The following is a 115,343-nucleotide window of genomic DNA, read 5'->3' as shown; positions in this document are numbered from 1 at the left end:
TCGTGGTGGCAAAGAATTTCACTGCCACCGTCGATGATTCGGCGGTTGGGTGCCGTACGGTTGCACAGGCCATCGACGCGCACCGGGCAGCGATTGAGGAAGGTGCACAGCTCGGCGACATTGGCTTTGGGCCCGATGGGCGGCAGTTCGCCGCAAGTCGTCCCGCAGGTTTCCAGCCAGCCCTGGCGCAGCTCCGGCACCGAGTGAATCAACAGATCGGTGTAGGGATGGAACGGCGCCTGCGCAAACGACTGGCGGCTGCCGGCCTGAACTTTATGGCCGCTGTACATCACCACCACGTCATCACACAGCGCGCGCACGGTGGAGATGTCATGACTGATGAACAGGTAGGACACACCGAGCTGCTCACGCAAATCGCGGAGCAATTCAAGAATCGCGGCACCGACCACGGTGTCCAGCGCCGAGGTCACTTCATCGCAGAGGATCAGATCGGGTTTGGCCGCCAGTGCCCGCGCCAGGTTCACCCGCTGTTTCTGCCCGCCGGACAATTCACTCGGACGACGCTCGGCCAGGGCTCGCGGCAGGCGCACCAGATCCAGCAATTCGCCGATACGCTCGCGCAACGCCGCGCCTTTGAGGTTGAAATACATTTTCAGCGGCCGACTCAGAATCGTGCTGATGCTGTGCATCGGATTGAGCGCCGTGTCGGCGTTCTGGAACACCATCTGGATCCGCCGGAATTGCTCGTCGCTGCGTTCGGCCAGACAACCGCCCAGCGGTTGCCCGTCAAAGGTCAGCCCGCCCAATGCCGGCGTCAGCAAGCCGGCCACCACGCGGGCCAGCGTTGACTTGCCCGAACCCGACTCGCCGATCACGCCAATCGCCTGGCCCCGGCGCACGGTCAGATCAATGTCTTCCAGTACACGAATGGCCGGCATGCCCTGGGTGTTCTTGTTGCCGTAACCGGCAGTCAGGCCGCGAATGGTCAGCAGCGGGGTTTCTTCGGCAATACCGCCAGGTGGGCGGATCGTCGTGTCCGGCCGCGCGGCTGCCAGCAAACTGCGGGTGTATTCATGACTCGGGCCTTTGAGCAGCGCCGCCGTAGCGCTTTGTTCGTATATCTGACCGCCATTGAGCACGACGATCTGATCGGCCATTTGCGCCACCACGGCCAAGTCATGGGACACATACACTGCTGTCGCGCCACGGTCACGCACCACGCGTTTGAACGCTCGCAACACGTCGATCTGGGTTGTCACATCGAGCGCCGTGGTCGGTTCGTCGAGGATGACCAGCAACGGATCACTGATCAGCGCCATTGCCGCCATCACCCGCTGCAGTTGCCCGCCGGACACCTGGTGCGGGTAACGCTGGCCGATGTGATCCGGGTCTGGCAGGGCCAGATCGCGGAACAGTTCAATGGCCTTGGCCTCAAGGGCGGCGCGGGTGCCGAGACCGTGAATCAAGGCGCCCTCCACCACCTGGTCGATCAGCTTCTTCGCCGGGTTGAAAGCCGCCGCAGCGCTCTGCGCGATATACGACACCCGATTACCGCGCAGGCCCTGCAATTGCTGCTCGCTGAGCGCGAGCATGTTGTGCTCGCCGACCTGCACCACGCCGCCGGACAACCGACAGCCCCGTCGGGCATACCCCAACAGAGCGAGGGCAATGGTGGTCTTGCCCGAGCCCGATTCGCCGATCAACGCCAGCACTTCACCTTGTTCCAGGGCAAAGCTCACGCCTTTGACGATCTCCGTTTCTCCATGCTCGCCGCAAGCAACCACGCGCAGGTCTTCAACTCGAATCAATTGGGACATTTCAATGGCCTCCGGTGCGGCGACTGCGTCGCGACGACACTCTGTCGATGAACAGATTCACGCCGATGGTCAGGGTGCCGATGGCCAGCGCCGGGATGACGATGGCCGGAGCGCCCTGATTGAGGCCGCCGATGTTTTCCCGCACCAGCGAACCGAGGTCGGCATCCGGCGGTTGCACGCCCAGCCCGAGAAAGCTCATGCCGCTGAGCAGCAGCACGATGAAACCAAACCGCAAGCCCAGGTCAGTCAGCACCGGATTGAGCATGTTCGGCAGGATCTCCACGCACGCGATGTACAAGCGCCGCTCGCCACGGGTTCGGGCGACCTGCACGTACTCCAGCGCTTCGATGTTCACCGCCATGCTGCGGGCGATACGGAACGCACCCGGGGCGAAGCTCAACACTGCCGTGCTGATCAGCAGGGTCACTGAAGAGCCGAATGCCGAAACCATGATCAACGCGAGCATCTTGCTCGGGATCGAGATAAAGGCGTCCATCAAGCGGCTGATCACCTCGTCCAGCCACTTCGGCGACACCACCGACAGCAGCGCGCAACCGGTGCCCAGCGCACTGGCCAGCACCGCCGCAATCAACGCCAGGCCAACGGTGAAGCGTGCGCCGACGAGCACCCGGCTGAGCATGTCGCGGCCCAGATAATCAGTGCCGAACGGGTACACCGCGCTGATGTTGTCGAACACGTTGCCCGAGACCACCTCGCCGACCGGATGCGGCGCCAGCCACGGGCCGAATAACGCAACCAGCAGCCAGATAACGCAGATGGTGGCGCCGATGAGTCCCAGCCACGCGGGCCCGTGAGACACCTTGCCGGCTGACAGGTCGGGGGCTGCGGGCGTCGATTTCACAATGAGATTGTTCATTGGTTTCTCAGCCTCGGATTGGACAGAATCGCGCACAGGTCGGCAATCAGCACCAGACCCAGATAAGCCGTACAGAACAACATGGTGCAGGCCTGCACCAGTGCCATGTCACGGTTGGTCACGGCATCGACCATCAGGCTGGCGATGCCGGGATAGTTGAAGATGGTTTCGACAATCACCACCCCGCCGAGCAGATACGACAGGCTCAGCGCAATCGCATTGGCGATCGGCCCGATGGCATTGGGCAAAGCGTGGCGCAGTACGATGCGCATCGGACTGACGCCTTTGAGCCGGGCCATTTCCACGTAGGGACTGTCGAGCTGATCGATCACTGCCGCGCGGGTCATCCGCGCCATTTGCGCAACGATCACGCAGCAAAGCGTCATCACCGGCAAGGCGTAAGTGCGCATGAATTGCCACGGTGAAGTGATGTCGCTGGCATAGGACAGCGCCGACAACCAGCCCAGGTTTACCGCAAAGATCAGCACCGCGAGGGTCGCCACCAGAAACTCTGGCACCGCGACCATGGCCAGGGTGGTGAAACTCAAGACACTGTCGATCCGGCCGCCACGACCCATCGCCGAGCCGATGCCGAGAACCAACGCCACCGGCACCGACACCAGCGCGGTGGCGGCTGCCAGCATCAGGGTGTTGGGCACACGCCCGGCCATCAGCTCGACGACCGGCATCGCGTTGGATACCGACACGCCCATATCGCCACTGAGCAGGCTCATCAACCAGTGCAGGTAACGCACCACACCGGGTTGATCGAGCCCCAGTTTCAAGCGCAGCGCCGCCACCTGTTCCGGGGTGGCAAACTGGCCAAGGGATTGTTGTGCCGCGTCTCCAGGCAGTACCGCCGTGATCGCGAACACGACCATCGATACGATCGACAAAGTCACGATCGCGGCGCCCAGCCGTCGACCGATCAACCACAGTGTGTTGCTATTCATCGCCTACCCTCCTGCACCTGGCTTGCCGTTCATTTCGACGGCTCTGTTCAAGCGTCCAGCCAGACCTGCTCGGCGAACATGTACCCCATGAAGCCGCCGAGCGGGTTGCTGCCGTAGCCCTTGATCCGTTGATCGACGCCGTCGATGTTGCTGATGAACACCGGAATGCCGATGCCACAGTGGTCGTGCACCAGGGTTTGCATGTCCGCGTACATCTTGCCGCGCTTGGCATCGTCGGTTTCGCCGCGGGCGAGCATCAGCAACTGATCGAACTGTTCGTTCTTCCAGCCGGACTCGTTCCACGGCGCCTTCGACTGGAAGAACTGCGAGAACATCACGTCGGCGTTCGGACGTGGGTTGATGTTGCCGAAGCTGATCGGGTGCTTCATCCAGTGGTTGGACCAGTAGCCGTCGCTCGGCAGGCGCTTGACGTCGAGTTTGAGCCCGGCCTGTTTGGCCGACTGCTGCAACAGCACTGCGATATCGACGGAACCCGTTGCGGCAGGCGACGCAAACAGCTCCATGCTGATGTTTTCCATGCCCGCTTTTTTCAGCAGGAATTTGGCTTTTTCCGGGTCGTAGACCGTTTGTGGCAGGTCGCTGTTGTAGTAGCGCGAGCCGGGCGCGATCGGATGATCGTTGCCGACCACGGCAAAGCCGCGAAACACCGCCGACTTGATCTGTTCGCGATCGAGCAGGTACTTCATCGCCTGGGTGAAATCGGCGTTCTGACCCGGCAGCTGATCCTGACGGATGATCAAATCAGTGTAGTTGCCCGATGGCGCATCAACGACCCGGTGTCTGGCGCTGGCCTTGATCCGGTCGGTGGAGCGCGGGTTGACCTCGTTGATCATGTGCACGTCGCCGGACAGCAGCGCATTGACCCGCGACGGCTCGTCGCCAATGGCGATGAATTCGATTTCGTCGAGGTACGGCAGGCCTGGCTTCCAGTAGCCGGTGTTGCGTGCGGCAACCGAACGTACGCCCGGTTTGAACTCCTTGACCTTGAACGGTCCGGTGCCAATGCCCTGGTTGAAGTCAGTGGTGCCTTCGGGAACGATCAGCAGATGCGAGACGGCCAGAATCGACGGCAATTCGGCGTTCGGTGCAGTCAGGCGGATCTGTACTTCGTTGGCCCCTGTGGCCTTGATTTCGGCGAACTGCTCCATCAGCGGCATGACTTTGGAGCCGGTCAGCGGATCCTTGTGTCGTGACAGCGAGAACACCACGTCGGCCGCGCTGAGGGTTTTGCCGTTGTGGAACGTCACGTCCTTGCGCAGGGTGATCGTCCACAGGGTCGCGTCGGTGTTATCGATGCGCTCGGCCAGTTCCAGTTGCGGCACCAGGTGCGCGTCGAAACGGGTCAGGCCGTTGTAGAACATGTAGTGCCGCACATAGTCGGTGGACAGCGCACCTTTGGCCGGGTCGAGGGTGTCGGCGGTGGAGCTGGACATGCCGGCGACACGTATGCGCCCACCCTGCTTGCCTTTGCCCGGCGTCGCCGTGTCATCGGCCAACAGTTTGCCCGCGGCACCGAACAGGCTGCCGGCGCCGGCAGCCGCTACACCGGCCACACCGAGCATTTGCAACGCGTGACGGCGTGACATGCCGCGATTGAGGCCTTCGAACACCCGCAGGCTTTCTTCGCCCGAGATCAGAGGTGAGTCGTTCTTGTGATCAGTCATTTCAGTGCTACCTGTCGAAATTAAGAAGGCTCAAGTGTTCCGGTTGGCCGGAACGTCCTGGAAACGCAAACGACGGTAAAGCCACAGCATCAGCTCAATGCAAATAGTCCTGAAAGCGGTAATAGGCGCCCACGAAAGGCAGGAACCAAGGCTTGCCGAAATGCCCGGGGATCGCCGGCCAGTCGAGTTCACGCCAGGGGTTGGCCTCGGCATTGCCGGCCATCACATCGGCCATCACCTGCCCCATGTGCACCGACATCTGCACGCCGTGGCCGCTGTAGCCCATCGAATGGAACACGCCACCGTGCTGGCCGGCTCGCGGCAAACGGTCTGAGGTCATGTCTACCAGGCCGCCCCAGCAGTAATCGATCCTGACGCCGGCCAGTTGCGGAAACATCTGGATCATCGCCGCCTGCAGCACCTTGCCGCTCTTGGCATCGTTGACACTGTCGGACATGGCAAACCGCGCGCGCCCGCCAAACAGCAGGCGGTTGTCCGGGGTCAGGCGGAAGTAGTTACCGATCATTCGACTGGTGACATAAGCGCGGCGCCCCGGCAGCAACTGGTCGATCAGCGCCCGCGGCAGAACCTCGGTGGCAATGACGAAGCTGCCCACCGGCACAATCCGCCGCCGATACCAGCCCAGACCACCGTGCTGACAGGCACCGGTCGCCAGCAGCACCTGCCCGGCGTGCAGCGATCCCTTGCTGGTGTTGACCTGATAACCACCAGCCCGGGCTTTCCAGTCGAGCACCGAGGTGCCCTCATGGATCAGCGCGCCGTGACGCACCGCCGCTTCTGCCAGACCGACGCCGAAACGCCCGACGTGCATCTGCACGCCATTGCGCTGCAGCAGGCCGCCATGGAACTGCGCAGAGTTGACTTCGGTGCGGGTCTGTTCGGCAGACAGCAATTCAACATCGGCATCGACTTCGTTGCGAATCAGCTCGCAGGTGCGAGCCAGCCCTTCGTAGTGCAGCGGTTTTGCCGCCAGTTTCAGCTTGCCGTTGCGCAACAGGTCACAGGCAATCTGTTCCTGCTCGACCAACGAGACAACGCTTTGCACGGCACTTTCGTAAGCCTGGTAATAGGCTTTGGCCCGGTCGGCACCGAGGCTGGCGCTGAGGCTGGCGTAGTCCTGCGCCACCCCCGTGTTGCACTGCCCGCCATTGCGTCCCGAAGCCTCGCCGATCACCCGCCCTGCTTCCAGCACCACCACACTGGCGCCCTTGAGCGCCAGGGCCCGGGCTGCCGCCAGCCCGGTGAAACCGCCACCGACGATGGCCACATCGACTTGCCCGGGCAAACCGCCGAGCTGTGCGCCGGTGAAGGCCGGTGCGCTGTCGAGCCAGTAGGATTCACTGCCCATGTTCAATCCCGCCTTTGCCAATGAGGATATGTCGTTACAGGCCGACCAGTGCGGCCAGACCGCCGATGTCCGGGATCTGGTGGTAGCTGTAGAAGGCATTGCCCGGTACTTCGTGGCCACGGGCGACGAAGGCCTTGTTCTTGATCTTCATGTCGTGGGCCGGCATCAGGTCGTAACGGAAGCTGGAGGACACATGCAAGATGTCTTCCGGGCCGCAGTTGAGGTTGTCGAGCATGTACTCGAACGCCGCCAGACGTGGTTTGTAGGCTTGTGCCTGTTCGGCCGTGAAGACTTTGTGAAAAGGTGCGCCGAGTTTTTCGACGTTGGACATGATCTGGCTGTTGCTGGCGTTGGAGAAAATCACCAGAGGAATCTTGTCGGCGATTTTCGACAGGCCGGCCGGTACGTCCGGGTGCGGGCCCCAGGTCGGAACGGCGTCGTAATACAGCTGGCCTTCTTCGCGGTAATCGATTCCCCAACGCTTGCAGGTACGCGCCAGAGCGGTCTTGAGAATCTCGTCATACGGCATCCAGTCGCCCATGACCTGGTCCAGGCGATAGGCCGAGAAATCCTTGACGAACTGATCCATCTGCTCAGCGGGAACGCGATCGGCGAAGAGTTCGCGGGTCATCGTGCCCATGTGGAAATTGGTCAGCGTTCCGTAGCAGTCGAAGGTAATGAATTTGGGGCGAAGAAAGCTCATTGAGTGCGTTCCTGAAGTTCGTTGAGGTCAATGGCGCTACAAGCATTTGCCTGGTTTGCGCAGTAGCGATGCAACGCTGCAGCACACCGTCATTACAACACCGTGAAATCAGCAGATGGCGTTAAAAGCGACCTCCGTTCGATACAAATCACCGTTTTGGTCATTCCACTCAGCAGACTTTGCGGTGCGCTCCAGCCTTGGGCAAAGCCCCTGTTTATGCGCACTTATGGACCTTTATTTGCCGTTTTTGATTTCCGACAGCGACTTTGCCCGCAGAAACTGCGCCCCATCGCAGCCTGGGCATCAGTTGCTGCGGCGCCTGTCAGCCCGGTTCTGAATCGAGGCGATTGAACCTACATCCTGCGCCTGAGCGACGAGACTCGGTACAAGCCTTTTATAGGGTAAAAAGGCCCAAGCATTTGCTGCCGACACAAGGCCCGGATTAAGTAGTAAGTGTGGTCTTCGGGACCGTGCTTCGCGGAATCTGCCGAATATTCCCTGCCCCCTTGTCAGGCTTTCATCCAGATGGGATACAGGCTTCACCTCGCCGCAAAACCCGGCGCCAGCGCACACTCTTGATCGGAGAATCGCCATGTCCACCCCGCTCCCTTCCTACGTCTATCGGCCGATGACTGCCGACGACCTGCCCAAGGCTCATGCACTGTCCGTGCAATTGAAGTGGCCCCATCGACTTGACGACTGGGCCATGCTGCAACGGGTCAGCAAGGGCTTTGTCGTACTCGATGGCGAGCGTTTGATCGGCACCGCGTTCGCCTGCCCGCAAGGTGATTTCACGACCATTGGCCTGGTCATTGTCAGTGACGATTACCAGGGCCAGGGCATCGGGCGAAAGCTCATGGAACACGCACTGCAGGCTTGCCAGTCAAGCACGGCGATATTGAATGCGACCGTGGCCGGCGCACCGCTGTATGCCAGCCAGGGTTTTGTCGAGTTTGGCCGGATTCAGCAGCATCAGGGCCAGGCGCAAGCCCCCGTGCCCGGGCCATTGGCAGACGGTGAAGAAAGCCGCCCGCTGCACGAGGCGGATCATCCGCGGGTGCTGGAACTGGCCAATGCCGGCAGCGGGCTGGATCGGCAAGCGGTGCTCAGCGATCTGTTCTCTGTCGTAGAGCATTCGGTGGGCATTGTGCGCGACGGTCAGTTACGCGCCTTCGCCCTGCTGCGCCCGTTCGGTCGCGGTCGTTGCATCGGCCCGCTGATCACCGAAAACCTTGAGCAAGCCCAACACCTGATCGCGACATTGTTGGCAGGAATACCGGACGCCTTTGTGCGCATCGATATTCCAGCGGATTGCGGCCTGGCCGATTGGCTGGAAGCCGCCGGCCTCAAGAAGGTCGATACCGTGGCACAAATGTCCCGCGGTGCCGCACCGCAAGCAAACCATGGCGTTCGGCAGTTTGCCCTGGTCACTCAAGCCATCGGCTGACTATCGGGCTGGCGCTTGCCGCCCCTCAATAAATCCTCTCAATACCTGGAGCGTCACCCGAATGTCCGAACCTTGCATCATGCTGTTGGCTCGTGCCGATGGCAGTCGCGTCGACACCGCTTTCAAACAGCAACCCTTGAACGCTGCAGACCCTTTCCCGACCGGACGTCAGATGGCCTGGTCCGGGAGCGATGGCATATCTGCAGGCATCGTCGAAGCAGGCGCTAGCCTTGATATCGACGACTTCCCGCACACCGAAGTGATCGTGGTTCACGCGGGCCATGTGACATTGAAAACCCGGGAGCGGACACTGGAACTGGCCGTCGGCGCCAGCGCGGTCATCGGCCGGGGCACGGACGTGCGGATCGAAGCACACACCGGCACCCGGTGGGCGTTTTGCGCCATGGCCAGCGCAGCCGCGACACCCGGCCTGACCTTGCTCGACCCGCAGGCGCATCTGTCACCCTCCGCCGCGCCGGAGCAGCAGATACTGATCGGTCCGACACCGCAATGCCGCTCACGTAATGCCTTCGAAGACGCCACAACCGATCTGCGTGTCGGCGTGTGGGACTCGACGCCCTACGAACGTCACGGTCGCCCGCACAAGCTCAATGAGCTGATGTATCTGATCGAAGGCAGCGTAACGTTGCAGACGCCTGAGGGCTCGAGCGTGACCGTCAATACCGGCGACAGCGTGTTTGTTGCGCGCGGAGCGCCGTGCGCCTGGAAAAGCACGCGCTATGTACGCAAAGTGTATGCGGTTAAATAGCGTCAGCCATGAAGCGCCTTGTCGAAGCGGAACGAAGCCCCATAGGCCGACTCAGGCAGGTGACTGGAGCGGTCTTCCCGCAACCGCGAACGGAAAGTGCCACTCTGCGGTTGAGTCCGGTACAGCCCACGCTTTTGCAGTTCGGGAATCACCAGTTCGACAAAGTCCTCAAGGCTGCCTGGGCTGATCAACGGGTTGAGCATGTAGCCGCTGGTGCCGGAAATTCGCGCGTGCTCTTCGATGCGATCGGCGACTTGCTGCGGTGTTCCGACGAGAATCAGGTCGCTGCCACGGGTAACGCTGGCGAAGCGCTTTTTCACATCACCCGCCGTCAGCGGCTTGCCACTGCCATCGGGGCGCATGACGTATGAGGTCAGGCCTTCGGTGTGCGTCGATAGCGCATCGCTGTCGGCGTAGCGGCTGATGTCGATGCCGGTGTCGCCGGCGTAACTGACCAGTTGTGCCTGCAAGTGATAGTTGCTTTGCAGCTCGTCGTATTTGCGCTGGGCTTCGATTTCGGTTTTGGCCGTGACGATGCGCAATACCGTCAGCGATTTAACGTCTTCACGTTGACGCCCACGCGCCTGAGCCTGGGCCCAGATGTCTTCCAGGCCCTGACGGATTTCCTGCGGGTTGGATTTGGCGATGAAGATCAGTTCCGCATGCTTGGCGGCGAACTCTCGACCGCGTCCCGACCAGCCCGCCTGAATCAGCAACGGGGTGCGCTGCGGGGACGGAGCGGTCAGGTGCGGCCCGGCCACGCGATAGTGCGCACCCTCGTGATTGATCGGTCGCACCCGCTCGCCTCTGGCATACAGCTGGCGGGACTTGTCGGCCACCACGGCGTCGTCGGCCCAACTGCCTTCCCAGAGTTTGTACACCACATCGAGAAACTCCTCGGCGCGTTCATAGCGATCGTCATGCTTGATCATTTGCTCCAGCCCGAAATTGCGGGCGGCGCTGGACAGGTAAGAGGTGACGATATTCCACCCCACTCGCCCATTGGTGAGGTGATCAAGCGTGCTGAAGCGCCGGGCGTGGGTAAACGGGTGCTCATAACTGGTGGTCACCGTGACACCAAACGCCAGGTTTTCCGTCACGGCCGCCAACGCCGGAATGATCATCAACGGATCGTTGGCCGGTGCCTCCACCGCCCATTTCATCGCCGCATCGGCATTGCCGCCGAACACATCGTAGAAACCCAGCACGTCACCAAAGAACAACATATCGAGGTGCGCCTGATCGGCAATCCGCGCCAGGTTTGACCAATAGCCCAGTGAGTTGATCGCCAGGCGTTCGTCAGCCGGGTGCGTCCACAGACTCGGCGCACCGCCGCAGCCGACGCTGGCTTGTTCATAGAGTGCAAACAGCAGAGGTTTAGGATCGGACATCTGGGTTCCTGCAAGAAATCATTCAACGGAATGGCTCAGCGCTGATGCTTGAAGCCTCTGCCGTAATGGCGTTCGAGGCGATGCTGGATCAGTTCGAGACCGATGGATAACAGCCAATAGATGGCGGCTGCGGTGGTCAGCATTTCAATGTAACGGTAGGACGAACGCCCGTACGACTGCGCCAGAAACATCACTTCCCAGACCCCCATGACCGAAATCAGGGAAGAATCCTTGAGCATCGAAATGAACTGGCTGGTGGTCGGCGGAATGATCGTGCGCATGGCTTGCGGCAGGATGATATGGATGAACGTCGCGGCCGGCCTCAGGCCCAATGCGGCGGCTGCTTCGCGCTGACCCGGGGCAACCGCGAGAATGCCGGCACGAAAAATCTCACTCAGATAAGCTCCGTAGTTGAGCGACAGCGCGATGATCCCGGCGCTGATTGCACCCGGCACCACGCCCAGCTGCGGCAGCCCCAGATAGATCAACAGGATCTGGATCAACAGTGGCGTGCCGCGAAAGAACGAGGCGTAGAAGCTGGCGATACCAAATGCCACGGCGCTGCTCGACAGCCTGGCCAGCGCGGTGACAAAGCCCAGCAATAACGAAAACCAGATCGAGCAGAAACACAGGAATATCGTCAGCGCAGCGCCCTGCAAGAACCCGTTCGGGCCCAGATGCAGGCCGACCAGGTTGGGCCACTTCTCCAGAATGATCGAAAACTTCAGATCGAAGCGCATGAAAAACCACACGCCCAGACCCGACAGCGCCGCCCACGTCAGATACAGGCGCGTGCGAAAGCCGAACAGCTGACGTGTCAGTGGCGGCTGCTTTTGCGGGGTAACAGCCGCTTTGGCCGGATGCGGGTTAATGGCTGTCATTGGCTGATATCAGAACCGATCCACTTGCGGGATATTTTGCTCAGCGTGCCGTCAGTCTTGAGTTGTGCGATGACTTCGGTGACTTTCGCATTCCATTGCGGATCGCCTTTTTCGACCGCCACGACGTTCGGTTCGGCATACAGTGGATCTCCGGCAATCTTGAAGCGCGGATCCTGAGCGATGCGTTCACGCGCGGTGATCAGGTTGGTGACCATGGCATCCAGGCGCACGCCGGTACCCAGTGCGAGATCCTGGAAGGCAACGGTTTCATTGTCGTAAGGCGCGATCTGGACATTGTCGAACGGATAGCTCAACGGTTTGTCCTCGGCGCCTTCAATGACCAGATCCTTGTTCAGATAGGCCTCATAAGTCGACGCACTGATCACACCGACTTTTTTGCCGGACAAGTCCTTGCCAGTGGCAATGTCCTTGTCCTTTGCATTGACCACGATCACCGCCGGCGACTGGTAATACTCCACGGGGAAGTCGAACACTTCGGCCCGCGCCTTGCTCGGTGTCATCGAGCACACGCAGATGTCGTATCGACCGTTCCAGCGCCCCGCGGCAATCACGTCCCAGGATGGAGTTTCAAGTTTCAGCTTGACCCCAAGGCGCTCGGCCACAGCTTTAGCGACATCCACATCGAAGCCGTCGAGCTGATTCTGGTCATTGAGAAAAGAGAACGGCGGGTAACTCTCCATCAGGACACCGGTGAGCTCACCTTTTTGCGTCACGCGATCAAGGGTGGGCCCGGCGAATGCTGCAGAGCAACTGACGGCGAGCGCCAGACCAAGTGTCAAATGTGTCGGGATCTTCAAGTGCGAATGCTCCAATCAGGAAAAACCTGATTAGATTAAAACGCACTATAAAATTAATATGAACTTCGTTTTGGGAATAAAAAGCTGCGCTTGGGCTATATGGAATCCTGGCCCTCTGCCTTAACCGACGCGCCTCCAACGCCAAGCCCTGTCAGGGTTGGAAAATGATTAACTTGTACGATGTCCTATCACGGGATATTACTAAGTCTCCTCAAAAAAAATAAAACCACGGAGATCGCTACATGGACTCATCCCTGTCCGCCAAGCCTGAAAGCCTCGAACAGGTATACGGCAATACCCGCCGCAGCTTCCTGAAAAAATCCCTCGCTGTTTCTGCCACGCTCGCCACCGGCTCTGCCTTGCTGCCCAGTCTCGCTGAAGCCGCCGAACCGTTGAGTCAACGCTACCCGGATCCACTGATTCACATCCTCGACGACAGTTTCCTCGACCTGCGTATTTTCAACGCCAGTGTGGAAAAACTTGCCACCGGCATGCGCTGGGCCGAAGGACCGGTCTGGATCGGTGATGGCCGCTACTTGCTGGTCAGCGACATCCCCAATAATCGCATTATGCGCTGGGATGAAATCACCGAGACCTTCACCGTCTACCGTGAGCACTCGAACTTCTCCAACGGGATGTGCCGGGATCGCCAAGGGCGGCTTATCGTCTGCGAAGGCTCTACCACCACCAGCGAAGGCCGCCGCATCACGCGCACCGAATACAACGGCACGACCACCGTGCTGGCCGACAGCTTCGAGGGCAAGCCCTTCAACTCGCCCAACGACATCGTCTGCAAAAGTGACGGATCGATCTGGTTTACCGATCCGCCATTCCAGACCGGCAACAACTACGAAGGCCACAAAATCACCCCGAGCCAACCCCACGCCGTTTACCGCATCGACGGTGAGAGCAGAAAGGTCACTCGGGTCATCGACGACCTGAACGGCCCCAATGGTCTGTGCTTTTCTCCCGACGAGAAAACCCTGTATGTCGTCGAAGGTCGCGCCAAACCCAATCGCTTGATCTGGGCCATTGCCGTGAAGGAAGACGGCACACTGGGCGAGCGTCGCAAGCACATCGAGGGGCTGGACTATGCGGCAATCGACGGTATCAAGTGCGACGAAGCGGGCAACCTGTGGTGCGGCTGGGGCGGCAATGGAGATCCCAGGGCCGACCTGGAAAAACTCGACGGCGTGCGGGTTTTCAACCCACAGGGCAAGGCCATCGGGCATATTTCGCTGCCAGAGCGCTGCCCGAACCTGTGCTTCGGGGGGCGCGAAGGGAACAGGCTGTTCATGGCAAGCAGTCACTCGATCTACTCGCTTTTTGTGAATACTCGCGGGACTACGTTTGCATTGTGAGCACGCCGTTGTGCTCTTGATCGTTTGCTGAGTCTCGAAACAACATCTTGCCGCGCAACCAGGGATGCGCGGCATTCAATCCTTGCAGTCCCCTGCCTCACCGATGCGGCCTGGGGCTTTCAATCGATAAGTGCCTGAGCCGTTGCTGCCAGCTGACTCCCCACACGGTCCTTCAAACTGTCGATAAAGCGTGTGATCTTGGCATCGACGAACTGTCGAGACGTGTAGACCGCATACACGTTTCGCTCATACGTATGGTAGTCAGGCAGAACCCGAACCAGTTGGCCAGAGCGAAAATCATCGATAGCGGTAAATCCAGCCAGCAAGCCGATACCGGCCCCTTGCCGAATGGCGACCGCCATCGCGTCCATGTCATTAACGCTGAAGCTCGGTCCGGTGGGAACGAAGGTCGCGTCACCTGCTTTGCTCTTGAGCTGCCACTCATCCCGCACATAGTCCACCGTTCCGAGCAGCAAGCATTGATGAGCGCTGAGTTCGTCAGGCGTGGTCGGGGTTCCGTGTCGTTCCAGATAGTCGGGCGACGCGGCCAGAACGCAATGACTGACGCCGATCTTCTGACTGACATACGCTGAATCCGGCAGCGTACGGGCAATCAGGATCGAGACATCCAACTGGTCCTCGAGCAGGTTGGGCATGCGTTGCGAGAGCATCAGATCCACGGTGACGTCCGGAAATTCATTGCGGTACGCCAGCACTGCGCCGGTCACCAGGTGCCGAGCAAGTCCAGGTACGCAGTGCACGCGCAAGGTTCCCCTGGGCTTCAAGGCTGCATTGCTCGCTTCTGCTTCTGCACTTTCCAGGTCAGCCAGGATCTTGATGCATCGCTCGTAGAACCGACGACCCGCGTCGGTCACCGAAAGACGTCGGGTAGATCGTTGCAACAGACGCGCATCGAGCACATTTTCAAGTGCCGAGACGGCGCGCGAGACATTGCCGACAGTGGAGTCCAGATGGTTCGCAACGGCCGTGAAACTGCCCATCTCGACCACTTTTACGTACACCGACATATTTGAAAGTTTATCCATCCTGATCGTCCTTCAGACCTGCAATCCGCTTGAGACAAGTGCGGATGCTACACCCTCCCCCGGCCCCCCGATATTACCTCTGGGGACAACAATGATTCCCTCGTGGCCAGCTAAATCAAGCGACTTACCTTCCATAGACTTGGCTTCACGGAGCGCTTGCCCGTCCCTGACAACCAACCAAAGGCCACACCATGAACAACTCCTACGATCAGCTTTATCTTTTCATCGGTGGTGAATGGATCGATGCGCAAGGTCGCTCTACGGCAGCCGTCGTCAACCCTGCGACCGGGCGTGAAATCGGACGTGTTCCCCTCGCCACTGCCGGCGACCTTGACCGCGCCCTGGAAGTGTCCCGAGTGGGCTTCGAACAATGGCGGCAAACGGTGCCGGACCAGCGCGCGAAAATCCTCAAACGCGCCGCCGATCTGATCCTGGAACGAGCCCCGCACATTGCAGCGCAGATGACCCTGGAAGAAGGCAAGCCACTGAGCGAAAGCATGGATGAAGTGGTGCGAGCCGCAGAGTATTTCGAATGGTTCGCCGAAAGCGCTCGGCGCATCGACGGCCGTGTTGTACCTGCCAACCGCCCCGGTGTACTGCAACTGGTCAAACGCCAGGCCATTGGCCCGGTCGCAGCTTTCACGCCGTGGAATTTTCCGGCTATCACGCCTGCACGCAAACTGTCGGCGGCCCTGGCGGCGGGTTGCAGCGTGATTCTCAAACCCGGAGAAGAAAGTCCCTCCACCGCGCTGGCCCTGGCACGGGCGCTGGACGACGCAGGCCTGCCCAAAGGCGTGCTGCAGGTGGTCTTCGGCGTACCGGATCAGGTGTCCAGCCAGCTCATTGCGTCTGCGATCATCCGCAAGGTGACGTTCACCGGCTCGGTGCCCATTGGACGGCTATTGTCGGCCCGCGCCGCCGAGGGCGTGAAACCCATCACCCTGGAACTGGGAGGCCACGGCCCGGTGTTGGTATTCGCCGACGCTGATGTTGAGAAAGCCGCAGTAGAGGGGGTCGCAAACCGCTTTCGCGGTACCGGCCAGGTGTGCATCTCGTCGACCCGGTTCATCGTTCAGCGTGGCGCCTATCAAGCGTTTGTCGATCACTTTGTCGCGGCCACCAAAGCCCTGAAAATCGGCGACGGCTTCGATCCACAGACTCAGGTCGGACCGCTCGCCAACCCAAGGCAGTTGGTCAAGATGGAGCAATTGATAGCCGATGCCGTCGAGAAAGGCGCACGGGTCTTGGTCGGTGGCGAGGCGCTTCCCGGAGACGGCTTTTTCTTCCAGCCCACCGTTTTGGCAGACGTGCCCATGAACGCCCGCATCATGCACGAAGAACCTTTCGGCCCCATCGCCGTGTTGATGCCTTTCGACGAGCTGGCCGACGGCCTGCAAGAAGCGAATCGATTGCCGTATGGCCTTTCGGCCTACGCGTTCACTTCCAATGCACGAACAGCCATCGACGTGGCCGACGGACTGGAAGCCGGAATGATCGGGATAAACCAGTACCGCATCGTCGCCACCGAGCTTCCGTTCGGCGGCATGAAAGAAAGTGGTCACGGCTCCGAAGGCGGCGTTGAAGGCATCGAGCACTACCTCACCCACAAATTCATCAGCCAGGTTTAAGGGAGCTCCCATGTCCACGATCAATTTCAGCAGTCCTCGCGAAGCGGCCCGGGCGTTCACACCCAAGCTGTCGGATTTCGTCGACGCAACGCTTTATCCGCAAATCTGGGCCGATCCTGGATTGTCACTTCGCGACCGCAGCCTGATTACCGTCGCTGCATTGATTGCCGGGGGGCACTCAGAAGAATTGCCCGCTCACTTGCGCCGGGCAATCACCAACGGCGTCAGCCTGGACGAAATTGCCGCAGCGATTACCCACCTGGCGTTTTATGTGGGCTTTCCCGGCGCCATCACTGCATCGGCCATCGCCAATGCCACGTTTTCCGACTCGGAGAAGAACCCGCTATGAAAGCGATCAACATCAGAGAATTCGGCGCCGCAGATGTCCTGGAGCTCGTCGATGCGCCCGACCCCGAAGTCCGCCCCACCGACCTTCTGGTGCGGGTTTACGCCGCTGGCGTGAACCGTGCCGACCTGACCCATCGCACCGGTGGTTATGGGCATCCGAATTTCGGTGACTCGCTGATCATCGGACTGGAGATCGCTGGCGAGGTGATCGAGACAGGCAGCGAAGTGACCGGCTACGCCGCAGGAGACCGAGTGATGGGCGTCGTTGGTGGTGGCGCCTATGCCGAACTGGCGCGCATCGACTACCGCATGGCCATGCCGATCCCCGCGCAGCTGGATTATGTACACGCAGCGGCTATCCCGGAGGTGTTCGTCACCGCCCATGAAGCGATGATGCACCTGGCTCGCCTCAAGTCCGGCGACTCGGTGTTGATTCATGCGGCGGCCGGCGGTGTCGGCTCCGCCGCCGTGCAACTGGCCTACGCCACCGGCGCCACCGTGTATGCCACCACAGAGGGCAGCAAGTTATCGCGTGTCGAACATCTGGGGGCTGACGTCGCGATTGACTACAAGACCCAGGACTTCGCCCAAGTCATTGCCGACAAGACCGAGGGTCGAGGGGTCGATGTGGTCATCGACTTCATCGGCCAACCCTACTTCGCACGCAACATTGCCTCGCTTGCTCACGGTGGCCGACTGGTGCAGGTCGGGATTCTGGGCGGTGGCGGCCAGGTAAGCGTGGAGCTCGAACACATCCTCTATCGGCATCTGCAAATCATCGGCACGGTAATGAAATCCCGCACCCAACCGGAAAAGCACGCCATGATCCAGCGCTTCCGTGAGCATTGGCTCGATCGCTTCGACGGCGCAGGGAGCCTGGAACCGGTGGTGGACAGCACATTTGCGCTCGCGCGGGCTGCCGATGCTCACCGGCGAATGGAGTCGTCAGGGAATGTCGGAAAAATCATCCTGACCATGCGTCCGGAGGATTCGCCGTAACACACCCGAAGCGTTCAAGGATGAACATTCATTCATCGAAAACAGGGTTCGATGCGTCTAGTCTGCGGGTTACGACATAGTGACTACAGGAGTAACCCACCATGTTCTCGCACGAAAGCATCCCGCTGATCATCCTTTTCACCATCCTGCTGCTCGGCGTACTCACCGCCGTCCTTCATCCCGTGCATGCGTTCTACAGTTGGCTCCAGAGGCGCAGGGAAAGATCCGCTGCCGAGGCTGCGAGCGAGGCGGATTCGCACTGATGTGCATGACTGGCCCGGAGTAATCCGGGCCTTTTTCCGCCTGCTGGCGACAGCACCGCAAACCACAGTGAACACTATTCGCGCCCTCTCCCCGCTACCCAGGCAAGCCTTCAGCTTGTGATGTCGGTTCTGCGCATTTGCGCGAAAAAATTGCCGCTTGATTGTCAGGTGGCTTTTTTCCGCCTATCTTGAACAAAACCTATACATAATTACCATCTTCGTACAATTATTTTGGGTACTGATCCGCCATGCCGCGCAAACCTAGCGCGGAAAAACGAAATTAGACGGCCGCAACCCTGTACGCGCGCTTCATGGCGTACAAGAAAGCATTTCCAGCGCGGTCCCTCGACCCCCTCTGCCATCAGGGAGTAAAGCAATGACTCGATTAGTGCTGTTACTGACACTGATACTCAGCATCGCAAGCTGCACCAGCGTGGATGTCACTCGCTATGCCGATCAACAACCGGCGCTCGATCTGCAGCGTTTTTTCAGCCAGCCCGTCAAAGCCTGGGGGATGTTTCAGAAGCGCGGCGGCGAAGTGACCAAGCGTTTCGAAGTCAACATTGTCAGCCGCCGCGAAGGCAACAACCTGATTCTCGACGAGCGCTTCCTGTACAGCGATGGCACCCGCCAACACCGTGTATGGACATTGACGCCCGAGGGCCAGGGACGCTGGAGCGGCCGCGCCGGTGATGTCGTAGGGGTTGCCCAAGGCCAGGTGGCGGGCAACACACTTCACTGGCGTTATCGGCTGAACGTACCGGTCGACGACTCGACCTATGAAATGAGCATGGACGACTGGATGTACTTGATGGACGAGGACACGTTGATCAACCGCACCAGCATGTCCAAGTTCGGGGTCGAAGTCGGTCAGGTGACTTTGTTCTTCCGTCGCCAGGGCGCCGAATCAAGCCAATGAACCGTAAAACGCAGAGCTCCATTGAATGAACGTTACCCGCCGCTTGTGTCTGGTACTGGGCGACCAGTTGTCCTTCGACCTGGCTTCCTTACAGGCACTCGATGCCGAGCGCGACACGGTGTTGCTGGTTGAAGTCATGGAAGAAGCCAGCCATGTGCCCCACCATCCACAAAAGATTGCCCTGATCTTCAGCGCCATGCGCCATTTCGCCCAGGCGTTGCGGGATCAGGGTACGCGGGTTGAATACGTGACCCTGGATGATCCCGATAACAGCGGTTCGGTGCCCGGTGAGCTGAAACGCTGGCAAGCGTTGTTACAGGCCGAGCAAGTGCACATCACCGAGTGTGGCGACTGGCGACTGGAGCACTCGATCAACGAATGCGGTTTGCCCATCCACTGGCACGCCGATACGCGTTTTCTGTGCAGTCGCGAAGAATTTGCCGCATGGGCCGAGGGCAAGAAACAGCTGCGCATGGAGTTTTTCTACCGTGAGATGCGTCGCAAGAGCCGCTTGCTGCTCAATGGTGACGGCTCGCCAGTGGGCGGCGCGTGGAACTTCGATGCCGAGAATCGCAAGGCCCTGCCCAAGGGCGTCAAAGCGCCCTACCCGGCACGCTTCAAAAACGACGCCATCACCCGCGATGTACTGGCACTGGTCAAGGCGCGCTTCAGCCAGCACTACGGCGCGCTCGATGACTTCAACTATCCCGTCACCCATGCCGATGCGCAGGCACTCTGGGCGTATTTTCTTGATTATGGCCTGGCGGGGTTTGGCGATTACCAGGACGCCATGGCCAGTGACGAGCCGTTCCTGTTTCATGCGCGCATCAGTGCAGCGCTCAACATCGGCCTGCTGGATCTGCGTCAGCTGTGCAGCGATGTGGAGTCGGCATACTGGGCCGGCAGCGTTGCGCTCAATGCCGCCGAAGGCTTCATTAGGCAGCTGATTGGCTGGCGTGAATATGTGCGCGGCGTGTACTGGCTGAAGATGCCGGATTACGCGCATGGCAACTCGTTCGGCAACACCCGGGCATTGCCCGAGTTCTACTGGACGGGTGACACCCAGATGAACTGCATGCGCCACGCCATCGGGCAAAGCTTGCAACACGCCTACGCGCATCACATTCAGCGACTGATGGTCACCGGCAACTTCGCCCTGCTCGCCGGTATCGCGCCGAGTCAGATCTGCGAGTGGTATCTGGCGATCTACATGGACGCCTTCGATTGGGTCGAGCTGCCCAACACGCTGGGCATGGTCATGCACGCCGATGGCGGTTATCTCGGTTCCAAACCCTATTGCGCCAGCGGCCAGTACATCAATCGCATGTCCGATTACTGCCGCGGTTGCGCGTACAAGGTCAGCGAAAGCACGGCGGACAATGCCTGCCCGTTCAATGCGCTGTATTGGCATTTCCTGATGCGCCACGGCGAGCTGCTGCGCGGCAATCAGCGCATGAGCATGATGTACAAGAACCTCGACCGCATGCCGCAGGCCAAGCAAGACGCACTGTGGCGACGCGGCCAGGCACTGTTGGCGCGCCTGGATAACGGCGAATCATTTTGAAATCAGTGCTCGCCCGAACGACCTTGCTCCATCAGTGAAACTTAACGACGAAGCAACCTGTCAACGGATCAGCAGCCACAACGCTTCCCGATATTGACGGCACCTGTCGGGCATGCCCGACCCTCTGAATCGGCCCCTGAAAAATTCAACCAAGAAGGCGAGATGGACACCCTCAAACACCTTAGTCGCGAAGCGCTCGAGTCCGAGGTCAAGCGATTACGCGCCGCCTTGCAGAGCACTGTAGCCGACGATGAGCGCGACATCACGGCGCGACTGCAAGCCAGTCAGGCCGCGCTCGCTCGTAGTGAGGCGCGGCAGCGCGCGGTTTTCGAGAGTGCAGTGGATTTCGCGATGGTCGTCACTGACCTCGGCGGATACATCACGGAATGGAACTGCGGCGCAACCAACGTGCTGGGCTGGTCCGCCGAAGAGGTTCGCGGCCAGAGCGCGGCCTGCTTTTTCACACCTGAGGACCGCGCCGCCGGCCGGGTCGAACAGGAAATGCAGCGCGCCCTTGTCGAAGGCCGTGCCTACGATGAGCGATGGCATTTGCGCAAGGACGGCGAGCGATTCTGGGCCTCTGGCGAGCTGATGCCGCTCTACGATGAAGACCAGACTCATTTGGGCTTCGTGAAAATTCTCCGCGACCGTACTCAGGAGCATCTGTACGGGCGCGCCATAATCGAAACCAAGGAACGCTATCGACTGGCCGTCATGGCCACCAGTGATGCGGTGTGGGACTGGGACCTGCAAACCAACCAGATCATCTGGAACCAGGCGTTGCAACAGGCGTACGGTTTCGCGCTGGAGAACGTTGATCCCAGCGGTGACTGGCGGTTCGCGCGGATCCATCCGCAGGATCAGGCGCGGGTGCAGGCATCGATCCACGCCGCCATCGAGGGCGACGGCACGACATGGAGTGCGGAGTATCGGTTCTGCTGTCAGGACGGTTCCTATGCCGAGGTGCTCGATCGCGGGCACTTGATCCGCAATCAATCCGGCCAGGCCGAACGCATGATCGGCGCGATGCTTGACCTGACGCGCTCGCGCAGTGCCGAAACGGCGTTGCGCCGGAGTGAAGAGCGTTTCAGTACCATTCTGGAAACCATCGAGTCGGCGTTTGCCATCGTCAAAGTCAAATTCGACGCCAACGACGAGCCTGTCGACTACTACTTCGTCGAGGCCAACCCGGCGTTCGAGCGCCAGTGCGGGGTCAACCTGCGCGGTAAATGGGTGACCGAATTCGCGCCCAATCTGGAACGCTTCTGGTTCGAAACCTACGGCCACGTGGCCAAGACCGGGGAGCCGGCGAATTTCGAGAACTACGCCAATACCTTCGAGCGCTGGTTCGACGTGCGCGCGGTGCGGGTCGGTGACCCGGCCGACCGGCAGATCGCGATCCTGTTCAACGACGTCACCGAGCGGCGCGCGGCAGAAGACCGCTTGCGAGCCAGTGAGGCGATCGCCCGGGAGAACGTCGAGCGCGTGCAACTGGCGCTCGCGGCCGGCGCCATTATCGGCACCTGGCACTGGGATCTGCTGACCGACCGTTTTGCCATCGACGAAGGCTTCGCCCAGGTGTTCAATCTCGACCCGGCACTGGGGCGTGAAGGCCTAAGCCTCGAACAAGTGATCACCAGCGTGCACCCCGACGACCGCGATAGCCTGACCACGGCAATCGACGAAGCCATTAGTCGTGGAGGCGCTTATTCCCATCAGTACCGTGTACGGCGCGAGGACGGCAGATACCAGTGGATCGAGGCGAACGGGCGTGTTGAATGTGCAGAGGACGCAACGCCGCTGCGCTTTCCCGGCGTGCTGATTGATGTCGAGGAGCGCCGCACCGTCGAGGCGGAGCGCGACCGGGCTATTGCCGCGTTGCGTTCGCTCAACGACACCCTTGAACAACGGGTGTCATCGCGCACCGCCGAGTTGATGCAGGCAGAGGAGAAACTGCGTCAATCGCAGAAGATGGAAGCGGTCGGCCAACTGACGGGAGGCCTCGCTCACGATTTCAACAACTTGCTGGCCGGCATTTCCGGCGCGCTGGAGTTGATGGGCGCACGGATCAATCAGGGCCGCTTGAGCGAAGTCGACAAATACATGGTGACTGCACAAGGCGCGGTCAAGCGTGCCGCCGCCCTCACCCACCGCCTGCTGGCCTTCTCCAGACGCCAGACCCTCGATCCGCGGCCCACCGACGTCAACACGCTGATGACCGGCATGACCGAACTGATCCAGCGCACGGTGGGCCCGAGCATTCTCCTGGAAACCATTGGCTCGTCGGTGCTCTGGCCGACACTGGTCGATGCCAGTCAACTGGAAAACGCCCTGCTCAACCTGTGTATCAACGCCCGCGATGCAATGCCCGACGGCGGACGCATCACCATCGAGACCGCCAATCGCATCATGGACGCCGAGACCGCCGGCGCGCTGGACATGCCCGAGGGCGAGTATGTGTGCCTGTGCGTCACCGATACCGGCACCGGCATGTCGGCCGATGTCATCGCCAAGGCCTTCGACCCGTTCTTTACCACCAAACCGCTAGGCCAGGGCACCGGGCTGGGGTTGTCGATGATCTACGGGTTCGCCAAGCAATCCGGCGGCCAGGTGCGCGTGCACTCGCAGGTCGACCGGGGCACCACGATGTGCATCTACCTGCCTCGTCACCGTGGCGATCCCGTGCAGAGCCACGATGACAAGCACATCGCACCGGCGCTGGTGCCCAAGGCCAGCGAGACCATTCTGGTGGTCGACGATGAACCCACCGTGCGCGCGCTGCTGACCGATGTGCTCGGCGATCTCGGCTACAACCTGCTTGAGGCGGGCGACAGCGTTGCCGGACTGAAGGTGTTGCAATCGAACGTGCGCATCGACCTGCTGATCACCGATGTCGGCCTGCCGGGTGGCATGAACGGCCGGCAGCTGGCGGATGCCGGCCGGGAGATCCGCCCGAACCTGACCACGCTCTTCATTACCGGATATGCGGAGAACGCAGTGATCGGCGCCGGTCAACTTGGCCCTGGCATGCAGGTGCTGACCAAGCCCTTCGCGGTCGACACACTGGTAGCGCGGGTCAGTGAATTGATGTGCTCAAGATCCGAATGAACGACCGCTGCGGCGGAGTAACCGAGGCAGACTGGCTGCGGCCAAGGAGTAAGAAATGGTGACTTTCCTGATTTTCCTGATTGCCTGCGGTGCGGCGGCCACCACCGGCATGGTTTTCCAGCCCGGCCAATGGTACGCGCAGCTCAACAAGCCGAAATTCACACCACCGAACTGGGTGTTTCCGGTGGCATGGACGACGATCTATCTGCTGCTCGCCTGGGTTGGCTATCGTTTGACGATGATTCCCGGCAGCGAAATGGTCCTGGCATTGTGGGCGGCGCAGATTGCGCTGAACACGCTGTGGACGCCGGTGTTTTTCGGTGCGCAGCGGATCGTTGCGGCGATGCTCATTCTCGTCCTGCTATGGCTTGTCGTCGCAGTGATGGTGGTTCTGGCGTTACGCCTGGATGTGATCACCGGGTTGATCCTGTTTCCTTATCTGGCCTGGCTGTGTGTCGCCGTGGCGCTGAATTTCTCGATCATGCGCAATAATCGGGCGGGTTACGGCTCATGATAAGACCCATCTATAACAAAACCGGTCATAACCCCTGTTCCACTCGAGCCGATGGTCGATTAGTTATCGCGCCGGACGACTTATTGAGTACAGGCTTTATAACAGCACCCAATATTGGGGACAGTTTCTGATCTAAACGAAAGCCGCGACCATAGTAGACAGAAAAAGTTTCTTCCTTTCAGACAAAAGGGAAAACCATTAAAAAACAACGATTTGAATCTTGGCAAAATCATTACTGGATGGATGGCGTGTTTTTTGACTGGTAACGTTTGACAGACCGCAAAGACTGTCCGATAACTACCAAGGTTATTTTTTTACAGGGCGCGAGCAATCACTTACTCGCGCCCTTTCGCTTCAGGGGCAACTACTTAGTTACCTAACTTTAAGGCTGCGACGAACAGACCGTGCGGTAGCTTTGCCTTGTAAAAAGTTAAGCCGACAACACGTACATCAATGAAACACTTTGTGATTCATGATTGAAACACTTCACCCTTCCAATAATAAAAATACACTTTCACTGCCTGCCATTACTTAGCCCTCATTAGAGCTTCTGCCTGCCATAAACTTTCGATCATCAAAGAGTTTACAAGCATGCCAGTCATCAGCTCGGACCAACCTAATTGGTACCTTTTACAATGCAAGCCACGTCAGGATGAGCGTGCCCACCTCAATCTGCTTCAACAGAACTACGTGGTCTTTCACCCTCAACTCGTCAGTGAGCGCGTCATTCGCGGGAAACGACAGCGAGTGCAGGAATCCCTCTTCCCCGGGTACTTGTTCATCCAACTCAGTCGCGACGACAACTGGGCACCCTTGCGCTCCACTCGAGGGGTCAGTCGTTTCGTCGAATTCAACCATGGTCCCGCAACAGTGGCCGAGCACGTCATCGAACACTTGCGTGCACGTTGCCTTGAATCAACGTTATCGGAGCCGGATGAAGCGCTGAAACCCGGAGAGAACCTGCAGATCGTCAGCGGTCCGCTCGCGCCATTGGAGGGCGTATTCCTGGGGTTACACGGAACCGACCGCGTGATGATCCTCCTGCAGTTTCTTAACCGTGAGCAGCCGGTCTGCCTGCCACTCAGCGTGATTGAACGTCAACAACCTGGTTTTCACCCCTACAACTAACGACTTGCCTTATATGCCCTAGCTCAGGAGCTATAACATGGCTTTGAAGTCACGATGCCCTGTCGCACTGATGATGGCCTGTCTTTATCCGGAAATGGCCTGGAGCATCAATCCGCAAGCCATTGATGTTTACGGATTCGACTTCACGCCATCTTTCCTGTTTTCAGAAAGTTATGACGACAACTTTCGCGAGTTGGAAAACAGCAAGCAGTCCTCCATGGTCACCAAGTTGGCACCCTCTTTCGAGCTCAAGGCCGAGGATCGCAACAGCGCCACCCGGCTGATCTGGCAACCCACTCGCTACATTTATCACGACGAGTCGGATGCCTCGAACACGGCCCAACGCGTACGAGCGGACAGCATCATGGAGTTCACCGACCGGCATCGTCTGAAGCTCGATGCCGAATACCGCAAATGGGAGCGCACGGAATCCACGGCGGTCGAAGGCATCAACGACAAACTCAATAACAAACGCGTAGGTGGTCTCTACACCTTCGGTGCGAAAAGCGCTGACAATCAGATCGATCTCGGGGCCAGTTACGCAGAACTTCGCTACGACAACGCCGATGGCATCAACGACGACAAGGAACGCAATACCACGGCCCTCACCAGCACCTGGTATCACCGCATCGGCAGTAATACCCGAGGGCTGGTGGAATATAACCACACCGATTTTGATTACCAGCAAGCCAACAGCCCGCGCAGCAGTAAATCCGATGCTGTCATGGCCGGTGCCGTATGGGATTTCACGGCACGCACGACGGGCAAGGTCCGTATCGGTTACGAAAAAAAGAACTTCGACAACAGCGAATCCAAAGACCTAGACAACCCGACCTGGCAAGTGGATTTGCAATGGAAACCGCGAACCTATTCGACGTTCACCTTCGTCGCGCGCCAGGCCCTCGCCGAGGGCGATGACGGCGCTGATGCCGTGAAGTCAACGTTCACCCAGGTGGGATGGCGCCACGGCTGGACCGAACGGATTACGACAGTGGCGCAAGCCGGTTACGGGCGTTATGTCTACGAAGGCCAAAGCCGTACCGACAATCTTCAGGACTACAACCTGGCAGTGGTGTACGCCATGCGCCGTTGGCTGGATATCGAACTGGGTTATCGATATCGCGACAACGATTCCGATGCCGACAATGAAAGCTTCACCCGCAACGTGTTCCAGATCAGCTTCAACGTCAGCCTTTAAGAGGGTCTCGACATGAACGCTCGCACACTTGTCCTTTTGTTCGCGTTGTTTCTCTTGCCTCACGTCCATGCGGCAGATCCTGCCACGCAATACAAACTCGCCGCCGGCGACGTGTTGCGAATCATCGTTTTCGGTGAACCGGAGTTGAGCATCAAAAAGATCCGACTCAGCGATGCAGGCACCTTCTCCTATCCGTTTCTGGGAGAGATTTCCGCGAAAGGACTGACCCCCGGCCAGGTCGAGAAAATCATCGTCGACGGGCTCAAGCAGGGTTATCTGATCGACCCGAAAGTCAGTCTCAGCCAGATCGAATACCGCTCGTTCTACATCAACGGCGAAGTGAAAAAGCCCGGCAGCTACCCGTTCGTGCCCGGACTGACACTGGAAAAAGCCATTGCACTGGGCGGCGGCCTGACCGAGCGCGCCTCGATGAAGCGAGTGACCATCTTGCGCGGTGATGGTGGCGCGACCGTGACCGATAACGTCACGCGCAGCACCACGATTGCCCCCGGCGATACCATTTCCATTGCACAAGGCTTTTTCTGATCATGGACAACAGCCCCAGCAACTACGTCGAACGTCCTCTTCAAGCGCATCTGCATCCGCAGCACGGCGACGACAAGGACACCCTGGATCTGCTCAATCTGTGGAGGATTATCTGGCGCGCCAAGTGGCGCATCGGCTGGCTGGTTCTGCTGAGTTGCGTATTGGCGGCCGTGGTGGTCTCCAATATCACGCCGCAATACATTGGCAGCACCACCCTGCTGTTCAACGACAAAACACCTCCGCTGATGTCGTTCCAGCAAGTCAAGGACTCAGGCGGCAACGCCACAGATTACTTGCAGACTCAGCAGGCGCTCCTGCAATCGCGGGACCTTGCCGAACGCGCGGTGAAAAAACTCGGCCTGACGACCCACCCGGTCACCGATCCACGCCAGCAGCCCCAACCCTGGTTTGCTCCGCGCCAATGGCTGGCCAACCTGGACCTTGATCAATGGATCCCGGGACTCGGTCGATATTTGCCGCAAAAGAAAGAGCAGCTCACGGAAGCGGACGTCTTCAATCAGGTCACGCAGAACCTCATGCTGCACACCAGCGTCAAGTTCGTTGGCAAAAGCCAGTTGCTCGAAATCGAAGTCGAACTGCCAGACCCTGTTCTGGCAGCGGCGGCGGCCAACGCGCTGGCTCAGGGCTTCACCGACAGCCAGCTCGATACCAGCGAGAAATCGTCGCAAACCACCACAGCCTGGATGAACACGCGTCTGATCAAGCTGCGCGACAACCTGCGTGCGGCCGAGAAAAAGCTTCAGGGTTACCGCGAAGAACAAGGTCTGGTGGATGTTGGCGGTGTTGCCACCATCAGCGCCAACGAACTGGAAATGACCGGTAATCGCATGGTCGACGCCCGGCGCAACCGTGCTGAAGCCGAGAGCGAGTACCGCCAGGCCAAGGCCCTGGGCAACGGCGATCTGAGCCGGCTCTCCAGCGTGCCTGCGGTCTTGAGCAATCCCCTGGTGCAGAAATTCCAGGCCGATCGCGCTGTGGCTCAGGCCAAGGTTGATGAACTGGCGGGCCGCTATGGTCCAAAGCACCCCAGCCTGATTTCCGCACAAACCGAGTTGCGCACCGCCACCACCAGCCTGCAATTGCAGGTGCAGCAAGTGGTGGCCGGTATCGAGCGGCAATACCAGCTCGCCACGGCGAGCGAAGCGTCGCTGCGTCAATCCTTCAACAGCAACAAGGCGCAAATCCAGGACATCGCGCGCAAAGAGTTCCAGTTGCGCGAGTTCCAGCGTGAAGTCGACAGCACGCGCGCACTGTATGAAACCTTCGTCACCCGCCTGAAAGAAACCACGGCCACCGCCGACATGGACTCGACGAAAGTGCGCATCGTCGACCCGGCCATTGTGCCTGTCGACGCCAGCAAGCCCCGCAAGACATTGATTGTCGGGATCATCGGGCTGATCGCTGCGGTCATCGGCGTCGGGCTGGCACTGCTCTTCGAGAGTCTGAGCAATACCTTCAAAACCGATGAGACGGTCGAGAGCGTGTTGAATGTTCCACTGCTCAGCGTCGTGCCGTTGGTGGTGAAAAAAAGTCGCCGGCAACTGGCGCGCCTTTTCGAAGACAACGACAACCCGCGTTTTTCCGAGACCATTCGCAACCTGCGTACCTGGCTGATGCTGCAAAGCAGCGAAAAGCCCTCACAAGTGGTGCTCATGACCTCCACAGTTGCCGGCGAGGGTAAAAGCACCATCGCCACCAATCTGGCCAGTTCACTGACGCCGCTGGAGCGCGTGCTGCTGATCGATGCCGACATGCGTCAGCCAACCCTGTCGCTGAACTTCGATTTCCCACCGGACAGCCCGGGACTGGCGAATGTCATTGCCGGCACGGCCAGGCTTGAAGACTGCATTGTTTCAGTGGGCAATCTGGACATGCTGCCGGCCGGGAAGGTCTTGCCGCCGTCACTGGATATGTTCGTTGCACCGCGCCTGCCATCCCCTGGCGATCCGCTCAACCCGGTCCAGCCACCGCCACAGGACTTGCTCAGCTCGCCCCGCATGGCGCGCATGCTCGAGGCGCTCAGATCACGCTATCGCCACATCATTATCGACTCTCCCCCTGCGGAGATGATCAGTGACGCGCTGTTGCTGGCCAGACATTCCGATGCGGTGATCTATGTCGTCAAGGCTGACAGCACCTCGATCAGCCAGGTTCAGCGAGGGATTGCCATGTTGCAACAAAGCCATGTGCCGGTCTTTGGCACGGTGCTCAACCAGGTCGACCTGCGCAAGGCGCGCAAGTACGGCTACCACCATTCCCGGGCGTTCTATAACTACGATTTCGCGCCCAGGTAACCATCGGGCGGATACGCCCGCCGCTACGCCCTCTTCTGCCAACGCACCACTCGCTTCACCTCCGCCGAGCTACGGAAAAGCCATCGGGAGGCACGCCGTGCCCGCTCGATTCGCGCTGATGCATGAATGCTGTCTTGAGGTTAAGCCTATGACTTCGCTCTATACCGCTCACATGACACACCGCCGAGGCCTGACGTTCTGGGGCCAGTGGCTGTGCGCGCTGTCGCTGGTCACCGCGCTGTTGATATTGCTCGTGCACTGGCGCGTCGGCAGTCTGACCAGCGAATACCGCATCCTGATCATTCTGACGGTGCTCGGCTCGATACCGATCTACAGCGTGATGCAGGTCTACCACAAACGCCATGGCTTGCTGGTCGGGCTTGGCAGGTTGCTGGCCGGGTGGTTGACCCTGCTGGCCGTACTGGCGGCGATTGCGTTCTTCACCCAGACCAGCGCCATTTATTCACGCCAGGTGATCATGGTCTGGGCGGTGCTGGGTTTCGTGGTGCAGGCCTTGAGCTTTCTGCCCCTGCATTACCTGGCCCGCCTGTACTCGCGCAAGGTCTGCAACGGACGTCGTTCGGTGATCATCGGTACCTGCCCGACGGCCCATGAACTGGCGAAAAAACTGTCCCGACCGAACCGCGCGCTGGTGCTGGGCTTCATTGCCGCCGAGGACAGCTGCGGCCCTGCACCCAGCATTCTGCCGTTGCTCGGCCACGTTTCCGCCATCCGCGAGATCATCACGGGCCAGGAAGTGCGCCGCGTCTATATCGTGCTGCCAATGGCCCATGCCGCCACCATCGAAGCGCTGTACATCGACCTGCTGGACATGAACGTCGACGTGGTGTGGATACCGGATTTCGGCAGCATGGTGTTGCTCAACCATTCGATCTCGGAAATCGAGCGAATGCCGGCCATCTACCTCAACGAGAGCCTGATCAGCTCGCACCCTGCCAGCCTGTTTTGCAAGGATCTGTTTGAACGCAGCCTCGCCGCCCTGGCGATTATTCTGCTCAGCCCGGTGCTGCTGGTGGTGGCCATCGCCGTCAAGCTGACCTCCGCCGGCCCGGTGCTGTTCAAGCAGAACCGTCACGGTTGCAACGGCGAAGTGATCAAGGTCTGGAAGTTTCGCTCGATGCACGTCCACGACGACCAGCAGGTTCGGCAGGCCACCCGCAACGATGATCGCCTGACGCCGATCGGCGGTTTTCTGCGCCGCAGTTCCATCGACGAATTGCCACAACTGTTCAACGTGCTGTCCGGCCGCATGGCCCTGGTCGGCCCGCGTCCGCATGCCGTCACCCACAACCTTTATTACACCGGCAAGGTGCGCGCCTACATGGCCCGGCATCGCCTCAAGCCGGGTATCACCGGGCTGGCCCAGATCACCGGCCATCGTGGCGAAACCGAGACCGTGGAAAAGATGCAGCTGCGCGTCGCCCAGGACCTCAACTACATCAACCAGTGGTCGCTGTGGCTCGACATCAAAATCCTCATCAAGACCCCCTTCACCCTGTTCTCGAAAAACATCTACTAAGCCCGCCCCAACTCTGCCGTCCCCTGCCCGACCGTTGATAACCGTCACCACGATCTGAGGTTCGACCATGAATGTGAGCGTATTCGGTATTGGTTACGTAGGCCTTGTCCAGGGTGCTGCATTGGCCGAGGTTGGGCACAACGTGCTCTGCGTCGACGTCGACGCCGGCAGGGTCGAGGCATTGAAAGAGGGCACGCTGCCGCTCTACGAACCGGGCCTGAAAAGCCTGGTGCGCGACAACTACCAAAGCGGCCGGTTGCGGTTCGGCACAGACCTGGTGGACGCCGTTCACCATGGCGATGTGCTGTTGATCGCCGTCGGCACACCGCCCGACGAAGACGGTTCGGCGGATCTCCAATACGTGCTGAGCGTGGCGCAGACCATCGCGCTGAACATGGATCGGCACCAGATCATCGTCGACAAATCCACCGTGCCCGTCGGTACGGGCGATCGGGTGCGAGCCTGTATCGAGCAAGTATTGGCCGACAACGGTCGCGGCGATCTGACGTTCGATGTGGTTTCAAACCCGGAATTTCTCAAGGAAGGCTGCGCGGTCGAGGACTGCATGCGCCCGGACCGGATCATCATCGGCACCGACAGCCCGCGTGCCGAAGAGGTCATGCGCGAACTGTATGAACCGTTCAATCGCAGCCGCGAAAAAATCATCGTCATGGATGTTCGCAGCGCCGAGCTGACCAAGTACGCCGCCAACTGCATGCTGGCGACCAAAATCAGCTTCATGAACGAAATGGCCTGCCTCGCCGAAAGGCTCGGCGCCGACATTGAAAAAGTGCGCCACGGCATCGGCGCCGACCCGCGCATCGGTTACCAGTTTATCTACCCAGGTCTGGGCTACGGCGGCTCGTGCTTTCCCAAAGACGTGAAAGCGCTGGTACAGGCGGCCGACGGTGTCGACATTGACGCCCGGGTGCTCAAGGCCGTGGAGGCGCGCAACCAGGAACAGAAAGCCAGCCTCTATCGCAAGGTATTCGATCACTTCGACGGCCACCTTCGCGGCAAGACGTTTGCCCTGTGGGGGCTGAGTTTCAAACCCAACACCGACGACATGCGCGAGGCCCCCAGCCGGGTACTGATGGAGGCTTTGTGGCAAGCGGGCGCCAGCGTGCAGGCGTTTGATCCCAAAGCCATGGAAGAGGCCCAGCGCCTATACGGCTCGCGCGACGACCTGACCCTGACAGGCACCAAGGAAGCGGCGCTGAAAAATGCCGACGCCCTGATCATCGTCACCGAGTGGCAATCCTTTCGGGCACCGGACTTCGACCAGCTCAGCCGGTTGCTCAAACAGCCGTTGATTTTCGACGGGCGCAATCTGTTCGATCCGCAGCGTTTGAGCAAACGCGGTTTCACCTACGTCTCCGTGGGTCGGCAGACCCCTTCAGTCCTCTGAAAGGAGCGGCGCCATGTTCAAACTGGAAATAGTCGGGCAGTACTCGGCGAAATTACTGGAGGCCAACCAGGCCTATTCCTTCATCAACTTTGCCTCGATCGGCAGTTTTTTCGAGCAAAATCCGAGCAGCGTTGCCTATTTTTGCGACGGCATGCTGATGTCAACCTTCATGTCTCGCATTACCGGCAGACCGATTGGTCGGGTCAGCTTCGACTTTACCTCGATAGCCGACGTCGTGCTGCGCAGCGCCGAGCAACAGGGCAAACGCGTCTATTTCGTCGGCGCTCGGCAAGCCGAGCTGGATCTGTTCATCAGCAAGATCAAGGCCCTTTATCCGCAACTGAGCATCGCCGGCTATCACAACGGCTATTTCGACGCTGCCCAGGCCGAAGACATTCGGTACGACATCTGTCGCAGCGCAGCGGACATTCTGATCGTCGGCCTGGGCGCCGGACGGCAAGAGCAGTTCGAGCAGGATGCCCTGCGCGCAGGCTTTCGCGGAGTCGCCTTCACCTGTGGCGGTTTCATCCGGCAAGAAGCCCTGGCGACGCGGCAGTACTACCCGGCGCTGATCAATCGTCTGCACCTGCGCGCGTTCTATCGCATGTACCGCGAGCCCCACACGATCAAACGCTACCTCATCGATTACCCGAGCAACTTCCTGCACCTGCTGAACATGATCGTTCGACACAAAGTCGCCATCAGCGTTGGGGAATGACCATGCACATCCTGTTTACTCTCAAGGATTTCAAGCCGGGCGGTGGCGTCGAGCGCGTTCAGCAGCGGCTGTCCGAGCAGTTTCTCAAGGACAGTCGGCGCGTGAGTTTTTTCGTCATGAACGCAGACATGCCCGACACCCGGGGCATTCAATGCTACAGCGGTGGCGGCAACGGCCTCCTCGGCCTGTTCAAGTCCATCGTTTTGCTGCGCCGGCTCATACGGCACGAAGGTGTCACCCATCTCATTTCCGCCAAGGAGCAGGCCAACCTCTGCACGTGGTTCGCCACCCTGGGCAGTGCCTGCAAAGTCATCTACAGCCGCCATGCGACCCTCGACTGCAGCGAACAGAAAACCGGCCCCTCAAGCCTGCGTCTGCTCTACGCCTTGTACCTGTGTGGCAGTGGCAAGGTGGTGACGGTTTCGTCGGCTTTGCGCCAGACCCTCGCCGATGCCGTGCCCTGGGGGCGGCAGCGCATCCGTTATTGCCCCAACGCGGTCGTCACCGATCAACTGTTTCAAGCCGCCCAGGCGCCCAGGCCGGCCGGATTGCCCCGCAACTACTGGCTGAGCCTGGGGCGTCTGGTCGAACCCAAAGGGTTTCATCTGCTGCTCGATGCCTACGCCTTGGCGCTGCGCAGCGCAGCGCTGCCGGATCTGGTGATCGTCGGCGATGGCCCGTTGCGCGAAGCCTTGGTCACCCAGGCCAGGCAATTGGGTATCGCGCAACGGGTGCATTTCAGCGGTTTTATGAGCAATCCCTATCCCGTGCTCAGGCACGCCCGGCTGTTCATTCTGAGTTCGCTGCAAGAAGGCATGCCGACCGTGCTGATCGAGGCCTTGGCGCTGGGCACGCCGGTGCTGGCCTGCGATTGCGAGACCGGGCCCAGAGAACTGCTGGACCACGGCCGACTCGGTCAACTGGTGATCGTCAACGACGTACAGGCACTGGCCGAGGGAATGCTGTGCAACCTGACCTCAGGTCATGCCGTCGCTCCCGGCGAAAAGGCGCTCACTGACACCCTGCGCCCATACACCAGCCAGCACGCGGCGCAGGCGTACTACCAGGTCTGGAATCAATGAAAAAATTACTGATCATCCTCCATGACCTCAGCGCCGGCGGTGCTGAAAAAATGATGGCGCGCCTGGCCAAGGCGCTGGTGGATGCGGGCAATGACGTGACGTTGCTGATGCTCACCGGTGGCGGCACTCACGCAGCCCATCTAGACCCGCGCGTGAAAAAGGTTGAATTGCACAGCCCGCGCAGCGTCCGTGCGGTGCCGGCACTCACGCGTTTTTTGCGTGCCAATCGCTTTGATGCCCAACTGGCGGCCCTCACCCACGTCAACGTGGTGGCGATCGTCGCGGCGGCACTGTCCGGTACGCTGGCCCGACTGCACGTCAGCGAGCGCAATGCCTTTTCCCATGACCGGCACGTGAACCCCGATTTCATGGTGCGCATGGCATATCGGGTGGCACCGCTGCTGTATCGGCTGATTCCCAATCCGGTGATCTGTGTTTCGCGCGGCGTCGCCCAGGATCTGGTCGATACCACCCTCGCCCGACGCCGGGACGTGACCATTGCCGACAACCCGGTGCTCGACAACGACTTTCGCGAGAAGACGCCGGGACTGCCCCGCCACCGCTGGCTGCTGGATAAGTCCGGCACAGTGATTGTCGCCGTGGGGCGCCTGGCGCCGCAAAAAGGTTTCGACACGCTGATCACAGCATTCGCCGCACTGCCGGATCGCGATGCCCGCCTGATCATTTTTGGCGAAGGCGCCCTCCGGGCCGAACTGCTTCAGCAGGCGAAACAGCTGGGGGTCGCGGAGCGCTTCGATCTGCCGGGCTATACCAACGATCCCCTGGTAGAAGTAGCCGCAGCCGATTGCTTCGTGTTGTCGTCGCGTTTCGAGGGCAGCCCCAACGCGCTGGTCGAGGCGTTATCCACCGGCACGCCGGTGGTGGCGACCCGCTGCCCCCATGGTCCGCAAGACATCCTCGTCGGCGGTCTGGTGGCGCCGCTGGTTGCTGTCGATGATCCGATCGCCCTGGCACAGGCCATCGTCGAGCAATTGTCCATACCGCGCGATCTGCAGCGTCAATCACGCCTCGATGCGGCCGCGCGATTCATGAGTGCCAGTGCAGTGCAGACCTACCTCAAAGCACTGGTTGGAGACCCGTCACCATGAGCCCCCTGACGATCCGCTATTCGACAATGCGCGACGCCTTCACCCTGTTCGGCATCCTGTTCTACATCCAGGTGATTACCTTTGTCCTCGGTCTGGGCAGTGCCGCGAGCTTCGGCGATATCAACAAAGACCTCGAAGGCAATGTCGCCAATCAGGTCTGCGGCCTCATCACGCTGCTGGTACCGTTGTTCTTTTTCATCCGCAACAAGGTATTCCTCAGCAAGACCTTTTATCGCAGCAACTTCTTCCTGCTGGTGTTCCTGCTCTGTGTCATCGCGTCAATCGGTTGGTCCCACGACCCGATGCTCAGCCTCAAGCGGTTCATCGCCCTGCTCGGGGTGGTGTTTTTTGCAGGCTTCATTGCCTATAACTACTCCCTTGAAAGAATCGCCTTCATGCTCGGCTGCGCCATCGGCATCGCGGCGCTGATCGGGTTGTTGCTCGCGGTGGTCATGCCTGAAGTGGCGTTTCTCTCCGGGGGCATTCGCGACGGCGCGTTCAAAGGTGTTTTCGCCGAAAAGAATGCCGGCGCCCGACTCAATGCGATCGCCATCATGCTGTTGCTGCCGATGATCCGGCAGCGCAATCGCTGGGCGCTCTTCTGTTCGTTCTTTTCGCTGGTCGCGATCCTGCTTGCCCAGTCAGCCACCGGCGTGGCGCTGATCATTTCCGGCACGATCAGCTACTGGTACTTCCTCACAATGATCCGTTTGGGGATCAATCGCTCGCAGCTGATGTTCCTCGGGTGCACCCTCCTTTACCTGCTGGTTTGCCTGTTTCTGTACAGCAACTTTGCGGTGCTGCTGGAAATGGCCGGGCGCGATCCGTCACTGACCGATCGGACCCTGATCTGGGAACTGCTCGCGCCTTTCATCGACAGCCAGTTACTCAAGGGCTACGGCTTCGGCGCCTTCTGGGCAAGTCCCGATGCCGATGCGTTCATCACCCGCTGGGGTTACATCGGCAACGCCCACAGTGGCTACATGGAGACCTTGCTCAACGGCGGCCTCATCCAGTTGACGGCGCTGGCATTGATGTTGGGTGAGGCACTGTTCAAGCAATACCGCGCCGTGACAGCGAATCAGACAGCCCGGTTTCGCGCCAGTGCGCTGGTCATCATCGGCCTGTTCGCCGTCACCAATTATGTGGCGTACGTGATTCCCAACTACCGCTCCGCCGAGTTTCTGGTGTTCTGCACGCTGGCCCTGACCTTCCGGCACCACCACGCGACCTCCCCCGAATCCTCACCGGCAGCGCTGCGTCAGCGTTCGTCGGGCAGCGCACTACCGCGCGATTCCGCCCGCGCGTAACCCAAGGAGAATCACCGTGCCAAACCAAGCTCCCCGTTCAGCAGATTCAGTGTGCGTCATCATTCCGATGTACAACGGCGCCGACAGCATCGAGCAGACACTGACGTCCCTGGCCCGGCAAACCCGACTGCCCGATCACGTCATCGTCATCGACGACGGATCCACCGATGACGGACCACAGCGGGTCAGAGACTTTGTCGCGCCGTTTCGCTTGACGCTGTTACAGCAAGCCAACGAAGGCCAGGCCAGTGCCCGTAACCATGGGATGCGGCACTCTAAAGAGACGTTCGTGGCGATGCTCGATGCCGATGACCAATGGCACCCGCGAAAGCTGGAGTTACAGCTGGCACTGTATGACGAGCTCACGCGACAGGGCCGGCCGGTGGGGCTGATCGACTGCTATGCGCAGGTCAATTACAGCGATGGCAGGCGCCAACTGGACGACCGGTTGAAGAACGGCAGGCACTTCTACGATTTCATCCATGCCAACGTCGTCAATGGCGTCTCCACCGCGCTGGTCAAACGTGACGTGATCATGCAACTGGGCGGCTTCGACGCCAGCCTGCGTTATTCCGAAGACCGCTTCATGTGGACCCGGATCGCCGAGCACTGGGAGATCCACACGGTGCCGGAGGTGCTGCTGGAGCGCACGGTCAATGGCGGCAACATGACCGCGAATCCGAAAAAGTACTACCAGAACAAAATCCGCTTCATCGAGGTGTACCTCGCCCGCTACGGCGCGCAGTTGACCCGGCAGCAGCGGATCGATTTCGTGCTGGGTAATCACACCGATTTTCTCGAGGCGTTTTCCCGACGTGGCGAGCATGACCAGGTCCTCGGCGTGTACCGGCGAATGCTGGATTGCTCATGGCAAACGCTGATCTTCGCCAACGGCAAACCAACCTTGCGCTACCTATATGCCCGCGCCAGAACCTTGCGCAAGGCTACGGCGTCAACCACCGCCCATTGATCCGGTACCCGCCATGGCCAACCACCGCCTGATGACATTGACCTGGATCTTCACCGAGAAATTCGGCCTGATCCTGCTGTCGATGATTACCTTCGTCGCCTACGCCAGGTTGCTGTCGCCAGCCGAGCTGGGTGTGGGCACGGTGATCATTGCCATCGTCGAACTGATCGGTCTGGTGTACTCGTCGGTGCTCGAAGACCCGCTGGTACGGCTTGAGCGGCTGGAAGACAAGCACATCAGCACAGCCTACTGGGCGGCGGTGCTCGTCAGCCTGGCGAGCATCGGCGTCATTTCGGGCGCGGTCATGCTCTACACCCCCGACCCGCTGCTGCAATGGATGACGGCGATAGCCTCGATAAAGATCCTGTTCACCATGATGGCGCGGGTCTATGTGGCGCAGATGCGCCGCAGCAGCAACTTCAGGATGCTGGCGTCGCGCACGCTGCTGGGCAAAGTGGCGGGCGGCGTCGGCGGGATTGCCGTTGCGCTTTGGGGGCTGGGTGCGTGGGCGGTCATTGCCCAGGCGCTGATCATGGAACTGGTGTCGATCATTGTGTTGATGCGCGCGGACCCGCGGCGCATCCCCTTTCACATCGACGGCCCGACCCTGCGCGAGTTGTTGAGGTCAGGCGCACCGGTTGCCGTCAACGCGCTGAGCTCGCAAACCCTGCAGCGCGGGGTCAATGTGGTTCTGGGCATCACCGCCGGCGCGAACGCGGTCGGCATGTTCAACATGGCGATGCGCATCATCGAACTGCCACGCACTGCAATCTACAACGGCCTGCTGAGCTACGCGCTGCCGGCGTTTTCCCGGCGCAGCGCAGAGTCCAAACGATTGATCGGGATCGTTGGCGATTCAACCGCCGTCAGCGGTTTTCTGTTAACGCCCCTGTTCGTCGGACTCGCACTCACGGCAAGCGACCTGATCCTGTTGATCTTCGGCGCCAAATGGGCAGAGGCCATCCCGCTGCTGCAAGTGCTGGCCTGCACCGCCGCCATCGGCAACAGCGCCATGTACGCCACCACCGCACTGGTGGCGGTCAACCGCAGCCACCTCACGATCAAGGCCGAAGTGCTGACCACCGCTCTGGCCCTGGCGCTGGTCTACGCCCTGGGCAACCTGTATGGCGGCATGGCCGCAGCCGTCGCTCTGCTGGCGCGCATGCTGGTCATCACGCCGTTGCAAATCCGCGGCCTGAACACGGCGATCGGCTACAGCTGGCGCGGCTTTTTCGAAGCCAGTTACCGCAGCATGATCGCTTCCCTGGTCATGGCTGCAACCGTGCTGCTGGTGCTACCGCAGCTGGGTCTCCAGGGTTACCTGCATTTGATCGGCAGCGTCGTGCTCGGCGCACTGAGTTATGCCGTGGGTTACAGCGCCCTGCACCCGCACTGGCCACAGGAATTCAAATCGGTTTTCACCTCCCGCTGAGTTCAGCCCTGAGACAGGAAGGCCTCACCATGCGCAAAACCACGTTGATTACTGGCGGAGCCGGCTACATCGGCTCGCATACGGCTCTGGCCCTCATTAACGCCGGCCACAAGGTGCTGGTGCTCGACAACCTGTGCAACAGCTGTCGAGAGTGCATCCGGCGCCTCGAGCAACTGACCCTGACCCGCGTCGACTTCATCAAGGGCGATATTCGCGATCCGGTCCTGCTCGACGATATCTTCAGCCGGTACGACATCGAGGCCGTGGTGCACTTTGCCAGTCTCAAATCCGTCGAAGAAAGCGTGCGCAAGCCGCTGGACTACTACGCCAACAATGTTGCCGGTACGCTCGACCTGTGCCAGGCAATGGCCCGCAACAACGTTTTCCAACTGGTGTTCAGCTCATCGGCCACGGTGTACGGAGAACCGGCAAATACGCCGATTGCCGAGGATTTCGGCACCGGCAAACCGGTCAACCCCTATGGCCGCACCAAGCTCATGATCGAAGAGTTGCTGACGGATCTGTGCAACTCCGATCCGCGCTGGAGCATTGGATTATTGCGTTACTTCAACCCGATCGGCGCCCACGAAAGCGGAATGATCGGCGAAGACCCGAGCGGCCGACCCAACAACCTGTTGCCTTGCCTGACCCAGGTTGCCATAGGCCGGATACCCGAACTCACGGTGTACGGCAGCGACTATCCCACCGTGGACGGGACCTGCGTGCGCGACTACATCCACGTGGTCGACCTGGCCATCGGTCATCTCAAGGCACTGCAAGTGCTACAGCACGACAATGGCATTCATTTCTGGAACCTCGGCACGGGCGTCGGCTACAGCGTGCTACAGATCATCCACAGTTTCGAGGACATCACCGGCATCAGCATTCCGTACCGCTTCGCCCCTCGACGTCTCGGCGACATCGCCAAGTGCTGGGCCGATCCGGCCAAGGCAGGACGCGAACTGGGCTGGAGCGCGCAGCGCGGCCTGGAACAAATGATCACCGATAGCTGGCGCTGGCAGTCGTGCAATCCGCAGGGGTATCAATCTTCATTCAAGATTCCGGCACCCGTTGCGGTGAAGTGATGCCGATGTTCAGAGAATGTCTGCTGGCCGTGCTGTTTTCGGTTGCGCTGCCAAGCAACGCAGCGCAGGCGCCTCCTGCGGTGCCGACCACCGGCCTGGTGTTGTGGCTGGACGCGGCCGACGTGACATCGATGAACCTGGATGCGCAGAACCGGCTCCAGCGCTGGAGCGACAAATCTGCCAAGGCCAATGACGCGACGGTCGCTGACGCCACCTCACCGCCACTGCGGATGGAGAGCGGCTTGAATGGGCACTCGGTGGTGCGCTTCGACGGCAACTCGGGATTACTCGGCCGGACCCTGCGCACGGCTAAAGGATCGGCGACCGTACTGATCGTGTCCCGTCGGCTGCCGGAACAGGCCGGGGTCGATCCCTGGCAACGGTTGTTCAGTTCAAGGCCGCAGGCCGCCAGCAACGATAACGTGCTGCCGAATTTCGCCGTGAGCCTTGCGCAAACCGGTGCTTATGAGCCGACGGTTTCTGTCCTTGAGCTGCAGGACGTCCCACTGGGACCGTATGGCGTGGGGCGCAATGCCGTCGGCAATGCCGAAAATTTTCGCGGCGACATCGCCGAAGTCCTGGTGTATGACCGCCCGCTTGCCTCGCTCGCGGAGCGCCAGCGCGTATTTCGGTACCTGGCAGACAAGTGGTCCGTGGCCATACCGGTTCAGGCCGATACCTGGACACGTGTCGGTCCCCTGGACGCTCTGCCGTCCCACATCCATGCCGATCTGCCGTTGTCCGATCAGGCCAATGCCGGCCGGTGGTTGCTCAACACCACACTGTCCGACGAGTTCGATGGCACCACCCTCGACCGCACGCGCTGGCACGTCAACAATGCTATCGGCAACGAATCGCTGGGACGCAAGCCGGCGTTGTTCACCGAGCGCAATGCCAGCGTCAGCAACGGCTATCTGAAGATTGTCTTTCGCAAGGAAACCGTGCCGCCGAAATACGTGCAGCTAGGTTTCAAGGATTACACCTCGGCGATGGTTCGTACCCTCGAACGTGGCTTCTACGGCTATTACGAAACACGGGCCAAACCCATGAACTCTGCGGCTTCCAGCGCGTTCTGGCTGGCGTGGACAGGCATGGCCGACAACGCCACCGAAATCGATATCTTCGAAATCGGCGGCAAGACCAAAGAGGCGGCCTCGGACCGCGCCTACAACATGAACGCCCACCTCTGGGCCACGCCACAGAGCACCGAACATATCGCCGACGGCAGCACCTGGACCAGCCCCTGGCGGCTGGCTGGCGACTTTCATGTCTACGGCTTCGACTGGCAACCCGACACCCTGCGCTGGTACGTCGATGGCGTTCTGGTCAGGGAGTCGAAGAACAACCACTTTTTCTACCCCATGCAGATCGTCTTTGACAGTGAGGCCATGTGGAAATGGTTCGGTGTGGTCGACGATGCTGACCTGCCCTCCACGTTCGAAGTCGATTACATCCGCATGTGGCTACGCAGTCCTTGAGCACCCTACGCCGCTTTGGCCTTGAGTCGGATGTCATACGACACAGTCCTCAGTTTTCGATCCGCGCTGACGAGTCTGGAGCGCCTGTACATGAACAACCGGCGACTGAACGAGCTGGATTTGCTGCGCTTCCTTGCGGCGTTCGCCGTGGTGATTTTTCACTATGCATTTCGCGGGTATGCGAGGGGGGACATGTCCGTGATGCCCTACCCCATGCTGGCTGACGTAGCCAAATACGGTTATCTGGGCGTCGAGCTGTTTTTCATGATCAGCGGATTCGTGATCCTGATGACCGCTTCGAGCAACGACCTCAAAGCGTTCTTCATTTCCCGCGTCATTCGCCTGTGCCCGGCGTTCTGGGTTTGCTGCACGATCACTTTTCTCGTCACGCTGGCCATTGGGCAGCCGAGATTTTCGGCTGACCTTTATCAATACGTGATCAACCTGACATTTCTGGGCGACGTGATCGGTGTGCCACCCATAGACGGGGTCTACTGGTCGCTGTTCGTCGAGATAAAGTTCTACTTCATGATCGCCATTCTGTTGGCTTTCAAGAAAATAGAGAAAATAGAAACCTTCCTCGTACTCTGGCTGCTGATCTCGGCCGCAGCGGAAGTCTTTGCTTTCGAAAAGCTGCGCTCGGTACTGATCACCGACTACGCGGCCTATTTCATCGCCGGCGCGACGTTCTACATCATTTGGGACAAGGGTTTTACCAAGTCCCGTATTTCCCTGTTGGCCGCTGCGCAGGCATTGGCCAGCTTCAACGCGATCAAGTGGGCCGAATCGATCGAACTGAAATATTCGACCGAATACGATTCGTTGATCATCTGCGGTGTCATTGCCCTGTTTTTCATGACGTTTCTTTTTATCTCGACGCATAAAACGTCAGCCATCGGGAGGATCGACTGGACAGCGTTGGGCGCCCTGACGTACCCGCTTTACCTGCTGCATCAAATGATCGGTTTCATGATCTTCAATGTCGCTTATCCGGCCATGAATCCACACGTCCTGCTCTGGGGCACCATCGCTTTGATGATAGGTGCGTCCCATGTCATCCATAAAGAAATAGAAACCCCGATGGCCAGACTGATGAAAAGATCCCTTTCGTCCTCCTTCAAGCGTCTCAGAGTTGGTTAGTCGGTAACGCAACAGGCTTGGCAATATCGGCAGATGAAAAAGGCGGGAGAGGCTTCGGTGAATACCGAAACCTCTCCCGCCTTTTTTTGTTTGTGGCGCAGAGCGCCCGTCACAAGGACGATGAACGCTTCAACGTCTCGCTCGGCAACTCCTTGAACAACGTTCGATAACTGCTTGAAAAACGACCCAAATGCCAGAATGACCAGTTCATCGCCACTTCCGCCACCGTGGTGTCTGCCGGCGATCGTTTGAGCAATTCCCGCCGCGCACTGTTGAGCCTGCGCAACCGCAGCCAGTGGCTCGGCGACATCCCCGTGTAAGCCTTGAAGGTCTGCTGCAACTGGCGCAGGGAAACCCCGGCGACCCGCGATAACTCAAGCAGATTGACGGTTTCTTCCGGCGAATCCGCTGCCCACTCGCCCACGCGTTTGAGGGTGATTCGCTCTTCGGCGCGCCGCTGCAAGCCACCGCCGTCCAGGCACACGCTCGCGTTGTCGAGGATGAACAGGCAGTCCTCCAGCAACTGTTGAGTCAGTGCTTCTTTGCTTGGCTGATCAAGGGTTTGCGACAACTTCGTGAGAGTGGAGCTTAACCAGCGGCTGAACAATCCATTCTGCGCGCCATTGAGCGGCGCCATGAACAGACCTTCCAGCCTGGCCACGTCCAGGCCATTGCGCTGGACGAAATCCGGGCCGAACACCACGGCGATTTCCTGGTAGTTCTCTGGGGTGATCCAGATGTTGCGGCTCTCTTCATTGAGCAGATAGAGCGCGTTGTCGCTGCGATCGAAACAGAACGCCAGCGCCCCTTCCGGCGCACTGAAATTCTGCTCGACCCGAGTGTTCATCTGTTCTTCGTAAACCTCCACACCCTGCAAATCCAGATAGCGGATCTGCCCGGCGAAATGCCCCGGCGACATCTGCTGGTAATGCTGAACCCAACCCGGCGTGGCGCGGATCTGTTCGGTGACATCGGCGGTGTTGAACGCTTGAACCTGAAGCGGATTGCACGTCGTCATGGGGAACCTTGCGCACTCTTTTGGTGCGCTTTGGTGCTGCTGAAAGTGGATAGATGGAACGGCAAGGCCCGCCCAAGATAGTCGTCAACGCGCCACAGGGGAAGCCTGCGAAAGATGAAATCGCGTTCCCCCGCGTCAACAAAACCAACGACGAGGTCTTTATGAATGCCCCTTTCGATCAGCTGTTCACGTGGCTGAAAGATCACAAGATTACCGAAGTGGAATGCGTGGTCAGCGACCTGACCGGCATCGCCCGCGGCAAGATCGCACCGACCAACAAGTTCCTGCATGAGCGAGGCATGCGCCTGCCGGAAAGTGTGCTGCTGCAAACGGTAACCGGGGATTTTGTCGACGACGACATCTACTACGACCTGCTCGACCCGGCCGACATCGACATGGTCTGCAAACCGGTGAGCGACGCGGTGTACGTGATCCCGTGGGCCATCGAGCCGACTGCCATCGTCATCCACGACACCTTCGACAAGTTCGGCAACCCGATCGAACTGTCGCCGCGCAACGTGCTGAAGAAAGTCCTGCAGCTGTACACCGACAAAGGCTGGAAGCCGATCGTGGCGCCGGAAATGGAGTTCTACCTGACCCAGCGCTGCGAAGACCCGGACTTACCGCTAAAGGCACCCCTGGGCCGCTCCGGTCGCGCCGAAAGCGGTCGGCAGTCGTTCTCCATCGACGCCGCCAACGAATTCGATCCATTGTTCGAAGACGTCTACGACTGGTGCGAACTGCAAGGCCTGGATCTGGACACGCTGATCCACGAAGACGGCCCGGCGCAGATGGAAATCAACTTCCGCCACGGCGACGCGCTCGATCTGGCCGACCAGATCACCGTGTTCAAGCGTACCCTGCGTGAAGCCGCCCTCAAGCACAACGTGACCGCGACTTTCATGGCCAAGCCGATCGGCGACGAGCCCGGCAGCGCCATGCACCTGCATCAGAGCGTGGTCGAGATCGCCAGCGGCCAGCCAATTTTCGCCAATGCCGACGGCAGCATGAGCGACCTGTTCCGCCATCACATCGGCGGCCTGCAGAAGTACATTCCGAAGGTGCTGCCGATGTTCGCGCCGAACGTGAACTCGTTCCGCCGCTTCCTGCCGGACACCTCGGCACCGGTCAACGTCGAATGGGGCGAAGAAAACCGCACCGTCGGCCTGCGGGTGCCAACCTCCGGGCCTGAGGCGATGCGGGTTGAGAACCGTCTGCCCGGCGCCGACGCCAACCCGTACCTGGCCATCGCCGCGAGCCTGCTATGCGGCTACATCGGTATGGTCGAAGGCGTCGAACCGAGCGCCGCCGTCGAAGGCCGGGCTTACGAGCGCCGCAACCTGCGCCTGCCGATCACCATCGAAGAAGCCCTGACCCAGATGGAAGAGTGCGACACCGTCGCGCAATACCTGGGCAGCAAGTTCGTACGCGGCTACGTCGCGGTGAAACGCGCCGAGCACGAAAACTTCAAGCGCGTGATCAGTTCCTGGGAGCGGGAGTTCCTGTTGCTGAGCGTTTAAGCCTGAGACCTGATCGCTCCCGGACACTGTCCGGGAGCGATCCCTACCGACTTTACGAGCATAAAAAATCCAACTCGAAGAGGTGTCGATATGCGTCTGTTGAAATCCATGATCCCCGCCGCGCTGGCCCTGGCGTGCAGTGCCGGTGCCCTCGCCCAACCCCAGGTCAGCGTCTACAACTGGACCGATTACATTGGCGAAACCACCCTCGCCGACTTCCAGTCCTCCAGCGGGATCAAGGTGATCTACGACGTCTTCGACTCCAACGAAACCCTCGAAGGCAAACTGCTCGCCGGTCGCACCGGTTACGACGTGGTGGTGCCGTCCAACCACTTCCTCGCCCGTCAGGTAAAGGCCGGTGCGTTCCTCAAACTGGACCGCTCGCAACTGCCGAACTGGAAAAACCTCGACCCGAAACTGCTGGCCCTGCTTGAGAAAAACGATCCGGGCAACGAGCACTCGGTGCCGTACCTGTGGGGCACCAACGGCATCGGCTACAACGTCGACAAGGTCAAGCAAGTGCTGGGCATCGATCACATCGATTCCTGGGCCGTGCTGTTCGAACCGGAAAACCTGAAGAAACTCACCCAGTGCGGTGTGTCGATGATGGACTCGGCCGATGAAGTGTTCCCGGCCATCCTCAACTACATGGGCATGGACCCGCGCAGCGAGAAACCCGAAGACTACAAGAAGGCCGAAGAGAAACTGCTTAGCATCCGGCCGTACATCACCTATTTCCATTCCTCGAAATACGTGTCCGACCTGGCCAACGGTGACATCTGCGTGGCCTTCGGTTACTCCGGCGACGTGTTCCAGGCCGCCAATCGCGCCAAGGAAGCCAAGAACGGCGTGAACATCGCCTATTCGATTCCCAAGGAAGGCGCGAACCTGTGGTTCGACCTGCTGGCGATTCCCGCCGATGCCGGCAACACCAAGGAAGCCCACGCCTTCATCAATTACCTGCTCGATCCGCAAGTGATCGCCAAGGTCAGCGCCTCGGTGGGTTACGCCAACCCGAACCCGGCGGCCAAGCAATATATGGATCCCGAGCTGGTCAACAATCCCGAGGTCTATCCGTCTCAGGAAGTCCTCGACAAGCTCTACATCTCCTCTACCCCGCCCCAGTCGATCATGCGTCTGATGACCCGGTCCTGGAGCAAAGTGAAGTCGAACAAATGAATCAGTACACCCAGGAACACGCCCAGTCCTATTACGCCGCGTCGGCCCGGGCCAGCACACCCTATCCGGAACTGGCGGGCGACCTGATCGCCGATGTCTGCGTGATCGGCGGCGGGTTCACCGGCGTCAACACGGCCATTGAACTGGCGCAGCGCGGGCTTTCGGTGATTCTGCTCGAAGCCCGGCGCATCGGCTGGGGCGCCAGCGGGCGCAATGGCGGGCAGCTGATTCGCGGGATCGGCCATGACGTCGAAGGTTTCTCACGGCATGTCGGCAGCGAAGGCGTGCGCTATCTGCACCGGGCCGGGATCGATTCGGTGGAGCTGGTGCGCCAGCGCATCACCGACAACGCCATCGAGTGCGACCTGCGCTGGGGCTTCTGCGAGCTAGCCAACACCCCGGCGCAGTTCGACGCCTTCAAGGCCGAGCAGGACAGCCTGGCGCAGCTGGGTTACCGCCATGAAACGCGGCTGGTCGCCCCTGAGCTGATTCGTCAGCAAGTTGTGAACGCGGGCGTCTACAAGGGCGGCCTGATCGACAAGGGCTCAGGGCATCTGCACCCGCTCGACCTGGTCCAGGGCGAAGCCCGACTGGCAGCCTCCCTCGGGGTGCGGATTTTCGAGCAGAGCCCGGTGCTGGAAATTCTCCACGGTTCGACCGTTCAAGTCCGCACCCAGAGCGGCACGGTGCGCGCCGGCAGTCTGGTGCTCGGCTGCAACGCGCACCTGGATGAACTCGAACAGCAACTCAGCGGCAAGGTGCTGCCCGCCGGCAGTTACATCATCGCCACCGAACCGCTGTCCGCGGAACGCGCCGCCGAACTGATTCCGCAGAATCTGGCGTTGTGCGACCAGAAAGTCGGCCTCGACTACTACCGGCTCTCGGCGGACCGGCGCTTGCTGTTCGGCGGCGCCTGCCACTATTCGGGACGGGATCCGGCGGACATCGCCGCGTACATGCGACCGAAGATGCTCAAGGTGTTCCCGCAACTGGCAGATGTGCGCATCGACTATCAGTGGGGCGGCAAGATCGGCATCACCGCCAACCGCTTCCCGCAGGTCGGCCGCCTGAAGCAGCACCCGAACGTGTTCTACGCCCAGGGCTATTCCGGCCACGGCCTGAACGTCACCCACTGGTGCGCCAGGCTGCTGGGCGAAGCGATTCATGCCGGCCACAGTCAGGGCATGGATGTGTTCAGCAACGTGCCGCACATGACATTCCCCGGCGGCCCGGCGCTGCGTTCGCCACTGCTGGCACTGGGCATGTTCTGGTATCGCCTGCGGGAGCTGCTGGGATGACGCTTCGCGGTTAAAGCATCCTGCACATTTGCTCTATCGCGAAGCACTTCTATATTGATGAAGTGCTTTTGCGTTCCTGACGCTCAGTGCCCAACACACCCTGGAGGTCATGGATGGAGTCGTCAGCCGCCGATCAACCGCGAGCGCCCGGCCAGGCGCCGGCCAAGACTCGGCGTTTCAGCATTTCGCTGGTGTGGATCGTGCCGATCGTCGCGGTGCTGGTGGGCCTCTCGCTGGTGGTGCACAACCTGATGCAGGAAGGCCCGACCATCACCGTCACCTTCAAGACCGGCAGCGGCCTGACCGCCAACAAGACCGAAGTCAAATACCGCAACGTGGTGATCGGCCAGGTCACGGATGTCGAACTGAGCGACGACCAGAAAAGCGTCAAGGCCACGATCAAACTGGCCAAGCAGGCCGAAACCTTCACCCGTGAAGACTCGCAGTTCTGGGTCGTGCGCCCGCGCATCGGTGCGGGCGGTGTCTCGGGCATCGATACGTTGCTTTCCGGTGACTACATCGGCGCCGACATCGGTCAGTCCAACTCGCGTTCGAAGCATTTCAAGGGCCTGGAGAACCCGCCGCCGATCACCTACGGCGAACCGGGCAAACGCTTCAACCTGCACGCTTCGGATCTCGGCTCGCTGGACATCGGCTCGCCGGTCTATTACCGCAAGATCCCGGTCGGCCAAGTCGTGGCCTATGCGCTGGACGCCGATGGCAAAGGAGTGAACATCGAGGTGTTCATCCATGCGCCGAACGACGCCTACGTCACGGAAAACACCCGGTTCTGGAACGCCAGCGGGATTGATGTCAACGTCGGTGCCAACGGTTTTGCGGTGAAAACCGAATCGTTGTCGACCTTGCTGGTGGGCGGCATCGCCTTCCGAGCGCCGGAGTACAGCCCCAACGATGTCGTGGCCGCCGAAGAAAGAACCTACGACCTGTTCGACGACCAGCAAACCGCCCTCGCCCCGCCCAACGGCAAAGCGCAATACCTGACCCTGCGTTTCGATCAGGCCCTGCGCGGGCTGAAGGTTGATGCACCGGTGGAATTCCTCGGTATCGAGATCGGCCGGGTGGTGAGCGTCAACCTGGACTTCGACGCAAAAAAACGCAGTTTCCCGCTCAACGTCGGCATCGTGATCTACCCGCAACGCCTCGGCCAGGCCCATATCAAGATGCTCAAGGCACTCGAGCACAATCCGGACGACGAAGCCGCTGCCGTGCGCCTGATCGGCACCTTTATCGACAACGGTCTGCGCGCCCAGGCCCGCAGCGGCAACCTGCTGACCGGCCAGCTGTACATCGCGCTGGATTTCTTCCCCAAGGCCGAAAAAGTCGCGTTCGACCCGACCGCCCGCCCGATCAGCGTTCCGACCGTCCCCGGCAGCCTCGAACAATTGCAGGAAAAACTTGAAGCGATGATCGACAAGCTCAACAAGCTGCCGGTGGAGCGGATTGCCGGCAACCTCGACAGCAACCTCGTGGAATTGCGCAAAGGCCTGACCCAGTTCAACGCCAAGACCCTGCCCGGCGTGCAGACTACCCTCGCCGACGTGAGCAAGACCCTGCAGTCGGCCAGTTCGACTCTGGCCGAAGATTCGCCGCAACGCGAACAATTGACTCAGACCCTCGACGAACTCGGGCGCATGTCGCGTTCGCTGCGTGAGCTGTCCGATTATCTGGGCCGTCATCCGGAATCGTTGATTCGCGGCCGTCCCGACAACGCCGCGCCGCTGGACCTCAAAGGGCCGCCGCGCAACTGAGCACAGGAGCTGTCCCATGGCTTTAAAGCTGAAGTTCACCGTGCTCGCGATCGGCCTGCTGCTGGGCGCCTGTAAAAGCGCTCCGATCAGCTTTCACACCCTGACACCGACGCAACCGATGACCGGCCGCGCCGGCTCGGAAATCACCATCGAAGGCATCAGCGTGCCGCCCCAGGTCGACCGGCCGCAAATCGTGATCCGCCAGGGCAACAGCGGCCTGGCGATCCTTGAGACCGAATGGTGGGGCGCGAGCCTCAGTGATGAATTGCGCAGCGCGCTGGTGGATCAACTGAGCAATGCCGGCGGTCCGCGCAAAACCTCGGTGCGCATTGATGTGCAACGCTTCGATTCGATACCCGGGCAATACGGGCTGATCGACGTCAAATGGCGCCTGCGCCAAGCCAACGCCGGGGACGATGCCCTGATCGCCTGCCGGTCGCTGCTGCAAACCCCGTCCGGGCCGACCATCGACGATCTGGTGGTGGCCCAGCAGAACAACGTTAAGCGCCTGGCCGCGTTGATCGGTCAGGCGGCGGGCACTGCGCGGGGCTGTCCACCGGCGTCCTGAGCGTCCGTCTTCAAAAGGACGGTAAAACGACAACCGTGGGGCTCACGGGTTGTCAGGTCGACCTGCCAGTGCTCGCGATTGCAAATCCGCTGCACCAGTGACAATCCCAGCCCAAGCCCCTCGCCTCGACGCTCGTCACCACGCACGAATGGCTGGAACATCGCTTGTCGGCGTTCTTCGGGAATGCCGATGCCACTGTCTTCAACCACAAATCCGCATTCCCCGACGGTCAGCCTGACAAAGCCCTGATCGGTGTAATGCCAGGCATTGCGCAGCAGGTTACCCATCACTGACTGCAGGAAGGTCTGGTTGTAGCGAGCCGTGCCGGCCGGATTGATGTCGCAGAAAAATTCCAGCCCTTTTTCGCGGATCAGCCGCCCCCAGATCTCCGCCTGAACGCGTGCAACTTCCCCAAGGGAAACGCAAATGTCGCCACCGGTATCTTCCTGGGCGCGGGCGAGCATCAGGAAGGTATCCACCAATTGACGCATTTCATGACTGGCCCGTGCGATGCGGTTGACCTGCGCGGCCGAGCGGGTATCGAGCGACGGATTGGCGAGCAGCAACTCGCAGGCGCCGCCGAGCACCATCAACGGAGTGCGAAGTTCATGACTCACGTCGCTGGTGAACAGTTTTTCCCGGCTCAGCGTTTCGCGCAGGCGACCCAGCGTCTGATCGAACGAGAGTGCCAGTTCTCCGACTTCGTCCGCCGCGTAGTCCGGATGCAGAGGCGGCGCCAGCACCAGTAACTGGTCGCGGTGACGCACCTGGCGCGCCAGACGGATGACCGGAGCCATTACCCGTCGTGCCAGCAATCGGCCCAGCACAATCGCCAGCAGAATGCTCAGGATGAACCCGACCGCCACCACAATGAACAACAGACGCTCACGCTGTTCGAGACTTTCCTGGTCACGCAACAGCACGTACTTGCGTCCGCCCACCATCTCGACCATGGCGAAAAAGCCATCGCCCTCGAACATGACCTCCTGAAACCCCGGCGAAAGAGCCGCCAGTGACGGGACGAGCGCCATGGCGCCCGGTCCGCCTTCGAAGAAAAACAGCTCGCTCTTTTCCGGTCGATGGCTCCAGCGACTGATGTCATCCATTGCCAGCAAACGATGCAGACCGCCCATCAAGGTCGTGGCCGTCAACTTGTGTTCCACCACATGCACGGTGGCTACGATTCCCAGCGCAAATACGCCGGCCACCAGCGCACTCATCGAGGCGAATACGATGACGATCCGTTTCGTCAGGCTTTGCTTGAAATCCATTCGGCTGGAGGACTCCACCTCGGTTATCAGACTCGGCGGTCAACATCAGGTGTGTACTCAATAGATGGACCGAACGGATTCAGCTTCACCTCAAACAGCAACAGTTGTTAAGCCAGCCCGGTAAAAAAAGCGTATTTGAGTCTGGTTATCAGAAACTTGATTAATTGCACACTTTCAACGCCCGCAAATTTTTCACATGTTCTTCACTGCGGCCCGACGTGAATAGCCCCAACATTCAGCCAGCATTCAAGTACGCAACCATAAAGTTGATTAAATCGCAGGCCAGTTGCGCCTGCGAAGTTAAGGGGCATGGCGTGGAGCGACAGATGCTATTAACAGCAGTCTATAAACAACGTCGACTAGTGCGACTTGGAAAACTGCTGACGGTCGTCGGTGCAGGGGTGGCGATTGCACTGGTCAGCGGCTTTGTCTGGGTAACCCGCTCCCCCATTGATCTGGGCCACGCGGGGAAGGCCTCAAGGGCTGACTGGACCAGGGCCTGGCAGGCGGGCGAAGTGGTGGCACTGGTGCGCCATGCTGAACGTTGCGACCGCTCCGACCATCTTTGTCTGGGCCCGGAAGACGGCATCACTCAGGTAGGCAATGACTCGGCTGTGCGGGTGGGCAAGGGTTTCAAGAGCTTGGGCATGCAGCAGGCACAGGTGTTCACCAGCCCGCTGACCCGAACCGTGCAAACGGCGCGTGCCATGTTCGGGCAGGACGCTACTGCCCAGCCCTGGCTTGAATCCTGCGGTTCGTCGCTGCGTAACGAGGTGGTGGCGCACAAAGTTGCACAGCGCAATCTGGTGCTGGTCACCCATAGCGGCTGCATCAGCGACTTTGAAAAACAGACCGGTTTTCCCCATGCGATCGCCGCTGATTATGGAAGCACGCTGTTTGTTCGCATTGATGCCAAGGGGCAACTTGAAGTGCTGGGCATTCTGAATGCCGAGGCCTGGTCACAACTCAATAGCGATTAACGTCCTGGTTACAGCTAATTGACAGTTCTGAGCTGTTTTTAATTAAACAAAGCACACTTCATTAAATTGTAATGAGAGATGTATCTGCCCTCCGACTTACTGGACAGCTGGTTTTTTTAGACTTGGCTTTATCGCGAGAACTTCGGCCTGGAGGTACGACAGTTCTCTGGATACAGGAAATGCCCGACACCTGCATTCATTCAACACGATGACGCGCCCGCTCAGGAACACGCCGGGCAGGTCATCGACATCAGAACTTCGTACGGTACCAAGGCTTTGTCATGACGTCTGAAAACAACCCGCTGCGACACACTGCCCTTTTCCCTTCGACGACTGCGGTCGAACGCTGGGCCATCCCCGGCCTTATTCTGGCGTTCGTGATGTTTTACCTGCTGCCATTGATGAGCCACGGCCTGTGGATCCCCGATGAAACCCGCTACGGCCAGATCAGCCAGGAAATGCTGCTGAGTGGCAATTGGGTAGCCCCGCACTTCATGGGCATCCGTTATTTCGAGAAACCGATTGCCGGCTACTGGATGATTGCCATCGGCCAGGCAATTTTCGGTGACAACCTGTTCGGCGTGCGTATCGCTTCGGCGCTGAGTACCGGCGCCAGCGTCTGGCTGACCTACCTGATGGCCCGCCGGCTCTGGAACAACCCGCGCATCAGCCTCGCAAGCGCCCTGCTGTACATGAGTTTCGGGCTGATTGCAGGTCAAGCCGGCTATGCCAATCTCGATCCGCAATTCACCTTGTGGGTCAACCTGAGCATGGTGGCTGTGTGGTTTGCCATCGACAGCCGCACGCCCCGCGCTCGCCTGGGTGGCTGGGCGCTGCTCGGTGTCGCTTGCGGCATAGGGCTGATGACCAAAGGGTTCCTGGCCCTGCTGTTGCCGGTGCTGATCGCCCTGCCCTACATGCTCTGGCAACGGCGATTCGGTGAGCTGGTGCGTTACGGACTGGTCGCCGTGGTGCTCTGCGCCCTCGTCAGCCTGCCGTGGGTGTTGGCAGTCCATTACCGGGAACCGGACTTCTGGCGGTTCTTCTTCTGGCACGAACACATCCGTCGTTTTGCCGCCGGTGACGACGCGCAACATGCCCGCCCGTGGTGGTTCTACCTGCCGTTGCTGTTTGCCTCGACCCTGCCGTGGGCGCTGCTTCTGCCTCCGACCTTGCTGCGCATGTGGCGCGAAAAGCGTGAGGCAAAAACCGCCTACCTGGCACTGTGGTTCCTGCTGCCACTGGCCTTTTTCAGTCTGAGCAGCGGCAAACTTCCTACGTACATCATGCCGTGCCTGCTGCCCGTCGCGCTGTTGATGGGACAGACCGTAGTCAAGTGGCTGGATCAACGCAGTGGCCGGTTCCTGCGCCTGAACGGTGTGTTCAACACGGTACTCGCCAGTGTTGCGCTGGTGGCCCTGCTCTATCTTCAGGCCACGAAGGAAATCTACGAAAACACTGAGATGTTCAGCCTGTCGCTGGCCTATATCGTGTTGGTAGGCTGGATCATCGCCAACGCCTTGCAAGTGCTGCGGCCACTGACATTGTGGGCAATGCCGGCGCTGGGCATCGGCCTGCTCGTGGCGTTGCTGCCCGCCGCCATGCCGGCGCAGATCGTCAACAGCAAGATGCCGGATCAGTTCATTGCCGAGCATCAACGGGAACTGAGTGAAACCGCGTCGCTGCTGAGCAACGACCTGGGGGCGGCCTCCGCGCTGGCATGGCGCCTGAAGCGTCCGCAGGTGGATCTGTTCAACACCATCGGTGAGCTGAAGTACGGCCTCGAAGACCCGGCCATGGAAGCACGTAAAGTCACTATGGACGGCGTCGGCCAGTGGATGACCGAAGCGCGGAAAAAAGGCGCCGTCGGTGTGGTCTTGCGCGTCAACAGTACGCAGGAAGAACAGGAAGTTGAATTGCTGCCCGTGGACGGCAAGCATTATCGGCGCGGCAATCTGCACATTTTCATCTTTGCGCAGAAACAGCCATGACGGTGCGCAACAACGACCGCGCCGCCCTGTTGCTCCTGCTGGCGGCCAGCGCCCTGATGTTGCTGCTCGGCCTTGGCAGCCGCGAACTGTGGGGCGCGGAAACCCGCTGGGCCAACATCGCGTTGCAGATGCTGCAAAGCGGCGATTACTTCGATCCGTACCTCAAGGGCGATCCCTACTACGACAAGCCGCTTTTGTCGTACTGGATGATCACCGCGACCGCCTGGCTGACCGGCAGTCTCGATCACTGGTCGCTGCGCCTGTCTTCGGTGGTGTCCGCATGGTTGAGCGTGTGGCTGGTGTATCAACTGGGCGAGCAGCGGTTTCGCAAGGGCACGGGACTGATCGCCGGCTGGATGCTGGCGACCACCTTCTATTTCGTGTTCTGGGCGCGGGTCGCCACGGCCGACATTCTGACCGTGTGCGGGGTGCTGGCAGCGGTCTGGTGGTATTGGCGCGGTCCTGAAGACACCCGGTTTTCGCGCTACGTGGTGTTCTGCGGTTTGCTGGCCCTGACCTCACTGTTCAAGGGGCTGATCGGCTTTATCCTGCCGGGGCTGGTGCTGCTGCCGCACCTGTTGCATGAAGGCCGCTGGAAGCGTCATCTCAATCTGAGACTACTCGCCGCGCTGGTGATTGCCGGGGCGTTCTACATGACGCCCTTCCTGCTGTCCCACCTCTACGGCGCGCCAAATTACGGGGAAAGCGGCCTCGGGCTGGTCTTGCGGGAAAACGTCGTGCGGTTTTTCCAGCCATTCGACAACATCGGCCCGATCTACACCTATTTGCTGTACCTGCCGATCTACACCCTGCCATGGGCACCGTGCTGGATCATTGCCCTGTGGGTCGCGGCGTGTAACTGGAAACACATCGAACCGGACACCCGCTGGCTGATTCAGGGCCTGGGGTTATTAATGCTGTTCTTCACGGCCAGCGGCAGCCGGCGCAGTTATTACGTGCTGCCACTGGTGCCGTTCGCGCAACTGCTCGGGGCGTGGTGGATTACCCGGCGCCTGGCGGCTCGAAATGCCGAAGGCCCGTTCGGCGGGCGTGGCCTGAAAATCGGTTTCGGCGTGGCCACTGTCCTGCTGCTCGGCATACTCGGTGTGCTTTACCCGTGGACCAACAGCGGAGGCGGCGCAATCCGTTTCGGCGAAACCGTGCGCCTGCAAGCCAGCCAACGCGCTCCCTTGAGTCAATGGCATGTGGTAATGGTCGAGGTCGACAATAAAGTGCCGATGTACCTGCAGACCGGCGGTGCGCCGTTCTACTACGTGCCGCAGAGCCGGGATTTCCCGCGCGACGGCGATACCGCAGCCATGATCGCCTGGCTGGAACGCACCAGCGGTCAGCAGTGGGATCCGCAACGGACCCTCTTTGTCGCCCAGTACCGCACCGGCGATCCCGTTCCGCTGAGTCACCTCAGCCGCGATCATCAGGTCATTACCACCACGCCCACCCGCGGCGAACAGTTGTTCCACGGTCGCGAGGATCAAAGCGTCGCCTACCTGCCCCAAGGCTCCTGAAAGACAGCGCCGGGTTCGCCCGGCGTCCCCGCCAAGTGACTGCTAACCTGAATGGCAATGACATGTATTAACGGTTGTTTTGACGTTTTTTTCTCATTTGCCTCTCTACATTGCCAGCCAGCCAACATATGCAAATCATTCGCATTGAAACTCCCGCGAATGCTTGCCCATAACGTCTAAAAACAGGAGCTGCCCCCGCCATGAGTCCATCCCTTCCGTCCTTTCTGAAACAGGCCGCGCTGGCGACTGCGCTGCTCGCGGCCGGTCAGGTGTTTGCCGCCGACTCCGTCGGCCTTGTGGTCTACAACGCCCAGCACGAAACCCTGACCAAGGCCTGGGTCGCCGGCTTCACCGAGGAAACCGGGATCCCGGTCACCGTGCGCAACGGCGACGACACGGAAATGGGCAATCAGATCGTGCAGGAAGGTGCGGCGTCGCCGGCGGATGTGTTCCTGACGGAAAACTCCCCGGCCATGGTCCTGGTGGACAACGCCAAGCTGTTCGCGCCGGTGGCTCCGGCAACCCTTGAGCAAGTCGATGCGGCTTATCGACCGGCCCACGGTCAGTGGGTCGGCATCGCCGCGCGCTCGACGGTGTTCGTCTACAACCCGACGAAACTGGCGGAAAAAGACCTGCCCAAATCCCTGATGGACCTCGCGAGCCCCGCCTGGAAAGGTCGCTGGGCCGCGTCGCCTGCCGGTGCGGATTTCCAGGCCATCGTCGCCGCCGTGCTGGAACAGAAAGGCGAAGCCGCCACCCTCGAATGGCTCAAGGGCATGAAAGCGAATTTCACCGCCTACCGGGGCAACAGTTCGGTGCTCAAAGCGGTGAATGCCGGGCAAGTCGACAGCGGCGTGATCTATCACTATTACGCGTTCGTCGATCAGGCCAAGACCGGCGAAAACAGCAAGAACACTGCCCTGCACTACTTCAAGCATCAGGATCCGGGGGCGTTCGTGAGCATTTCCGGTGGTGGCGTGCTGGCTTCCAGCAAACACCAGGAGGACGCGCAGAAATTCCTCCAGTACATCACCGGCAAACAAGGCCAGGAAGTCCTGCGCACCGGCAATTCCTTTGAATACGCCGTGGGCAAGGACTCGGCCTCCAACCCCAAACTGGTGCCGTTGAAGGATCTGGACGCGCCGAAAGTCGATGCATCGAAGCTCGACAGCAAGAAAGCCGTCGAACTGATGACCCAGGCAGGACTGATTTAATTGGTGCCTGAAACTCTGTCGGCGGGGATCGCTACGGCGCCCTCCGCCCATTTGTCACGCCGGACCCGCGCCCTCAATGGGCGCGGGAGTCCATGGGTGGTCGTGCTGGCCATCGCGGTGTCGCTGCTGTCATTGGTGCCGATCGGTTTTGTGGTCGGCGTGTCGTGGTACACCGGCTGGGCGACTATCGAAGCCTTGGTCTTCCGTCCGCGGGTCGCCGAGCTGCTGATCAACACCGTGCTCTTGGTGCTGATCACGCTGCCGATCTGCATCGTGCTCGGCACCACGCTGGCGTGGCTGACCGAACGCACCGACCTGCCGGGACGGCGATTGTGGTCACTGCTGGCGGTTGCGCCGCTGGCGGTACCGGCGTTCGTGCACAGTTACGCATGGGTCAGCCTGTTTCCGTCGATTCATGGGCTGCCGGCCGGGGTGCTGGTGTCGGTGATCGCCTATTTCCCGTTCCTCTATTTGCCGATTGCGGCGACGTTGCGTCGTCTCGATCCGGCGATTGAAGACGTGGCCGAATCCCTCGGCCTGAAACCGTGGGCCGTGTTCTTCCGGGTGGTGCTGCCGCAATTGCGGCTGGCGATCTGTGGCGGCGCGTTGCTGGTCGGCCTGCACTTGCTGGCCGAATATGGCCTGTACGCAATGATCCGTTTCGACACCTTCACCACGGCGATCTTCGACCAGTTCAAATCGACCTTTAACGGCCCGGCCGCCAACATGCTCGCCAGCGTTCTGGCGTTGTGCTGCCTGGCGATGCTGGTGGTGGAATCCGGCGCCCGTGGTCATGCGCGATACGCCCGCGTCGGCTCCGGCAGCGCTCGAGAACAACGCACCGTGCGCCTACAACGGCGCACCGCCGCGCTGGGGTTGTGCCTGCAAGGCCTGACCTGCCTGCTGGCGCTCGGCGTGCCGTTGCTGACCCTCGGCAAATGGCTGATCGCTGGCGGTGCCGAGGTCTGGCAGGGCAATGAGTTACTGCCGGCGTTGCTGCAGACACTGTCGTTCGGCGTGGCCGGCGCGCTGTTGACCAGCCTCGCGGCAATTCCGATTGCCTGGCTGTCGATCCGGGCGCCCGGCAAGCTGCAACGCCTGCTTGAGGGTTGCAATTACATCACCAGCGCATTGCCCGGGATTGTCGTGGCGCTGGCGCTGGTCACCGTGACGATCCATTTCGCCCGACCGATCTACCAGACCACCATTACCGTGCTGCTGGCCTACCTGCTGATGTTCCTGCCCCGGGCGCTGGTCAGCCTGCGCGCCGGGTTTGCACAGGCACCGGTGGAGCTGGAAAACATCGCACAAAGCCTCGGCCGTTCACCGTTGCGCGCCCTCTGGCTGATCACCTTGCGTCTGGCGGCGCCCGGTGCGGCGGCGGGCGCGGCGCTGGTGTTTCTGGCGATCACCAATGAACTGACCGCGACCCTGCTGCTCGCGCCCAACGGCACGCGCACCCTGGCAACCGGTTTCTGGGCCATGACCAGCGAAATCGACTACGCCGCCGCAGCGCCTTACGCCCTGCTGATGGTGCTGCTGTCGCTGCCGCTCACGGCCATCCTCTATCACCAATCCAGGCGCAGTGCCGGCCGATGAACGCTCTCGACATCATCAATCTCAGCAAATCCTTCGGCGCACAGACGGCGCTGGACTCCATCAACCTGTCCGTCCCGACCGGCAGCCGCACGGTGATCGTCGGCCCGTCCGGGTCCGGCAAGACCACCCTGTTGCGGATGATCGCCGGGTTCGAATTCCCCGATGCCGGCAGCCTCACGCTGAACGGCCAGACCCTGGTCGACAGCACCCACGCCGTACCCGCCTATCAACGACAAATCGGTTACGTGCCACAGGATGGCGCGCTGTTCCCGCACATGACCGTGGCCGACAACATCGGCTTCGGGCTGGCGGAAACCGGCAGCGCCCGAACCGAGCGCATTCAGGCGCTGATGGACAACGTCGCCCTGAACGCCGACATGGCCACACGCTGGCCCCACGAGTTGTCCGGCGGCCAACAGCAGCGGGTGTCCCTCGCCCGGGCACTGGCCCAACGTCCACGCCTGATGCTGCTCGACGAACCCTTCTCCGCCCTCGACACCGGCCTGCGCGGCGCCATGCGCAAAATGGTCGCGCGCCTGCTGGAAGAGGCTGGCGTGACCACGATTCTGGTGACCCACGATCAGGGCGAAGCGCTGTCGTTCGCCGATCAGTTGGCGGTCATGCGCGACGGTCGGCTGGTGCAGTCAGGCCATCCGATGGACCTCTACCGCTACCCCAACGATGAGCAAACTGCGCATTTTCTCGGCGACGCCGTGGTCATGCCCGCCCGGATCGAAGCCGGCTGGGCGCACTGCGACCTGGGCCGGGTGATGGTCAACAGCAACGGGTTTGCCGGCGCCGCGCAGATCATGCTGCGGCCCGAACAACTGCAACTGTCGGACATTCCCGCCGATCCGGACGGCTGTCACGCGGTGGTCACTGATCGGGACTTCGGCGGCAACGTCTGCACACTGACGGTGGAACTTCGCACGCAAGCCAGCCCCGGTCGCTCACTGCTGGTGCGCAGCTCCGGCATGCACGCGCCACCGGCCGGCAGCGCCGTGCAGTTGTCCATTCTGGGGGCGGCCCACGTCTTTGCAACGCCCTGACTACAGGTCGAAGCGATCCACCGCGCGGCGACGCTCGTTGTCGTCGCGCACGTCGTAGTTGGCGGTTGTCTGGATATTGCTGTGGTGGGCCAGCTTCTGGGCAATCGACAGGTCGTGTTCTTCGATCACCCGGGTGATGAACGAACGGCGGAAATCATGGGGCATGATCTTCACCCCGACCTGGGTGCCGCGCTGGCGGGCGATGTAATAGATCGCGTGCTTGGTGATGCGCTCGCGGGTGATATGGCTGCCACGGCGGATGCGGTTGAACAGAAACGCGTCGTCGCTCTCGCCTTCCTTGAGTTCCGAGCGACGAAACTCCAGCCAGGCATTGAGTTTGGCGAACGCCCAGGCTGGCGCGTATTTGATCAGTTGTTTATTGCCCTTGGCAGTCACGCACAGACTGCGCTCGTTGAAATCGACCTGATTGAGATCCAGATCCACCGACTCCGACTTGCGCATGCCAGTGCCGTACAACAGCGCAATCACCGCCGCATCGCGCAAACCTTGTGGCCGTGGATCGGCGGCGCAGACTTCCATCAATTCATGAATCAGCGTGCGCTTCAAATTGCGCCCCTGAGACAGTCGTGTGCCGGCAATGCCTTTGACCGAGCGCATTTTCAATAGATGTTCCTGGCTGATCAGGCTCATGCGCCAGGCTTCATTCATTACACCGCGAATGGCGTTTACATAAAGCGAAGAAGTATTCGGTGCGTAATTGTCGGCGCGCAATGCAGCGACTAATGCAACCACATCTTCCGGTTGCAGCGCATGCCAGGGAATTTCTTCGACGTTCATGTCTTCGAAACCGAGACGGTCGGCGGCATCTTGTAAAACGTAACGCATGGTGAGTTGGCTGGAGGGAGCCAGACGCGCTAGATACACGGTCATCGGGTTGGTTTTCAGGGGTTCGGGGGATGCAACGGGTAAGTCAATCAAACGTCGGGCCTTGAGTAAAAACAGTTCAACACAGCAACTAACAACTGCAACATTCTTAATATAAGGGGAACACTTCCGTAGGACTTTTCTACTAAAAACCGCGATAAACGGTAGAAGTCTGAACAGTGGCTGTATGGGTTTCAGATAAACGATTCGCCGACCGGTTTTTCATGTTCCTTTCACAAAAACGGGCATAACCTTAATTCCACTGAGTCCTGTGCCGGCGCCGCCCAAGCTGCCGGGCAATGCCTGAAAAGTCAACCGAACCCGACGTTATGTCGTCTTGGCAACTTATTGATGCAAAGGATTTTTTCGCGTCTACGCTTTGATTGGATCCGATTTTTCTGTGGATCTATTTCTTTTTTCTTTGCAATGAGGTGTGCATGAGTCAGGCGTTTCTCCCCTTCTCCCGCCCCAGTATCGGTGATGAAGAAATTGCCGCCGTGGAGCAAGTCCTGCGCTCCGGCTGGATCACCACCGGGCCGAAAAACCAGGCCCTCGAAGAACAATTTGCCCAGTACGTCGGCAGTCGTCATGCCGTGGCACTTTCCTCGGCCACCGGTGCCATGCATGTAACGTTACTGGCGTTGGGAATCGGCCCCGGCGATGAAGTCATCACCCCGTCGCAGACCTGGGTGTCGACCGCCAACATGATCTCGCTGCTCGACGCCACGCCGGTGTTCGTCGATGTCGACCGCGACACCCTGATGACCGACGCCGCGCGCATCGAAGCCGCCATCACCCCGCGCACCAAAGCAATCATTCCGGTGCATTACGCCGGCGCCGCGTTTGATCTCGACCCGCTCTACGCGCTGGCCGACAAGCATGGCATCGCCGTGATCGAAGACGCCGCCCACGCCGCTGGCACCCGCTACAAGGGCCGCCCCGTGGGTTCGCAAGGCACCGCGATCTTCTCGTTCCACGCGATCAAGAACATGACCTGTGCCGAAGGCGCGATGTTCGTCACCGACGACGAAGCCCTGGCCAACCGCGTGCGCATGCTCAAGTTTCATGGCCTGGGTGTCGATGCCTACGACCGCCTGACCCACGGCCGCAAACCCCAAGCCCAGGTGATCGAGCCCGGTTTCAAATACAACCTGGCCGACATCAACGCCGCGATTGCGCTGGTGCAGCTGGAGCGTCTGGACGCGATCAACGCCCGTCGCACCGAACTGGCCACGCAATACCTGCAAAAACTCGAAGGCCTGCCAGTGCAACCGCTGGCCGTGCCGCCATACGCCCAGCAGCACGCCTGGCACCTGTTCATCCTGCGCATCGACAGCGAACGCTGCGGCATCGACCGCGAAGCCTTCATGAAGGGTTTGCAGGAACAAGGCATTGGCACCGGCATCCACTTCATCGCCACCCACCTGCACACCTGGTATCGCCAGCGTGATCCGCACCTGTCCCTGCCCGACACCGAGTGGAACTCGGCGCGGCTGTGCTCGATTCCCTTGTTTCCCGACATGACCGACCAGGAACTGGACCGGGTCGTCGGGGCCATTGAACACCTGATGGGGAAACGCCCGTGAGACCTTATCCGATTCATTGCGTGTCGATCGTCATCCCGGTCTACAACGAAGAAGACAGCCTGCCGGAACTGCTGCGCCGCACCGAAGCCGCCTGCAAGCAACTGCGTCATGACTACGAAATCGTGCTGGTCGACGACGGCAGCCGCGACGCCTCCGCGCAATTGCTCGAAGAGGCGGCCTCGGTCGTGGACAGCCCGTTCGTGGCAGTCATCCTCAACCGCAACTACGGTCAGCACGCGGCGATCATGGCCGGTTTCGAACAGTGCAAGGGCGACGTGGTGATCACCCTCGACGCCGACCTGCAGAACCCGCCGGAAGAAATCCCGCGCCTGGTGGCCGAGGCCGAAAAGGGCTTTGACGTGGTCGGCACCGTGCGCGGCAACCGTCAGGATTCGGCGCTGCGCCGTTATCCGTCGAAACTCATCAACCTCGCGGTGCAGCGCTCCACCGGCGTCGCCATGAGCGACTACGGCTGCATGCTGCGCGCCTACCGCCGCACTATCATCGACGCGATGCTCGCCTGTCGCGAACGCAGCACGTTCATTCCGATCCTCGCCAACAGCTTCGCCCGCCACACTACGGAAATCCCCGTGGCCCACGCCGAGCGCGAACACGGTGATTCGAAATACAGCCCGATGCGCCTGATCAACCTGATGTTCGACTTGATCACCTGCATGACCACCACGCCCCTGCGCCTGCTGAGCATTGTCGGTTTCGCCATGGCCGGGCTCGGCGTGCTGTTCGCGGCGGCGCTGATCTTCATGCGCCTGGCGTTTGGCGCCGGATGGGCCGGCGATGGCCTGTTCGTGCTGTTCGCCGTGCTGTTCGTGTTCACCGGCGGCCAATTCATCGGCATGGGGCTGCTGGGTGAGTACCTGGGCCGCATGTACAGCGACGTGCGCGCCCGCCCGCGTTTCTTCATTGAAAAAGTCCTGCGCGGCCATCCCGCCACGCCGGCCCCCGCCATCACCGTTGACGGCCTCACTTCCAACTCCACGTCTGATCAGGTTCTCTCATGAGCGCAAAAACCGTTGTCTTCGCTTACCACGATATTGGCTGCGCCGGCATTCAAGCCCTGCTCGACAGTGGCTATGACATTGCGGCGGTGTTTACCCATGCCGATGACCCTAAGGAGAACACCTTCTACGCCTCGGTCGCGCAACTGTGCGCCAACAACGGCATCGCGGTTCATGCACCGGAAGACGCCAACCATCCGCTGTGGATCGAGCGGATCGCCAAGCTCGATCCGGATTACATCTTCTCGTTCTACTATCGCAACCTGCTGAGCGAGCCCTTGCTGGCCCTCGCCAAAAAAGGCGCGTTCAACCTGCATGGCTCGCTGTTGCCGCGTTACCGTGGCCGCGCGCCGGCCAACTGGGTGCTGGTCAACGGCGAAACCGAAACCGGTGTCACCCTGCACCGCATGGTCAAACGCGCCGACGCCGGCGCCATCGTCGCCCAACAACGTGTAGCCATCGAACGCAGCGACACCGCGCTGAGCCTGCACGGCAAACTGCGCACGGCCGCCAGCGACCTGCTGCGCGACGCGCTGCCAGCGATGCTTCAGGGCAAGATCACCGAAACCCCGCAGGACGAATCCCAGGCCACGGTATTCGGTCGTCGCACCCCGGCGGACGGCAAACTGGTCTGGGCGCAACCGGCCGAGCAACTGTTCAACCTGGTGCGAGCCGTGACCCGTCCGTATCCGGGCGCCTTCTGCGCCGTGGGCGAGCACAAGCTGATCGTGTGGAGCGCCGACGTGGTCAAGGGCAACGAAGGTCAGGCGCCGGGCCGAGTCATCAGTGTCGATCCGCTGCGCATCGCCTGCGGTGAAGATTCGCTGGTGATCAACGCCGGCCAGCGCAACGACAACGGGCTGTACCTGAGCGGCCCGCAACTGGCCAGTGAACTGGGACTGGTGGACGGCTCGCTGCTGCGCGGTGCCGAATCCGGTCGCGGGCCACGCCGTACACGGGTGCTGATCCTCGGCGTCAACGGTTTCATCGGCAACCATTTGTCCGAGCGCCTGCTGCGTGACGAGCGCTACGAAGTCTATGGCCTGGACATCGGCTCCGATGCCATCGACCGCCTGCGCAGCCACCCGCGTTTCCACTTCGTCGAAGGCGACATCAGCATTCACTCGGAGTGGATCGAGTACCACATCAAGAAATGCGACGTGGTCCTGCCGCTGGTGGCCATCGCCACGCCGATCGAATACACGCGCAACCCGCTGCGGGTGTTCGAGCTCGACTTCGAAGAAAACCTGAAACTGGTGCGCTACTGCGTCAAATACAACAAGCGCGTGATCTTCCCGTCGACCTCGGAAGTCTATGGTATGTGCCAGGACAAGCACTTCGACGAAGACCGCTCCAACCTGACCGTCGGCCCGATCAACAAACAACGCTGGATCTACTCGGTGTCCAAGCAATTGCTCGACCGGGTGATCTGGGCCTACGGCGCCAAAGGCCTGAACTTCACCCTGTTCCGTCCCTTCAATTGGATGGGCCCGCGCCTCGACCGTCTGGATTCGGCCCGTATCGGCAGCTCCCGCGCCATTACCCAGTTGATCCTCAACCTGGTGGAAGGCACGCCGATCCGCCTGTTCGACGGCGGCGAGCAGAAGCGCTGCTTCACCGATATCGCCGACGGCGTCGAAGCACTGGCGCGGATCATCGATAACGACAACGACGTCTGCAACGGCCAGATCATCAACATCGGCAACCCGGACAACGAGGCCAGCATCCGCCAGTTGGGCGAAGAGTTGCTGCGCCAGTTCGAGGCTCACCCGTTGCGCAGCAACTTCCCGCCGTTCGCCGGTTTCCGCGACGTGGAAAGCAAGGCGTTCTACGGCGCCGGTTACCAGGACGTCGAGCACCGCAAACCGAGCATCGCCAACGCCAAGCGCCTGCTGGACTGGACGCCGACCGTGGAAATGCGCGAGACGATCGGCAACACGCTGGACTTCTTCCTGCGTGAGGCCATGGCCGAAATCGAGAGCAAGCGTTAATGCAGGCCGGTTTGCGCATCGACGTCGACACCTTTCGCGGCACCCGCGAAGGCGTGCCGCGCTTGCTGGAAATCCTCGATGAAGCGCAGATCAAAGCGACGTTTTTCTTCAGTGTCGGCCCGGACAACATGGGCCGGCATCTGTGGCGCCTGATCCGTCCGCAGTTCCTCTGGAAGATGCTGCGCTCCAACGCCGCCGGCCTGTACGGCTGGGACATCCTGCTGGCGGGCACGGCGTGGCCGGGCAAGCCGATCGGTCGCGACCTCGGGCACCTGATGCGTCAGGCCCGGGCCGCCGGCCACGAGGTCGGCCTGCACGCCTGGGATCACCACGGCTGGCAGGCCAATGCCGGGCACTGGAGCGCTGCGCAACTGGTCGAGCAGATCCGTCAGGGCGTCGATACCTTGAGCGACATCCTCGGCGAAAAGGTGACGTGTTCGGCCGCCGCCGGTTGGCGTGCGGACGAGCGAGTGATCGAAGCCAAGCAGGCCTTCGGCTTTCGCTACAACAGCGATTGCCGTGGGCAGCGGGTGTTCCGTCCGTTGCTGGCCGATGGCTCGGTCGGTGCGCCGCAGATTCCGGTGGACCTGCCGACCTTCGATGAAGTGGTCGGGCCGAGCGTGGCAGCGAAGGATTTCAACGCCTTCATCCTCGACCGGTTCCGCCCTGAAAACCTCAACGTCTACACCATTCACGCCGAAGTAGAAGGGATTCTGATGGCCGATGATTTTCGTCGACTGCTGGCCGAGGCACGCCAGCAAAACATTCACTTCCAACCGTTGGGCGATTTGCTGCCCGAGTTTCTCAACACCCTGCCCGTCGGCCGTGTGCAACGCGGCGCACTCGAAGGCCGCGAAGGCTGGCTGGGAGTGCAAGGCGCATGAGCAAACGCTGGGCATTGCCGCTGTTGCTGGGGATTTTTCTGCTGGCTTATCTGCTGCCGCTGGGCAGCCATGGTCTGTGGATTCCCGATGAAACCCGTTATGCGCAGATCAGCCAGGAGATGCTGCTGAGCGGCAACTGGGTGTCGCCGCATTTCATGAACCTGCGTTACTTCGAAAAACCGGCGGCCGGTTACTGGATGATCGCGCTAGGGCAGGCCGTGTTCGGGCAAAACCTGTTCGGCGTGCGGTTTGCCTCGGCCCTGAGCACCGGGCTGAGCGTGCTGCTGTGCTTCCTCATCGCCCGCCGTTTGTGGAACGACCCGCGCAAAAGCTTCGTCTGCGCCCTGCTCTACATGAGTTTCGTCATCGTCGCTGGCCAGGCCGGTTACGCCAACCTCGATCCGCAATTCACCTTCTGGGTCAACCTGAGTCTGGTGGCGCTGTGGTTCGCCCTCGACAGCCGATCCAACGGTCAGCGCCTGGCCGGCTGGGCGGTGCTGGGTCTGGCGTGCGGCATGGGGTTCATGACCAAGGGTTTTCTCGCCTGGTTGCTGCCGGTGCTGATCGCGTTGCCGTGGATGCTCTGGCAAAAACGCTGGAAGGAATTGCTGCTGTACGGTCCGGTGGCCATCGCGGTGGCGATCATCGTCAGCCTGCCGTGGGCGCTGGCGGTGCACGGTCAGGAACCGGATTACTGGCGGTTCTTCTTCTGGCACGAACACATCCGCCGCTTTGCCGGTGACGATGCCCAGCATGACGCGCCGTGGTGGTTCTATCTGCCGCTGCTGGTGGCGTTCAGTCTGCCGTGGGTCGGGATGTTGCCGGTGGCATTCAAGCAAGCGTGGCAGACCCGCCGCGAAACCGGCATCGCGTTTCTCGGCCTGTGGCTGCTGATGCCACTGCTGTTCTTCAGCCTGAGCAACGGCAAGCTGCCGACCTACATCCTGCCGTGCCTGCTGCCGCTGGCGTTGCTGCTGGGCCACGCGCTGGCCGATCGCTTGCGTCTGGAGCAAGGCCGGGCGCTGGGCCTCAATGGTCTACTGAATCTGTTGCTGGGCATCGTCACGCTGATCGGGCTGGTTTACGTGCAGCTCAAGCGTCCGCTGTACGACCACGAATTGCACAGTCTGGTGCTGGTGTTCATCGCCCTGACCGGCTGGATCATCAGCAACCTGCTGCAAGCGTTTCGTCCGTTGCAATGCTGGGCGGCGCCGGCGGTGGGCAGTTTGCTGCTGATCGCGTTACTGCCAGCGGCGCTGCCCAGATCGGTGGTGGCGAACAAGATGCCCGACCAGTTCGTCCTCGCCCACCAGAAGGAACTGGCAGCCACCACCCACCTGTTGAGCAACGACCTGGGCGCCGCCTCGGCCCTGTCCTGGCGGGTCAAACGCCCGCAGGTGGCGTTGTACAACACGATAGGCGAACTGAAATATGGGCTTGCCTATCCTGACGGCATACAACAACGGGTCGATCCTGATCAGGTGCAACAGTGGATGCGCGAAGCCCGCAAGACCGGTTCGGTCGGCGTGGTGATGCGGGTCAAGGGGCAAGACGAACTGGACGAACTCGACAGACTGCCCAAGGACGGCGTTCGTTATGAACAGGGCAATCTGGTGATCATGATTCTGCCCCAGGAGGCCTCATGAGCCTGTGGCTGCTGTTGCTCGCCTGCCTGCTGACCTGCCTGGGCCAGGTTGCGCAGAAATGCGCTGTCGAGAACTGGCGCGGCGCGGACCTGTCGTGGTCGCGCAAATGGCGCTCGCCGTGGCTGTGGCTGGCGCTGTTTGCCCTCGGCTCCGGCCTGCTGGTGTGGCTGCTGGTATTGCAGCGCCTGCCGGTCAGCGTCGCCTACCCGATGCTCAGCCTCAATTTCGTGATCATCACCCTGATCGCCCGCTTCGTGTTCAAGGAACCCGTCGACGTTCAACACTGGTTCGGCGTGCTGCTGGTGATCGGTGGCGTGGCGCTGCTGGGGCAACAGTCATGAACCGGCGTCGTGGAATCCTCTTCGCCCTGGCCAGCGTGCTGCTGGTCAGCGTGGCGCAACTGAGCATGCGCTGGAGCATGACGCGCCTGCCCCGGCCGGATCAGTGGCTGTCCGTGCCCAGCGTCGATTCAGTTGCGCTGGCCGTGCTGCTCGCGGCGATCTTCGCCTATGCGCTGTCGATGCTCTGCTGGCTCGCCGCCCTGCGCGATCTGCCGCTGGGCCGGGCCTATTCGCTGCTGAGCATCAGCTATGCGCTGGTGTACCTGCTGGCCGCCAGCCTGCCGCTGTTCAACGAATCCTTCAGTTTCTCCAAATCACTGGGTGTGGCGCTGGTCATGCTCGGGGTCATCACTATCAACACTCGTCCGGCCCGTGCGCCGGAGTTGAGGAGTTCGCCATGAAAATCACAGTATTTGGTAGCGGTTATGTCGGTCTGGTGCAGGCTGCCGTCCTGGCCGAGGTGGGTCACGACGTGGTGTGCATGGACATCGACGAGAAGAAAATCGAACTGTTGCGCCAGGGCCACGTCAGCATCTTCGAGCCGGGGCTGGCCAGTCTGGTCCGCGAAGGCCTGGATGCCGGGCGCCTGCAATTCACCTGCGATGAAATACTTGCGGTGCAACATGGCAAGGTTGCGTTCATTGCCGTTGGCACCCCGTCCAACGAGGACGGTTCGGCCGACCTGCGTTATGTGCTGTCGGTGGGCGATGCCGTGGCCCGGCACCGTGAGAAACCGCTGATCCTGGTGGAGAAATCCACCGTACCGGTCGGCACCGGTGACACTTTGCGTGCGCATCTGGATAAAGCCTTGGTCAAGGCCGGACGTCTGTTGCAGTTCGATATCGTCTCCAACCCGGAGTTTCTCAAGGAAGGTTCGGCCGTCGCCGACTGCCGTCGGCCGGACCGGATCGTCATCGGCTGCGAACGCGAAGAAGTACGCGACGTGATGCGCGACCTGTACTCGCCGTTCAACCGCAACCACGACCGCATCATGTTCATGGACCTGCGCAGCGCCGAGCTGACCAAATACGCCGCCAACTGCATGCTGGCGACCAAGATCAGCTTCATCAACCAGATCGCCGAACTGGCCGAGCACCTGGGCGCGGACATCGAATCGGTACGCCAGGGCATCGGCGCCGACAGCCGCATCGGCTACCACTTCATCTACCCCGGCTGCGGTTACGGCGGCTCGTGTTTTCCCAAGGACATGCGCGCGCTGATCCACAGCGCCGAAGAGGCGCACTGCTCCAGCGACTTGCTGCAAGCCGTGGAAGCGATCAACCAGCGGCAGAAACACAAGCTGTTCGAACGGATCAACGCGTTTTACAAGGGCGAACTGCGCGGCAAAACCTTCGCGGTCTGGGGCCTGGCCTTCAAGCCGAACACCGACGACATGCGCGACGCGCCAAGCCGGGTCTTGCTCGAATCGCTGTGGGCCGCTGGCGCCAATGTGCGGGCGTTCGACCCGGAAGCCATGCAGGAAACCCAGAACCTGTACCCGGACGAATCGAAGCTGATGTTGATGGGCACTCCGGAATCGGTACTCGCCGGTTCCGATGCGCTGATCATCTGCACCGAATGGCAGCAGTTCAAGGCGCCGGACTTCGACCTGATCCAGCAACGCCTCAAGGCCCCGGTGATCTTCGATGGCCGCAACCTCTACGACGCCGAACGCCTGGCCCGTAACGGCTTCCACTACTTCCCGATGGGCCGTGGCGAATCGCGCACCTTGCCAATTCCTTTGCAGCAGTGGCCGCACGCCTCGGACGTGGCTTGATGGGGTTATCCCCCGCCCTGCGCCGGCAGTCCCTGATCGCAGGGCTGCTGGCGTTTGTGTTGTTCATTGCCGGCGTGTACGGGCAAGCGCCCATCGGTTTCGACTCGCGCTTCGTGCTGTTCGCCCAGGAAATGCTCCGGCACGGACCCAGCGTGTTTCCCACCACTTATGGTGAGCCGTACGCCGATTATTCGGCGCTCTCGACGCTGTTCATCTGGCTGTTGTCGTTGCCGTTCGGCACGGTCAACAGCCTGACAGCGTGGCTGCCGAGCGCGGTTGCCGGCGCGGTGATCGTGACGTTGATGTATCGCTTGCTCGCGCCCTCGTCCGTGCGCTGGGCGGTGGTCAGCATCGCCTTGCTGATGCTCACCAGCACCTTCATCACCGAAACGCGCGCGGTGTCGCAGGACCTGATGCTCGCCGCCGTCGCGTTTTCGGTGTTCTACCTCGGCTATGCCCACGATCATTTCGCTGCCGGTCGGCGCTGGCCGCTGGTGTTCATTCTGTTACTGCTGGGGTTCGGTATTCGCGGGCCGATCGGGCTGGTGGTGCCGACCGGCATGCTGTGCAGCTATTACCTGCTGGATCGCCAATGGTCACGCCTGTTGCTCTTCGGGGTGCTGGCTTCGCTGCTGCTGGCGGCCTGCGTCGGTCTGTTGTTGTGGCTGGCGGAGGTCAGCGGTGGGCCGGCGTTTCGTCAGGACGTGATCCGCATGCAGTTCATGGGGCGCATGGACGGCAGCGAAGGCGTCAGCGGTTCGCTGTATTACTTCACCAGCTCACTGGGCAACTACGCGCTGGCGTATCCGCTGGCCTTGCTGGCACTGGCGGCGGCATGGTTGAGCAAGCCCCGGCAACGCGGCTCGGCTTTGCGACTGGTGCAGTATTGCGCCGCTGCGGGGTTGATCGTGATGCTCGGGCTGTCGATTCCACAGGCGAAAAAGGCCCGTTACCTGCTGCCGATGCTGCCCATGGCGGCGATCATTGCGGCGTATCCGTTTCAGGTGTTGCACGGCCGGGCGTTTGCCTGGCTGCGCGTCGCCATGCAGGGATTGTGGTTGTTGATTCCCGCGTTGCTGATCGTCCTGTTATGGGTGGCGAAGCGACGGTTTCCCGAGTCGTTGACCGGTCTGACGTCGGTAATGATCGTGCTGGGATTGCTGCAAGTAGCCGCGTTGTCGCGGTTGTGGCTGCCGCGCTGGCGAACCGAAGTCCTCGCGTTCAGCGCTGTTCTGGCGGTCTGGTCGGCGTACGCGCTGGTGTTCGAGCCGGTGGAGCGCCAGCTGTATGACACGCGATCCTTCAGCCAGGCCGCCATGGTGCGGATCCACGAGCAACCCGCGCCGCTGGTGCTGCACGGCATGGGCAAGGACGCCAAGGCGATCAAGTTCATGGTCAACGTCGAGCAGGATCTGCAACCGCTGTTCACTGAAACCACGCAAGCGCTCGAAGCACTCAAGGGGCCGGCGTGGCTGATGATGGATCGCAGCGACTATCAAGCCCTGCAAGGCACGCCGCTCGGGGCGCTGCAACCGGTGCTGAGCGGGCGTTTCGACAAAAACGATTATGTGTTGCTGTGGCTGACGCCTTAACCTGCGCGACGTGATTTCCACAGGGACCGCTGACTGATGACCTTTACCGTGCGACAGGCCCTGGCAGCCGATGCCATCGCCCTTCCCGCCATTGAGCGTTCGGCCGCCGAGTTGTTTCGCCTTGACCCGTCACTGGCCTGGTTGGCAGATGCCGATGTGCCGAAGGCCTCGGCGCATTTACCGGCTATTGAGCGGGGCGAACTGTGGGTGGCGGAAAACAACGACGGACAACTTGCAGGTTTTTTAAAGGCGGTGACTGTCGATCAACAGTTGCACATTGAGGAACTGTCCGTCAGCCAACACTTTCAGGGCCGGGGCGTCGGTCGCAAGTTGCTGTTGGCGGCGATTGAACAGGCGCGTCTGCGGCAACTTCCGGCGGTGACGCTGACGACGTTTCGCGATCTGCCGTGGAATGCGCCGTTCTATCAACGCATGGGTTTTGCGCTATTGAACGCCGACGACAGCGACGAGCGTCTGAACCAAGTATTGCGCGATGAAATCGCTCACGGATTGCCCGGCGAGCGACGTTGCGCCATGCACCTGGTGCTCACGCCGTCGCCTTGAGATCAACCCCCAGCGCCTGGGCAAACGCCTTGACCAGCGGACTGCGCACGGTGTTGTGGCGCAGGATCAGATTGAATGGCGTGTCGAAGTGGATCAGCTCCGGGCACACCGCGCGGAACTGCCCGGCGGCCACCAGCGCGGCGGCGTAATGCTGCGGCAGAAAGCCCACGAAACGCCCGGTCTTGATCAGCAACGCGACCGCTTCGACCTGGGTCGCCGAGGCGGAAAAACTGTCGTAGCGGGCGAAGTTGAGCTTGTCGCGATGGATCGCGTAGCGGTGGTTGATGCACTCGTAATCCTGCAGCACGTTACCGCCCATCTGCTCCGCCGGCATCTCGAACAACGGGTGGCCGACCGCGCAGTAAGCCTGCGAGCGTTCTTCATAGAGCGGGTAATAATCGAACTCTTCGCGTTTCTGATATACCGGGACTATTCCGGCAACTAAGCGACCTTCCACCACGCCTCTTTCCACTTCATCCAATTGGGTCGACTGAAGTTGAAACCTTACTTTCGGCGAATGTTCATTTATCTTTCTAAGCGCGGCAACTAACGGTGAATTATCATCGCTAATCGTATTGTCGATCACCCCCACTCCGAGATCGCCGATAAGTTCGTTCTGCGCAGAACTAAGCCGGTCACGAAAGTTGTCGACCGAGGCAAACAGATCAATCGACGCCTGATACACCAGACGCCCTTCCTCGGTCAGGTGAAACCCTTCGCGCCCCCGGGTGCACAGGCGCATGCCGATGCGGATTTCGAGGTCGGAGATCTGCTTGCTGATCGCGGCCAGGCCCACGTTCAGCTCGTTTTGCGCCGCGCTGAAGCCGCCGGCCTCGACCACCGCCTTGAATACCTTGAGCAGTTTGAAATCCAGTCCGCTGAGGGCCAACGGTGCCCGGTGAGCGGTTTTGACCGGTGGGTTTCCGGAATTGGAAAGTGGGGTTTCCATAATGCTGATTTACCTCTGGCGCAATGTTCAACAATCTGTGTCCAACAACAAAAACATCGCCGGCTAATAATAATGATCACAGAAAACCAGCCTTGGCAACCGCCAGAAAATTCCGAACATCAGTGCCAACTCACTGATCGCCAAACATTAAAAGCTGACACTTCGATCAGCTCTTGTCACTTTGCAACTGCCCTCTTGAAAACTGCTTTGGCCTGATTCCGTCTGCCGATTGTTCGGCACGTTTTTTCAGGGCCATGCACACCGATTTCAGTTCGCGTTACCGACGAGGAAAACAACAAATGTCTCAAACCACCGACCGTCTCTGGGGTGCCCGTTTCAAAAGCGGCCCGTCCGCTGCCCTGGCGGCCCTGTCCCGTTGCCCCGAGCGCTATTTCCGCCTGACGCCGTACGATCTGGCCGGCTCCAAGGCCCACGCCGGGGAACTGCAACGTGCCGGTCTGCTGGACGAGCAGGAAACCCGCACGATGATCGAAGCCCTGGACGGCATCGGTGCCGATTTCGCTGCCGGGCGCATCGCCCCGACGCTGGACGACGAAGACGTTCACACCTTCATCGAGCGCCTGCTGACCGAACGCCTCGGCGCACTGGGCGGCAAGCTGCGCGCCGGCCGTTCACGCAACGACCAGACCGCCAACGACCTGCGCCTGTTCCTGCGTGATCACGTGCGCACCCTGGCCGTGGAAGTGCTGGCCCTGCAAACGGCGCTAGTTGATCAGGCCGAGCAGCACGTCGAAAGCATCTGCCCGGGCTTCACCCACTTGCAGCAAGCGCAACCGATCGTGTTCGCCCATCACCTGTTGGCCCACGCGCAATCGATGCTGCGTGACGTGCAGCGACTGATGGACTGGGACGCCCGCACTTCGCTGTCGCCCCTCGGTGCCGCAGCCATGGCCGGCTCCGCGATCGCTCGTCAGCCGCAACAATCGGCCAAGGAAATGGGCTATGCCGGGGTCTGCGAAAACTCCATCGACGCCGTGGCCAGCCGCGATCACGTCGCCGAATTCCTGTTCATCGCCAGCATGCTCGGGATCAACATCTCGCGTCTGGCCGAAGAATTCTGCCTGTGGTCGTCGCGCCAGTTCCGCTGGGTCGATCTGGACGATGCCTACGCCACCGGCAGCTCGATCATGCCGCAGAAGAAAAACCCCGACATCGCCGAACTGGCCCGGGGCAAGGCTGGCCGTCTGATCGGCAACCTGACCGGCCTGCTGTCGACGCTCAAATCCCTGCCGCTGTCGTACAACCGCGACCTGAGCGAAGACAAGAACGGCGTGCTCGACAGCGTCGACACCCTGCTGCTGGTGCTGCCGGCGATGGCCGGGATGGTCGCGACCATGACCGTCAACGTCGAGGAACTGCGGCGTCAGGCGCCGCTGGGCTTTACCCTCGCCACCGAAGTCGCCGACTGGCTGGCCGTGCGCGGCGTGCCGTTCAAGGAAGCCCACGAAATCACTGGCGCACTGGTTCAGGCCTGCGAAAAACACGACCTTGAATTGTGGGAAGCCTCGCCGGCATTGCTGGCCGAGATCGACCCACGCCTCACGGCAGACGTGCGTGACAGCCTGACCCTGGAAGCCGCCATCGCGGCCCGCAGCGGCTGGGGCGGCACCGCGCCGCAACAGGTGCGCGAGCAGATCGGCCGCCTGAAAACCGCCCTCGCCGCGCAGCAGCAGTGGACCGAAAACTACCAGGGCTTCCGCCTCTAAGCCGGGTCCCCCTCCCACCGGGAGGGGGTTGATCGAAAAGTACAGTGTACGGAGAAACACCATGAGCCAGACTCAGGCAGAACGACTCCAGGCGGAGCGCAAACTGGCGGAAAACCAGTTCGACATTACCCAGTACCAGCATGTGCCACGGCGTTATTACGGGCGGATCTTCTTCGCCACCGTGATCGTCATCGCGATCATCGGTCTGGTGCGGGCCTTCGCCGAAGGCAAGATCGAATGGTCGTACATCGGCCAGTTCCTCACCTCCGAAGCGATCATGTGGGGCCTGTTCAACACGATCATCATGGCCGTGCTGGCCATGGCACTCGGCATCGTGTTCGGCGTGATCACCGCGATCATGCGCATGTCGGCCAACCCGATCCTGCGCTACGTGGCCGTGACCTACACCTGGCTGTTTCGCGGTACGCCGCTGATTCTGCAACTGCTGTTGTGGTTCAACCTGGCGCTGATCTTCCCCACCATCGGCATTCCCGGCCTGTTCGAACTCGACACCGTGAGTTTGATGACCCCGTTCGTGGCCGCCCTGCTCGGCTTGAGCATCAATCAGGGCGCCTACACCGCTGAAGTGGTGCGCGCCGGCCTGCTCTCGGTGGACACCGGCCAGTACGAAGCCGCCAAGTCGATCGGTATGCCGCGCCTGCAAGCACTGCGCCGGATCATCCTGCCCCAGGCCATGCGGATCATCATTCCGCCGGTGGGCAACGAATTCATCGGCATGGTGAAAATGACCTCGCTGGCGAGCGTCATCCAGTACTCGGAACTGCTCTACAACGCCCAGAACATTTACTACGCCAACGCCCGGGTCATGGAGCTGCTGATCGTCGCCGGTATCTGGTACCTGGCCACCGTCACCGTCCTGTCCTTTGGTCAAAGCCGTCTGGAGCGTCGTTTCGCTCGCGGCGCCGGCAAGCGTTCTTGAGGAATCCGTCATGAGAAGCATCGTCAAGGCCGTGAGCCTGAACAAATATTACGACCAGTACCACGCGCTCAAGGACATCAACATCGAAGTCGAGCAAGGCGAAGTGCTGTGCATTATCGGCCCGTCCGGCTCGGGCAAGAGCACCCTGCTGCGTTGCGTCAACCAGTTGGAAAAGATCGACAAGGGCGGCCTCTGGGTCGATGGCGAACTGGTCGGCTACCGCGTGGTCGGGCACAAGCTGCACGAACTCAACGAGTCGCAGATCGCCCGTCAGCGCCTGGCCACCGGCATGGTGTTCCAGCGCTTCAACCTGTTCCCGCACATGACTGTGCTGCAAAACATCATCGAAGGCCCGTGCCAGGTGCTCAAGCGTTCGCCCAAGGAGGCGCACGAAGAAGCCCTGGAACTGCTGGCCCGGGTCGGCCTGGCCGACAAACGCAACAGCTACCCGATCGAACTGTCGGGCGGTCAGCAGCAACGGGTGGCGATTGCCCGCGCCCTGGCCATGCGACCCAAGCTGATGCTGTTCGATGAACCCACTTCGGCACTCGACCCGGAACTGGTCGGTGAGGTGCTGTCGGTGATGCGCGATTTGGCGCAGACCGGCATGACCATGATCGTCGTCACCCATGAACTGGGCTTCGCCCGGGAGGTTTCCAACCGCATGGTGTTCATGGACGGCGGGCAGATCGTGGAGGCTGGAAGCCCCGAAGAAATACTAATAAGTCCGCAAAACCCGCGCACCCAAAGCTTCATTTCTGCCGTTCGAACCTGAGGCCCCTTTGGCCTTCACAACACTCATAAGAGAACGTCCATGAAGAACTTCGTCATTCCAGCAGTACTCACCTCCCTGATGTCTTGCGGTGTCGCCGTGGCCGCCGAATTGCCGGCCAGCATCAAGGAAAAAGGCGAGATCGTCGTCGCGATCATGCCCAACTATCCGCCGATGGACTTCAAGGACCCGGCCACCAACAAGCTCACCGGCCTTGACTACGACCTGGGCAACGCCCTGGCCGAACGCCTCGGGGTGAAGATCAAGTGGCAGGAAACCGGCTTCGAGCAAATGATCAACGCCCTGACCACCGAGCGCGTGGACATGGTTCTGTCGGGCATGACCGACACCGCCGAGCGCCAGGCCAGCGTGACCTTCGTCGACTACTTCACCAGCGGCCCGCAGTTCTACACCTTGCAGAAGAACGCAACGACCAATGAAATCATCGACCTGTGCGGCAAGAAAGTCGGCACCAGCCGCCGCACCACCTTCCCGGCGGAAATCGCTGCGTGGAGCAAGGAAAACTGTGAAGCGGCCGGCAAACCTGCAATCAACGTGATCGGCACCGAAGGCTCGGCCGACGCCCGTGCGCAACTGCGCCAGAGCCGCATCGATGCGGCGATGCAGGGCAGCGAAACCCTGTCGTACCTCAAGACTCAGGAAAAGGACATGTACAAGACGGTCGGCCAGCCGATCTCCGTGCAGTTCACCGGGTTGGGTGTGAGCAAGAAGAAGCCGGAGCTGAGTGAAGCGGTGAAGGTGGCGTTGCAGAGCATGGTGGATGACGGCAGCTATAACGCGATTCTGAAGAAATGGGATCTGGAGCTGGGTGCGATCAAGGATGTGACCATTAACGCGGGCAAGTAAACCGGTCAGCGCCGACCCAACCGGTCGGCGCCTTTTTCATGAACAGCCGGAGCGCCCTTGATGTCCTCCTTGCAACCCACCTGGCCCGACCAGCACAAAGCCTGCCTCGCCCTGGCCTTCGACCTCGACGGCCCGACCGGTGACGCCATGCTCAACAACTCGATCTGGCACAAACCCGAATACTTCGGCTTCGGCGGCTACGGCCCCTACCGCGCCCTGCCCCGCCTGCTCGACCTGCTCGACGCCTTCAAGATCCCGACCACCTTCTTCGTTCCCGCCTGGGTCGTGGAAAACTGGCCGAAACAGTGCCAGGCCATCGTCGAGCGCGGTCATGAAGTCGCCTACCACGGCTACAAACACGAATCCTTCTACGCCCTGACGCTGGACCAGCAGCAGGCCGTGATGAACAAATCCCGCGACGTGTTCTGGCAATACCTGCACATCCGCGCCGAGGGCTTTCGCACCCCTTCCGGCGACTGGCGCGCCGAAACCCCGGCGATGCTGGCCGACAACGGCGTCATCTATTCCAGCAGCATGCGCGGCGATGATCGCCCATACCTGGTCAACGTCCCCGGCCACGACACCCCGCTGGTGGAAATCCCCGGCCGCTGGGAAATGGATGACTACGCCTCCCTCGCCTACACCCGCGCACCGAACTTCCCGTCCGGCCTCGACCGCACCGCCAGCTACGAGCTGACCCTCGACAACTGGCAGCGCGAGTACGACGGGGCGATGGACGAAGGTCTGTGCCTGACCACCCTGTTCCACCCGAAAATCACCGGCAAACCGGGGCGCATCCTGTTGCTGGAGAAACTCTTCGAACACATGCGCCAGCGCGATGACGTGTGGTTCGCCACCTGCCGCGACGTCGCCCGTTGGTGGCTGAAGGAGCATCACCATGGCTGACGCCAACAACCTCTGGCCCGCCGGCAAACGCTGCGCAGTGGTGCTGACCGTCGATTACAACGACATCCACGGCATTCTCACTCAGGCCCCGGAAGTCGCCGGGCGCGACAAGACACTGTCGGTGTGGCGCTACGGCACCCAACGCGGCGTCGAGCGATTGCTCGGCCTGTTCAGGGCACTCGGGGTGCGCAGCAGCTGGTTCGTGCCCGGCATTGTCGCCGAGGAAAACCCGCAGCAGATCACCGCGATTCAGGCTGACGGCCATGAAATCGCCTGCGCCGGTTACCGCCACCAGGATTACGACACGCTGGATCTGCCGGCGCAGAGCGCGGAAGTCGCCAAGGGTTGTGCAGCACTGGAAACGTTGACCGGCGTGCGTCCGACCGGTTTCCGGATTCCTGCGGGTAACGGCGCGCCGGGCTTCATCGAAGCCTTGAAAGATCACGGCATTCACTGGTCTTCCTCATGGCGTGGCGATGACGTGCCGTTCTTGCACCCGACCGCGCCCGAAGTGGTCGAGCTGCCGCTGCATTACGAACTGGAAGACGAGCCTTACTTCGCCTTCAATCTGAGCCCGGCCGTGCCGCCGGCACAATCGCGAATCGCCTCTTACAGCCACACCCTGGGCAACCTGCAAATGGACTTCGCTGGATTCCACCGTTTCGGCCTGTGCTACGTGCTGCGCCTGCACCCGGAAATCATCGCCACGCCGGGGCGCATCGGTGTGCTGCGGGAATTGCTGCAAGGCATTCAGCAGCATGACGACGTGTGGATCGCCAGCGGTGCCGAAGTCGCGCAGTGGTGGGCGCAAACGGCGGCGCCGGTTGCGCAGGATCATCCGGCGTCGGTGTATGAGCGACATTATCGGGACTATCTCGTATGACCAAACGCATGCAGCGGCTGGCGCAGTTTTGCGTCGAAACGCGCTTTGAAGATCTGCCGCCAGCGTTGGTGGAACAGGCCAAGCGACACATTCTCGACACCTTCGGCGCAGCACTGGCCGGGGCCGACAGCGCGGTGGCGCTTCAGGCGCGGCAGGTGTTCGGCGCCGAGCCGGGCACCGCGCTGGTCTGGGGTTCGTCGTTGCGGGTCGGCGCGGGGCATGCGGCGTTGCTCAACGGCATCGCCGCCCACGCGCTGGAGCTGGACGACACCGGCGGGTGCGATCACTCCGGCGCGGTAGTGCTGCCGGCGGTGATGGCGGCGCTGTCACTGGTGGATCGGCCGGTGGACGGTCGCGAGTTAATCACCGCCGTGGTGATCGGCTACGAAATCGGCCGGCGGGTGCTGGAAGCCTGCGGCAGTTATTCGGCGCACAACGGCGCTGGCTGGCATTCAACCGCCACCTGCGGCGTGTTCGGCGCGGCGGCGGCCTGTGCGCGGATCTTTGCCTTGGATGCAGGGCAAACCGTATCGGCGCTGGGCATCGCCGGCAGCTTCAGCGGCGGGTTGTGGGCGTTCATTCACGACGGCTCGCAAAGCAAGAAACTGCACAGTGGCCGTGCGGCCGAGGGTGGCTTGCTCGCGGCGCGTTTTGCACGTGAAGGCGTCAGTGGGCCGTCGGTTTTGTTCGAGGATGTCTGGGGTGGATTCCTCAAGACGCTGGCGCCGGGCAGCGCGCAACCGGATGCGCTGGATGCCGATTTGGGGAAGGTCTGGAAACTCGCGCGCTGCTCGATCAAACCCTACGCCGCTTGCCGTGGCACCCATTCGGCGATTGATGCGCTCGGGCTGTTGCTGGAGCAATTGCAGGCCGGCGCGGATCAGGTGGAAGACGTCCAGGTGAATCTGTGCGGCTTTCTGCTCGACATGTGCGGCGGTCGCGACACCCGCAGTCTGGCCGCTGCGCAGATGAGCCTGCCCTACGCCCTCGCCGCGCGACTGGTGCACGGTCATTGCCGACTCGAGGCTTACGACGAACAACCGCGCGACGATCCGCGTATTGCCCATTGGCTGACGCGCATTCGCCTTGAAGTGGATGAGCGACTGTCGGAGGATGGCGAGCCGGTGGTCATTGTTCGAACCCGCGACGGGCGTGAGGCGAGTCTGTGTGTCGAGGTGCCGCTGGGCGCGCCGGGCAATCCGCTGAGCGAGGCGGCGCTGGAGGAGAAGTTTTTCAGTCTGGCATTGCGGATAATTTCACCGGTCAAGGCCGAGCCTTTATTGGTGCAACTGCGACAACTGCAAACGCTGGCTTCCGTGCGCGATCTCGAGCACCTGTTAACCAAATAAGGACATTTGATTTTCCGTGGCTACCTACTCGCTCGTTATCCGCCGCCTGATGATCGTCTCGCTGACCATCGTCGTCAGCCGCGCCATCACCAGTCCGTTGCTCACCTTGTTCTTGAGTAAGAAGCTCGGCCTCAACCAACAGGACGTCGGGTTGTTGCTGGGCATCGCGGTGTTCATCGCCACCCTGCTTGCGCTTTACGGCGGCTACATCATCGACCGGCTCGAGAAGCGCCGGTTGCTGATTCTGGCGATGCTCTCCAGCGCCATCGGCTTCGTACTGCTGACCTTCGCCAAAGACCTGTACCTGACGACCGCCACCCTGGTCATCACTGAAACCGCTTCGGCGCTGTTCCTGATCGGCTCCAAGGCGATCCTCAGCGAAAACCTGCCCATGGGCCAGCGAGCGAAAGCGTTTTCCCTGCGCTACACCCTGACCAACATCGGCTACGCCACCGGCCCGATGCTCGGTGTGGTGATCGCCGGGGTGTACCCGATTGCGCCGTTCCTGATTGCTGCCGGTATCGCTTTCGGCAGCATCTTCCTGATGATCGGCATCCCCAAGGACGCCAGCCCGATTGCTGCCATCGGCCAGCCGCAAAGCTTCCTGAAAACCCTGATCACCCTGAAAAACGACCGCACGTTGATCATGTTCACCTGCGGCTGTCTGCTCAGCACCGTGGTTCACGGCCGCTTCACCCTGTACCTGTCGCAATACCTGCTGGTGGTCGAGGATTCGCAGCGCGCGTTGCAAACCATGGCCGCCCTGCTCGCCTGCAACGCCATCGCGGTGATCCTGCTGCAGTACCAGATCGGCCGCTTCCTCAACCGGGAGAAACTGCGCTACTGGATCGCCGCCGGTACCAGCCTGTTCATCCTCGGTTTGATTGGTTTCAGCCTGGCCGACAGCTTGGTGAGCTGGTGCATCGCGATGTTCATCTTCACCCTCGGCGAGATGATCATTTACCCGTCGGAATTCCTGTTCGTCGACACCCTGGCCCCGGAAGAACTGCGCGGCAGCTATTACGGCGCGCAGAACCTGGCGGCGCTGGGTGGCGCGCTGAGCCCGGTGATCTGCGGTTTCCTGCTGATGCACACGCCGGCGCCGACCATGTTCTACGCCCTCAGCGCGCTGACCGCGATGGGCGGGTTCCTGTGTTTCATGAGCGGGCGCCGTGTAGCTTTACTGCATAAATAATGCACTGAAACTGCATTTATATGAATTTGTCAGCATCGTGAATGCTTGGCACACTGTGCGCGTTCCTCCCCCAATAGTTGGAACACTTCGAAGGACTTTCCGCGTTTACGGACAAGTCCTTTTTTTTGCCCTGAATTTCGCAAAGGATCGATTCTGCATGCTCGCTCGCTGGTTGCCCGCCGCCATCAACACCCGCCCCACCGAATGGAGCCGCGCCGCCATCGGCATGGCCCTGGGCACGTTGTTCAGCGTATGGGCGTGCAGTCAGGTATTCGGCATTGAAGTGGCTTACCACTTGATCGGCCCGCTGGGCGCCTCGGCGGTGTTGCTGTTCGCTGTGTCCTCCGGCGCCCTCGCCCAGCCGTGGTCGATCATCGGCGGCTACCTGTGTGCAGGCGTGGTCGCGTTGCTGGTGGCCCACGTCCTCGGCCGAACCCTCGGCAGCGCGTGCCTCGCGGCAGGCATGGCGCTGATCCTGATGTGCTGGCTGCGCTGCCTGCACCCGCCGGCCGGCGCCGTCGCGTTGACCATGGTGCTGGCCGACCCGATGACCATCGCCATGGACTGGAAAGCCCTGGAACCGGTGATGCTCAGCGCCGCCTGCCTGCTGCTGGCCGCACTGGCCTACAACAACCTCACCCGCATCCGCTACCCGAAACGCCCTGCGGAGCCCGCGCCGGCTGTGGCACCGGTCGACATTCAGGCCATCACGGCCGAGGACCTGAAACTGGCACTGGCGGACATGGAGGCCTTCATCGATGTCACGCCGGAAGATCTGGAGCAGTTGATTCATGCCAGTGAACGGCACGCCAGGCGGCGCAGTATTGGTGAAGTGCTGGCTGGTCGCAGGTAATACGTGATCCGACCGAAGGTTGTCGAACGCCCTTGCCAAGACATGACCAACGACTACCTTTCAGCTTTGTACCGCACAGATTTGTCTGCCTTTCACTTGGAAGTCTGGCCCGCTGTAATGTCCAGTAGCGATGACATCGGTAGTCTGGCTATGGAAAAACGCTCAACGTTGTTGAGAAGCGAGCTGGCTTTGCGCTTTGACTGAAACGTTACTTTCCTCAAACACCGCATTTCTGCGTAACCAGCAGTCCGCCCAAATGCCCCGCCTGTAGCATGCGGGCACGTGTGTTTTTCGCCAGCTCCGTGAATCTGGTGGTTTTCGAATCCATGGTTTCGAAATCTGCGAGAGGAACGTTTCATGAGCGACCCATTGCTGAAGTTGCTGCAAAAGCCCCTGTTCGACCCCGAAAAGCGCCATCGCGTGTCTCTGCGCGAATACATGGATCTGAATATCGATCGGATGCGCGCAATCATCGGCAACGGGCTCATGACCAATGCCATGTGGCTGAGCCAACCCCGTCAGTCTGAATTCCGGTTGATGCTTGAACGTGCAGCATTGATCGGTGCCGTGGATTACTCCCTGCTTGCCTGCATCGTCGACCACTTCATTGCCGGCGACGCATTTTTTGCACACGGCAGTCAGCACCAGATTGCGCAGTACCACCAGGAAATCTGCCAACTGAAAGCGGTTTACGCCTTTGGTTGCACGGAGATCGCCAGCGGCTCCGATGTGGCTAACCTGCAAACCACGATCAACTACGACCCACACAAACATTGCCTGATTCTGAACTCACCCACGCCGCAGTCCTGCAAGTTCTGGATCGGCAACGCATTGCACGCGGCGGTGGTGGTCATGGTGCTGGGACGTCTGATCGTCAAGGGTGTGGATGAGGGCTTGCACTGGTTTCGGGTACGCATTCGCGAGCAAGAGAATGGCCCGCTCCTGCCAGGTGTCAGGATCACCACCTGCGATCCCAAGGGAGGGATTCACGCCAATCAAGTTGCCGGCATCCGTTTTTGCAACATGAAGCTGCCACTCGACGCACTGATGCAACGCTATGCCAGGTTTTCTGCGCAAGGCGTTTTCAGCAGTGAGATCCCGCCAAAGGAGCGCCTGAAAAGCGCTATGCAGACATTCATCCAGGAGCGCCTGTTCCTCATCGCTGGCGCCCGTGGTGCCGCCAGCATGTGTGTTTATCTGGCGTACCGTTTCGCTTGCCATCGCCTGGTCAAGGGGAACGAGGGAAGCCAGTCTCTCCTGACCAAGGCACTTTTCCGACAACGGCTGTATGCCGAACAACTTAAGGTATTGGCCCTGAAGTTGCTGGAGCAGGCGGTTCTGTCGCGGTTCGAAGCGTGCTGGCATCAGCCAGCACGGCGAAAGGAGCTGCATATTCTCGCCGCTGTCGTCAAAAGTGTCGGCACCTGGCTGGGTCTCGAAGTCATGAGTGCATGCAGGGAGCTTTGTGGTTCGCAAGGCTTCCACCATCACAACCGAATTGTCACCTTGGTCATGGATCACGGCATCAGCACCACCTTCGCGGGCGATAACAACATCCTGTGCTGTCAGGTTGCACGGGACGCCATCAACCGGCCACGATTTGCCAACGAGAACATCGCCCAGCGAATTGAATCGCTGATTGTCGATCAGTGTCGCCGTGCCGGCGATTTTTCCCATCGCCAGGCGGTTGCGCTCACCTATGCTCGAGCGCTGGATCTGATCATCAATGAGGGTAAACACCATCCGCTTGTGACATCCGAGATATTCGAAGACATCGTCCACGTCTTTTCGCCGAAACTTTACGAATGGGAGCTTGTTGCCAGCACCAAGCTGGAGCAGAACGCCACCGAAGCTCAACTGATCTTGTTAAACGAGCTGCTCAAACCGCCGTCAGAGCTGGTCAGGGCCCCCATCGACAAAAAGAACTACGTAAAGCACTTCACAAAACCGCTGTACGACAACAAGCCGGACTTCTCGAACCGCAACACGATTCGTAACCCTTACCGGGCGTATACGTGGCTGCGAAAACATCAGCCGGTGTACTGGTGCGAACACTTACAGGCCTGGTTTTTGACCCGTTATTGCGATGTCATCGCCGCACAGGCCGATTCCCGACGATTTTCTTCAAACCGCATGCAACAACTGATCGACGCACGTGTACCTGAAAACAAGCGCACGCATCTGAACGAATTCATCAAGCTGGCGTCCAGGTGGATGTATTCCCAGGATGGCGACACTCACAAGGCCAGTCGCCACTTGCTGGGCAATGCCTTCACCCCTCGCTCCATCGAGGCCTTGCGGGCAATCATTCAAGACATCACTGATCGAGAGCTGTCCCGCCTGCACGGACAGACCGATTTGAAGACCGCGCTCTTCGACCGGGTCCCCGCCCTGATTCTGGCCAGGCTTTACGGCATGAAGGATGACGAGGCATTGAGGCTTCGCCGCTGGACACGAGACATCGTCATGTTTCTCGGTGGCAGCCAGGACGCGGATCAGGGGCCGGACCAGGCCCTGGAAGGCATCAAGGAAATGTACGCCTGTTTCGCTGAGCTCATTGAACAGCGGCGCAGGCAACCCGGGGATGATCTCGTGAGCCGGGTACTGGAGAGTGGCCAGAACAGCGCCGCCAGTCTTGATGAGGTGCTGGCACAGATCGTGTTCATTCTGGTGGCAGGCTACACCACCAGTGCAGACCAGATGTGCCTCGGCCTGTTGCATTTACTGAAGCATCCTCAACAACTCGAAGCCCTGTTGGCAGACCCGACATTGATCGGCTCCTTCATTGAAGAAATGCTGCGCTTCGATCCTGCCGGTTCACTGAGCCATCGGATCCTCATGGAAGACGTCACCATTGACAACATTACGATGAAAAAGGGGAACCTGGTTTACCTGATACGAGCCTCCGCCAACCGAGATCCGGAAAAATTCCACGCCCCCAACACATTCGACATTCGTCGAGCAAGGAACGAACACCTGACGTTTGGCAAAGGCGAACATTTTTGCATGGGCACGTCGCTATTCAGGCTTGAGGCCGAGATCGTGTTCACCTCGCTGTTAAAACGCTTCCCCGACTTGCAACTCATCGCGCGCCGGCCTGCCAAGTGGCGCAACAGCAACCTGCAGTTTCGGGGGCTGAAGACGCTTCCGGTCGATCTGGGAACAGGAGTCTGAACCATGAAATTCAAACGTGTTTATTCCGGAGCGCCTTGGGAACGCCTCGCCGGTTACTGCAGAGCCGTGAAGGTTGGCAACACTATTCTGGTTGGAGGTACGGTGGCATTTCGCAAGAACGGCAAGCCTTTCAAACCCGGCGATGCCTATGCCCAGACACGGCGATGCCTGAAAATCATCGAACAGGCGCTGAAGCAACTGGGTGAGGATCGTACCCGCATCATTGCCACGCGCATGTACACCACCAATATGGATCTCTTGCCAGAAATCGCGCGGGCGCACAAAACGTTTTTCGAAGGGCATCCACCGACGACAATGTTGCTGGAAGTCTCTCGACTGGTCAGCCCTGAATACGTTATCGAGATCGAGGCAGAGGCCCGTTCGGGCAGAGGCTGCGGCCATGGATGAAACTTCGTTGACTGTAGAGGACGCCAGAACGGCGTTGCGGCAGGCGCAAGTCACCTGTGTTCATGATCTGGCGATCGAGAGCCATGGCCGTTCACTGCCGCTGCGCCTCTACACACCACCCGGCAAGGGACCGTTTCCCGTGCTGGTTTTCTTTCATGGCGGGGGCTGGGTCACAGGAGACCTGGACACGCATGACGGGTTCTGTCGGTTGATGTGTGAGTGGGCTGGTTGCGCCGTGGTCGCCGTTGATTTCGCCCGCCCTCCGGAACACTTGTTTCCGGCAGCCCTGGAAGACTGTTGGACAGCTTTCAAGTGGGTGACACGGCAAGGCGCCGGTTGCGGACTGGATACTTCAAGCATTGCAGTCGCAGGAGGTGGTTCAGGAGGCGGGATGGCCGCCGTCATCAGCCAGCGCGACGCCGAATGTGACGAACCATGCATCTGCTTTCAGCTGCTGCTTTACCCTTTGCTCGACTGCAACACTCGCCGCAGCTCCCACACGAGATTCGGGCAAGGACATGGACTGACTGTCGATCTGCTCGAATGGTACCTCGGTCACTACCTGCCGCCCGGTACATCGCGCGTGGACAGACGGCTGTCGCCCCTGCTCAGTGACTCGCTGCATGGACTGCCCCGAACGTTGATCATCACCTGCGGACTTGACGTTCTTCGTGATGAGGGACGTGCCTACGCCAAGCGATTGCGAGCAGCAAATGTCACTGTCGAACACAAAGAGTTTTCGGGGATGCGTCACGGTTTCATGAACTACCCTGCCGCCCATGAAGAGGCCAGACGCGCCCTGCTGCTTTGCGCCCGGACCCTTCAGGCACAGCTTCGCGGCGAATGATGGCCGGGACTGGAATCAACGTCTGCGAGCGGCTTTCCAGACAAGGCAAAAATGCAGACAGCCCGTGCACATATCCCCGTTGTACACGGCAAATTTGCACTGTTACGATCCGGTAACGCTCGCGCGCGAGCTTCTCGAATAAAGACAATAAAAGCAGGGAGTTAGTGATGACTGCTCAGGCTTCATCCCCGCGGACTTCGTCCATGGATGCCACGCCACACGAAGTGCTGGCCGAGGTTCGCAATCACATCGGTCATCTGACCCTCAACCGCCCCGCCGGCCTCAATGCCCTGACCCTCGACATGGTGCGCCAGCTCCAGCAATACCTGGACGCCTGGGCCGCCGATGCCGATATCCACGCGGTTGTTCTGCGCGGTGCCGGCGAGAAAGCCTTCTGTGCCGGTGGCGACATTCGATCGCTGTACGACAGCCATAAAAACGGCGATACGCTGCACGAAGATTTCTTCGTCGAGGAATACGCCCTCGACCTGACGATCCACCATTACCGCAAACCGGTGCTGGCGCTGATGGACGGTTTCGTCCTCGGCGGCGGCATGGGCCTGGTGCAAGGCGCTGATCTGCGGGTGGTCACCGAGAAGAGCCGTCTGGCGATGCCGGAAGTGGCGATCGGCTATTTCCCGGATGTCGGCGGCAGTTATTTCCTGCCACGGATTCCCGGCGAGCTGGGGATTTATCTGGGCGTCAGCGGCGTGCAGATCCGTGCGGCGGATGCGCTGTATTGCGGCCTCGCCGACTGGTATCTGGAGAGCAGCAAACTCGGCATCCTCGACGAACAACTCGATCACCTGGAGTGGCACGACACGCCGCTCAAAGACCTGCAAAGCCTGCTGGCCCGCCACGCCGTGCAAACCCTGCCGGATGCGCCGCTGGAAGCCTTGCGCCCGGCCATCGATCACTTCTTCGCGTTGCCGGACGTGCCGAGCATTGTCGAACAACTGCGTGCCGTGACGGTCGCCGACAGCCACGAATGGGCGACAACTACCGCCGACCTGCTGGAAACCCGCTCGCCGCTGGCCATGGGCGTGACCCTGGAAATGCTGCGTCGCGGCCGGCACCTGAGCCTGGAACACTGCTTCGCCCTCGAACTGCATCTGGATCGCCAATGGTTCGAACGCGGCGACCTGATCGAAGGCGTGCGCGCCCTGCTGATCGACAAAGACAAATCACCACGCTGGAATCCGCCGACCCTGGCTGCACTGCACGCCGAACAGGTCGCGAGTTTCTTCCACGGTTTCGCTGAGAGCGGGAGCTGAGCCATGCACGATCTCGAATTGACTGAAGACCAGGTAATGATCCGCGACATGGCCCGGGACTTTGCGCGCGGCGAAATCGCGCCCCACGCGCAAGCCTGGGAAAAGGCCGGCTGGATCGATGACGGTCTGGTGGCAAAGATGGGCGAACTCGGTCTGCTGGGCATGGTGGTGCCGGAGGAATGGGGCGGCACCTACGTCGACTACGTGGCTTATGCGCTTGCGGTGGAAGAGATTTCCGCCGGTGACGGCGCCACCGGCGCGTTCATGAGCATTCACAACTCGGTGGGCTGCGGGCCGGTGCTGAACTACGGCAGCGAAGAACAGAAGCAGACCTGGCTGGCGGATCTGGCCAGCGGTGCAGTGATCGGCTGCTTCTGCCTGACCGAGCCCCAGGCCGGCTCCGAAGCACACAACCTGCGCACCCGCGCCGAACTGCGCGACGGCCAATGGGTAATCAACGGCGCCAAGCAATTTGTCAGCAATGGCAAGCGGGCGAAACTGGCGATCGTGTTTGCGGTGACCGATCCGGATCTGGGCAAGCGTGGCATCTCGGCGTTTCTTGTGCCGACCGACACGCCGGGTTTCATCGTTGACCGGACCGAACACAAGATGGGCATCCGCGCCTCCGACACCTGCGCGGTGACGCTGAGTAATTGCAGCATTCCTGAAGCCAATCTGCTGGGTGAACGTGGCAAAGGCCTGGCCATTGCCCTCTCCAATCTCGAAGGCGGACGCATCGGCATCGCGGCGCAAGCACTGGGCATCGCCCGTGCAGCGTTCGAAGCGGCGCTGGGTTATGCCCGTGATCGGGTGCAGTTCGGTAAAGCGATTGTCGAGCATCAGAGCATCGCCAACCTGCTGGCGGACATGCAGATGCAGATCAACGCGGCGCGCTTGATGATCTTGCATGCGGCGCGGCTGCGTACGGCGGGTAAACCGTGTCTGTCGGAGGCTTCACAGGCCAAGCTGTTTGCGTCGGAAATGGCCGAGAAGGTGTGCTCGTCAGCGATTCAGATTCATGGCGGGTATGGGTATCTGGAGGATTACCCGGTTGAGAAGTACTACCGGGATGCGCGGATTACCCAGATTTACGAGGGATCGAGCGAGATACAGCGGATGGTGATTGCTCGTGAGCTGAAGAACTATCAGTTGTGATCGTGTCGGCCCCTTTCCCTCACCCCCGCCCTCTCCCGGAGGGAGAGGGAGCCGACCGAGGTGCCTGGCGTCATACATCGGCCTGAAAGATCGAGTCGATTCTGGATTCACAGGCGATCTTTCAAGTCGGCGTATCTCTTCAATATCCCCCGGTCAGTCCCCTCTCCCTTTGGGAGAGGGTTAGGGTGAGGGGCTCTTGATTTTGCCGTTTTACTTGCCCTGAAATTCAGGCGCACGCTTGGCCACAAACGCCGCCATCCCTTCCTTCTGATCCTGCGTCGCAAACGCCGCATGGAACACCCGGCGCTCGAAGCGCACGCCTTCGGTCAGATTCACTTCAAACGCGCGGTTGACGCTTTCCTTGACCATCATCGTAATCGGCAGCGATTTGCTGGCGATCACTGCGGCGACTTTCAGCGCCTCATCCAGCAACTCGGCACTCGGCACGATTCGCGCGACGATGCCGCAGCGCTCGGCTTCCACCGCGTCGATCATGCGGCCGCTCAGGCACATTTCCATGGCCTTGGCCTTGCCCACCGCCCGCGTCAGACGCTGGGTGCCGCCCATGCCCGGCAGCACGCCGAGGTTGATTTCCGGCTGGCCGAATTTGGCGTTGTCGCCGGCCAGAATGAAGTCGCACATCAGCGCCAGCTCACAGCCGCCGCCGAGGGCAAAACCGTTGACCGCGGCGATGATCGGCTTGCGCCGGTTGGCCACGCGATCGCTGTCGCTGAACAGGTCGTCCATGTAGATCTGCGGGTAGGTCAGATCGGCCATTTCCTTGATGTCGGCGCCGGCGGCGAAGGCCTTGGTCGAGCCGGTGATGACGATGCAGCCGATGTTCGCGTCGGCTTCAAATCCATCGAGCGCGCGATTCACTTCGCTGACCAGTTGCGCATTCAGGGCATTCAGCGCCTGCGGGCGATTGAGGGTAATCAGGCCGACGCGGCCATGGGTTTCCAGCAAAATCGTTTCGTAACTCATGTGCAGATTCCTTCTCAAAGATTGCGCGAAATGACCATGCGCTGTATGTCGCTGGTGCCTTCGTAGATCTGGCAGACCCGCACGTCGCGGTAGATGCGCTCCAGCGGGAAGTCGTTGAGGTAACCGTAACCGCCGAGGGTTTGCAAGGCCATGGAGCAGACCTTCTCGGCCATTTCCGAGGCGAACAGTTTGGCCATCGACGCCTCGACCAGTGCTGGCTGACCGCTGTCGCGCAGGGCGGCGGCGTAATGCACCATCTGCCGCGCCACGGCGATCTGGGTCGCCATGTCCGCCAGGCGGAACGCCACGGCCTGATGCTCGATGATCGGCTTGCCGAAGGTGTCGCGTTCGCGGGCGTAATCGCGTGCCGCTTCGAACGCGGCGCGGGCCATGCCCACCGATTGCGAAGCGATACCGACACGGCCGCCTTCGAGGTTGGCCAGAGCGATCTTGTAGCCCTCACCCTCCTCGCCCAACCGGTTGGCCACCGGCACTTTCACGTCTTCGAACAGAATCTGGCAGGTGTCCGAGGCGTGCTGGCCGAGCTTGTCTTCGACGCGTGCGACTTTGTAGCCCGGCGAGTCGGTCGGCACGATGAACGCGCTGATCCCGCGCTTGCCGGCACTCGGATCAGTCACGGCAAACACGATCACGATCCCGGCGTTCTGCCCGGAAGTGATGAACTGTTTGCAGCCGTTGAGCACGTAGTGATCGCCTTCCAGCCGCGCGCGGGTTTTCAGGCTGCTGGCATCGGAACCGGCCTGAGGTTCGGTCAACGCGAAAGCACCGAGCATCTCGCCGCTGGCCAGCGGCTTGAGGAAGCGTTCGCGCTGGTCGTCGTTGCCGAACTTGAGGATCGGCACGCAACCCACCGAGTTGTGCACGCTCATGATCGTCGAGCAGGCGCCGTCGCCGGCAGCGATTTCTTCCAGGGCCATGGCGTAGGCCAGGTAACCGGTGTCGCAACCGCCCCACTGCTCCGGCACCAGCATGCCGAAGAAGCCCAGCCCGGCCATTTCGCCGATGGCCTCTTTCGGAAAGCGGTGCTCGCGATCCCACTCGGCGGCAAACGGTTTGAGCCGTTCCTCGGCAAACTGCCGGGCCATGTCGCGGATTTGTTGTTGGTCGTCATTGGGAATCATGGCAAATCCTTAACTCGGGTTCAGACGCACTCGACAGCCATCGCCGTGGCTTCGCCGCCGCCGATGCAGATCGCCGCGACGCCGCGTTTCAGGCCTTTCTGGCGCAGGGCCGAGAGCAAAGTCACCAGAATCCGCGCGCCGGACGCACCGATCGGGTGACCGAGGGCGCAGGCGCCGCCATGGATGTTGAGCTTGTCGTGAGGGATTTCCAGGTGGGTCATCGCCGCCATGCCGACCACGGCGAAGGCTTCGTTGACTTCGAACAGATCGACCTGATCCAGCGACCAGCCGGTTTTCTTCATCAGCTTCTTGATCGCGCCAATCGGTGCCACCGGGAACAGGCCCGGGGTGTCGGCAAACGCCGCGTGTCCGTGAATCACCGCCAGCGGCTTCAGACCCTGCTTTTGTGCTTGCGACTGACGCATCAGCACCAGCGCAGCGGCGCCGTCAGAGATTGAGCTGGAGTTGGCAGCGGTCACGGTGCCGCCTTCGCGGAACGCCGGTTTAAGCGAAGCAATCTTGTCCAGCTTGGCTTTTGGTGGCTGCTCATCGTTGCTGATCACAACCTGTTCCTTGCCGACGGTCACGGTCAGCGGAACGATTTCGTCCTTGAAGCTGCCGTCCTTGATCGCCTGCTGGGCGCGGGTGGTCGAGGCGATGGCAAAGGCGTCCTGCGCTTCACGGCTGAAGTCGTTGGTTTCGGCGCAATCCTCGGCGAAGGTGCCCATCAGGCGGCCCTTGTCATAGGCGTCTTCGAGGCCGTCGAGGAACATCGAATCCAGCACCCGGCCGTGGCCCATGCGGTAACCGGCACGGGCGCGATCCAGCAGATACGGCGCGTTGGACATGCTTTCCATGCCGCCGGCGATCACCACATCGGCGCTGCCAGCCAGCAGCATGTCGTGGGCCAGAATGGCGGTTTCCATGCCCGAACCGCACATCTTGTTGACCGTGGTGCAGCGGGTGGACTTGTCCAGCCCGGCGCCCAGTGCAGCCTGACGTGCAGGCGCCTGACCAAGACCGGCCGGCAACACGCAGCCGAACAACACTTCATCGACCGCATCGGCGGCCACACCGGCACGCTCAACCGCCGCCTTGATTGCAGCGGCGCCCAGTTGCGGCGCGGTCAGGCTTTTCAGTTCGCCCTGGAAACCGCCCATCGGGGTGCGGACGGCGCTGACGATGACAATCGGATCGTTGGAGATGGTCATGGGAAATCCTCCTTACTTGGCAGCCATGCGCAAGGCACCGTCGAGACGGATCACCTCGCCGTTGAGCATGCTGTTTTCAATGATATGCCGCACCAGCGCGGCGTACTCGGCAGGTTTGCCCAGACGCGGCGGGAACGGTACGCCGGCGGCCAGCGAGTCGCGCACTTCCGGGGTCATGCCGGCCATCATCGGGGTTTCGAAAATGCCCGGGGCGATGGTCATCACGCGGATGCCGAAGCGCGCCAGTTCACGAGCGGCAGGCAGAGTCAGGCTGGCGATCGCGCCTTTGGACGCCGAATACGCGGCCTGGCCGATCTGGCCGTCGAACGCCGCAACCGACGCGGTGTTGATGATCACACCACGCTCGCCGTCGGCGTTGGCTTCGCTTTCGGCAATCGCAGCGGCTGCCAGACGCAGCATGTTGAAACTGCCGATCAGGTTGACGTTGATCACCTGGGCGAAGCTGGACAAGGCGTGCGGGCCGTTCTTGCCAAGAATCTTCTCGCCGCGAACGATGCCGGCGCAGTTCACCAGCCCGTTGAGGCTGCCGAAGGCTTTAACGGTCGCCTGCACGGCGGCTTCGGCGGCGGCTTCGTTGCTGATGTCGGCCACCACGCTTTGCGCGCCGAGGCGCTGGGCCTGAGCGGCGACGGCTTCGGCGTTCATGTCCACCAGCATCACTTTGGCGCCGGCGGCAACCAACAGCTCAGCGGTGGCTGCACCCAGCCCGGACGCACCGCCGGTGACGATAAAAACCTTGTTCTCGATCTGCATGACTGTTTCCTTGGGTTCAAGCTGAAACGTTGTGCGCCGCAGCCTCTTGAGCCTTGGCGATTTCCTGGTTGCGCAAGATAAAGCGCTGCAATTTGCCGCTCGGGGTTTTCGGCAACTCGCTGACAAATTCGATTTCACGGGGGTACGAATGCGCGGCCAGACGTTTGCGCACGTGTTGCCGCAGTTCTTCGGCCAGCGCAGGCTCGGCGCGGTATTGCGGGTTGAGCACGACGAAGGCTTTGACCAGTTCGGTGCGCTCAGGATCGGGCTTGCCGACCACGGCGGCTTCGACAACGGCCGGGTGTTCGATCAGTGCGCTCTCCACGTCGAACGGGCCGACGCGATAGCCGGAAGTGGTGATCACGTCATCGCTGCGGCCGACGAAGCTGATGCTGCCGTCCGGGTTCCACTCGACGGTGTCGCCGCTCAGGTAGTAATCGCCGACGAAGGCCTTGGTCGGCACGCCTTCATAGCCGGCGAACCAGCACATCGGCGACTGTGTGCGGTCGATGGCGAGGATGCCGGGCTGGCCGACGCCGAGTTCGTTGTTCTGCTCGTCAAGCACCACGATGCGATGGCCCGGCGAGGCGAAACCGGCGGCGCCGAGGTGGATCGGGTGTTCGAGGCCGTGGTGGTTGCACAGGACCATGCCCAGTTCGGTTTGGCCGTAGTGGTCGTGAATGGCCACGCCGAGGTTGTCGGCGAACCAGCGGATCACTTCCGGATTCAACGGCTCGCCGGCGCTGCTGACGATGCGCAGCTTGCCCTTGATCGACTTGGCGAACTCATCGCCACCGGCAATCAGCAGGCGATACGCGGTGGGCGAACCGGTGAGGTTGGTGATCCCGTACTTGTTGATCACCCGGCAGGTGCTTTCGAGGGTGAACGGGCCATCGTAGAACGTGATCGGATGGCCCATCGACAACGGGCCGGTGACGCCGAAATAAATGCCGTAGGCCCAGCCCGGATCGGCAACGTTCCAGAACGCATCTTCCGGGCGCAGATCCACGGCATCGCGGGTGTAGCTCTGGAACGCGACGATGGCCTTGAGCGGCACCGACAGCGCCTTCGACGGGCCGGTAGTACCCGAGGTGAACATCAGCAGGAACGGGTCTTCGCCGGTCAGCATCAGCGGCTCGCAGACACTGGAATGGTTGGGCAGCTCGGCCCAGAAACTGAAATCGCCACGGACGATGCCCTGGCCTTTCGGACCACCGACAGTGACCAGCGTCGGGCAATCGGCGACTTCGCTGAGTTTTGGCCGATTGACTGCATCAGTGACTACAACCTTGGCGCCGGAGCTGTTCAGGCGATGTTCGAGGGCCTTGGGGCCGAACGCGGTGAACAGCGGTTGATACACCGCGCCGATGCGCCAGGTGGCGAACACGGTGATCAGCAATTCGATATTGCGCGGCAGCAGGCCGGCGACCTTGTCGCCCTTCTGCACGCCTTGGGCGAGAAGGAAATTGGCGAAACGCGCGGCTTTGTCCTGCAGGTCGCTGAAGGTGTACGTCGCACTGGCGCCGTCGCGGCCTTCCCAGAACAGCGCAATGCGCCCCGGCAGCGCGTGCCGGTCACAACATTCGACGCAGGCGTTGAGCGCCTCGAGCGTGCCGCTGAGTGCGGCGTCCACGGTGTGCTGATAATCAAACTGTGCGGTGGCAGACAAGTAATCGCGCATTGCCAGAATCCCTCTGTTCTTATTAGGTTGGGGAACCGTAAACAACAGAGGAATACTCGCGCCGCACGCCGGCTGCGGCAATGGTCAAAGCCCTCAAAGTGGATGACTGGTTTGGCCAAGGTTCCGGACTTTGATCGCTCCCACGCCGTGCCGCGATGATCGTTCCCACGCTCTGCGTGGGAATGCCTCAAGGGACGCTCCGCGTTCCAGCTCTGGAAGGGACGCGGAGCGTCCCGGGCTGCATTCCCACGCAGAGCGTGGGAACGAGAGTTGGCGGTGGGCGGTGGGCGGTGAGTCTGTGGTGGATCAGACCGCTTCGTTGAGAATCAAGCTGCGGTAATGCCCCGGATTGGTCCCCGACCACTTGCGAAACGCCTTGTAGAACGAGCTCGCATCGGCAAACCCCAGGCGCGTGGCGATCTCGGCAAAACTGATCGAAGGCTCCGCCAACCAAGTGATCGCAAGCTCCTTGCGCACGCTGTCCTTCAAGCCCTGATAAGTCTGCCCTTCCTCGGCCAGTCGCCGACGCAGGGTCGAGGCCGACATGCACAACTGCTGGGCCAGTGCGTCGGTTTCCGGCCAGTGATCGGCGGACAACTGACGCAGATCCTGCTTGATTCGGCTGGCGAGGCTGTCCGGGTCGCGGTACTTCACCAGAATGTTGGCCGGGGCATGGGCCAGGAAGCGTTTCAATTCTTCGGCACTGCGCTTGATCGGCAGATCCAGTACGTCGGCGGCGAAGATCATCCGCGTGCGCGGCCGGTCGAAGCGCAGGTTTTCCGAGAACATCACCCGATAGTCATCGCAGAAATCCGGCGCGGGGCAGCGCAGCTCGATAGCCAGGATCGGGATCCGTCGCCCCGCCAGCCAGCACGCCACGCCATGGACGATCATCCAGTAGGTGAAATAGGTGAAGGCGCGGCGCGGTTCCGGGGCGTCTTCCAGCAGAACGATCTCTGCCAGACTCTGCTGGTGCACCAGTTGCGCCGGCAGACGTTCAAGCATCAACGACAGAAAATTCAGACCGCTGCTCAGCCCCGCAGCCAGATTCGGCTGGGCCATGGCGCTGCGGCAGAGGAACTCCAGGCTGCCGGATTTCAGCTTGCGTGGGTCCATACCAAAGAATTCGTCATCGCCGCGCCGCGCCAGCAGGCGCCACAACCGCGCGTACTGACTGGCCGGCACACGGGCGTCATCGGTGGACAGCAGCGCCGGATCAATCCCGACCTTGCTCAAGACTTCCTCCGTGGCCACGCCCGGGGCACAACTTTGCAGCAGTGCTTCGCGCACCAGTTGAATGGCGATGGTGTCTTTTTCCGACATGGAACGCGCGCAATCCTGTTGTTGTTCGAGTGGCGGGCATCTTAGCGCAGCTGACTCGGTGGCGTGGATGTTCAGACTCGTTCAGCTCCGGTTCAGCTAAATGTCAATGAATGCCATGTGAGAATGACTTTCATTATGTTACAACTTGTAACCTCATTTCGTTACACAGTGATCGTCGAATGCTCGTTCCCTTTTTGATCATGTTGCGCGAAGGCATCGAAGCCGCGCTGATCGTTGGCATCATCGCCAGCTACCTGCAACAGACCGGCCGTGGCCAGTGGATGCCGGCGGTGTGGATCGGGGTTTTTCTCGCCGCCGCGCTGGCATTGCTGGTCGGCGGTGGCCTGGAACTGGTCAGTGCCGAATTCCCGCAAAAACAGCAGGAACTCTTCGAAGGCGTGGTCGGCCTCGTCGCCGTGGGGATTCTCAGTTCCATGGTGTTCTGGATGCGCAAAGTGGCGCGTTCGATCAAGCATTCGCTGCAAGCCTCTCTCGATCACGCGCTGACCGCGTCGAAGCATCAGGTTATCGCGTTGATCGCCATGGTGTTCTTCGCCGTGGCTCGGGAAGGTCTGGAAACCGTGTTCTTCCTGCTCGCCGTGTTCCAGCAGAGCGAAGGCCCGGCCGCGCCGATCGGCGCCCTGCTCGGCCTGATCCTGGCGATTGTCGTCGGCTTCCTGATCTACAGCGGCAGCATGCGCCTGAACCTGTCGGCGTTCTTCCGCTGGACCGGGCTGTTCATCCTCGTGGTCGCCGCCGGGATTCTCGCCAACTCGGTGCAGGCCCTACATGAAGCCGGGGTCTGGAACCACCTGCAAGCCGTGCTCTTCGACTTCAGCGCGACGCTGCCGATGGACGGCCCGCTGGGCTCGGTGCTGGCCGGCATGTTCGGTTATCAGGATGCACCGACCGTCAGCACCCTTGGCGCGTACCTGATTTATCTGCTGGTGGCGCTGGTCATGTTCTTCATGCCGGCACCCAAGCCTGCTGCCCAATCGTCTTCCGTTTCCAGCCAATAAGGGCCTTCATGTCAAAGCCTAATACTCCTCAGGCCTCGCCTCCCCGCGCCTTGCGCTGGGCGGTGGCCGGTTCGGTGGTCGTGATGATCGCCGCCGGTGGCCTGTTCTACTACGCCTCGAAACTGGCCGCCGCCAAACGTCAGCACAACCGTGACGAAGTGGTGGTCAACATTCATCCGCACAGCTGCGAACCGAACACCCTGACGGTGCCGGCCGGTCGCGCTAGTTTCCGCATCGTCAATCGCTCCGACCGGGCGGTGGAGTGGGAAATCCTCGACGGCGTGCTGGTGATCGAAGAGCGCGAGAACATCGCGCCGGGCCTGAGCCAGGTGATCAACGCCAACCTGCAACCCGGCGACTACGCTATCACCTGTGGCCTGCTGAGCAACCCGCGCGGCACCCTGCACGTGACGCCGACCGCCGCCTCGGATGCCGCCGCCAAGGCCAAGCCGTCGATGGTTGCCTTCGTCGGGCCGCTGTCGGAGTTTCGCGTCTACCTGGCCAGCCAGGGCAGCGCGCTGATCAAGGCCGTGACGGCGCTGAATCAAGCCATCGACAGCGGCGATCTGGCCCAGGCCCAGGCGTTGTATTTGCCGGCCCGCGCGGCGTATCAGCGTCTGGCCCCCGCCGCACAACGCCTGGCGGAACTGGACAACAGCATCAACGCCCGCGCCGATTACTTCGAAAAACGCGAGCAGGATCCGGCCTTCGTCGGTTTCCACCGTCTCGAATACGCGCTGTTCCAGCAACGCAAACTCGACGGGCTGACACCGATTGCCCAAGGCTTGCTCGACAACGTCACCACGCTGAAACAACAGCTGCTTGTTCAGTCGCTGCCGCCGGAGCAACTGGTGGAAATCGTCGTGCGCAACCTCAACACCCTCGCCGACGTGCGCGCCGCCAGCGGCGAAGAGGAACGCTACAGTCACAGTGATCTCAACGGCTTCGCGGCCAATCAGGAAACCGCGCGCAAAGTCGTCGAACTGCTGCGCCCGCTGCTGAGCAAATCCGCCGCCGACCTGCTGCCGAAAATCGACGGCGCGCTGGCTGATTTCGATACCACGCTGGACGGTTTCAGGGTCAAGGACGGCTACGCCAGTTACGACACCGTCAACGGTGAACAACGCAAGCAGATCGCCGACAAGGCCAAGGCCCTGGCCGACGCCCTCGACGCCATTGATCCCGCCCTCGGCCTCTCCGGCCTGTAAGCAGAAGACGACTACCGATGAACGATTCCGAACACTTCAACCTGCAACGTCGCCGCGTACTGATGGGCATGGGCGCCGCCGGTGTCGCACTGGCCGGCACCGCTTTGAGTTGCCCGGCGATGGCCGCCGCGCCTGCGCAAGTCACCGAAGCGCCGAGCAGCGACAAGACCCAGGATCACCACGATTTCCATGGCGTGCACCAGACTGGCATCGTCACCCCGCGTCCGGCGGCCGGCATGCTGGTGTCGTTCGATGTGCTGGCCAGCGACCGTGAAGACCTGGAGCGGCTGTTCCGCACCCTCAACGAGCGCATCGCGTTCCTGATGAAAGGCGGCCCGGTGGCGCAGATCGATCCGAAGTTGCCGCCGCCGGATTCCGGAATCCTCGGCCCGGTGGTGACGCCGGACAACCTGACCATCACCGTGTCCGTCGGCGAGTCACTGTTCGACGAGCGCTTCGGTCTGGCCGCCGCCAAACCCAAGCGTCTGGTGCGCATGGTCGGTTTCCCCAACGATGCGCTGGAAGCCGATTGCTGCCACGGCGATTTAAGCCTGCAGTTCTGCTCCAACACCGCCGACACCAACATCCACGCCCTGCGCGACATCGTGAAGAACCTGCCGGACCTGCTGCTGGTGCGCTGGAAACAGGAAGGCAGCGTGCCTCCGCAAGCCCCAGCCAAACCCGGCGTGCCGGCGCAATCGGCGCGTAACTTTCTGGGTTTTCGCGACGGTTCGGCCAACCCGGATTCCAACGACGGCAAGGCCATGGATCGCATCGTCTGGGTGCAACCGGGCAGCGACGAACCGGCCTGGGCGGCCCACGGCAGTTATCAGGCGGTGCGAATCATCCGCAACTTCGTCGAACGCTGGGACCGCACGCCGTTGCAGGAACAGGAAAGCATCATCGGCCGGGTGAAAACCACCGGCGCGCCGATGGGCGCCAGCCATGAAACCGAAGTCCCGGATTACAGCAAGGACCCGGAAGGCAAGCTGACCAAGCTCGACGCGCACATTCGCCTGGCCAATCCGCGCACCGTCGCGAGCCAGGCCAACCTGATCCTGCGCCGGCCGTTCAACTACTCCAACGGGGTGAACAAGAACGGCCAGCTCGACATGGGCCTGCTGTTCATCTGTTACCAGGCCGACCTGGAAAAAGGCTTCATCACCGTGCAGACCCGCCTCAACGGCGAACCGCTAGAGGAATACCTCAAGCCGGTCGGCGGCGGTTACTTCTTCACCCTGCCGGGTGTCACGGGCGACAAGGACTTCATCGGTCGCTCGCTGCTCAACGCTACTCAACCAAAAACAACTGCATAGCATTCAACAGGAGCCGCCCCCATGAAAAAGACGCCACTCGCGTTATTGCTGACCCTTGGTTTGCTCAACACCCCGCTGTCGGCATTCGCCGCGACCGCGCCACTGGATCTGGTGGGGCCGGTGTCGGACTACAAGATTTACGTCACCGAACAACTGGATGAATTGGCCAGCCACACCCAGCAGTTCACCGACGCGGTGAAAAAAGGCGACCTGGCCACCGCGCAAAAGCTCTACGCGCCAACCCGCGTTTTTTATGAGTCGATCGAGCCGATCGCCGAGCTGTTCAGTGACCTCGACGCGTCCATCGACTCCCGCGTTGACGACCACGAGCAAGGCGTGAAAGCCGAAGACTTCACCGGTTTCCACCGCATCGAATACTCGCTGTTCTCGGAAAAAAGCACCAAGGATCTCGACGCCCTGGCCGATGGCCTGAACAAGGACGTGAAAGACCTGCAGACCCGCGTCGCCGGCCTGACCTTCCCGCCGGAAAAAGTCGTCGGCGGCGCCGCTGCGCTGCTCGAAGAAGTCGCCGCGACCAAGATCTCCGGTGAAGAGGACCGTTACAGCCACACCGACCTGTACGACTTCCAGGGCAACATCGACGGCGCGAAGAAAATCGTCGACCTGTTCCGTCCGCAGATCGAGAAACAGGACAAGGCCTTCGTCGCCAAAGTCGACAAGAACTTCGCCACCGTGGACAAGATCCTGGCCAAGTACAAGACCAAGGACGGTGGCTTCGAGACTTACGACAAGGTGAAGGACAACGACCGCAAAGCGCTGGTCGGCCCGGTCAATACCCTGGCGGAAGACCTGTCGACACTGCGTGGCAAGCTCGGTCTGAACTGAGTCCGCGCATAAAAAAATCCCCCGGACGCGTCCTGCGTTCGGGGGATTTTTTGTGGGCCGGTTTTAAAGAATGCGATAGAGCAACCGCTCGACCCGCACCCGGCTCACACGCTTGAGAAATTTCGCCACACCCGCCGGGTAGTCCGGCAAGGCTTCCAGATCCTGGAAGCGTGCGATTCGCGTGGTGTGAACGAAGATGTTCTCCAGCTCCACGCGGCGCGGCTCCAGCCACTCGCCTTTCGGGTCATCGATCAGCAAGGCGTTTTCCAGATCGAGACGGAACGCCCGCGGATTGAGGTTGTTGCCGGTCAGCAGCGTATAGCGCTGGTCGATCCACATGCCCTTGAGGTGATAGCTGTTGTCGCCCTCACGCCACAGGTGCAGGTTCAACTGGCCGCTGTCGATGTTGCGCTGATGTCGCTTGGCGAAACGGCGCAGGCTGATCTCGTACAGGTACGGCAGCGCGGCGATCACCTTGAACGGCTCGGTCGGCGGGATGTAGAAGTCGTTGGCGGTCTTGTCGCCGACCACGATGTCGATCTTCACGCCGCGAGCCAGCGCCCGGTTGATCTCGCGGATCACCCCCAGCGGCAGATTGAAGTACGGCGTGCAGATGGTCAGTTGCTTCTGGGCGCTGGCGATCAGCTCCAGAATCACCCGGTTCAGCGGGTTGTTCTTGCCCACGCCGAGCAACGGACTGACCGACAGGCCGGTATGCGCCGTGCTGCCGGCACTGGTGTCGTACGCCGCGTATTTGAGACGGCTGCGCAGATCGCCGATGTCGTTGCGCAGGCTGCGGGTGGTCGGCAGGTTCGGCAGGTCGAGGCGATGCACTGCTTTCGATTCGATCAGGCCGTGCTTGACCAGATGGTGCATCGAGTCCGCCAGTTCGCGGCTTTGCAGCACGTGATAACGGTCGAAACGGTACTTGTCGAATTTGTGCAGGTAGACGTTGTTCAGGCTGGCACCGCTGTAGACCACGCAATCGTCGATCACGAAGCCTTTGAGGTGCAGCACGCCGAACAACTCGCGGGTCTGCACCGGCACGCCGTAGACCGGCACCACGCTCTGGTGGGTGCGGGTCATTTCCTGATACCACGCCGAGTTGCCCGGCTGCTTGCCGGCACCGATCAAGCCGCGCTGGGCCCGCAGCCAGTCGACGACCACCGCGATTTCAAGCTCGGGACGCTTGAGTTTGGCGGCGTGCAAGGCATCGAGAATTTCCTGGCCGGCTTCGTCGTTTTGCAGATAAAGCGCGACGAGGTAGATGCGCTGGGTCGCCTGGGCGATTTTCTCCAGCAGGCAACGGCGGAAATCGGCGGCACCGGGCAGGATCGTCACGGCCTCGGCGGTCAGCGGAAAGCTGCGCAGTTTGGGCAGCAGAGAGCGTTTGAAAAGCAACGGCATAGGGCTCGCAATGGGTCGAATCCGAAGAACCCGAGAGCTTACACCATCAACTCCTTCGGGTCTTGTGAGTGTCTGTAATGACTTCATCACCAGCCGCCAGGTTCCCTCGGCTGAAATGCATTTTCCTGTGGGAGCCAGCCTGCTGGCGATCGCTAACTTCCAGATGAACAAAATATCTGCTTGACCAAGGAGAACGATCGTTCTACTGTTCACCACATGAACGAAATCACACGCAACGACACAACCCGAGACATCATTCTGGATGTCACCGAAAAGTTGATCTACAAAAGTGGCATCGCGGCCACCGGCATGGATCTTCTGGTGAAAACCGCCGGCGTTTCCAGAAAGAGTATCTACCGCTACTTCGCCAACAAGGAGGAGCTGACCGTCGCCGCCCTGCAACGCCGCGACGTGCGTTGGATGCACTGGTACAGAAGCACCGTCGATCAGGCCGAAACCCCGGCCGACCGCCTGCTCAACCTGTTTACCGTGCTCAAGGGCTGGTTCGCCTCGGAAGGCTTTCGGGGCTGTGCCTTCATCAATACCAGTGGCGAAACCGGTGATCCCGAGGATCCGGTCCGCCTGGTCGCCAAAGACCACAAACAGAAACTGCTCGACTACCTGTGCGAGCTGTGTACCGAACATGGTGCCGAGGATCCGCAACTGCTGGCCAAACAGCTGCTGATCCTGATTGACGGCGCCATTACCGTAGCGCTTGTGATGGGTGATCACAGTGCCGCCGATAATGCGCAATGCATGGCGCGAAAGTTATTGGACCTGTAACGCCTTAATAAGCCTGACACGTTGTTTAACTGTTAATAGATCGGGAGACAAACATGTCTACTGCAGCCGAAGTTCGTCCGCCATTGCCACCGTTCAACCGTGAATCGGCCATTGAAAAAGTTCGTCTGGCCGAGGATGGCTGGAACTCCCGCGACCCGGAGCGCGTGTCGCTGGCCTACACCCTGGACACCAAATGGCGGAACCGCGCCGAATTCGCCAACAACCGCGAAGAAGCCAAGGGTTTCCTGACCCGCAAATGGGCCAAGGAACTGGATTACCGCCTGATCAAGGAACTCTGGGCCTACTCCGACACCCGCATCGCCGTGCGCTACGCCTACGAATGGCACGACGACTCGGGCAACTGGTTCCGCTCCTACGGCAACGAAAACTGGGAGTTCGACGAGCACGGCCTGATGTTCCAGCGTTACGCCTGCATCAACGACATGCCGATCAAGGAAAGCGAACGCAAGTTCCACTGGCCGCTGGGCCGGCGCCCGGATGATCATCCGGGGTTGTCGGAACTGGGTCTGTAATTCAGCAGCCGATCCCTCCTGCTCAGTGTGCAGGAGGGATCTTCAGGCAACTTCGGCAGTCCGGGCCGATTGCGCTTTGGCTTCCAGCTCCCGCACCAGCGGCAACACCCGCTGACCGAAATACTCCACCTCTTCCTGAAAATGCAGGAAACCCGCCAATACCAGGTCCACCCCCACCGCTTTCAACGCCACGATCCGTTCGGCAATCTGCTGCGGCGTACCGATCAGATTGGTCTTGAAGCCGTCGTTGTACTGCACCAGATCCTCAAAGGTCGATTTGGCCCAGTTGCCCTCACCTTCCGGCGACGCCCTGCCCGCCTGTTTCGCTGCATCACCGAAGGCATTCACCGCTTCCGGGTCAGCCTGATCGATGATCTGCGCCAGCACCGCTTTGGCTTCTTCTTCGGTATCTCGGGCGATCACAAAAGCATTCACCCCGATTTTTACTGAATGATGGTTTGCCGCCGCTTTGGCGCGAATGTCGTCGACCTGTGCCTTGATGCCCTCGACGCTGTTGCCGTTAGTGAAATACCAATCCGACACCCGCGCCGCCATGTCACGTGCGGCACGGGAGCTGCCGCCCTGAAAGATTTCCGGGCGGCCCAGCGGCTTCGGTTTGAGGCTGTAGTTGTCGAAGCGATAGAAATCGCCACGGAAGGTGAAGTTGTCCTGACTCCAGATCCCTCGCAATGAACGGATGAACTCTTCCGAGCGACGATAGCGCTCGTCGTGCTCCAGCCAATGCTCGCCAATGGCCTGGAATTCGCCCCTGAACCAGCCGCTGACGATATTCACCGCAATCCGGCCGTTGGTGAGTTGATCGATGGTCGCCAACTGTTTGGCCGCCAGTGCCGGTTGCCACGGGCCGGGCAAGATGGCGGCGATGACTTTGAGTTGGCTGGTGGCCGCGAGCAGCGCGTGGCTGAAGGCAACCGATTCATGCTGAAACTCGGCGCCGTAACCGGCGGTGAAGCGGATTTGCGTCAGGGCGTATTCGAAACCCGCCGCCTCGGCCAATTGCGCCAGTTTGCGGTTGTAGTCGATGCCCCAGTCGGTGCGTTGCTCGATCCTGCTGACCACCAGCCCACCGCTGACGTTCGGCACCCAGTAGGCAAATTTCACGGCTTGCTGACTCATTGGCGTGTCCTCGGGACAGTTGATGAAGATGAGTGAGCTAGAGCAGCAAGCGTGCCAGCGGCGGGAGACCCGGTTTTATTGGGGTTTCAGGCAACAGGAATGCACGGTGAGAGGGTGAATTGTTGGGTGCGTGTTGGGTGGGCAACAGTTGAGCCGTCGCTGGTCGAGTCTTATGGGTCGCCGCAACATTCGGAAATGAGTAACATGACTGCCCTCCCCGCAGCCCAGCTCTGCGCCCTGCCGAAATAAGCCGATTCCATGCCTTTCGAACTCAGCGTTGACCTCACCACCCTGGCCGTTCTGGCTCTTGTCGCTTTCATTGCCGGATTCATCGACGCCATCGCCGGCGGTGGCGGTCTGTTGACCACACCGGCGCTGCTCACTGCCGGCCTGCCGCCGCACCTGGTGCTGGGCACTAATAAACTGAGTTCGACCTTCGGCTCGGCCACCGCCAGTTTCACCTTCTACCGACGCAAGCTGTTCCATCCCAAGCAGTGGATGCACGCCATCGTCGGCACGCTGGTCGGTGCGCTGACCGGTGCCATCGTCGCCCATTACCTGCCCGCCGAATGGCTGAACAAGATGCTGCCGGTGATCGTCTTCGCCTGTGGCCTGTACCTGTTGTTTGGCGGCACGCCGAAAGCGCCGTTGGACAGCGATGCACCGATCAAAAAGAAGTGGCAATCGACCCAGGGCTTCAGCCTCGGTTTCTACGACGGCGTGGCCGGCCCCGGCACTGGCGCGTTCTGGACTGTCAGCAGTCTGCTGCTGTACCCGATCGATCTGGTCAAGGCCAGCGGCGTGGCGCGCAGCATGAACTTCGTCAGCAACATTGCGGCGCTGTCGGTGTTCGTGTTTTCCGGGCAGGTGGACTGGATCATCGGCCTGAGCATGGGCCTGTCGGTGATGGTCGGCGCGTTCTTCGGGGCGCGCACCGCGATCAGCGGCGGCGCCAAGTTCATTCGTCCGGTGTTCATCACCGTGGTGCTGGGGTTGACCGTGCGCCTAGCCTGGCAGCACTGGTTCAGCGTGGCCTAAGCGCCGCGCCACATAGACGTCGATCAGGTATCGGGCAATCGATTTGGACGCCGGCAATGGCGGCAGATCGTGCACGTTGAACCACTGGGCGTCTTCGATCTCGTCTTCCTGGCAGACAATTTCGCCACCGGCGTATTCGGCATGGAAGCCGAGCATCATCGAGTGCGGGAACGGCCAGCACTGGCTGCCCATATACTGAATGTTCTTCACCTCGATCTGCACTTCCTCGCGCACTTCGCGAATCAGACAATCCTCGGCCGATTCCCCCGGTTCGGCAAACCCGGCCAGCGTGCTGTAGACCCCGGTGACAAAACGCGGTGAGCGCGCCAGCAGCACTTCATCGCCACGGGTCACCAGCACGATCATGCTCGGCGAAATCCGCGGATAACTGCGCAGATCGCAGGGCTGGCAATACATCGCCCGCTCCCGCGGCACCTGGGTCATGGCCTGACCGCAATTGCCGCAAAACCGGTGTTCCCGAGCCCACGTCCCGATTTGCGCGGCGTAGCCCAGCACTTTGTAGATCGTGTGATCGCCGTCGAGCATGAACGCCCGCAGGCCTTTCCAGTTGCAACCCGGCACCTCGCTGGTGCTGTGCAGTTCCAGCAGATACACCGGTTCGCCATCGAGATGACCGATACCGTGTTCGGCGAGGATCGACAAGTCCTGGCGCTTGAGCCATTCCCGGGGGAACAGCACGCCGTTGTCATCGAACAGGAAACCCTCGGGGCTGCGCGCCACGGCCCAGCCGCCGGGTTGATCGGTGTCCAGTACTGCAGTGGTCCAGCGAGATGTCATGGTTTCTCAATCCAGAAATTCGGGTTTCTGTTTGCTCATATGGGCGGCCATGGCCACGCGCAAATCGTTGGATTGCAGCATGGCGGCGTTCCAGGTGGCAACGTACTCGAGACCGTCGTCAATGCGATGGTCGCGCATGTAGCTGATCATTTCCTTGGTGCCGGTGACCGCGATCGGCGACTTGCCGGCGATGTCCCGGGCAATGTCCATCACGCCTTCGATCAAGCCGTCCTTGTCGCTGTAGACGCGATTGACCAGGCCGATGCTGCGCGCTTCTTCGGCGCCAAAGGTGCGACCGGTGTAAGCCAGTTCACGCAGCATGCCGTCACCGATGATCCGTGGCAACCGTTGCAAGGTGCCGACGTCAGCCGCCATGCCGATGTCGATTTCCTTGATCGAGAATTGCGCGTCTTCGGCGGCGTAGCGCATGTCGCAGGCGGCGATCAGGTCGATAGCGCCGCCCAGGCAATAACCCTGGATCGCCGCGAGTACCGGTTTACGGCAATTGTCGACCGCATTGAACGAGGCTTGCAGGGTCAGGATCTTTTTGCGCAGCAGGCGCGCATTGCGGCCCACGTCCTTGCCCAGCTCATTGGCCACACCGGCCAGCATCATCAGGTCGATGCCCGAGGAGAAATGTTTACCGGCACCGCTGAGCACCACCACCCGCACTTCGTCGGTGTCGTCGATCCACTGGAACACCTCGACGATTTCGCTCCAGAACGCGGCGTTCATCGAGTTGATCTTTTCCGGACGATTGATCTGCACATGGGCGATGTTGTCGGCCAGTTCGACGCTGAAGGCGGTGTATTGAGTCATGGCAGAAATCCTTTACCGGGCTGAAAATGAGGCCCGAACTATAACAAGGCATCAGCACGGCGGTTCGGCCAAATGCGGGACTCTAGCCGTTCTTCACCGCGACGAAGGCGGCGGTCTCGTAAGGCACCGTCACTATCTCCCTGCCCCGCAGCTGCGGCTCGCCGGCAATCAGTTGAGCAATCTGCTCGTCGATCTTCGCGCGCTGCTGATCGCTCAGCGCGGCAATGAAACTGGTGGAGCGCACCCGGTTGAAAATCACATCTTCCGGCGAGCCGGTGTGGCCATGCTGAAAGTGCTGGGCCTGCAATGGCCCGAACGCCGGATGGGGAAAAGCCTTGCGCCATTCGCCGGTATAGAAGCGCGGTGTATCGCCTTCCAGCGCATTGACGATGGCGTCCAGCTTGGGCACCCAGTCGATCCGGGTGTCGCGCAGGTTCCAGATCAGGCCCAGTTTGCCGCCCGGTTTGAGGACCCGGGCGATTTCATCCAGCGCCTCGGTGCTGGCAAACCAGTGAAAGGCCTGCGCGCACACCACCGCATCCACCGAGGCATCGGGCAACGGCAGATCCGTTGCCGTACCGCTGACGGCCAGCACCTGCGGCCAGGCCAGCGACAGTTTTTCCAGCATCTGCGCCACCGGTTCCACGGCAATCACCTGGGCGCCGGTCGCCACCAGCCGTCCGGTGAACTTGCCGGTGCCGGCGCCGAGGTCGATAACGGTCTTGTGACCATTGAGGCCCAGTGTGCCCGTCAGCCATTCGCTGACCGCCGGCGGATAGTCGGGCCGGCCTTTGACGTAGGTGTCGGCAGCGGTTTTGTAGCCGCTGGCAGCCGCGTGGTGAACCTGATCTTTCATGGCCAAACTCCCATGGTAGAACTGCAGATCGACGACGAACGATGACGAGCATAGCGCCGGAAAAAGGGCTTTCCTTTAACAAAGCCTGACAAAGCAATGAATAAATTTTCACCCTGTGGTGTTCAAAGTGAAACATGACCCCCTGTGGAGCCTTGCCCATGACTATCCGTTCCGTTATGTTCGCCGCCCCGTTGCTGGTGGCCGCGATGTTGTCCAGCCCTTTGGCCCTGGCCCACGGCGATGAAGACGAGCCGGTGCAGAAACCCAACTGCCCCAAAGGCCAGGTGTTCGACACCAAGACGCAGAAGTGCGTGATGCAGACCAGCCATCTGGTGCCCGACGCCGACCGGACCGACTACGCCTACCGTCTGGCCAAGGCCGGCCGTTATGAAGAAGCCCTGGCCCTGCTCGATACGCTGGAACAACCGAACACCGCCAAGGCCCTCAACTATCGCGGTTACGCCACGCGCAAACTGGGGCGCACTGACGAAGGCATCGGTTATTACCTGCAATCGGTGAAACTCGATCCGCAGTACGCGCAAGTCCGCGAGTACCTGGGCGAAGCCTATGTGATCAAGGGCCGCGTCGATCTGGCGCAGGAGCAGTTGCAGCACATCCAGAAGATCTGCGGCACGACCTGCGAGGAATACCGGGACCTGGCCGAAGCCATCAACGATTCATCGAAAACCTGACACGACACGTGGAGGCGAACATTTTCAGCGATCAGGCCTTCAGGGCCGAACTCGGGCAACACCTGGCGCGCCTGTGGCGTTACGGCTTGCTGCTGTCGCGCAACCGGCACGTGGCCGAGGATCTGGTGCAAGCCACCTGCGTGCGGGCGCTGGAGCGTTCGGGTCAGTACGTGGCCGGCACACGCATGGATCGCTGGCTGCTGAGCATTCTGCATTCGATCTGGCTCAACGAAGTGCGCGCCCGCCGGGTGCGCCAGGGCCAGGGCGTGGCGGACGCCGACAGCCAGCTGACGTTCGATGGCGAATACGCCGCGCAAACCCACGTCATGGCCGCGCAGGTGATCCGCCGGGTCGATGCGCTGCCGGAAACCCAACGTGAAACGGTGTATCTCGCTTACGTCGAGGGCCTGTCCTATCGCGAAGTCGCCGAAATCCTGCAAGTACCGATCGGCACGGTCATGAGCCGGCTGGCCACCGCGCGCCTGAAACTGGCCGAATACCCGCCGCTGCAAGCGGTCCCGAACAGCCCCGCAGGAGACCGGCAATGAATGCGCCTTCCGACGAGCAACTGGTGGCGTATCTGGACGATGAACTGGATCGCGAACAGCGCAGCCAACTCGACAACCTCATCGCCGACGATCCGCTGCTGAGCCTGCGGGTGCAATGGCTGAGTCGCAGCAGTCTGCCATTCAAGGCGGCCTACGACGAACTGGCGCAACAGGCGCCGCTTGATCGCTTGCAGGCCCGGCTCGACGCCGCGCCGTCACCGCAGAAACCCGTTTTCAGCCGGCGCTGGTTCATCGGCGCAGCGGCAGCGGGCGTTGCACTCGCCGCTGTCGCGGCGGACCGCTTGTTTCTGGCCTGGCAGGCACAGCAATCGCACAACTGGCGCGAGCTGGTGGGCGATTACATGGCGCTGTATGTGCCGCAGACCCTTGAGCATTTACCTACCGACGAGGCCTCGCAATTGGCGCAGTTGCGAACCGTCGATGCGCGGCTCGGCGTGAGTCTGTCGCCGGCGAAACTGAAACTGCCCGGTGCGCAGTTCAAACGTGCGCAATTGCTTGAATATGGCGGTGTGCCGATTGCGCAGATGACCTGGCTCGATGCCAAATATGGCCCGCTGGCGCTGTGCGTCACCCGAACCAACAGCGGCAGCCAGCCGCTGGCCCATGAGCGCCGGCACGGAATGAACGTGGTGTACTGGACCGAGCGTGAACACGCCTGGATGCTGATCGGCCATCACCCGGCTTCCGAGCTGGAAGACATGGCGAAAATGTTTAAGACCCGGCTGAACGTTTAAAGAATTTTGTCACTATGCTGCTCGGGTGATTTTCCCAGAAGGATGGATTTATGCCGATTTCGCCACGCACCGCCCTGCTGGTCATCGACGTGCAGAACGACTTCATTCCCGGCGGCCAGTTGGCCGTGCCCGAAGGTGACCTGATCGTCCCGCTGATCAACCGGCTTGCCGGGCAGTTCAAGCAAGTGGTGATCGCCCAGGACTGGCACCCGGCCGGGCATGCTTCGTTTGCCTCCAGCCACCCCGGCCGCCAGCCTTACGACGTGATTCAACTGCCGTATGGCGAGCAGACACTGTGGCCGGATCACTGCATTCAGGGCTCACGCGGTGCCGAGTTTCACTCGGGACTCGATCTGCCCCATGCGCAATTGATCATCCGCAAGGGCTGCAACCCGGACATCGACAGCTATTCGGCGTTTCTGGAAGCGGATCGCGTCACGACCACGGGTCTGGCGGGTTATCTGAAGGAACGCGGCATCGACACGGTGTACATGGTCGGCCTGGCGCTGGATTTTTGCGTGATGTTCTCCGCCTTGGACGCGCGAGCGTCGGGGTTCAATGCGTTTGTGGTGCTGGATGCTTGCCGGGCGATTGATTTGAACGGCTCGCTGGCGGCAGCGATCGAGCGGATGCAGGTGGCCGGGGTCGGGCTGATCCAGTCGACTGAACTGCTCTGATGATGCCCGTTCCCGCCTAGCGCACTGATCGTTCCCACACTCTGGACTGACCGCGGTCGCGGGGAATTAGGCTCTGTAACTGTTGTGCGAGGCAATTCGGTGGCGAAGCATTTCGCCCAGTTGCTGTACGTCGTCCACCTGATTGCTCTCGTAGAGGAGCGATACCGCGAAGGTCGATCATGGCAGGTTCAGCGTCGAGGCGTACGACAAACCCGGGACGTGTCAACCGGTCTGCAACGGGAAGATTACGACGAACGGTTGATTTTTCGGGGTTCACCTGTCAGATCTGACAGTAGCAAGGCACGGACGCGCGGTGTTTGATGACGGTACCCGTTGCAGCTCACGCAACCACTATCTCGAATACCAGGGCGCAGAAGATGAGCAGTCCGTTTACGGTTTTTCCCGCCAAAATTGTTGGGGGAGTCAAGAGCCCCATTTACTACCCCGACCCCAACGTGAAACCACACTACGGCGTACCGCTCGCACTCTTCTCCGTGCCCGGCGATTTGCTGCGCCTTGAGATTATTCCCTGGGACAAGCAGGCGGTGAACGATAGTGGATGGTTGATCATCAACAAGGGCGCTCCCCTATTCATGAAAACCATCCAAACGGGGGAAGACGGCAAGACTTTCTTCCATGACGTGCCTAAAGCCTTTTTAAATGATGGCCTCAACACGCTGGTGGTGCGGGTCACTAACCAGGTCCAGCCCGGAGGAACGGATTCGATTGATCTGCTAACACTGGTCCACATTCCGCGCCCGGGAGGAGAAGTGGCGGGTTCGGGACCCAATCCGAATCTGACTTTTACAGTGTCCCACACGAGCGTAGGTCCCACAGAGGCTGCAAACGGGGTCGATGTCACCTTGCGCTACACCTACATGCGAGAAGGTGACGTTATTGGCCTTGATCTGGACGGTCGATCCTATCCGCATACAGTGACCGCAACACAGGCTTTGCTTGGCCAAGTGGTCATAAAGCTCTTCGCCAAGGATTTCTGGCAGGACAATAAACAGTTCGCCATTCGTTTCCGGGTGACTGACAGTCTCGGCAACACATCGGGCCCGCTGGCGATCTGGTCGGCAACCACCAACATCGATGTGCAGGTGAAACAGCCTGCCCTCGATCTTATCCCCCCCAAAGTACTGGAAGCGAAGGAAGCGAACGGTACGCAATTGAATTTCGAGAAGGATTTTTATCAGAACACCCACGCCACCGTAGAAGTGCAATACACGGGTTCCAACGCAGGACAGAAAGTCAGAGTCTATTGCATCGGACGCGCGGAAACTTACGGCAGCGAGACCCAGACAGTTTCTTCAGCCGGGCAAAAATTGACGTTTTTGATCCCGCGTCGAGTGATCGTCGACTCCATCGCCAACAAGATCCAATTCTCTTACACCGTTATTCTGCCGAACACAGAACCCGAGCGTCCCTCCAAAGACCTCGACGTCAACATCACCCGACAGAAGCACATCTGTGGCGTACCCACGATCAACGCTGCCAGAGACAACCTCAGGCTTTACGCCCCAAATCCCCTCGAAGCGCAATACACGGTACGTATTTCATTGACCATCGATGGTCAGACACGTCTCGACAGCCAAGAGATCCCTTACGTCCAGGGTTCCTACATGGACTTCGGGGTTCCGCGAGGCTGGGTGAGCAGCAACCCAGGCAAAACCGGCTATTTCAACTATTCCATCAGGCGTACGGGTAGCACGGACCTCATCATTTTTTCGCCGTATGTGAAGGTCCTCCTCTAGGAAGACTCATCTTCAGCAATAACGCCAATCACTCACCGGCCCGTTAACAGGGGCCGAGGGTCCGGTCGTGCACAAGATAATCAACTTACTACTTTTGGCTCTGCTGGTCGGTTGCGCACAAGTGGCGACTCCGCCGGCCGACACGATCAATGGCAACGGCGCACAAGTACTCAGCGGCCCGGCCATCGCGGCGCAACTCAACACCCTTTACAGTCGCACCTTCCCCAACTGCAACAAATCCGACTCGCAGCCAGCATTCCTGTGTTCAGGGGTGACACTGCGGGTCACGGTAAAAGATCCGAACAATCAGTACAAAGTCTGGGACCCTAGCCCGACATCGGTCGGGTCAGGTGGAGTTTCTTTCTCCTATCTGCGCAGTGATGCCAATTTCGGCCGTCTCGCGTGGGGTAATCAGAATGGCTACATCCTGTACCCGATTTTCGAAGCCCCCGCTGACAAGATCGATCTGGATTATCTGTGTGCCTACCCCCAGGATGCCTGGACCTGGCATCGCGATCCGAACAGTGTCTGCGGTCCTCATAAAGACTACCCAGTGCAAAGTCAGCTTTGTCAGAACGCCGGAGTGACAACTGCGGAGCAGTGGCTCGCTGTCTGGAACATCGCGGGCGGTAACCCGAATCTGCGTCAGTGCGGATTCGATATTCGTGACGAGCGCAATGCGCTCGGCGGCATTGCGTTTTATCAATCTGTCCGAGCCAAAACGCTAAGGGGAGCGGCTGGATTCGTGGAGCATAACGAAGTCATCATCAAAACCTGGACATCCAGAAACCCGAACATTTTTCCGATCATGGCTTTTTTCTATATCGCTGGCGGCACCAACGCCGGTCTCGCGGATGCCCAGTACAACCAACGGGACTTCTACAACTCGACCAACCCGAAAATCGTCGTGCCGATCATTGCACTGACACCCGCGAACAGCGTGACCGACAAAGCCACCTTCAGCTTTCTCGCCGGGGATCAGGCGGTCACTCAATAATTTGAGTGCCCCGCCAGAGGAGGTTTTCTGATAAGCGACTCAAGCTCGGGTTGAGCGACGCAGCCGCGCCATGCTCAAGGTATCGAGCCACTGCCCGTCGCGCACGGCGTAGTCGCGAAACAGGCCCGCGGTCTCGAAGCCGAACTTGCGGTAGAGGCCGATGGCCGCCTCGTTGTCGGCGTACGGAACGATCATCAGGTCGGGGTTGGCAGCCAGAGCCTGAACCTCGCCCCACCCAACGGCGAACCTTCCACCGTCAACGTCCCGCCTTGGGCTTCCAGCGCCCGCCGGCTGATCGCCAGCCCCAGGCCAAACCCGCCGGTCGCCCGATCGCGGCTGCGGTCCAGTCGATAGAACGGCTCGAAAATCCGCTCCCGCTCGTCTTCCGGAATGCCGATTCCGTCATCGTCCACCCAGATCTCGCAGCCCTTCGGGCAGACCTGCACGCCAATCTGAATGCGCTTTTCGCAGTAGCGCATGGCGTTGCGCAGCAGGTTCTGAATCGCGCGGGCCGTCAAGCGCGGGTCGAGGGAGAAGCGTTCCAACTGATTGTGCAGCAACACATCGATGACGATTTCCGGGGATTCCAGTTCTTCATCGACGCTGCCCAGAATGCTGTCGATGAACTCGTCCAGCGACACTTCGACCTGCTCCGGCAACTTCGCCGGATTCTGCAGGCGACTGTAGGACAGCAACTCCAGCACCAGTTCATCCAGTTCACGAATGTGCGCGACCAGCCCTTGCAAGCGTTCGCGGCTGGCTTGCGGCAAGTCATCGGACAGCGCCAGCGCCAGGCCGAAGTCCAGGCGGGTCAGCGGCGTGCGGAGTTCGTGGGACACGGCGTTGAGCAGATCGCGTTGCTGGTTGAGCAGGTTTTCGATGTCGCCGGCCATGGTGTCGAACACGTGGGCCAGGCTGCCGATGTTGGAGCTCGGGCCAATCTGCGTACGCTCGCTCAAATGGCCCTTGCCGAAACGTTCGGCCGTGCCCTTGAGGCGTTCCAGATCGCGCCAGTGCGGACGAAACCAGAGCAACAGGCACGCCAGCAGACTCGCGCCGATCAGCACGTTGATGCTCCAGTACAACAGGTTCACGTCCATCGGATCCGGCGGCACCACCATCTGCACCGCCATTTCGTCGTTCAGTGGCGTGACCGCCAACGTGCGCCAGCCCCAGTCGCCCACCCGCACCATGTTCTCTCCGCGCCGCAGCCGCTCTTGCTCGATGGCGGTGAAGCCGGGGTCATCGATACGGGCGAGCACGATGTGCAGCGGCTGGAAGTCCTTGTCCATCGACGCCGCGAGCGCCGGCCACTGATCCTGCGGCACCGCGCGAAACTGCTTGGTGATCAGCGATTGCAGACCACGGGAATAGTCGAGGTTGTAGGTGACGAACCGCTGCTTGAACACCATCACCACCAGATCCGGCACCAGATAGATCGCCGCACTGTAGGAGACGATCGTCACCAGATAGAGGCGAAACAGGATTCTGAACATCGAATCAGCATTCCCACTCGGAACGGCTGAACAGATACCCCTTGCCCCACACGGTCTTGATCTTGCGCGCCTCGCCGGCGTGGTCGTCGAACTTGCGTCGCAG

101 protein-coding genes and 1 pseudogene (2 of these 102 cut by a window edge) are annotated in these 115,343 nt (G+C 60.7%); 74 read left to right on the top strand and 28 right to left on the bottom strand.

From position 1 onward, the window contains the following. From JKA62_RS15780 to JKA62_RS15755, 6 genes are all read right to left on the bottom strand, one after another. On the bottom strand, positions 1-1,778 hold the 5' portion of the coding sequence (locus JKA62_RS15780) for an ABC transporter ATP-binding protein (RefSeq protein ID WP_201818551.1). Its footprint begins 64 nt before the window's first position; 1,778 of the gene's 1,842 nt are visible here — the first part of the coding sequence; the start codon lies at positions 1,776-1,778; its stop codon lies beyond the left edge, outside the window. A 1-nt stretch (position 1,779) separates the two neighbouring features. Beyond that, positions 1,780-2,655 (bottom strand): ABC transporter permease, encoded by an 876-nt coding sequence (locus tag JKA62_RS15775; protein WP_201818550.1) that lies wholly within the window; start codon positions 2,653-2,655, stop codon positions 1,780-1,782. Beyond that, complete coding sequence (locus JKA62_RS15770; protein ID WP_201818549.1) at positions 2,652-3,608, bottom strand: ABC transporter permease; 957 nt, start codon at positions 3,606-3,608, stop codon at positions 2,652-2,654. The genes JKA62_RS15775 and JKA62_RS15770 overlap by 4 nt, the downstream gene beginning before the upstream one ends. A gap of 47 nt (positions 3,609-3,655) precedes the next feature. Then, positions 3,656-5,293 carry an ABC transporter substrate-binding protein gene (locus JKA62_RS15765; RefSeq protein ID WP_039768550.1) on the bottom strand — a complete coding sequence of 546 codons (1,638 nt, stop codon included), beginning with the start codon at positions 5,291-5,293 and terminating at the stop codon, positions 3,656-3,658. A 94-nt stretch (positions 5,294-5,387) separates the two neighbouring features. Beyond that, complete coding sequence (locus JKA62_RS15760) at positions 5,388-6,662, bottom strand: NAD(P)/FAD-dependent oxidoreductase (protein WP_085610317.1); 1,275 nt, start codon at positions 6,660-6,662, stop codon at positions 5,388-5,390. A gap of 34 nt (positions 6,663-6,696) precedes the next feature. Then, entirely contained in the window at positions 6,697-7,365 is a 669-nt protein-coding gene (locus JKA62_RS15755) for a haloacid dehalogenase type II (RefSeq protein ID WP_201818548.1), read from the bottom strand. A gap of 592 nt (positions 7,366-7,957) precedes the next feature. On the opposite strand from JKA62_RS15755, the gene JKA62_RS15750 reads away from it, so the two are divergent. Then, complete coding sequence (locus tag JKA62_RS15750) at positions 7,958-8,812, top strand: GNAT family N-acetyltransferase (RefSeq protein ID WP_201818547.1); 855 nt, start codon at positions 7,958-7,960, stop codon at positions 8,810-8,812. A 61-nt stretch (positions 8,813-8,873) separates the two neighbouring features. Next, positions 8,874-9,581 (top strand): cupin domain-containing protein, encoded by a 708-nt coding sequence (locus tag JKA62_RS15745; RefSeq protein WP_201818546.1) that lies wholly within the window; start codon positions 8,874-8,876, stop codon positions 9,579-9,581. Positions 9,582-9,583: 2 nt separating this feature from the next. Here the strand turns inward: JKA62_RS15745 and JKA62_RS15740 are convergent, their stop codons facing one another. Genes JKA62_RS15740 through JKA62_RS15730 form a run of 3 tightly spaced genes read right to left on the bottom strand, consistent with a single transcriptional unit; the run spans position 9,584 to position 12,671 of the window. Further along, on the bottom strand, positions 9,584-10,972 hold the full coding sequence (locus tag JKA62_RS15740) for an LLM class flavin-dependent oxidoreductase (protein ID WP_201818544.1): 1,389 nt from the start codon (positions 10,970-10,972) through the stop codon (positions 9,584-9,586). 35 nt (positions 10,973-11,007) lie between these two features. Then, positions 11,008-11,853, bottom strand: coding sequence for an amino acid ABC transporter permease (locus JKA62_RS15735; RefSeq protein ID WP_011334213.1), 846 nt, complete (start codon positions 11,851-11,853; stop codon positions 11,008-11,010). Further along, positions 11,850-12,671: an ABC transporter substrate-binding protein gene (locus tag JKA62_RS15730; RefSeq protein ID WP_201818543.1), complete on the bottom strand. Its 822-nt coding sequence runs from the start codon at positions 12,669-12,671 to the stop codon at positions 11,850-11,852. Before JKA62_RS15730 ends, JKA62_RS15735 begins: the two co-directional genes overlap by 4 nt. A gap of 242 nt (positions 12,672-12,913) precedes the next feature. Between JKA62_RS15730 and JKA62_RS15725 the strand changes: the two genes are divergently transcribed. After that, positions 12,914-14,032 carry an SMP-30/gluconolactonase/LRE family protein gene (locus tag JKA62_RS15725; RefSeq protein ID WP_201818542.1) on the top strand — a complete coding sequence of 373 codons (1,119 nt, stop codon included), beginning with the start codon at positions 12,914-12,916 and terminating at the stop codon, positions 14,030-14,032. 119 nt (positions 14,033-14,151) lie between these two features. On the opposite strand, the gene JKA62_RS15720 is transcribed toward JKA62_RS15725, so the two are convergent. After that, positions 14,152-15,078: a LysR family transcriptional regulator gene (locus JKA62_RS15720; RefSeq protein WP_011334216.1), complete on the bottom strand. Its 927-nt coding sequence runs from the start codon at positions 15,076-15,078 to the stop codon at positions 14,152-14,154. 191 nt (positions 15,079-15,269) lie between these two features. On the opposite strand from JKA62_RS15720, the gene JKA62_RS15715 reads away from it, so the two are divergent. The 23 genes from JKA62_RS15715 to JKA62_RS15605 all read left to right on the top strand — a co-directional run bounded on the left by JKA62_RS15715 (position 15,270) and on the right by JKA62_RS15605 (position 42,880). After that, the gene (locus JKA62_RS15715) at positions 15,270-16,706 is read left to right on the top strand and encodes an NAD-dependent succinate-semialdehyde dehydrogenase (protein ID WP_201818541.1); all 1,437 of its coding nucleotides are present in this window, start codon (positions 15,270-15,272) and stop codon (positions 16,704-16,706) included. Positions 16,707-16,716: 10 nt separating this feature from the next. Then, positions 16,717-17,055, top strand: coding sequence for a carboxymuconolactone decarboxylase family protein (locus JKA62_RS15710; RefSeq protein WP_197867780.1), 339 nt, complete (start codon positions 16,717-16,719; stop codon positions 17,053-17,055). Continuing rightward, complete coding sequence (locus JKA62_RS15705) at positions 17,052-18,053, top strand: NAD(P)H-quinone oxidoreductase (RefSeq protein WP_201818540.1); 1,002 nt, start codon at positions 17,052-17,054, stop codon at positions 18,051-18,053. The genes JKA62_RS15710 and JKA62_RS15705 overlap by 4 nt, the downstream gene beginning before the upstream one ends. Before the next feature lie 101 nt (positions 18,054-18,154). Further along, positions 18,155-18,316: a hypothetical protein gene (locus JKA62_RS15700; RefSeq protein WP_165369533.1), complete on the top strand. Its 162-nt coding sequence runs from the start codon at positions 18,155-18,157 to the stop codon at positions 18,314-18,316. A 376-nt stretch (positions 18,317-18,692) separates the two neighbouring features. Beyond that, positions 18,693-19,235 carry a DUF3833 domain-containing protein gene (locus tag JKA62_RS15695; RefSeq protein WP_201818539.1) on the top strand — a complete coding sequence of 181 codons (543 nt, stop codon included), beginning with the start codon at positions 18,693-18,695 and terminating at the stop codon, positions 19,233-19,235. Between the two features lie 25 nt (positions 19,236-19,260). Beyond that, positions 19,261-20,799: a cryptochrome/photolyase family protein gene (locus tag JKA62_RS15690; protein ID WP_201818537.1), complete on the top strand. Its 1,539-nt coding sequence runs from the start codon at positions 19,261-19,263 to the stop codon at positions 20,797-20,799. 162 nt (positions 20,800-20,961) lie between these two features. Next, a complete protein-coding gene (locus JKA62_RS15685; RefSeq protein ID WP_201818536.1) occupies positions 20,962-23,907 on the top strand; it encodes a PAS domain-containing hybrid sensor histidine kinase/response regulator in 2,946 nt (981 codons plus the stop codon). A 58-nt stretch (positions 23,908-23,965) separates the two neighbouring features. After that, complete coding sequence (gene tspO / locus JKA62_RS15680) at positions 23,966-24,421, top strand: tryptophan-rich sensory protein TspO (protein ID WP_041475555.1); 456 nt, start codon at positions 23,966-23,968, stop codon at positions 24,419-24,421. A 591-nt stretch (positions 24,422-25,012) separates the two neighbouring features. Continuing rightward, the gene (gene rfaH, locus JKA62_RS15675; protein WP_011334224.1) at positions 25,013-25,549 is read left to right on the top strand and encodes a transcription/translation regulatory transformer protein RfaH; all 537 of its coding nucleotides are present in this window, start codon (positions 25,013-25,015) and stop codon (positions 25,547-25,549) included. Positions 25,550-25,586: 37 nt separating this feature from the next. Then, positions 25,587-26,747, top strand: a complete 1,161-nt coding sequence (locus JKA62_RS15670; RefSeq protein ID WP_011334225.1) for an outer membrane beta-barrel protein — start codon at positions 25,587-25,589, stop codon at positions 26,745-26,747. Positions 26,748-26,759: 12 nt separating this feature from the next. Next, entirely contained in the window at positions 26,760-27,293 is a 534-nt protein-coding gene (locus JKA62_RS15665; RefSeq protein ID WP_011334226.1) for a polysaccharide biosynthesis/export family protein, read from the top strand. Positions 27,294-27,295: 2 nt separating this feature from the next. After that, positions 27,296-29,608 carry a GumC family protein gene (locus tag JKA62_RS15660; protein ID WP_201818535.1) on the top strand — a complete coding sequence of 771 codons (2,313 nt, stop codon included), beginning with the start codon at positions 27,296-27,298 and terminating at the stop codon, positions 29,606-29,608. Between the two features lie 148 nt (positions 29,609-29,756). Further along, positions 29,757-31,148, top strand: coding sequence for an undecaprenyl-phosphate glucose phosphotransferase (locus tag JKA62_RS15655; protein WP_236676556.1), 1,392 nt, complete (start codon positions 29,757-29,759; stop codon positions 31,146-31,148). A gap of 67 nt (positions 31,149-31,215) precedes the next feature. After that, the gene (locus JKA62_RS15650) at positions 31,216-32,556 is read left to right on the top strand and encodes a UDP-glucose dehydrogenase family protein (protein ID WP_201818534.1); all 1,341 of its coding nucleotides are present in this window, start codon (positions 31,216-31,218) and stop codon (positions 32,554-32,556) included. A 13-nt stretch (positions 32,557-32,569) separates the two neighbouring features. After that, the gene (locus JKA62_RS15645) at positions 32,570-33,274 is read left to right on the top strand and encodes a WecB/TagA/CpsF family glycosyltransferase (RefSeq protein WP_011334230.1); all 705 of its coding nucleotides are present in this window, start codon (positions 32,570-32,572) and stop codon (positions 33,272-33,274) included. A gap of 2 nt (positions 33,275-33,276) precedes the next feature. Continuing rightward, positions 33,277-34,356, top strand: coding sequence for a glycosyltransferase (locus tag JKA62_RS15640; protein ID WP_201818533.1), 1,080 nt, complete (start codon positions 33,277-33,279; stop codon positions 34,354-34,356). Beyond that, entirely contained in the window at positions 34,353-35,465 is a 1,113-nt protein-coding gene (locus tag JKA62_RS15635; protein ID WP_201818532.1) for a glycosyltransferase, read from the top strand. The genes JKA62_RS15640 and JKA62_RS15635 overlap by 4 nt, the downstream gene beginning before the upstream one ends. Beyond that, positions 35,462-36,775, top strand: coding sequence for an O-antigen ligase family protein (locus tag JKA62_RS15630; protein WP_201818531.1), 1,314 nt, complete (start codon positions 35,462-35,464; stop codon positions 36,773-36,775). The genes JKA62_RS15635 and JKA62_RS15630 overlap by 4 nt, the downstream gene beginning before the upstream one ends. A gap of 16 nt (positions 36,776-36,791) precedes the next feature. Further along, a complete protein-coding gene (locus tag JKA62_RS15625; RefSeq protein ID WP_011334234.1) occupies positions 36,792-37,745 on the top strand; it encodes a glycosyltransferase family 2 protein in 954 nt (317 codons plus the stop codon). Positions 37,746-37,758: 13 nt separating this feature from the next. Next, on the top strand, positions 37,759-39,177 hold the full coding sequence (locus JKA62_RS15620; protein ID WP_201818530.1) for an oligosaccharide flippase family protein: 1,419 nt from the start codon (positions 37,759-37,761) through the stop codon (positions 39,175-39,177). A 29-nt stretch (positions 39,178-39,206) separates the two neighbouring features. Beyond that, on the top strand, positions 39,207-40,262 hold the full coding sequence (galE, locus tag JKA62_RS15615) for a UDP-glucose 4-epimerase GalE (RefSeq protein WP_011334236.1): 1,056 nt from the start codon (positions 39,207-39,209) through the stop codon (positions 40,260-40,262). Positions 40,263-40,267: 5 nt separating this feature from the next. Further along, the gene (locus JKA62_RS15610; protein ID WP_236676555.1) at positions 40,268-41,740 is read left to right on the top strand and encodes a family 16 glycosylhydrolase; all 1,473 of its coding nucleotides are present in this window, start codon (positions 40,268-40,270) and stop codon (positions 41,738-41,740) included. A 90-nt stretch (positions 41,741-41,830) separates the two neighbouring features. After that, positions 41,831-42,880 carry an acyltransferase family protein gene (locus JKA62_RS15605; protein ID WP_201818528.1) on the top strand — a complete coding sequence of 350 codons (1,050 nt, stop codon included), beginning with the start codon at positions 41,831-41,833 and terminating at the stop codon, positions 42,878-42,880. 109 nt (positions 42,881-42,989) lie between these two features. On the opposite strand, the gene JKA62_RS15600 is transcribed toward JKA62_RS15605, so the two are convergent. After that, positions 42,990-43,898: a helix-turn-helix domain-containing protein gene (locus tag JKA62_RS15600; protein ID WP_201818526.1), complete on the bottom strand. Its 909-nt coding sequence runs from the start codon at positions 43,896-43,898 to the stop codon at positions 42,990-42,992. Between the two features lie 161 nt (positions 43,899-44,059). On the opposite strand from JKA62_RS15600, the gene JKA62_RS15595 reads away from it, so the two are divergent. The 5 genes from JKA62_RS15595 to JKA62_RS15575 all read left to right on the top strand — a co-directional run bounded on the left by JKA62_RS15595 (position 44,060) and on the right by JKA62_RS15575 (position 50,232). After that, a complete protein-coding gene (locus JKA62_RS15595; protein ID WP_041475556.1) occupies positions 44,060-45,418 on the top strand; it encodes a glutamine synthetase family protein in 1,359 nt (452 codons plus the stop codon). Positions 45,419-45,508: 90 nt separating this feature from the next. Next, a complete protein-coding gene (locus JKA62_RS15590) occupies positions 45,509-46,597 on the top strand; it encodes a polyamine ABC transporter substrate-binding protein (RefSeq protein WP_007951305.1) in 1,089 nt (362 codons plus the stop codon). Then, positions 46,594-47,895 carry an NAD(P)/FAD-dependent oxidoreductase gene (locus JKA62_RS15585; RefSeq protein WP_011334242.1) on the top strand — a complete coding sequence of 434 codons (1,302 nt, stop codon included), beginning with the start codon at positions 46,594-46,596 and terminating at the stop codon, positions 47,893-47,895. Before JKA62_RS15590 ends, JKA62_RS15585 begins: the two co-directional genes overlap by 4 nt. Before the next feature lie 113 nt (positions 47,896-48,008). Next, positions 48,009-49,664 carry a PqiB family protein gene (locus tag JKA62_RS15580; protein ID WP_201818524.1) on the top strand — a complete coding sequence of 552 codons (1,656 nt, stop codon included), beginning with the start codon at positions 48,009-48,011 and terminating at the stop codon, positions 49,662-49,664. A gap of 16 nt (positions 49,665-49,680) precedes the next feature. Beyond that, positions 49,681-50,232: a PqiC family protein gene (locus JKA62_RS15575; RefSeq protein WP_201818522.1), complete on the top strand. Its 552-nt coding sequence runs from the start codon at positions 49,681-49,683 to the stop codon at positions 50,230-50,232. On the opposite strand, the gene JKA62_RS15570 is transcribed toward JKA62_RS15575, so the two are convergent. Beyond that, a complete protein-coding gene (locus tag JKA62_RS15570; RefSeq protein ID WP_011334245.1) occupies positions 50,190-51,503 on the bottom strand; it encodes a sensor histidine kinase in 1,314 nt (437 codons plus the stop codon). The genes JKA62_RS15575 and JKA62_RS15570 overlap by 43 nt on opposite strands. A gap of 326 nt (positions 51,504-51,829) precedes the next feature. Here JKA62_RS15570 and JKA62_RS15565 point away from each other — a divergent pair, with 326 nt between their 5' ends. The 6 genes from JKA62_RS15565 to JKA62_RS15540 all read left to right on the top strand — a co-directional run bounded on the left by JKA62_RS15565 (position 51,830) and on the right by JKA62_RS15540 (position 59,862). After that, positions 51,830-52,483: a histidine phosphatase family protein gene (locus JKA62_RS15565; RefSeq protein WP_201818660.1), complete on the top strand. Its 654-nt coding sequence runs from the start codon at positions 51,830-51,832 to the stop codon at positions 52,481-52,483. 281 nt (positions 52,484-52,764) lie between these two features. After that, positions 52,765-54,474, top strand: coding sequence for a lipid IV(A) 4-amino-4-deoxy-L-arabinosyltransferase (gene arnT, locus JKA62_RS15560; protein ID WP_201818520.1), 1,710 nt, complete (start codon positions 52,765-52,767; stop codon positions 54,472-54,474). Continuing rightward, positions 54,471-56,000, top strand: coding sequence for an ArnT family glycosyltransferase (locus JKA62_RS15555; RefSeq protein ID WP_011334248.1), 1,530 nt, complete (start codon positions 54,471-54,473; stop codon positions 55,998-56,000). The genes arnT (JKA62_RS15560) and JKA62_RS15555 overlap by 4 nt, the downstream gene beginning before the upstream one ends. Before the next feature lie 200 nt (positions 56,001-56,200). Then, positions 56,201-57,214: an iron ABC transporter substrate-binding protein gene (locus JKA62_RS15550; RefSeq protein ID WP_201818518.1), complete on the top strand. Its 1,014-nt coding sequence runs from the start codon at positions 56,201-56,203 to the stop codon at positions 57,212-57,214. Positions 57,215-57,217: 3 nt separating this feature from the next. Continuing rightward, positions 57,218-58,813 (top strand): ABC transporter permease, encoded by a 1,596-nt coding sequence (locus JKA62_RS15545; protein WP_201818516.1) that lies wholly within the window; start codon positions 57,218-57,220, stop codon positions 58,811-58,813. Continuing rightward, on the top strand, positions 58,810-59,862 hold the full coding sequence (locus JKA62_RS15540) for an ABC transporter ATP-binding protein (RefSeq protein ID WP_201818515.1): 1,053 nt from the start codon (positions 58,810-58,812) through the stop codon (positions 59,860-59,862). Before JKA62_RS15545 ends, JKA62_RS15540 begins: the two co-directional genes overlap by 4 nt. On the opposite strand, the gene JKA62_RS15535 is transcribed toward JKA62_RS15540, so the two are convergent. Beyond that, positions 59,863-60,753 carry a site-specific integrase gene (locus tag JKA62_RS15535; protein WP_011334252.1) on the bottom strand — a complete coding sequence of 297 codons (891 nt, stop codon included), beginning with the start codon at positions 60,751-60,753 and terminating at the stop codon, positions 59,863-59,865. A gap of 431 nt (positions 60,754-61,184) precedes the next feature. On the opposite strand from JKA62_RS15535, the gene arnB reads away from it, so the two are divergent. The 10 genes from arnB to JKA62_RS15485 are packed head-to-tail and all read left to right on the top strand — an operon-like array spanning position 61,185 to position 72,144. Continuing rightward, on the top strand, positions 61,185-62,333 hold the full coding sequence (gene arnB / locus JKA62_RS15530; RefSeq protein WP_201818514.1) for a UDP-4-amino-4-deoxy-L-arabinose aminotransferase: 1,149 nt from the start codon (positions 61,185-61,187) through the stop codon (positions 62,331-62,333). Further along, positions 62,330-63,352 (top strand): undecaprenyl-phosphate 4-deoxy-4-formamido-L-arabinose transferase, encoded by a 1,023-nt coding sequence (arnC, locus tag JKA62_RS15525; RefSeq protein WP_011334254.1) that lies wholly within the window; start codon positions 62,330-62,332, stop codon positions 63,350-63,352. The genes arnB and arnC overlap by 4 nt, the downstream gene beginning before the upstream one ends. Further along, the gene (gene arnA, locus JKA62_RS15520) at positions 63,349-65,340 is read left to right on the top strand and encodes a bifunctional UDP-4-amino-4-deoxy-L-arabinose formyltransferase/UDP-glucuronic acid oxidase ArnA (RefSeq protein WP_201818513.1); all 1,992 of its coding nucleotides are present in this window, start codon (positions 63,349-63,351) and stop codon (positions 65,338-65,340) included. Before arnC ends, arnA begins: the two co-directional genes overlap by 4 nt. After that, positions 65,340-66,224 (top strand): 4-deoxy-4-formamido-L-arabinose-phosphoundecaprenol deformylase, encoded by an 885-nt coding sequence (gene arnD / locus JKA62_RS15515; protein WP_201818512.1) that lies wholly within the window; start codon positions 65,340-65,342, stop codon positions 66,222-66,224. The genes arnA and arnD overlap by 1 nt, the downstream gene beginning before the upstream one ends. Then, positions 66,221-67,870, top strand: a complete 1,650-nt coding sequence (gene arnT / locus JKA62_RS15510; RefSeq protein ID WP_201818511.1) for a lipid IV(A) 4-amino-4-deoxy-L-arabinosyltransferase — start codon at positions 66,221-66,223, stop codon at positions 67,868-67,870. The genes arnD and arnT (JKA62_RS15510) overlap by 4 nt, the downstream gene beginning before the upstream one ends. After that, entirely contained in the window at positions 67,867-68,211 is a 345-nt protein-coding gene (arnE, locus tag JKA62_RS15505) for a 4-amino-4-deoxy-L-arabinose-phosphoundecaprenol flippase subunit ArnE (RefSeq protein WP_011334258.1), read from the top strand. Before arnT (JKA62_RS15510) ends, arnE begins: the two co-directional genes overlap by 4 nt. Further along, the gene (arnF, locus tag JKA62_RS15500; RefSeq protein ID WP_201818510.1) at positions 68,208-68,612 is read left to right on the top strand and encodes a 4-amino-4-deoxy-L-arabinose-phosphoundecaprenol flippase subunit ArnF; all 405 of its coding nucleotides are present in this window, start codon (positions 68,208-68,210) and stop codon (positions 68,610-68,612) included. The genes arnE and arnF overlap by 4 nt, the downstream gene beginning before the upstream one ends. Then, complete coding sequence (locus tag JKA62_RS15495; RefSeq protein WP_011334260.1) at positions 68,609-69,988, top strand: UDP-glucose dehydrogenase family protein; 1,380 nt, start codon at positions 68,609-68,611, stop codon at positions 69,986-69,988. Before arnF ends, JKA62_RS15495 begins: the two co-directional genes overlap by 4 nt. Beyond that, positions 69,988-71,580 (top strand): ArnT family glycosyltransferase, encoded by a 1,593-nt coding sequence (locus JKA62_RS15490; protein ID WP_201818507.1) that lies wholly within the window; start codon positions 69,988-69,990, stop codon positions 71,578-71,580. The genes JKA62_RS15495 and JKA62_RS15490 overlap by 1 nt, the downstream gene beginning before the upstream one ends. Before the next feature lie 36 nt (positions 71,581-71,616). After that, a complete protein-coding gene (locus tag JKA62_RS15485) occupies positions 71,617-72,144 on the top strand; it encodes a GNAT family N-acetyltransferase (protein ID WP_011334262.1) in 528 nt (175 codons plus the stop codon). Here the strand turns inward: JKA62_RS15485 and JKA62_RS15480 are convergent. Next, positions 72,128-73,093, bottom strand: coding sequence for a LysR family transcriptional regulator (locus JKA62_RS15480; protein ID WP_011334263.1), 966 nt, complete (start codon positions 73,091-73,093; stop codon positions 72,128-72,130). The genes JKA62_RS15485 and JKA62_RS15480 overlap by 17 nt on opposite strands. 299 nt (positions 73,094-73,392) lie before the next feature. Here JKA62_RS15480 and argH point away from each other — a divergent pair, with 299 nt between their 5' ends. The 14 genes from argH (at position 73,393) to JKA62_RS15410 (ending at position 89,443) form a co-directional block, all read left to right on the top strand. Further along, complete coding sequence (argH, locus tag JKA62_RS15475; protein WP_011334264.1) at positions 73,393-74,820, top strand: argininosuccinate lyase; 1,428 nt, start codon at positions 73,393-73,395, stop codon at positions 74,818-74,820. A 61-nt stretch (positions 74,821-74,881) separates the two neighbouring features. Beyond that, positions 74,882-75,760, top strand: coding sequence for an amino acid ABC transporter permease (locus JKA62_RS15470; RefSeq protein WP_011334265.1), 879 nt, complete (start codon positions 74,882-74,884; stop codon positions 75,758-75,760). 10 nt (positions 75,761-75,770) lie between these two features. Beyond that, on the top strand, positions 75,771-76,535 hold the full coding sequence (locus JKA62_RS15465; RefSeq protein WP_007951284.1) for an amino acid ABC transporter ATP-binding protein: 765 nt from the start codon (positions 75,771-75,773) through the stop codon (positions 76,533-76,535). 39 nt (positions 76,536-76,574) lie between these two features. Beyond that, complete coding sequence (locus tag JKA62_RS15460; RefSeq protein ID WP_011334266.1) at positions 76,575-77,399, top strand: ABC transporter substrate-binding protein; 825 nt, start codon at positions 76,575-76,577, stop codon at positions 77,397-77,399. A 57-nt stretch (positions 77,400-77,456) separates the two neighbouring features. Next, positions 77,457-78,305 (top strand): polysaccharide deacetylase family protein, encoded by an 849-nt coding sequence (locus JKA62_RS15455; protein WP_181457909.1) that lies wholly within the window; start codon positions 77,457-77,459, stop codon positions 78,303-78,305. After that, the gene (locus JKA62_RS15450) at positions 78,298-79,188 is read left to right on the top strand and encodes a polysaccharide deacetylase family protein (RefSeq protein ID WP_011334268.1); all 891 of its coding nucleotides are present in this window, start codon (positions 78,298-78,300) and stop codon (positions 79,186-79,188) included. Before JKA62_RS15455 ends, JKA62_RS15450 begins: the two co-directional genes overlap by 8 nt. After that, positions 79,185-80,537, top strand: a complete 1,353-nt coding sequence (locus JKA62_RS15445) for an MmgE/PrpD family protein (RefSeq protein ID WP_011334269.1) — start codon at positions 79,185-79,187, stop codon at positions 80,535-80,537. Before JKA62_RS15450 ends, JKA62_RS15445 begins: the two co-directional genes overlap by 4 nt. A 16-nt stretch (positions 80,538-80,553) precedes the next feature. Further along, on the top strand, positions 80,554-81,732 hold the full coding sequence (locus JKA62_RS15440; protein WP_041475283.1) for an MFS transporter: 1,179 nt from the start codon (positions 80,554-80,556) through the stop codon (positions 81,730-81,732). A gap of 157 nt (positions 81,733-81,889) precedes the next feature. Continuing rightward, positions 81,890-82,585, top strand: coding sequence for an HPP family protein (locus tag JKA62_RS15435; RefSeq protein ID WP_201818505.1), 696 nt, complete (start codon positions 81,890-81,892; stop codon positions 82,583-82,585). Between the two features lie 357 nt (positions 82,586-82,942). Beyond that, positions 82,943-85,759: a cytochrome P450 gene (locus tag JKA62_RS15430; RefSeq protein WP_011334272.1), complete on the top strand. Its 2,817-nt coding sequence runs from the start codon at positions 82,943-82,945 to the stop codon at positions 85,757-85,759. A 3-nt stretch (positions 85,760-85,762) separates the two neighbouring features. Then, positions 85,763-86,167 carry a RidA family protein gene (locus JKA62_RS15425; protein WP_011334273.1) on the top strand — a complete coding sequence of 135 codons (405 nt, stop codon included), beginning with the start codon at positions 85,763-85,765 and terminating at the stop codon, positions 86,165-86,167. Further along, positions 86,160-87,014 carry an alpha/beta hydrolase gene (locus JKA62_RS15420; protein WP_011334274.1) on the top strand — a complete coding sequence of 285 codons (855 nt, stop codon included), beginning with the start codon at positions 86,160-86,162 and terminating at the stop codon, positions 87,012-87,014. The genes JKA62_RS15425 and JKA62_RS15420 overlap by 8 nt, the downstream gene beginning before the upstream one ends. 167 nt (positions 87,015-87,181) lie before the next feature. Further along, positions 87,182-88,288 carry an enoyl-CoA hydratase/isomerase family protein gene (locus JKA62_RS15415; protein ID WP_201818503.1) on the top strand — a complete coding sequence of 369 codons (1,107 nt, stop codon included), beginning with the start codon at positions 87,182-87,184 and terminating at the stop codon, positions 88,286-88,288. A 3-nt stretch (positions 88,289-88,291) separates the two neighbouring features. Next, a complete protein-coding gene (locus JKA62_RS15410; RefSeq protein ID WP_201818501.1) occupies positions 88,292-89,443 on the top strand; it encodes an acyl-CoA dehydrogenase family protein in 1,152 nt (383 codons plus the stop codon). A gap of 210 nt (positions 89,444-89,653) precedes the next feature. Here JKA62_RS15410 and JKA62_RS15405 read toward each other — a convergent pair whose 3' ends face one another. The 6 genes from JKA62_RS15405 to JKA62_RS15380 form a co-directional block, all read right to left on the bottom strand. After that, entirely contained in the window at positions 89,654-90,427 is a 774-nt protein-coding gene (locus JKA62_RS15405) for an enoyl-CoA hydratase (RefSeq protein WP_011334277.1), read from the bottom strand. A 14-nt stretch (positions 90,428-90,441) separates the two neighbouring features. After that, the gene (locus JKA62_RS15400) at positions 90,442-91,569 is read right to left on the bottom strand and encodes an acyl-CoA dehydrogenase (protein WP_011334278.1); all 1,128 of its coding nucleotides are present in this window, start codon (positions 91,567-91,569) and stop codon (positions 90,442-90,444) included. A 20-nt stretch (positions 91,570-91,589) separates the two neighbouring features. Then, complete coding sequence (locus tag JKA62_RS15395; RefSeq protein ID WP_011334279.1) at positions 91,590-92,780, bottom strand: acetyl-CoA C-acyltransferase; 1,191 nt, start codon at positions 92,778-92,780, stop codon at positions 91,590-91,592. A 12-nt stretch (positions 92,781-92,792) separates the two neighbouring features. Beyond that, positions 92,793-93,554 carry an SDR family NAD(P)-dependent oxidoreductase gene (locus JKA62_RS15390; protein WP_011334280.1) on the bottom strand — a complete coding sequence of 254 codons (762 nt, stop codon included), beginning with the start codon at positions 93,552-93,554 and terminating at the stop codon, positions 92,793-92,795. Positions 93,555-93,570: 16 nt separating this feature from the next. After that, a complete protein-coding gene (locus JKA62_RS15385; protein WP_011334281.1) occupies positions 93,571-95,235 on the bottom strand; it encodes an AMP-binding protein in 1,665 nt (554 codons plus the stop codon). A 306-nt stretch (positions 95,236-95,541) separates the two neighbouring features. Further along, entirely contained in the window at positions 95,542-96,558 is a 1,017-nt protein-coding gene (locus JKA62_RS15380; RefSeq protein WP_201818499.1) for an AraC family transcriptional regulator, read from the bottom strand. A 179-nt stretch (positions 96,559-96,737) separates the two neighbouring features. Here JKA62_RS15380 and efeU point away from each other — a divergent pair, with 179 nt between their 5' ends. Genes efeU through efeO (JKA62_RS15360) form a run of 4 tightly spaced genes read left to right on the top strand, consistent with a single transcriptional unit; the run spans position 96,738 to position 100,947 of the window. Continuing rightward, positions 96,738-97,577: an iron uptake transporter permease EfeU gene (gene efeU, locus JKA62_RS15375; protein ID WP_011334283.1), complete on the top strand. Its 840-nt coding sequence runs from the start codon at positions 96,738-96,740 to the stop codon at positions 97,575-97,577. An 8-nt stretch (positions 97,578-97,585) separates the two neighbouring features. Beyond that, on the top strand, positions 97,586-98,785 hold the full coding sequence (gene efeO / locus JKA62_RS15370) for an iron uptake system protein EfeO (RefSeq protein WP_201818497.1): 1,200 nt from the start codon (positions 97,586-97,588) through the stop codon (positions 98,783-98,785). A 17-nt stretch (positions 98,786-98,802) separates the two neighbouring features. Further along, on the top strand, positions 98,803-100,101 hold the full coding sequence (gene efeB / locus JKA62_RS15365; RefSeq protein WP_201818495.1) for an iron uptake transporter deferrochelatase/peroxidase subunit: 1,299 nt from the start codon (positions 98,803-98,805) through the stop codon (positions 100,099-100,101). Positions 100,102-100,122: 21 nt separating this feature from the next. Continuing rightward, positions 100,123-100,947 (top strand): iron uptake system protein EfeO, encoded by an 825-nt coding sequence (efeO, locus tag JKA62_RS15360; protein WP_201818493.1) that lies wholly within the window; start codon positions 100,123-100,125, stop codon positions 100,945-100,947. Between the two features lie 63 nt (positions 100,948-101,010). Here the strand turns inward: efeO (JKA62_RS15360) and pssA are convergent, their stop codons facing one another. Next, positions 101,011-102,354: a CDP-diacylglycerol--serine O-phosphatidyltransferase gene (gene pssA, locus JKA62_RS15355; RefSeq protein ID WP_041475284.1), complete on the bottom strand. Its 1,344-nt coding sequence runs from the start codon at positions 102,352-102,354 to the stop codon at positions 101,011-101,013. Positions 102,355-102,570: 216 nt separating this feature from the next. Between pssA and JKA62_RS15350 the strand changes: the two genes are divergently transcribed. Both JKA62_RS15350 and JKA62_RS15345 read left to right on the top strand, forming a co-directional pair. Continuing rightward, positions 102,571-103,137, top strand: coding sequence for a TetR/AcrR family transcriptional regulator (locus JKA62_RS15350; RefSeq protein ID WP_011334288.1), 567 nt, complete (start codon positions 102,571-102,573; stop codon positions 103,135-103,137). A 53-nt stretch (positions 103,138-103,190) separates the two neighbouring features. Beyond that, a complete protein-coding gene (locus tag JKA62_RS15345) occupies positions 103,191-103,670 on the top strand; it encodes a nuclear transport factor 2 family protein (RefSeq protein ID WP_007951263.1) in 480 nt (159 codons plus the stop codon). A 42-nt stretch (positions 103,671-103,712) separates the two neighbouring features. On the opposite strand, the gene sfnG is transcribed toward JKA62_RS15345, so the two are convergent. Next, the gene (gene sfnG / locus JKA62_RS15340) at positions 103,713-104,807 is read right to left on the bottom strand and encodes a dimethylsulfone monooxygenase SfnG (RefSeq protein WP_011334289.1); all 1,095 of its coding nucleotides are present in this window, start codon (positions 104,805-104,807) and stop codon (positions 103,713-103,715) included. Positions 104,808-105,065: 258 nt separating this feature from the next. On the opposite strand from sfnG, the gene JKA62_RS15335 reads away from it, so the two are divergent. Beyond that, entirely contained in the window at positions 105,066-105,845 is a 780-nt protein-coding gene (locus JKA62_RS15335; protein WP_011334290.1) for a TSUP family transporter, read from the top strand. Here the strand turns inward: JKA62_RS15335 and nudC are convergent. The 3 genes from nudC to JKA62_RS15320 form a co-directional block, all read right to left on the bottom strand. Further along, positions 105,813-106,643 carry an NAD(+) diphosphatase gene (nudC, locus tag JKA62_RS15330; protein ID WP_011334291.1) on the bottom strand — a complete coding sequence of 277 codons (831 nt, stop codon included), beginning with the start codon at positions 106,641-106,643 and terminating at the stop codon, positions 105,813-105,815. The genes JKA62_RS15335 and nudC overlap by 33 nt on opposite strands. A gap of 6 nt (positions 106,644-106,649) precedes the next feature. Next, complete coding sequence (locus JKA62_RS15325; RefSeq protein WP_011334292.1) at positions 106,650-107,462, bottom strand: crotonase/enoyl-CoA hydratase family protein; 813 nt, start codon at positions 107,460-107,462, stop codon at positions 106,650-106,652. A gap of 82 nt (positions 107,463-107,544) precedes the next feature. Beyond that, positions 107,545-108,318: a class I SAM-dependent methyltransferase gene (locus JKA62_RS15320; RefSeq protein ID WP_011334293.1), complete on the bottom strand. Its 774-nt coding sequence runs from the start codon at positions 108,316-108,318 to the stop codon at positions 107,545-107,547. A 158-nt stretch (positions 108,319-108,476) separates the two neighbouring features. On the opposite strand from JKA62_RS15320, the gene JKA62_RS15315 reads away from it, so the two are divergent. From JKA62_RS15315 to JKA62_RS15290, 6 genes are all read left to right on the top strand, one after another. Next, a complete protein-coding gene (locus JKA62_RS15315; protein ID WP_011334294.1) occupies positions 108,477-109,010 on the top strand; it encodes a tetratricopeptide repeat protein in 534 nt (177 codons plus the stop codon). 62 nt (positions 109,011-109,072) lie between these two features. Next, positions 109,073-109,558 carry an RNA polymerase sigma factor gene (locus JKA62_RS15310; RefSeq protein ID WP_080511038.1) on the top strand — a complete coding sequence of 162 codons (486 nt, stop codon included), beginning with the start codon at positions 109,073-109,075 and terminating at the stop codon, positions 109,556-109,558. Beyond that, positions 109,555-110,313: an anti-sigma factor family protein gene (locus JKA62_RS15305; protein ID WP_011334296.1), complete on the top strand. Its 759-nt coding sequence runs from the start codon at positions 109,555-109,557 to the stop codon at positions 110,311-110,313. Before JKA62_RS15310 ends, JKA62_RS15305 begins: the two co-directional genes overlap by 4 nt. 50 nt (positions 110,314-110,363) lie before the next feature. Beyond that, on the top strand, positions 110,364-110,990 hold the full coding sequence (gene pncA, locus JKA62_RS15300) for a bifunctional nicotinamidase/pyrazinamidase (protein ID WP_011334297.1): 627 nt from the start codon (positions 110,364-110,366) through the stop codon (positions 110,988-110,990). A 377-nt stretch (positions 110,991-111,367) separates the two neighbouring features. Continuing rightward, positions 111,368-112,747: a hypothetical protein gene (locus tag JKA62_RS15295; RefSeq protein WP_201818491.1), complete on the top strand. Its 1,380-nt coding sequence runs from the start codon at positions 111,368-111,370 to the stop codon at positions 112,745-112,747. 67 nt (positions 112,748-112,814) lie between these two features. Beyond that, on the top strand, positions 112,815-113,744 hold the full coding sequence (locus JKA62_RS15290; RefSeq protein ID WP_011334299.1) for a hypothetical protein: 930 nt from the start codon (positions 112,815-112,817) through the stop codon (positions 113,742-113,744). A 39-nt stretch (positions 113,745-113,783) separates the two neighbouring features. On the opposite strand, the pseudogene JKA62_RS15285 reads toward JKA62_RS15290, so the two are convergent. The 3 genes and pseudogenes from JKA62_RS15285 to JKA62_RS15275 form a co-directional block, all read right to left on the bottom strand. Continuing rightward, a pseudogene (locus JKA62_RS15285) lies at positions 113,784-113,927 on the bottom strand (GNAT family N-acetyltransferase); the annotation flags it as partial. An 11-nt stretch (positions 113,928-113,938) separates the two neighbouring features. Continuing rightward, entirely contained in the window at positions 113,939-115,240 is a 1,302-nt protein-coding gene (locus tag JKA62_RS15280) for an ATP-binding protein (RefSeq protein WP_011334301.1), read from the bottom strand. Between the two features lie 4 nt (positions 115,241-115,244). Next, a protein-coding gene (locus JKA62_RS15275) for a response regulator transcription factor (RefSeq protein WP_007960391.1) crosses the window boundary here: on the bottom strand, positions 115,245-115,343 show its final stretch. The gene runs 603 nt beyond the window's last position; only the last 99 of its 702 coding nucleotides appear in the window; its start codon lies off the right edge, out of view — the gene reads right to left on this strand; it ends in the stop codon at positions 115,245-115,247.

Origin of the sequence: Pseudomonas sp. B7 (assembly GCF_016735645.1) — a bacterium.
Taxonomy (GTDB): domain Bacteria; phylum Pseudomonadota; class Gammaproteobacteria; order Pseudomonadales; family Pseudomonadaceae; genus Aquipseudomonas; species Aquipseudomonas glycinae.
This window is presented reverse-complemented; position numbering and strand designations above follow the sequence as displayed.

Bases quoted from the DNA above. Each gene is read 5' to 3' on its own strand.
- JKA62_RS15775 (WP_201818550.1), bottom strand. From the start codon at position 2,655: ATGAACAATCTCATTGTGAAATCGACGCCCGCAGCCCCCGACCTGTCA.
- JKA62_RS15770 (WP_201818549.1), bottom strand. From the start codon at position 3,608: ATGAATAGCAACACACTGTGGTTGATCGGTCGACGGCTGGGCGCCGCG.
- JKA62_RS15765 (WP_039768550.1), bottom strand. From the start codon at position 5,293: ATGACTGATCACAAGAACGACTCACCTCTGATCTCGGGCGAAGAAAGC.
- JKA62_RS15760 (WP_085610317.1), bottom strand. From the start codon at position 6,662: ATGGGCAGTGAATCCTACTGGCTCGACAGCGCACCGGCCTTCACCGGC.
- JKA62_RS15755 (WP_201818548.1), bottom strand. From the start codon at position 7,365: ATGAGCTTTCTTCGCCCCAAATTCATTACCTTCGACTGCTACGGAACG.
- JKA62_RS15750 (WP_201818547.1), top strand. From the start codon at position 7,958: ATGTCCACCCCGCTCCCTTCCTACGTCTATCGGCCGATGACTGCCGAC.
- JKA62_RS15745 (WP_201818546.1), top strand. From the start codon at position 8,874: ATGTCCGAACCTTGCATCATGCTGTTGGCTCGTGCCGATGGCAGTCGC.
- JKA62_RS15740 (WP_201818544.1), bottom strand. From the start codon at position 10,972: ATGTCCGATCCTAAACCTCTGCTGTTTGCACTCTATGAACAAGCCAGC.
- JKA62_RS15735 (WP_011334213.1), bottom strand. From the start codon at position 11,853: ATGACAGCCATTAACCCGCATCCGGCCAAAGCGGCTGTTACCCCGCAA.
- JKA62_RS15725 (WP_201818542.1), top strand. From the start codon at position 12,914: ATGGACTCATCCCTGTCCGCCAAGCCTGAAAGCCTCGAACAGGTATAC.
- JKA62_RS15720 (WP_011334216.1), bottom strand. From the start codon at position 15,078: ATGGATAAACTTTCAAATATGTCGGTGTACGTAAAAGTGGTCGAGATG.
- JKA62_RS15715 (WP_201818541.1), top strand. From the start codon at position 15,270: ATGAACAACTCCTACGATCAGCTTTATCTTTTCATCGGTGGTGAATGG.
- JKA62_RS15710 (WP_197867780.1), top strand. From the start codon at position 16,717: ATGTCCACGATCAATTTCAGCAGTCCTCGCGAAGCGGCCCGGGCGTTC.
- JKA62_RS15705 (WP_201818540.1), top strand. From the start codon at position 17,052: ATGAAAGCGATCAACATCAGAGAATTCGGCGCCGCAGATGTCCTGGAG.
- JKA62_RS15700 (WP_165369533.1), top strand. From the start codon at position 18,155: ATGTTCTCGCACGAAAGCATCCCGCTGATCATCCTTTTCACCATCCTG.
- JKA62_RS15695 (WP_201818539.1), top strand. From the start codon at position 18,693: ATGACTCGATTAGTGCTGTTACTGACACTGATACTCAGCATCGCAAGC.
- JKA62_RS15690 (WP_201818537.1), top strand. From the start codon at position 19,261: ATGAACGTTACCCGCCGCTTGTGTCTGGTACTGGGCGACCAGTTGTCC.
- JKA62_RS15685 (WP_201818536.1), top strand. From the start codon at position 20,962: ATGGACACCCTCAAACACCTTAGTCGCGAAGCGCTCGAGTCCGAGGTC.
- rfaH (WP_011334224.1), top strand. From the start codon at position 25,013: ATGCCAGTCATCAGCTCGGACCAACCTAATTGGTACCTTTTACAATGC.
- JKA62_RS15670 (WP_011334225.1), top strand. From the start codon at position 25,587: ATGGCTTTGAAGTCACGATGCCCTGTCGCACTGATGATGGCCTGTCTT.
- JKA62_RS15665 (WP_011334226.1), top strand. From the start codon at position 26,760: ATGAACGCTCGCACACTTGTCCTTTTGTTCGCGTTGTTTCTCTTGCCT.
- JKA62_RS15660 (WP_201818535.1), top strand. From the start codon at position 27,296: ATGGACAACAGCCCCAGCAACTACGTCGAACGTCCTCTTCAAGCGCAT.
- JKA62_RS15655 (WP_236676556.1), top strand. From the start codon at position 29,757: ATGACTTCGCTCTATACCGCTCACATGACACACCGCCGAGGCCTGACG.
- JKA62_RS15650 (WP_201818534.1), top strand. From the start codon at position 31,216: ATGAATGTGAGCGTATTCGGTATTGGTTACGTAGGCCTTGTCCAGGGT.
- JKA62_RS15645 (WP_011334230.1), top strand. From the start codon at position 32,570: ATGTTCAAACTGGAAATAGTCGGGCAGTACTCGGCGAAATTACTGGAG.
- JKA62_RS15640 (WP_201818533.1), top strand. From the start codon at position 33,277: ATGCACATCCTGTTTACTCTCAAGGATTTCAAGCCGGGCGGTGGCGTC.
- JKA62_RS15635 (WP_201818532.1), top strand. From the start codon at position 34,353: ATGAAAAAATTACTGATCATCCTCCATGACCTCAGCGCCGGCGGTGCT.
- JKA62_RS15630 (WP_201818531.1), top strand. From the start codon at position 35,462: ATGAGCCCCCTGACGATCCGCTATTCGACAATGCGCGACGCCTTCACC.
- JKA62_RS15620 (WP_201818530.1), top strand. From the start codon at position 37,759: ATGGCCAACCACCGCCTGATGACATTGACCTGGATCTTCACCGAGAAA.
- galE (WP_011334236.1), top strand. From the start codon at position 39,207: ATGCGCAAAACCACGTTGATTACTGGCGGAGCCGGCTACATCGGCTCG.
- JKA62_RS15610 (WP_236676555.1), top strand. From the start codon at position 40,268: ATGTTCAGAGAATGTCTGCTGGCCGTGCTGTTTTCGGTTGCGCTGCCA.
- JKA62_RS15605 (WP_201818528.1), top strand. From the start codon at position 41,831: ATGAACAACCGGCGACTGAACGAGCTGGATTTGCTGCGCTTCCTTGCG.
- JKA62_RS15600 (WP_201818526.1), bottom strand. From the start codon at position 43,898: ATGACGACGTGCAATCCGCTTCAGGTTCAAGCGTTCAACACCGCCGAT.
- JKA62_RS15595 (WP_041475556.1), top strand. From the start codon at position 44,060: ATGAATGCCCCTTTCGATCAGCTGTTCACGTGGCTGAAAGATCACAAG.
- JKA62_RS15590 (WP_007951305.1), top strand. From the start codon at position 45,509: ATGCGTCTGTTGAAATCCATGATCCCCGCCGCGCTGGCCCTGGCGTGC.
- JKA62_RS15585 (WP_011334242.1), top strand. From the start codon at position 46,594: ATGAATCAGTACACCCAGGAACACGCCCAGTCCTATTACGCCGCGTCG.
- JKA62_RS15580 (WP_201818524.1), top strand. From the start codon at position 48,009: ATGGAGTCGTCAGCCGCCGATCAACCGCGAGCGCCCGGCCAGGCGCCG.
- JKA62_RS15575 (WP_201818522.1), top strand. From the start codon at position 49,681: ATGGCTTTAAAGCTGAAGTTCACCGTGCTCGCGATCGGCCTGCTGCTG.
- JKA62_RS15570 (WP_011334245.1), bottom strand. From the start codon at position 51,503: ATGGATTTCAAGCAAAGCCTGACGAAACGGATCGTCATCGTATTCGCC.
- JKA62_RS15565 (WP_201818660.1), top strand. From the start codon at position 51,830: ATGCTATTAACAGCAGTCTATAAACAACGTCGACTAGTGCGACTTGGA.
- arnT (WP_201818520.1), top strand. From the start codon at position 52,765: ATGACGTCTGAAAACAACCCGCTGCGACACACTGCCCTTTTCCCTTCG.
- JKA62_RS15555 (WP_011334248.1), top strand. From the start codon at position 54,471: ATGACGGTGCGCAACAACGACCGCGCCGCCCTGTTGCTCCTGCTGGCG.
- JKA62_RS15550 (WP_201818518.1), top strand. From the start codon at position 56,201: ATGAGTCCATCCCTTCCGTCCTTTCTGAAACAGGCCGCGCTGGCGACT.
- JKA62_RS15540 (WP_201818515.1), top strand. From the start codon at position 58,810: ATGAACGCTCTCGACATCATCAATCTCAGCAAATCCTTCGGCGCACAG.
- JKA62_RS15535 (WP_011334252.1), bottom strand. From the start codon at position 60,753: ATGACCGTGTATCTAGCGCGTCTGGCTCCCTCCAGCCAACTCACCATG.
- arnB (WP_201818514.1), top strand. From the start codon at position 61,185: ATGAGTCAGGCGTTTCTCCCCTTCTCCCGCCCCAGTATCGGTGATGAA.
- arnA (WP_201818513.1), top strand. From the start codon at position 63,349: ATGAGCGCAAAAACCGTTGTCTTCGCTTACCACGATATTGGCTGCGCC.
- arnD (WP_201818512.1), top strand. From the start codon at position 65,340: ATGCAGGCCGGTTTGCGCATCGACGTCGACACCTTTCGCGGCACCCGC.
- arnT (WP_201818511.1), top strand. From the start codon at position 66,221: ATGAGCAAACGCTGGGCATTGCCGCTGTTGCTGGGGATTTTTCTGCTG.
- arnE (WP_011334258.1), top strand. From the start codon at position 67,867: ATGAGCCTGTGGCTGCTGTTGCTCGCCTGCCTGCTGACCTGCCTGGGC.
- arnF (WP_201818510.1), top strand. From the start codon at position 68,208: ATGAACCGGCGTCGTGGAATCCTCTTCGCCCTGGCCAGCGTGCTGCTG.
- JKA62_RS15495 (WP_011334260.1), top strand. From the start codon at position 68,609: ATGAAAATCACAGTATTTGGTAGCGGTTATGTCGGTCTGGTGCAGGCT.
- JKA62_RS15490 (WP_201818507.1), top strand. From the start codon at position 69,988: ATGGGGTTATCCCCCGCCCTGCGCCGGCAGTCCCTGATCGCAGGGCTG.
- JKA62_RS15485 (WP_011334262.1), top strand. From the start codon at position 71,617: ATGACCTTTACCGTGCGACAGGCCCTGGCAGCCGATGCCATCGCCCTT.
- JKA62_RS15480 (WP_011334263.1), bottom strand. From the start codon at position 73,093: ATGGAAACCCCACTTTCCAATTCCGGAAACCCACCGGTCAAAACCGCT.
- argH (WP_011334264.1), top strand. From the start codon at position 73,393: ATGTCTCAAACCACCGACCGTCTCTGGGGTGCCCGTTTCAAAAGCGGC.
- JKA62_RS15470 (WP_011334265.1), top strand. From the start codon at position 74,882: ATGAGCCAGACTCAGGCAGAACGACTCCAGGCGGAGCGCAAACTGGCG.
- JKA62_RS15465 (WP_007951284.1), top strand. From the start codon at position 75,771: ATGAGAAGCATCGTCAAGGCCGTGAGCCTGAACAAATATTACGACCAG.
- JKA62_RS15460 (WP_011334266.1), top strand. From the start codon at position 76,575: ATGAAGAACTTCGTCATTCCAGCAGTACTCACCTCCCTGATGTCTTGC.
- JKA62_RS15450 (WP_011334268.1), top strand. From the start codon at position 78,298: ATGGCTGACGCCAACAACCTCTGGCCCGCCGGCAAACGCTGCGCAGTG.
- JKA62_RS15445 (WP_011334269.1), top strand. From the start codon at position 79,185: ATGACCAAACGCATGCAGCGGCTGGCGCAGTTTTGCGTCGAAACGCGC.
- JKA62_RS15435 (WP_201818505.1), top strand. From the start codon at position 81,890: ATGCTCGCTCGCTGGTTGCCCGCCGCCATCAACACCCGCCCCACCGAA.
- JKA62_RS15430 (WP_011334272.1), top strand. From the start codon at position 82,943: ATGAGCGACCCATTGCTGAAGTTGCTGCAAAAGCCCCTGTTCGACCCC.
- JKA62_RS15425 (WP_011334273.1), top strand. From the start codon at position 85,763: ATGAAATTCAAACGTGTTTATTCCGGAGCGCCTTGGGAACGCCTCGCC.
- JKA62_RS15420 (WP_011334274.1), top strand. From the start codon at position 86,160: ATGGATGAAACTTCGTTGACTGTAGAGGACGCCAGAACGGCGTTGCGG.
- JKA62_RS15415 (WP_201818503.1), top strand. From the start codon at position 87,182: ATGACTGCTCAGGCTTCATCCCCGCGGACTTCGTCCATGGATGCCACG.
- JKA62_RS15410 (WP_201818501.1), top strand. From the start codon at position 88,292: ATGCACGATCTCGAATTGACTGAAGACCAGGTAATGATCCGCGACATG.
- JKA62_RS15405 (WP_011334277.1), bottom strand. From the start codon at position 90,427: ATGAGTTACGAAACGATTTTGCTGGAAACCCATGGCCGCGTCGGCCTG.
- JKA62_RS15400 (WP_011334278.1), bottom strand. From the start codon at position 91,569: ATGATTCCCAATGACGACCAACAACAAATCCGCGACATGGCCCGGCAG.
- JKA62_RS15395 (WP_011334279.1), bottom strand. From the start codon at position 92,780: ATGACCATCTCCAACGATCCGATTGTCATCGTCAGCGCCGTCCGCACC.
- JKA62_RS15390 (WP_011334280.1), bottom strand. From the start codon at position 93,554: ATGCAGATCGAGAACAAGGTTTTTATCGTCACCGGCGGTGCGTCCGGG.
- JKA62_RS15385 (WP_011334281.1), bottom strand. From the start codon at position 95,235: ATGCGCGATTACTTGTCTGCCACCGCACAGTTTGATTATCAGCACACC.
- JKA62_RS15380 (WP_201818499.1), bottom strand. From the start codon at position 96,558: ATGTCGGAAAAAGACACCATCGCCATTCAACTGGTGCGCGAAGCACTG.
- efeU (WP_011334283.1), top strand. From the start codon at position 96,738: ATGCTCGTTCCCTTTTTGATCATGTTGCGCGAAGGCATCGAAGCCGCG.
- efeO (WP_201818497.1), top strand. From the start codon at position 97,586: ATGTCAAAGCCTAATACTCCTCAGGCCTCGCCTCCCCGCGCCTTGCGC.
- efeB (WP_201818495.1), top strand. From the start codon at position 98,803: ATGAACGATTCCGAACACTTCAACCTGCAACGTCGCCGCGTACTGATG.
- efeO (WP_201818493.1), top strand. From the start codon at position 100,123: ATGAAAAAGACGCCACTCGCGTTATTGCTGACCCTTGGTTTGCTCAAC.
- pssA (WP_041475284.1), bottom strand. From the start codon at position 102,354: ATGCCGTTGCTTTTCAAACGCTCTCTGCTGCCCAAACTGCGCAGCTTT.
- JKA62_RS15350 (WP_011334288.1), top strand. From the start codon at position 102,571: ATGAACGAAATCACACGCAACGACACAACCCGAGACATCATTCTGGAT.
- JKA62_RS15345 (WP_007951263.1), top strand. From the start codon at position 103,191: ATGTCTACTGCAGCCGAAGTTCGTCCGCCATTGCCACCGTTCAACCGT.
- sfnG (WP_011334289.1), bottom strand. From the start codon at position 104,807: ATGAGTCAGCAAGCCGTGAAATTTGCCTACTGGGTGCCGAACGTCAGC.
- JKA62_RS15335 (WP_011334290.1), top strand. From the start codon at position 105,066: ATGCCTTTCGAACTCAGCGTTGACCTCACCACCCTGGCCGTTCTGGCT.
- nudC (WP_011334291.1), bottom strand. From the start codon at position 106,643: ATGACATCTCGCTGGACCACTGCAGTACTGGACACCGATCAACCCGGC.
- JKA62_RS15325 (WP_011334292.1), bottom strand. From the start codon at position 107,462: ATGACTCAATACACCGCCTTCAGCGTCGAACTGGCCGACAACATCGCC.
- JKA62_RS15320 (WP_011334293.1), bottom strand. From the start codon at position 108,318: ATGAAAGATCAGGTTCACCACGCGGCTGCCAGCGGCTACAAAACCGCT.
- JKA62_RS15315 (WP_011334294.1), top strand. From the start codon at position 108,477: ATGACTATCCGTTCCGTTATGTTCGCCGCCCCGTTGCTGGTGGCCGCG.
- JKA62_RS15305 (WP_011334296.1), top strand. From the start codon at position 109,555: ATGAATGCGCCTTCCGACGAGCAACTGGTGGCGTATCTGGACGATGAA.
- pncA (WP_011334297.1), top strand. From the start codon at position 110,364: ATGCCGATTTCGCCACGCACCGCCCTGCTGGTCATCGACGTGCAGAAC.
- JKA62_RS15295 (WP_201818491.1), top strand. From the start codon at position 111,368: ATGAGCAGTCCGTTTACGGTTTTTCCCGCCAAAATTGTTGGGGGAGTC.
- JKA62_RS15280 (WP_011334301.1), bottom strand. From the start codon at position 115,240: ATGTTCAGAATCCTGTTTCGCCTCTATCTGGTGACGATCGTCTCCTAC.